Source organism: Streptomyces sp. 5-10, assembly GCF_014712245.1.
GTDB classification, from domain to species: domain Bacteria; phylum Actinomycetota; class Actinomycetes; order Streptomycetales; family Streptomycetaceae; genus Streptomyces; species Streptomyces violaceusniger.
The window spans coordinates 57,672-170,287 of sequence record NZ_JACVYG010000017.1 but is presented as its reverse complement, the minus strand read 5'-3'; the positions used below and the strand labels follow the sequence as shown (position 1 = coordinate 170,287).

General features: G+C 69.0%; 90 protein-coding genes and 29 pseudogenes (2 of these 119 cut by a window edge). 59 read left to right on the top strand and 60 right to left on the bottom strand.

The features are described 5' to 3' along the window. A protein-coding gene (locus tag IEJ02_RS20980) for a cupredoxin domain-containing protein (protein ID WP_191066262.1) crosses the window boundary here: on the top strand, positions 1–281 show its 3' end. The gene continues 1,321 nt to the left of window position 1, outside the view; only the last 281 of its 1,602 coding nucleotides appear in the window; its start codon lies beyond the left edge, outside the window; the stop codon is at positions 279–281. 265 nt (positions 282–546) lie between these two features. Here the strand turns inward: IEJ02_RS20980 and IEJ02_RS20975 are convergent. Then, positions 547–931: pseudogene (locus tag IEJ02_RS20975) on the bottom strand (winged helix-turn-helix transcriptional regulator). A gap of 101 nt (positions 932–1,032) precedes the next feature. On the opposite strand from IEJ02_RS20975, the gene IEJ02_RS20970 reads away from it, so the two are divergent. Next, complete coding sequence (locus tag IEJ02_RS20970; RefSeq protein WP_191066261.1) at positions 1,033–1,434, top strand: RidA family protein; 402 nt, start codon at positions 1,033–1,035, stop codon at positions 1,432–1,434. 179 nt (positions 1,435–1,613) lie between these two features. Here IEJ02_RS20970 and IEJ02_RS20965 read toward each other — a convergent pair whose 3' ends face one another. Further along, a complete protein-coding gene (locus IEJ02_RS20965; protein ID WP_191066260.1) occupies positions 1,614–1,943 on the bottom strand; it encodes a hypothetical protein in 330 nt (109 codons plus the stop codon). Beyond that, positions 1,876–2,106: pseudogene (locus IEJ02_RS48730) on the bottom strand (SDR family oxidoreductase); the annotation flags it as partial. The pseudogene IEJ02_RS48730 and the gene IEJ02_RS20965, both read right to left, overlap by 68 nt. 330 nt (positions 2,107–2,436) lie before the next feature. Here IEJ02_RS48730 and IEJ02_RS20960 point away from each other — a divergent pair. Next, positions 2,437–2,745 (top strand): DUF2255 family protein, encoded by a 309-nt coding sequence (locus IEJ02_RS20960; protein ID WP_191066259.1) that lies wholly within the window; start codon positions 2,437–2,439, stop codon positions 2,743–2,745. Here the strand turns inward: IEJ02_RS20960 and IEJ02_RS20955 are convergent. Continuing rightward, a complete protein-coding gene (locus IEJ02_RS20955) occupies positions 2,707–5,373 on the bottom strand; it encodes an ATP-binding protein (protein WP_191066258.1) in 2,667 nt (888 codons plus the stop codon). The genes IEJ02_RS20960 and IEJ02_RS20955 overlap by 39 nt on opposite strands. 252 nt (positions 5,374–5,625) lie before the next feature. Here IEJ02_RS20955 and IEJ02_RS20950 point away from each other — a divergent pair, with 252 nt between their 5' ends. The 4 genes from IEJ02_RS20950 to IEJ02_RS20935 all read left to right on the top strand — a co-directional run bounded on the left by IEJ02_RS20950 (position 5,626) and on the right by IEJ02_RS20935 (position 10,136). Further along, positions 5,626–6,906, top strand: coding sequence for an MFS transporter (locus IEJ02_RS20950; RefSeq protein WP_191066257.1), 1,281 nt, complete (start codon positions 5,626–5,628; stop codon positions 6,904–6,906). Then, a complete protein-coding gene (locus IEJ02_RS20945) occupies positions 6,903–8,246 on the top strand; it encodes a carotenoid oxygenase family protein (RefSeq protein WP_191066256.1) in 1,344 nt (447 codons plus the stop codon). Before IEJ02_RS20950 ends, IEJ02_RS20945 begins: the two co-directional genes overlap by 4 nt. A 570-nt stretch (positions 8,247–8,816) precedes the next feature. Further along, positions 8,817–9,206, top strand: a complete 390-nt coding sequence (locus IEJ02_RS20940) for a hypothetical protein (protein WP_191066255.1) — start codon at positions 8,817–8,819, stop codon at positions 9,204–9,206. A gap of 423 nt (positions 9,207–9,629) precedes the next feature. Further along, a complete protein-coding gene (locus IEJ02_RS20935) occupies positions 9,630–10,136 on the top strand; it encodes a hypothetical protein (protein ID WP_191066254.1) in 507 nt (168 codons plus the stop codon). On the opposite strand, the pseudogene IEJ02_RS48725 reads toward IEJ02_RS20935, so the two are convergent. From IEJ02_RS48725 to IEJ02_RS20925, 3 pseudogenes are all read right to left on the bottom strand, one after another. Next, positions 10,026–10,274: pseudogene (locus IEJ02_RS48725) on the bottom strand (transposase); the annotation flags it as partial. The gene IEJ02_RS20935 and the pseudogene IEJ02_RS48725 sit on opposite strands and share 111 nt — an antisense overlap. 73 nt (positions 10,275–10,347) lie before the next feature. Beyond that, positions 10,348–10,578, bottom strand: a pseudogene (locus IEJ02_RS20930) (PLP-dependent transferase); the annotation flags it as partial. A 124-nt stretch (positions 10,579–10,702) separates the two neighbouring features. Beyond that, a pseudogene (locus tag IEJ02_RS20925) lies at positions 10,703–10,954 on the bottom strand (cysteine desulfurase NifS); the annotation flags it as partial. Positions 10,955–10,992: 38 nt separating this feature from the next. Here IEJ02_RS20925 and IEJ02_RS20920 point away from each other — a divergent pair. From IEJ02_RS20920 to IEJ02_RS20900, 5 genes and pseudogenes are all read left to right on the top strand, one after another. After that, positions 10,993–11,147 (top strand): annotated as a pseudogene (locus IEJ02_RS20920) (CGNR zinc finger domain-containing protein); the annotation flags it as partial. A 404-nt stretch (positions 11,148–11,551) separates the two neighbouring features. After that, the gene (locus IEJ02_RS20915) at positions 11,552–15,481 is read left to right on the top strand and encodes a WD40/YVTN/BNR-like repeat-containing protein (RefSeq protein WP_191066253.1); all 3,930 of its coding nucleotides are present in this window, start codon (positions 11,552–11,554) and stop codon (positions 15,479–15,481) included. 153 nt (positions 15,482–15,634) lie between these two features. After that, on the top strand, positions 15,635–16,285 hold the full coding sequence (locus tag IEJ02_RS20910) for a hypothetical protein (RefSeq protein ID WP_223864147.1): 651 nt from the start codon (positions 15,635–15,637) through the stop codon (positions 16,283–16,285). A 61-nt stretch (positions 16,286–16,346) separates the two neighbouring features. Beyond that, on the top strand, positions 16,347–16,673 hold the full coding sequence (locus IEJ02_RS20905) for a hypothetical protein (protein ID WP_191066251.1): 327 nt from the start codon (positions 16,347–16,349) through the stop codon (positions 16,671–16,673). Beyond that, entirely contained in the window at positions 16,673–17,173 is a 501-nt protein-coding gene (locus IEJ02_RS20900; protein WP_191066250.1) for a hypothetical protein, read from the top strand. Before IEJ02_RS20905 ends, IEJ02_RS20900 begins: the two co-directional genes overlap by 1 nt. Here IEJ02_RS20900 and IEJ02_RS20895 read toward each other — a convergent pair. The 3 genes from IEJ02_RS20895 to IEJ02_RS20885 all read right to left on the bottom strand — a co-directional run bounded on the left by IEJ02_RS20895 (position 17,079) and on the right by IEJ02_RS20885 (position 21,063). After that, positions 17,079–17,729 (bottom strand): DUF7691 family protein, encoded by a 651-nt coding sequence (locus IEJ02_RS20895; RefSeq protein WP_191066249.1) that lies wholly within the window; start codon positions 17,727–17,729, stop codon positions 17,079–17,081. The genes IEJ02_RS20900 and IEJ02_RS20895 overlap by 95 nt on opposite strands. A 219-nt stretch (positions 17,730–17,948) precedes the next feature. Continuing rightward, a complete protein-coding gene (locus IEJ02_RS20890; protein WP_223864146.1) occupies positions 17,949–19,922 on the bottom strand; it encodes an IS1182 family transposase in 1,974 nt (657 codons plus the stop codon). Between the two features lie 79 nt (positions 19,923–20,001). After that, positions 20,002–21,063 carry a zinc-binding dehydrogenase gene (locus IEJ02_RS20885; RefSeq protein WP_191066248.1) on the bottom strand — a complete coding sequence of 354 codons (1,062 nt, stop codon included), beginning with the start codon at positions 21,061–21,063 and terminating at the stop codon, positions 20,002–20,004. A gap of 194 nt (positions 21,064–21,257) precedes the next feature. Between IEJ02_RS20885 and IEJ02_RS20880 the strand changes: the two genes are divergently transcribed. The 3 genes and pseudogenes from IEJ02_RS20880 to IEJ02_RS49925 all read left to right on the top strand — a co-directional run. Then, the gene (locus IEJ02_RS20880; protein WP_191066247.1) at positions 21,258–24,467 is read left to right on the top strand and encodes a bifunctional cytochrome P450/NADPH--P450 reductase; all 3,210 of its coding nucleotides are present in this window, start codon (positions 21,258–21,260) and stop codon (positions 24,465–24,467) included. A 173-nt stretch (positions 24,468–24,640) separates the two neighbouring features. Next, positions 24,641–25,837, top strand: a complete 1,197-nt coding sequence (locus IEJ02_RS20875; protein WP_191066246.1) for an MFS transporter — start codon at positions 24,641–24,643, stop codon at positions 25,835–25,837. Between the two features lie 123 nt (positions 25,838–25,960). After that, a pseudogene (locus IEJ02_RS49925) lies at positions 25,961–26,179 on the top strand (transposase); the annotation flags it as partial. 145 nt (positions 26,180–26,324) lie between these two features. On the opposite strand, the gene IEJ02_RS20865 reads toward IEJ02_RS49925, so the two are convergent. The 4 genes and pseudogenes from IEJ02_RS20865 to IEJ02_RS20850 form a co-directional block, all read right to left on the bottom strand. Continuing rightward, positions 26,325–26,957 (bottom strand): TetR/AcrR family transcriptional regulator, encoded by a 633-nt coding sequence (locus tag IEJ02_RS20865; RefSeq protein ID WP_191066245.1) that lies wholly within the window; start codon positions 26,955–26,957, stop codon positions 26,325–26,327. 313 nt (positions 26,958–27,270) lie between these two features. Continuing rightward, positions 27,271–27,592, bottom strand: a pseudogene (locus tag IEJ02_RS20860) (ISAzo13 family transposase); the annotation flags it as partial. Between the two features lie 54 nt (positions 27,593–27,646). Then, complete coding sequence (locus IEJ02_RS20855) at positions 27,647–28,951, bottom strand: MFS transporter (RefSeq protein WP_191066244.1); 1,305 nt, start codon at positions 28,949–28,951, stop codon at positions 27,647–27,649. Positions 28,952–29,023: 72 nt separating this feature from the next. Then, a complete protein-coding gene (locus tag IEJ02_RS20850) occupies positions 29,024–30,220 on the bottom strand; it encodes a dipeptidase (RefSeq protein ID WP_191066243.1) in 1,197 nt (398 codons plus the stop codon). Positions 30,221–31,350: 1,130 nt separating this feature from the next. Between IEJ02_RS20850 and IEJ02_RS20845 the strand changes: the two genes are divergently transcribed. Beyond that, positions 31,351–32,421, top strand: a complete 1,071-nt coding sequence (locus IEJ02_RS20845; RefSeq protein WP_191066242.1) for an oxidoreductase — start codon at positions 31,351–31,353, stop codon at positions 32,419–32,421. A 632-nt stretch (positions 32,422–33,053) separates the two neighbouring features. Here IEJ02_RS20845 and IEJ02_RS20840 read toward each other — a convergent pair. Further along, the gene (locus IEJ02_RS20840) at positions 33,054–33,800 is read right to left on the bottom strand and encodes an IclR family transcriptional regulator (protein WP_191066241.1); all 747 of its coding nucleotides are present in this window, start codon (positions 33,798–33,800) and stop codon (positions 33,054–33,056) included. A 160-nt stretch (positions 33,801–33,960) separates the two neighbouring features. Between IEJ02_RS20840 and IEJ02_RS20835 the strand changes: the two are divergent. Continuing rightward, a pseudogene (locus IEJ02_RS20835) lies at positions 33,961–34,354 on the top strand (IS5/IS1182 family transposase); the annotation flags it as partial. Positions 34,355–34,774: 420 nt separating this feature from the next. Here the strand turns inward: IEJ02_RS20835 and IEJ02_RS20830 are convergent. Continuing rightward, entirely contained in the window at positions 34,775–37,057 is a 2,283-nt protein-coding gene (locus tag IEJ02_RS20830; protein WP_370467094.1) for a thiamine pyrophosphate-binding protein, read from the bottom strand. Between the two features lie 207 nt (positions 37,058–37,264). Between IEJ02_RS20830 and IEJ02_RS20825 the strand changes: the two genes are divergently transcribed. The 5 genes and pseudogenes from IEJ02_RS20825 to IEJ02_RS20805 all read left to right on the top strand — a co-directional run bounded on the left by IEJ02_RS20825 (position 37,265) and on the right by IEJ02_RS20805 (position 41,778). Next, positions 37,265–37,783 (top strand): Lrp/AsnC family transcriptional regulator, encoded by a 519-nt coding sequence (locus IEJ02_RS20825; RefSeq protein WP_370467093.1) that lies wholly within the window; start codon positions 37,265–37,267, stop codon positions 37,781–37,783. A 430-nt stretch (positions 37,784–38,213) separates the two neighbouring features. Then, positions 38,214–38,960, top strand: a complete 747-nt coding sequence (locus IEJ02_RS20820) for an IclR family transcriptional regulator (protein WP_223864165.1) — start codon at positions 38,214–38,216, stop codon at positions 38,958–38,960. Between the two features lie 197 nt (positions 38,961–39,157). Beyond that, positions 39,158–39,513 (top strand): annotated as a pseudogene (locus IEJ02_RS51095) (IS5/IS1182 family transposase); the annotation flags it as partial. Continuing rightward, positions 39,426–39,947, top strand: a complete 522-nt coding sequence (locus IEJ02_RS51385) for a TetR family transcriptional regulator C-terminal domain-containing protein (RefSeq protein ID WP_498067060.1) — start codon at positions 39,426–39,428, stop codon at positions 39,945–39,947. The pseudogene IEJ02_RS51095 and the gene IEJ02_RS51385, both read left to right, overlap by 88 nt. Positions 39,948–40,347: 400 nt before the next feature. Further along, entirely contained in the window at positions 40,348–41,778 is a 1,431-nt protein-coding gene (locus IEJ02_RS20805) for an amidase (RefSeq protein ID WP_191066238.1), read from the top strand. Positions 41,779–41,914: 136 nt separating this feature from the next. Here the strand turns inward: IEJ02_RS20805 and IEJ02_RS20800 are convergent. After that, positions 41,915–42,821: pseudogene (locus IEJ02_RS20800) on the bottom strand (methylmalonyl-CoA mutase family protein); the annotation flags it as partial. A gap of 23 nt (positions 42,822–42,844) precedes the next feature. Between IEJ02_RS20800 and IEJ02_RS20795 the strand changes: the two are divergent. Beyond that, positions 42,845–43,300: an acyl-CoA-like ligand-binding transcription factor gene (locus IEJ02_RS20795; protein WP_498067055.1), complete on the top strand. Its 456-nt coding sequence runs from the start codon at positions 42,845–42,847 to the stop codon at positions 43,298–43,300. 38 nt (positions 43,301–43,338) lie between these two features. Here IEJ02_RS20795 and IEJ02_RS20790 read toward each other — a convergent pair. The 5 genes and pseudogenes from IEJ02_RS20790 to IEJ02_RS20770 all read right to left on the bottom strand — a co-directional run. Beyond that, positions 43,339–43,585: pseudogene (locus IEJ02_RS20790) on the bottom strand (Fe-S oxidoreductase); the annotation flags it as partial. Between the two features lie 57 nt (positions 43,586–43,642). Further along, complete coding sequence (locus IEJ02_RS20785; RefSeq protein WP_191066237.1) at positions 43,643–44,605, bottom strand: electron transfer flavoprotein subunit alpha/FixB family protein; 963 nt, start codon at positions 44,603–44,605, stop codon at positions 43,643–43,645. 50 nt (positions 44,606–44,655) lie between these two features. Continuing rightward, positions 44,656–45,435 carry an electron transfer flavoprotein subunit beta/FixA family protein gene (locus IEJ02_RS20780; RefSeq protein WP_191066236.1) on the bottom strand — a complete coding sequence of 260 codons (780 nt, stop codon included), beginning with the start codon at positions 45,433–45,435 and terminating at the stop codon, positions 44,656–44,658. Positions 45,436–45,523: 88 nt separating this feature from the next. Then, on the bottom strand, positions 45,524–46,690 hold the full coding sequence (locus IEJ02_RS20775) for an acyl-CoA dehydrogenase family protein (RefSeq protein ID WP_191066235.1): 1,167 nt from the start codon (positions 46,688–46,690) through the stop codon (positions 45,524–45,526). 36 nt (positions 46,691–46,726) lie between these two features. Further along, the gene (locus tag IEJ02_RS20770) at positions 46,727–47,911 is read right to left on the bottom strand and encodes a CaiB/BaiF CoA transferase family protein (protein ID WP_191066234.1); all 1,185 of its coding nucleotides are present in this window, start codon (positions 47,909–47,911) and stop codon (positions 46,727–46,729) included. A gap of 255 nt (positions 47,912–48,166) precedes the next feature. Here IEJ02_RS20770 and IEJ02_RS20765 point away from each other — a divergent pair, with 255 nt between their 5' ends. Next, positions 48,167–49,117, top strand: a complete 951-nt coding sequence (locus IEJ02_RS20765) for a LysR family transcriptional regulator (RefSeq protein WP_191066233.1) — start codon at positions 48,167–48,169, stop codon at positions 49,115–49,117. 247 nt (positions 49,118–49,364) lie between these two features. On the opposite strand, the pseudogene IEJ02_RS20760 reads toward IEJ02_RS20765, so the two are convergent. After that, positions 49,365–50,390: pseudogene (locus tag IEJ02_RS20760) on the bottom strand (IS110 family RNA-guided transposase); the annotation flags it as partial. Between the two features lie 107 nt (positions 50,391–50,497). Between IEJ02_RS20760 and IEJ02_RS20755 the strand changes: the two are divergent. Then, entirely contained in the window at positions 50,498–51,367 is an 870-nt protein-coding gene (locus IEJ02_RS20755; protein ID WP_191066232.1) for an HTD2 family dehydratase, read from the top strand. Next, a complete protein-coding gene (locus IEJ02_RS20750; RefSeq protein ID WP_191066231.1) occupies positions 51,364–52,176 on the top strand; it encodes an HpcH/HpaI aldolase/citrate lyase family protein in 813 nt (270 codons plus the stop codon). Before IEJ02_RS20755 ends, IEJ02_RS20750 begins: the two co-directional genes overlap by 4 nt. Positions 52,177–52,557: 381 nt before the next feature. Here IEJ02_RS20750 and IEJ02_RS49920 read toward each other — a convergent pair. The 5 genes and pseudogenes from IEJ02_RS49920 to IEJ02_RS20725 form a co-directional block, all read right to left on the bottom strand. After that, positions 52,558–53,193, bottom strand: a pseudogene (locus IEJ02_RS49920) (IS630 family transposase); the annotation flags it as partial. A 697-nt stretch (positions 53,194–53,890) separates the two neighbouring features. After that, positions 53,891–54,232: a putative quinol monooxygenase gene (locus tag IEJ02_RS20740; protein ID WP_191066230.1), complete on the bottom strand. Its 342-nt coding sequence runs from the start codon at positions 54,230–54,232 to the stop codon at positions 53,891–53,893. Between the two features lie 48 nt (positions 54,233–54,280). Beyond that, positions 54,281–56,029 carry a CocE/NonD family hydrolase gene (locus IEJ02_RS20735; RefSeq protein ID WP_191066229.1) on the bottom strand — a complete coding sequence of 583 codons (1,749 nt, stop codon included), beginning with the start codon at positions 56,027–56,029 and terminating at the stop codon, positions 54,281–54,283. 59 nt (positions 56,030–56,088) lie between these two features. Further along, entirely contained in the window at positions 56,089–57,714 is a 1,626-nt protein-coding gene (locus tag IEJ02_RS20730; RefSeq protein ID WP_191066228.1) for a long-chain fatty acid--CoA ligase, read from the bottom strand. 83 nt (positions 57,715–57,797) lie between these two features. Then, on the bottom strand, positions 57,798–58,706 hold the full coding sequence (locus tag IEJ02_RS20725) for an NADP-dependent oxidoreductase (RefSeq protein ID WP_191066227.1): 909 nt from the start codon (positions 58,704–58,706) through the stop codon (positions 57,798–57,800). A gap of 70 nt (positions 58,707–58,776) precedes the next feature. Here IEJ02_RS20725 and IEJ02_RS20720 point away from each other — a divergent pair, with 70 nt between their 5' ends. Next, on the top strand, positions 58,777–59,409 hold the full coding sequence (locus IEJ02_RS20720) for a TetR/AcrR family transcriptional regulator (protein ID WP_191066226.1): 633 nt from the start codon (positions 58,777–58,779) through the stop codon (positions 59,407–59,409). Positions 59,410–59,521: 112 nt separating this feature from the next. Further along, a protein-coding gene (locus IEJ02_RS20715; protein WP_370467089.1) for an IS5 family transposase occupies positions 59,522–60,396 on the top strand; the annotation gives its coding sequence in 2 pieces (ribosomal slippage) (positions 59,522–59,999 and positions 59,999–60,396; 876 coding nt in all). A 51-nt stretch (positions 60,397–60,447) separates the two neighbouring features. Here the strand turns inward: IEJ02_RS20715 and IEJ02_RS20710 are convergent. From IEJ02_RS20710 to IEJ02_RS20700, 3 genes and pseudogenes are all read right to left on the bottom strand, one after another. Continuing rightward, the gene (locus IEJ02_RS20710) at positions 60,448–61,146 is read right to left on the bottom strand and encodes an alpha/beta fold hydrolase (RefSeq protein WP_191066224.1); all 699 of its coding nucleotides are present in this window, start codon (positions 61,144–61,146) and stop codon (positions 60,448–60,450) included. Positions 61,147–61,316: 170 nt separating this feature from the next. Beyond that, positions 61,317–61,835: pseudogene (locus IEJ02_RS20705) on the bottom strand (IS701 family transposase); the annotation flags it as partial. 263 nt (positions 61,836–62,098) lie between these two features. Continuing rightward, positions 62,099–62,473 carry a hypothetical protein gene (locus IEJ02_RS20700; protein WP_191066223.1) on the bottom strand — a complete coding sequence of 125 codons (375 nt, stop codon included), beginning with the start codon at positions 62,471–62,473 and terminating at the stop codon, positions 62,099–62,101. Between the two features lie 135 nt (positions 62,474–62,608). Between IEJ02_RS20700 and IEJ02_RS20695 the strand changes: the two genes are divergently transcribed. Beyond that, a complete protein-coding gene (locus IEJ02_RS20695; protein WP_191066222.1) occupies positions 62,609–62,929 on the top strand; it encodes an integrase core domain-containing protein in 321 nt (106 codons plus the stop codon). A 129-nt stretch (positions 62,930–63,058) separates the two neighbouring features. On the opposite strand, the gene IEJ02_RS20690 is transcribed toward IEJ02_RS20695, so the two are convergent. Then, the gene (locus IEJ02_RS20690) at positions 63,059–64,012 is read right to left on the bottom strand and encodes a GlxA family transcriptional regulator (protein ID WP_191066221.1); all 954 of its coding nucleotides are present in this window, start codon (positions 64,010–64,012) and stop codon (positions 63,059–63,061) included. Positions 64,013–64,082: 70 nt separating this feature from the next. On the opposite strand from IEJ02_RS20690, the gene IEJ02_RS20685 reads away from it, so the two are divergent. Both IEJ02_RS20685 and IEJ02_RS20680 read left to right on the top strand, forming a co-directional pair. Then, complete coding sequence (locus IEJ02_RS20685) at positions 64,083–64,757, top strand: HD domain-containing protein (RefSeq protein ID WP_191066220.1); 675 nt, start codon at positions 64,083–64,085, stop codon at positions 64,755–64,757. 47 nt (positions 64,758–64,804) lie between these two features. Beyond that, complete coding sequence (locus tag IEJ02_RS20680) at positions 64,805–65,230, top strand: Rid family hydrolase (protein WP_191066219.1); 426 nt, start codon at positions 64,805–64,807, stop codon at positions 65,228–65,230. Between the two features lie 385 nt (positions 65,231–65,615). Here IEJ02_RS20680 and IEJ02_RS51380 read toward each other — a convergent pair. Then, a pseudogene (locus IEJ02_RS51380) lies at positions 65,616–66,499 on the bottom strand (IS701 family transposase); the annotation flags it as partial. 26 nt (positions 66,500–66,525) lie between these two features. Further along, a complete protein-coding gene (locus tag IEJ02_RS20670) occupies positions 66,526–67,137 on the bottom strand; it encodes an RNA polymerase sigma factor (protein WP_191066218.1) in 612 nt (203 codons plus the stop codon). Positions 67,138–67,519: 382 nt separating this feature from the next. Between IEJ02_RS20670 and IEJ02_RS20665 the strand changes: the two are divergent. The 4 genes and pseudogenes from IEJ02_RS20665 to IEJ02_RS20650 all read left to right on the top strand — a co-directional run. Beyond that, positions 67,520–67,711: pseudogene (locus IEJ02_RS20665) on the top strand (hypothetical protein); the annotation flags it as partial. Continuing rightward, positions 67,708–68,195, top strand: a pseudogene (locus IEJ02_RS20660) (nucleotidyl transferase AbiEii/AbiGii toxin family protein); the annotation flags it as partial. The pseudogenes IEJ02_RS20665 and IEJ02_RS20660, both read left to right, overlap by 4 nt. Positions 68,196–68,492: 297 nt before the next feature. Next, on the top strand, positions 68,493–69,782 hold the full coding sequence (locus tag IEJ02_RS20655; RefSeq protein ID WP_223864143.1) for an FAD-dependent monooxygenase: 1,290 nt from the start codon (positions 68,493–68,495) through the stop codon (positions 69,780–69,782). Positions 69,783–70,138: 356 nt separating this feature from the next. Continuing rightward, entirely contained in the window at positions 70,139–70,939 is an 801-nt protein-coding gene (locus IEJ02_RS20650) for a hypothetical protein (protein WP_191066216.1), read from the top strand. 349 nt (positions 70,940–71,288) lie between these two features. Here IEJ02_RS20650 and IEJ02_RS20645 read toward each other — a convergent pair whose 3' ends face one another. From IEJ02_RS20645 to IEJ02_RS20635, 3 genes are all read right to left on the bottom strand, one after another. Then, positions 71,289–72,251 carry an amidohydrolase family protein gene (locus IEJ02_RS20645; RefSeq protein WP_191066215.1) on the bottom strand — a complete coding sequence of 321 codons (963 nt, stop codon included), beginning with the start codon at positions 72,249–72,251 and terminating at the stop codon, positions 71,289–71,291. Further along, on the bottom strand, positions 72,248–73,732 hold the full coding sequence (locus IEJ02_RS20640) for an amidase (RefSeq protein WP_223864142.1): 1,485 nt from the start codon (positions 73,730–73,732) through the stop codon (positions 72,248–72,250). The genes IEJ02_RS20645 and IEJ02_RS20640 overlap by 4 nt, the downstream gene beginning before the upstream one ends. 123 nt (positions 73,733–73,855) lie before the next feature. After that, positions 73,856–74,704: a patatin-like phospholipase family protein gene (locus IEJ02_RS20635; RefSeq protein WP_191066213.1), complete on the bottom strand. Its 849-nt coding sequence runs from the start codon at positions 74,702–74,704 to the stop codon at positions 73,856–73,858. 55 nt (positions 74,705–74,759) lie between these two features. Between IEJ02_RS20635 and IEJ02_RS20630 the strand changes: the two genes are divergently transcribed. Further along, entirely contained in the window at positions 74,760–75,344 is a 585-nt protein-coding gene (locus IEJ02_RS20630; RefSeq protein WP_191066212.1) for a TetR/AcrR family transcriptional regulator, read from the top strand. Positions 75,345–75,569: 225 nt separating this feature from the next. On the opposite strand, the gene IEJ02_RS20625 is transcribed toward IEJ02_RS20630, so the two are convergent. After that, the gene (locus tag IEJ02_RS20625) at positions 75,570–75,716 is read right to left on the bottom strand and encodes a hypothetical protein (RefSeq protein WP_191066211.1); all 147 of its coding nucleotides are present in this window, start codon (positions 75,714–75,716) and stop codon (positions 75,570–75,572) included. A gap of 210 nt (positions 75,717–75,926) precedes the next feature. Here IEJ02_RS20625 and IEJ02_RS20620 point away from each other — a divergent pair, with 210 nt between their 5' ends. Together IEJ02_RS20620 and IEJ02_RS20615 are read left to right on the top strand one after the other, a co-directional pair. Continuing rightward, positions 75,927–76,178 carry a hypothetical protein gene (locus IEJ02_RS20620; RefSeq protein ID WP_191066210.1) on the top strand — a complete coding sequence of 84 codons (252 nt, stop codon included), beginning with the start codon at positions 75,927–75,929 and terminating at the stop codon, positions 76,176–76,178. Between the two features lie 415 nt (positions 76,179–76,593). Then, positions 76,594–77,199: a hypothetical protein gene (locus IEJ02_RS20615; RefSeq protein WP_191066209.1), complete on the top strand. Its 606-nt coding sequence runs from the start codon at positions 76,594–76,596 to the stop codon at positions 77,197–77,199. An 828-nt stretch (positions 77,200–78,027) separates the two neighbouring features. Here IEJ02_RS20615 and IEJ02_RS50800 read toward each other — a convergent pair. Continuing rightward, positions 78,028–78,636, bottom strand: coding sequence for a Tn3 family transposase (locus IEJ02_RS50800; protein WP_191066208.1), 609 nt, complete (start codon positions 78,634–78,636; stop codon positions 78,028–78,030). Between the two features lie 79 nt (positions 78,637–78,715). Between IEJ02_RS50800 and IEJ02_RS20605 the strand changes: the two are divergent. From IEJ02_RS20605 to IEJ02_RS20585, 5 genes and pseudogenes are all read left to right on the top strand, one after another. After that, a pseudogene (locus IEJ02_RS20605) lies at positions 78,716–79,078 on the top strand (SAM-dependent methyltransferase); the annotation flags it as partial. Between the two features lie 467 nt (positions 79,079–79,545). After that, positions 79,546–80,526 carry a nucleoside hydrolase gene (locus IEJ02_RS20600; protein WP_191066207.1) on the top strand — a complete coding sequence of 327 codons (981 nt, stop codon included), beginning with the start codon at positions 79,546–79,548 and terminating at the stop codon, positions 80,524–80,526. Positions 80,527–80,838: 312 nt separating this feature from the next. Continuing rightward, positions 80,839–81,288: pseudogene (locus IEJ02_RS20595) on the top strand (SDR family oxidoreductase); the annotation flags it as partial. 460 nt (positions 81,289–81,748) lie between these two features. Continuing rightward, entirely contained in the window at positions 81,749–82,042 is a 294-nt protein-coding gene (locus IEJ02_RS20590; RefSeq protein WP_191066206.1) for a hypothetical protein, read from the top strand. Further along, a complete protein-coding gene (locus IEJ02_RS20585) occupies positions 82,035–82,331 on the top strand; it encodes a hypothetical protein (RefSeq protein WP_191066205.1) in 297 nt (98 codons plus the stop codon). Before IEJ02_RS20590 ends, IEJ02_RS20585 begins: the two co-directional genes overlap by 8 nt. Positions 82,332–82,389: 58 nt before the next feature. On the opposite strand, the gene IEJ02_RS20580 is transcribed toward IEJ02_RS20585, so the two are convergent. Further along, positions 82,390–82,755, bottom strand: a complete 366-nt coding sequence (locus IEJ02_RS20580) for a hypothetical protein (RefSeq protein WP_223864141.1) — start codon at positions 82,753–82,755, stop codon at positions 82,390–82,392. 282 nt (positions 82,756–83,037) lie between these two features. Next, positions 83,038–83,550: a hypothetical protein gene (locus IEJ02_RS20575; RefSeq protein WP_191066204.1), complete on the bottom strand. Its 513-nt coding sequence runs from the start codon at positions 83,548–83,550 to the stop codon at positions 83,038–83,040. Positions 83,551–83,948: 398 nt separating this feature from the next. Here IEJ02_RS20575 and IEJ02_RS20570 point away from each other — a divergent pair, with 398 nt between their 5' ends. Then, a complete protein-coding gene (locus IEJ02_RS20570; RefSeq protein WP_223864140.1) occupies positions 83,949–84,089 on the top strand; it encodes a VOC family protein in 141 nt (46 codons plus the stop codon). A gap of 229 nt (positions 84,090–84,318) precedes the next feature. On the opposite strand, the gene ilvA is transcribed toward IEJ02_RS20570, so the two are convergent. Continuing rightward, entirely contained in the window at positions 84,319–85,584 is a 1,266-nt protein-coding gene (ilvA, locus tag IEJ02_RS20565) for a threonine ammonia-lyase IlvA (protein ID WP_275561328.1), read from the bottom strand. Between the two features lie 55 nt (positions 85,585–85,639). Between ilvA and IEJ02_RS20560 the strand changes: the two genes are divergently transcribed. Next, positions 85,640–86,413 (top strand): IclR family transcriptional regulator, encoded by a 774-nt coding sequence (locus IEJ02_RS20560; RefSeq protein ID WP_275561329.1) that lies wholly within the window; start codon positions 85,640–85,642, stop codon positions 86,411–86,413. On the opposite strand, the gene IEJ02_RS20555 is transcribed toward IEJ02_RS20560, so the two are convergent. Genes IEJ02_RS20555 through IEJ02_RS20535 form a run of 5 tightly spaced genes read right to left on the bottom strand, consistent with a single transcriptional unit; the run spans position 86,379 to position 91,970 of the window. Continuing rightward, positions 86,379–87,383, bottom strand: coding sequence for a glycerate kinase family protein (locus tag IEJ02_RS20555; protein ID WP_223864139.1), 1,005 nt, complete (start codon positions 87,381–87,383; stop codon positions 86,379–86,381). The two genes, IEJ02_RS20560 and IEJ02_RS20555, sit on opposite strands and share 35 nt — an antisense overlap. Further along, entirely contained in the window at positions 87,374–88,336 is a 963-nt protein-coding gene (locus IEJ02_RS20550; protein WP_223864138.1) for a 2-hydroxyacid dehydrogenase, read from the bottom strand. The genes IEJ02_RS20555 and IEJ02_RS20550 overlap by 10 nt, the downstream gene beginning before the upstream one ends. Positions 88,337–88,344: 8 nt before the next feature. Next, positions 88,345–89,286, bottom strand: coding sequence for a hydroxymethylglutaryl-CoA lyase-like TIM-barrel protein (locus IEJ02_RS20545; RefSeq protein ID WP_191066200.1), 942 nt, complete (start codon positions 89,284–89,286; stop codon positions 88,345–88,347). After that, positions 89,283–90,521, bottom strand: coding sequence for a CaiB/BaiF CoA transferase family protein (locus tag IEJ02_RS20540; RefSeq protein WP_191066199.1), 1,239 nt, complete (start codon positions 90,519–90,521; stop codon positions 89,283–89,285). Before IEJ02_RS20540 ends, IEJ02_RS20545 begins: the two co-directional genes overlap by 4 nt. 33 nt (positions 90,522–90,554) lie before the next feature. Beyond that, a complete protein-coding gene (locus IEJ02_RS20535) occupies positions 90,555–91,970 on the bottom strand; it encodes a GntP family permease (RefSeq protein ID WP_191066198.1) in 1,416 nt (471 codons plus the stop codon). A gap of 306 nt (positions 91,971–92,276) precedes the next feature. Here IEJ02_RS20535 and IEJ02_RS48700 point away from each other — a divergent pair. The 4 genes and pseudogenes from IEJ02_RS48700 to tpg form a co-directional block, all read left to right on the top strand. Beyond that, positions 92,277–92,438, top strand: a pseudogene (locus IEJ02_RS48700) (transposase); the annotation flags it as partial. Between the two features lie 55 nt (positions 92,439–92,493). Beyond that, positions 92,494–93,175 (top strand): annotated as a pseudogene (locus IEJ02_RS48695) (transposase family protein); the annotation flags it as partial. Between the two features lie 127 nt (positions 93,176–93,302). Next, positions 93,303–94,247: a transposase gene (locus tag IEJ02_RS20530; RefSeq protein ID WP_223864137.1), complete on the top strand. Its 945-nt coding sequence runs from the start codon at positions 93,303–93,305 to the stop codon at positions 94,245–94,247. A gap of 697 nt (positions 94,248–94,944) precedes the next feature. Continuing rightward, positions 94,945–95,343: pseudogene (gene tpg / locus IEJ02_RS20525) on the top strand (telomere-protecting terminal protein Tpg); the annotation flags it as partial. Positions 95,344–95,769: 426 nt separating this feature from the next. Here tpg and IEJ02_RS20520 read toward each other — a convergent pair. The 3 genes from IEJ02_RS20520 to IEJ02_RS20510 form a co-directional block, all read right to left on the bottom strand. Continuing rightward, the gene (locus tag IEJ02_RS20520; RefSeq protein ID WP_191066197.1) at positions 95,770–96,477 is read right to left on the bottom strand and encodes an SDR family NAD(P)-dependent oxidoreductase; all 708 of its coding nucleotides are present in this window, start codon (positions 96,475–96,477) and stop codon (positions 95,770–95,772) included. Positions 96,478–96,554: 77 nt separating this feature from the next. Then, on the bottom strand, positions 96,555–97,538 hold the full coding sequence (locus IEJ02_RS20515) for an amidohydrolase family protein (protein ID WP_191066196.1): 984 nt from the start codon (positions 97,536–97,538) through the stop codon (positions 96,555–96,557). Positions 97,539–97,540: 2 nt separating this feature from the next. Next, positions 97,541–98,827 (bottom strand): multidrug effflux MFS transporter, encoded by a 1,287-nt coding sequence (locus IEJ02_RS20510; RefSeq protein WP_317985856.1) that lies wholly within the window; start codon positions 98,825–98,827, stop codon positions 97,541–97,543. A gap of 107 nt (positions 98,828–98,934) precedes the next feature. On the opposite strand from IEJ02_RS20510, the gene IEJ02_RS20505 reads away from it, so the two are divergent. Then, the gene (locus IEJ02_RS20505) at positions 98,935–99,375 is read left to right on the top strand and encodes a MarR family winged helix-turn-helix transcriptional regulator (protein WP_191066195.1); all 441 of its coding nucleotides are present in this window, start codon (positions 98,935–98,937) and stop codon (positions 99,373–99,375) included. Here IEJ02_RS20505 and IEJ02_RS20500 read toward each other — a convergent pair. The 3 genes from IEJ02_RS20500 to IEJ02_RS20490 all read right to left on the bottom strand — a co-directional run bounded on the left by IEJ02_RS20500 (position 99,349) and on the right by IEJ02_RS20490 (position 101,651). Continuing rightward, complete coding sequence (locus tag IEJ02_RS20500) at positions 99,349–99,741, bottom strand: MarR family transcriptional regulator (RefSeq protein ID WP_191066194.1); 393 nt, start codon at positions 99,739–99,741, stop codon at positions 99,349–99,351. The two genes, IEJ02_RS20505 and IEJ02_RS20500, sit on opposite strands and share 27 nt — an antisense overlap. 565 nt (positions 99,742–100,306) lie before the next feature. Continuing rightward, a complete protein-coding gene (locus IEJ02_RS20495) occupies positions 100,307–100,993 on the bottom strand; it encodes an ATP-binding protein (RefSeq protein WP_223864136.1) in 687 nt (228 codons plus the stop codon). 49 nt (positions 100,994–101,042) lie between these two features. After that, a complete protein-coding gene (locus IEJ02_RS20490; RefSeq protein WP_191066193.1) occupies positions 101,043–101,651 on the bottom strand; it encodes a hypothetical protein in 609 nt (202 codons plus the stop codon). 64 nt (positions 101,652–101,715) lie between these two features. Here IEJ02_RS20490 and IEJ02_RS20485 point away from each other — a divergent pair. Next, positions 101,716–102,221 (top strand): annotated as a pseudogene (locus IEJ02_RS20485) (MmyB family transcriptional regulator); the annotation flags it as partial. A 326-nt stretch (positions 102,222–102,547) separates the two neighbouring features. Here the strand turns inward: IEJ02_RS20485 and IEJ02_RS20480 are convergent. Together IEJ02_RS20480 and IEJ02_RS20475 are read right to left on the bottom strand one after the other, a co-directional pair. Next, entirely contained in the window at positions 102,548–102,940 is a 393-nt protein-coding gene (locus IEJ02_RS20480) for a VOC family protein (RefSeq protein WP_191066192.1), read from the bottom strand. Between the two features lie 319 nt (positions 102,941–103,259). After that, the gene (locus tag IEJ02_RS20475; protein WP_191066191.1) at positions 103,260–104,207 is read right to left on the bottom strand and encodes a TIGR03564 family F420-dependent LLM class oxidoreductase; all 948 of its coding nucleotides are present in this window, start codon (positions 104,205–104,207) and stop codon (positions 103,260–103,262) included. Between the two features lie 145 nt (positions 104,208–104,352). Between IEJ02_RS20475 and IEJ02_RS20470 the strand changes: the two genes are divergently transcribed. Both IEJ02_RS20470 and IEJ02_RS20465 read left to right on the top strand, forming a co-directional pair. Next, the gene (locus IEJ02_RS20470) at positions 104,353–104,919 is read left to right on the top strand and encodes a TetR/AcrR family transcriptional regulator (protein WP_191066190.1); all 567 of its coding nucleotides are present in this window, start codon (positions 104,353–104,355) and stop codon (positions 104,917–104,919) included. A gap of 91 nt (positions 104,920–105,010) precedes the next feature. After that, positions 105,011–105,464, top strand: a pseudogene (locus tag IEJ02_RS20465) (aldehyde dehydrogenase family protein); the annotation flags it as partial. A gap of 10 nt (positions 105,465–105,474) precedes the next feature. On the opposite strand, the gene IEJ02_RS50430 reads toward IEJ02_RS20465, so the two are convergent. Continuing rightward, the gene (locus IEJ02_RS50430; protein ID WP_191066189.1) at positions 105,475–106,197 is read right to left on the bottom strand and encodes a helix-turn-helix domain-containing protein; all 723 of its coding nucleotides are present in this window, start codon (positions 106,195–106,197) and stop codon (positions 105,475–105,477) included. A gap of 208 nt (positions 106,198–106,405) precedes the next feature. Further along, on the bottom strand, positions 106,406–106,765 hold the full coding sequence (locus tag IEJ02_RS20455; RefSeq protein WP_191066188.1) for a winged helix-turn-helix transcriptional regulator: 360 nt from the start codon (positions 106,763–106,765) through the stop codon (positions 106,406–106,408). A 95-nt stretch (positions 106,766–106,860) separates the two neighbouring features. Here IEJ02_RS20455 and IEJ02_RS20450 point away from each other — a divergent pair, with 95 nt between their 5' ends. Continuing rightward, entirely contained in the window at positions 106,861–107,700 is an 840-nt protein-coding gene (locus IEJ02_RS20450) for an enoyl-CoA hydratase/isomerase family protein (protein ID WP_191066187.1), read from the top strand. A gap of 6 nt (positions 107,701–107,706) precedes the next feature. On the opposite strand, the pseudogene IEJ02_RS20445 reads toward IEJ02_RS20450, so the two are convergent. Beyond that, a pseudogene (locus tag IEJ02_RS20445) lies at positions 107,707–108,543 on the bottom strand (IS5 family transposase). A gap of 44 nt (positions 108,544–108,587) precedes the next feature. On the opposite strand from IEJ02_RS20445, the pseudogene IEJ02_RS20440 reads away from it, so the two are divergent. The 5 genes and pseudogenes from IEJ02_RS20440 to IEJ02_RS20430 all read left to right on the top strand — a co-directional run. After that, positions 108,588–108,934: pseudogene (locus IEJ02_RS20440) on the top strand (transposase); the annotation flags it as partial. A 225-nt stretch (positions 108,935–109,159) separates the two neighbouring features. Continuing rightward, positions 109,160–109,354, top strand: a pseudogene (locus IEJ02_RS50795) (hypothetical protein); the annotation flags it as partial. A gap of 145 nt (positions 109,355–109,499) precedes the next feature. Next, positions 109,500–109,799, top strand: coding sequence for a hypothetical protein (locus tag IEJ02_RS49910; protein ID WP_263407961.1), 300 nt, complete (start codon positions 109,500–109,502; stop codon positions 109,797–109,799). Between the two features lie 300 nt (positions 109,800–110,099). Next, positions 110,100–110,693 (top strand): transposase, encoded by a 594-nt coding sequence (locus IEJ02_RS48680; RefSeq protein WP_223864134.1) that lies wholly within the window; start codon positions 110,100–110,102, stop codon positions 110,691–110,693. Positions 110,694–110,712: 19 nt separating this feature from the next. Next, positions 110,713–111,650, top strand: a pseudogene (locus tag IEJ02_RS20430) (IS701 family transposase); the annotation flags it as partial. A 262-nt stretch (positions 111,651–111,912) separates the two neighbouring features. Here IEJ02_RS20430 and IEJ02_RS20425 read toward each other — a convergent pair. Together IEJ02_RS20425 and IEJ02_RS20420 are read right to left on the bottom strand one after the other, a co-directional pair. After that, the gene (locus IEJ02_RS20425; RefSeq protein ID WP_223864157.1) at positions 111,913–112,236 is read right to left on the bottom strand and encodes an STAS domain-containing protein; all 324 of its coding nucleotides are present in this window, start codon (positions 112,234–112,236) and stop codon (positions 111,913–111,915) included. A 292-nt stretch (positions 112,237–112,528) separates the two neighbouring features. Then, positions 112,529–112,616 carry the 3' end of a LysR family transcriptional regulator gene (locus tag IEJ02_RS20420; RefSeq protein WP_191066185.1) on the bottom strand. It continues 800 nt past the right edge of the window, so the window shows 88 of its 888 coding nt (coding positions 801–888); its start codon lies off the right edge, out of view; its stop codon occupies positions 112,529–112,531.

The window sequence follows — 112,616 nt, the reverse complement described above, 5'->3', positions numbered from 1 at the left end:
TCCGCCTCACCGTCAACGTCTCGGGCACCACCGCGGGTGTCAACGGCTATGACGTCTACCTGATCGACTCCTCGGGGCAGTGGATCCCGGCCGTGTCCGGCGGTACCTCACCGACCTTCAGCGGCCCGTTGACCCTCTCCTTCCCACTCCCCTCCGACGTGGCCCCCGGGACGTACACCATCGCCCTGCGCCTATCCGACCAGGCGCGCAAGTCCTCGTCCTTCGGTTTCCCGAACGGCACCCCGATGCCGGGTGGGCCGGTGACTTTGACGGTCACCTAGGTGCCCCGAAGTCTGAAGAGACCGCCCAGCATCGTCGGCCTACACGGCGACTTCATGCCGAGCGATGATCGCCCCGCGCCGGAACCCGGCTCCTCCCGATGCGGGACGAAGGCGCCATAGCATCACCGAGAGGTGCCCGGTCTCGCTGCGAGGCCGGGCACATCGGACCGAACGGTGGATCGGTTGGGCGACGCGAGAAGGCTTCAAGAGTCCCGACGTTACGTCACAAGGAAGCGCGCAAGGCGAGCGTGCCGCTGCGTGCCCGTCAGGCGTCGAAACGGCCGCGTGCACTCTCGATGTGACGGAGGTGCTGGTGGGTCCAGCCGCATATGACATCGACCGCGGTACGCAGGGCCCGGCCCGGCTCGGTGAGGGTGTTACTCCACTCGCGGCGGCACGGTGGGGTGCACCGTCCGGTCGACCAGGCCGTTGCGCTCCAGCATGCGCAGATTCTGGGTGAGCATCTTGTGACTGACGCCCTCGACCTCGTTCCGCAGCTCGCTGAAACGCAGGGTGCGCTCGCCGAGCGCCTCGGTGATCAGCAGCGCCCACTTGTTGGCGACGTCCGAGAAGATCTCCCGCGCCAGGGAGTCCGCGCGCCGCAGATCAGCGTCCTCGGGCAGGCCCTGGAGCAGCTGCTTGGTCACCATCAGGTTCCTCAGTCACCGAAAAGTGCGTTCTTCCAGGTCGGCTGTCACTCTCCTATGGTTTCCGAGTAACCACAAGAGAGCAGATCGGAAGGGCGAAAACCGTGGCCACCATTGATGTCTTCACCTACAACGTGCCGGCCGAGAGCGACTTCGGCTACTCACAGGCGATCAAGTCCGGCGATCTGATCCACGTCTCCGGACAGCTCTCGTTCGACGAGGCGGGCGAGTTCCTCCACGCGGGCGACTTCGCCGCCCAGCTCAAGCAGACCTACGCCAACATGGACAGGGTCCTGGACCACTACGGCGCCACCCGGAACCAGGTCGTCTCGCAGACCGTGTACGTGGTGAACCTGCGGCAGAACGCCGCGGCGACGGCGGAGGGCAACCGGGCGTACTTCGGCGACCACCGCCCGGCCAGCACGGTCCTGGGCATCACTGAACTGACCTTGCCCGGCCAGGTCATCGAGATCAGCTTCGTCATCGACACGAAGCTGCCCGCTTGAGTCCGCCTCCTCGCACGTCGCACAGCCCTCTGGGGTCACCGTTCGTTCGGGCCCGGGTGCTGGCCGAGCCGGTAGGAGCGCCGACGTCCTCGAGGGCGTCCGGCTACGTGAGCGGCGTCGGCGCCTCCACCTGGTCCGGTGGGGCTTCACGGGGCTGTTCGGCTGCGGAGCCTCGGTGATCAACGGCCGCTCGATGAGCCTGCATGCTGCCGCCTGGTCAGCCAGGCGGCAGCATGGGTGGCCAGGCCAACATCGAAGACGTCCAGCAGGCCGGCGCTGCGCAGGACATGGCGCTCGTCGGCGGTGAGGTCGGACAGGGTGTGGGTGATGGGGGAGGGGAAGGGGTGGTCGAGGTCAGCGGGGGTGGGGTACGGGCCGGTGTGGCGGATCTCCAGGAAGCATGCGACCGCCGCGTCCGGGTGGAGCGGCAGGCCGCGCGCCTTACCGGTAATCGGTGGCTGTCGCGTCCTTGCCGCCGAAGACGACGTCCCGGAAGTAGCCGAAGGCATCCGGCCGGGAGCCGTCCACGTCGGTGGAGCCGTAGACCTTGGCCAGATCCCCGCTGAAGACGGACTTGCCGTTCCACCGCGCCCGGTCCGGGTCGGCGGCGAGCGCGGCGACCGCGCGCCCGACGAAGTGCGGTGATTCGGCGATGGCGAAGTGCGGCTCCTTTCCCCGTCGCGTAGACGGTGGCCCCGGCCGCCCCCAGCTCGACGGCCATCGCCCGGCCCGCGCCGCGGGTCGCCCCCCGCGACGATTGCGGGGGCGCTCGGGAAGGCCGGTCGTGGTCCCGTGAGGATGGGCGAGACGGGTCCGGTCAGTGCCACCGACGCCTACCCTTCGGGCCGACAGTCGTCGCGGATGAGCAGGTCCCGCAGTGCGATCTCGAACTCCGCGTCGTTCGTGGCGCCGATATCGGCCAGCATGATCCGCAAACGTGTCAGCATGTCGGACCGGTCCCACTGTGTTCGGGCTGAACGGAGCAGCCGCCAGGGCCCGTGGATGAGGCCACCGCCGGCCAGGACGGTCTGGGGGATGGTCCTCGGCGGGGAGGCGTATGTCCGCTCGGCTTTCGGACGGCGCAGTGGCTGGTACCGCCGGGTCCTGCGGCACGCGGACACGGAGGTGGAGGTGGAGGTGGCCGGGGTCCGGCTGTCCGTCACTCTCCAACCTGTGGTGGACGACCCCGAACTCGTCCAGCGCGTCTCCGGTGCCTACCGGGCCACGTACGGGTTGGGCCGACCCGGCGAGGCCGCGGCCACCACCATGCGGCTAACGAAGGTCGGGCAGGTTCCGCAGCTGCCTGCGTGAGGCGAGCCCAAGCTTGCGGAAGATGTTGCGCAGATGCGCGTCCACCGTCCGCGGGCTGAGGAACAGCTTGGCCGCCACTTCCTTGGAGGTGGCGCCGTCCGCGACCAGCCGCGCGATGTGCACCTCCCGCATCGTCAGCTGGTCCGATGCCTTCGACGTGCGGCTGCGGGCCTGCGCGCCCGTGGCGCGCAACTCACCGGCGGCGCGCTCGGCGAACGCCTCCACCCCGAGGTCGGTCAGTGACTCGTGCGCCAGCCGCAACTCGGACCGGGCGTCACGCCGTCGGCCCTGCCGACGCAGCCACTCTCCGTACAGCAGATGTGCCCTGGCCCGGTAGACCACCAGGGCGCTGTCGTCGAGAAGGCCGATCGCCTCCTGATAGGCGGACTCGTCCTCGGCTACCATGGCCCGCGCATAGGCCTCGACACCCAGCCCCCAGGCCTGCCGACCCGCCTGCGTGCGCTCTTGGAGGGACGCGAGGGCCGCGGCGGCGAGTTCGGCCTCGCCGCACCGCACGGCCGCCTCGACCAGTTCGGGCAGGGCAAGGCCCGCCGTGCCGACAGCGCCGTACTCGACCGCCTGCTTCGCCGCCTCCAGCGCGGCCGGGTAGTCGGCCAGACCGTTGTTGAGCACGGCCGTCGCCCACGGCACGCTGAGGCTCATCCGGTGATCCACCGACGCGAACAGTTCGACGGCCTCCTCGCGCCGCCCGCGCATCGCGGCCAAGTGGAGGCGCGGGTGGACCAGCGGTGCCGCGCCGGTGGCGTCGGCGATCGCCTCCTCCTCGGAGATCAGCTCCATCGCGGCACCGAAGTCGCCTGCGTGGACGGTCGCCGTGGCCTGCATGGCCAGTCCGATGGGCAGCGAGTGGAAGGAGCCTGACTCGCGGCCCGCCGCGACGGCACGAGTGGCGATGCCGTACAAGGCATCGAAGTTCCACAGCTCGGTGGCCACCATGAAGCCCAGTGACGGCCGCTTGGCCCACACCTCGTCGTCGAGGTCGTCGACGACCGGCCGGAGGATCTCCCCAGCCGCCGGATACCCGTCGCCGACCAGGCTGATCAGGCCGGACAGGAGCGCGTCCGCGCTGGAGGCCGGCCCGTCCGGATCCGAAGAGGCCGAGGCCTTCCTGGCGGCCTTCACCACGTGGTCGAGGCCGCCGAGCAGAAGGCCCATCTCGATGGCGTCCAGGTAGCACTCCCGCGCCCAGGCACGATCGGTGGCCACCAGCCGGTCGGCGGCACGCAGGAGGTTCTCCGTAGGGCGTTCGTCGCCCCGGCGGCGGACGAAAGACAGCCTGCCGCGGAGCAGGTCGGCCCTGGCGGCCTGGCGCGGATCGTCCGTCGGGACGGTGCTGAGCAGATGGGCCGCCCTGTCGAAGTCGCCCACCGAGAGCTTGGCCTGGATCGCGGCGAGGGCCCGCTCGGCGCGACGGTCCGGGCTGATCGTGAGCGCGGCCGAGCGTTCGAGGAAGGCCGCGGCCGCGGCAACACCGCCACGTTCCTGGGCGCGGGTGGCGGAGGCTTCGAGCTCGGCGGCGACCTGCTCGTCCGGTCCGGCGCTGGCCTGGGCGCGATGCCAGGCCCGCCGGTCGGGGTCGGTGACCGGGGTCACGACGGCCAGCGCCTCGTGCGCCCTGCGTCGCTCGTCCGGCGCCGCGGCGCGGTAGGCGGCCGAGCGGGCGAGGGGGTGGCTGAAGCGGATCCGGGTGCCGAACTCGACCAGCGGGACGGACTCCGCGGCGGCGGGGTCGATGCCCAGCCGTTCGGCCGCACGCCACAGCAGGCCGGGGTCGCCGATCGGGTCGGCGGCGGCGACGGTCACCAGTTGCCGGGCCGGTGGCGACAGGACCTCCAGCCGGGACCTGAAGCTCTGCTCGATCATGTCGGGCACCGAGTCGGGCTGGGCGAATCCGCCCGCCATCCCGTCGAGTCCGGCGGTCCTGGGAAGCTCCACCAGCGCGAGGGGGTTGCCGCGCGCCTCGTCCAGGATGCGGTCGCGCACCCGCTCGTCCAAGGGAGCACGGAGCACCGCGGCCAGCAGCGCGCGGGCATCCGCTTCGCCAAGCCCCTGGAGGGTACAGCTGGGCAGCTCGTTCAGCTCGGGCAGGCGGGTCGGCTCGCGCGCCGCGAACACGAGGGCGATCGACTCGGCCGAGACTCGGCGGGCCAGGAAGGCAAGCGCCTTGGCCGACGCCTGGTCCAGCCACTGTGCGTCGTCGACGACGCACAGGAGCGGGCGTTCCCGCACGATCTCCACCAGGAGGCCGAGCGAGGCGACGCCGACCAGGAACGGATCGGGTGTGCCGGTGTCGAGGCCGAAAGCGATCTCCAGCGCCTTGCGGTGCGGCCCAGGCAACGCCGCCAGCCGGCCGGTGACGGGCGCGAGCAACTGGTGCAGCGCGGCGAACGGCAGCTCCATCTCGAACTCCGCGCCGGACGCCCGCATGACGACGAATCCGGTCGCGGCCTCGTCCAGATGCCGCAGCAGCGCGCTCTTGCCGATGCCCGGCTCACCGCGCAGCACCAAGGCGCCGCCCGAGCCCTCCCGTGCCGCTCGGAGCAGGGCGTCGAGCTGCCGTATCTCGTCCTGACGACCGATCAGCACATCCGTGTATGTCTCGAGCATGCCCGAAACCTATGCGGTCGTGAGCCGCCGGGGGGAATCCGGGAGAGACCCCAGTCGCAGACGGCCGCCCCGCTGTGGGCGTCCGGTCCGGCAGCAACGGTTCGATCCGCGCCCACTGCGCGTCAGCCAACGGCAACCCGGACCAACGAGCCACTGAACCGAACGGAACTGCCCAAGGGCCGTCCCGCAGGGGGCGCGTATAGGCAATGACCACCGACGCGAGCGGCGGGCGCTCGCTGCGAGTGTCGAGCCATGAGCCGCACCGCACCGCAACGAATCACCACGGGCTGGATACCGCTGGCGGTTCTGGCCACTGCCCAGTTCCTGGTCGTGCTGAGCACCTCGATCGTGAATGTCGCCCTGCCTCAGATCCGGACCGGGCTTGATCTGTCGGACACGGGCCAGGCGTGGACGGTCAACGCCTATGTACTGGTCTTCGGCGCGCTGTTGCTGCCGGGCGGGCGTGCGGGCGACGTATACGGCCTTCGCCGCGTGTTTCTGCTCGGCATCGGCCTGTTCGCCCTCTCCTCCCTGGGCGCGGCACTGGTGCCCACGGCGATCGCGCTGATCGTCTGCAGGGCAGTGCAGGGAGTCGGCGCCGCGCTGCTGGCGCCCACGGCGCTGGCCCTCGTGCTCACGCTCTATCCCGACAGAAAGCGGCGTGGCACCGCGCTCGGAGTTTGGGGCGCGGTCTCCGGTGCCGGCGGGGCGGCGGGCGTGCTGCTGAGCGGGCTGCTCACCAGCCTGTACGGCTGGCGTGCGGTGTTCGCCGTGATGGTGCCCCTCGCCCTGACCGTCCTGGTGGCCACCTGGCTGCTGGTCGGGGCCGACCGGCCAGGTGGCGGAACCCTCGACGCTCCGAGCGCGATGACGGTGACGGCGGGGCTGGTCGCGCTCACCTACGGCCTGTCCGGCCCGTGGCCGCTCGCGGTAATCGGCCTGGCGCTGCTCGGCCTGTTCGCGGCCCTCCAGCGCCGCTCCGCCGACCCACTCCTTCCGGCCCGCATGAAGATCGTGGCGGTGCCCAACGTACTGATGGCCCTCCTCGGCGCGGTCTGGCTCGGCCTCTTCTACTTCCTGCCGCTCTACCAGCAACGCACCCTCGGCTACTCGCCGTTGGAGGCCGGGCTGACCCAGCTCCCCCTCGCCCTCATGATCACCCTCTCGTCCTGGGTCACCGGCAAAGTCTCCGACCGCTACGTGCTCCCCGTGGGCCTACTGGTTCTCGCGGCCGGACTGGGCTGGCTGTCCCGGACCCCGGACGAGGGCATTTTCCCCGTGGACCTGCTCGGTCCGGCGCTGCTCATCGGCATCGGCCTCGGGGTGGCCTTCGTACGGCTCACCGCGATGTCCTCCGCGGGCGTCCCGCCCGCCGACAGCGGTCTGGCCGGTGGCCTGGTCAACGCCACCCGGCAGATCGGCGGAGCCGTCGGCCTGTCCTTCCTGACCCCGCTCCCCTCCTACGGCTCGGCCTTCCTGGCCTGCGCCGCCCTGGCCCTGCTCATCTCGGCTCTCTCGACGCGAAAGGCATGACCATGCCCCTCACCAAGCCCTACATCAGCGGGCACTTCACCCCCGTCACCGATGAGATCACCGGCCGCGAGCTGAAGGTGCGCGGGACCCTCCCGCCCGAGCTGAACGGCCGCTACTTCCGCAACGGCCACAATCCCAAGCCGGGCGTCACCCCCACCCACTGGTTCCGAGGCGAGGGCATGATCCACGGCATCCGGCTCACGAACGGCCGGGCGGAGTGGTACCGCAACCGCTGGGTGCGCACCCCCTTCCTGGACGGCGTGCCGTTCACTGGAACCGAGCTCGAAGTCAGCGTCGCCGCCACCAACATCATCTTCCACGGGGGCCGCTACCTGGCCCTGCAGGAAGCCAACCTGCCCTGGGAGGTCAGCGCCGACCTCGACACGATCGGCGTCCACGACTTCGGCGGCAAGCTCACCAGCGCGATGACAGCCCACCCCAAGGAGGACCCGGACACCGGCGAGCTGCACTTCTTCGGCTACGGCCCCTTCCCGCCGTACCTGACCTACTACGTGGCCGACGCCTCCGGCGACATCGTCACGTCGCAGGTCATCGACGGCTCCGGCCCCTCCCTCATGCACGACTTCGCCATCACCCGCGAGCATGTCGTCTTCATCAACTCGCCGGTTGTCTTCGACGACGCCGAGCACTCCGGCATCCCCTACCGCTGGCACGACGACGTCCCGCTGCGCATCGGCGTGATGCCGCGCGCCGGCGGCAGGACCACCTGGTTCGAGGTGCCCGACCAGGCGGCGCTGCTGCACGTCACAGGCGCCTACACCGACGCGCAGGGCCGAATCGTCCTCGAAGCACCGCGCTTCGACCGTTCCGCCTGGGAGAACTCGTGGAAGTGGTGGGTCGGCGCCCCCGGCTACGGCACCAGCCCCGACGCCGGCTCGACGTTCTACCGGTGGACCATGGACCCGGCCACGGGCAAGGTCACCAGTGAGTCCCTCAACGACCTGGCCACCGAGTTCCCGTCGATCAACGATGCCCACACCGGCTCGGCCTACCGCTACAGCTACGCCATCGCCTTCCCCGGAGCGGGCCTGTCGGGCTACCACACCATCAAGTTCGACACGCGAACCGGCCAGGAGAAGCTGCTCGCGCACGGTGAGGGCCGGATGCCCGGCGAGGCCGTCTTCGCCCCCGCCGAAGGCGGGACCGCCGAGGACGACGGCTACCTGCTCACCATCGTCAGCGACCTCAAGGCCGACGCTTCGGAGCTGCTCGTGCTGGACGCGAGCGACCTGAGCACCGTGGCCGCCGTCGAACTCCCCCGCAGGGTGCCCGCCGGCATCCACGGCCACTGGATCCCCGACGCCGATCCGTCCGCCTGATCCACCCCGGCCGCCCGGGCCGCCGTTGACTCTCCGTCACGGCGGCCCGTGCCCCCAACTCCGAGGAACCGCCACGACGTACCCCACGACCATCGACGAGAGAACGCCCCCATCGTCGCCGGCCGCACCATCCGGATCGCTGCTCCCCTCGAGCGGGTCAACACGATGGTGACCAGATCCGCCGCGTGGTTCTTCGACACCGCCTCGCTCCGCATGACCGCCTCGGCGATCTTCCAAGCCCTGGCCTTGTCGTACGACAGGCCCGTTCGCTGACGTACGGCGGTGCGCTGCCGCTCCGCCGTACGGCTCGCCGCCCTCGGCAGGGTGACCGGAAGCAGGCGCGATGCATGCACAGGTCATACCAACGCACCTCAACGCCCGCTTCACCTGCCTGCGACCTCGCCGCGCTGCCTTGGCCGAGCGGGGGCGAAGGTGGGCCGCCATCCGCGCCCCTCCACGCCCCCGTCGCACCACCTGTACGCACTGTGGTCAACTGGCTTCGCTGTGTAGCTTCGGAGTTGGAGCTTCCGCGTCCATCAGGGGAGCGGGGCCCGGATTCAGGAGGTCAGGATGGTTCGTGCAACCACCCTTGCTCTGACTGCTCTCGCTGCTGCCGGCGTCCTCATCGGGGGCACCACGACCGCCCTCGCCGACGACCGCTCCAGCGGCAAGAAGGCGGACGTCGCCCCATCCGCAAAGGCAGATGCCAGCTCGGAACTGCTGGCCCCGCACTCGCAGTTCTTCGGCCCCTTCGTCACCGTGCCCCCTGGAGGGAACGTCGTAGCCAGCGTCGCCTGCCCAGCTGGTCAGGTACCCACAGGCGGGGGCGGTACGACCTCAGCCTTCAAGATCTTCTTCACCGACTCCTTCGCCAGCGGCGATTCCTGGATCGTGCGCGGTACCAACACCAACACCGTGAACGAGTCCATCAGAGCCTTCGTCATCTGCACAACTCCCTGACCGGAAGGCTCGGGCGCCTGAAGGCTGGCCTGGGGATCGAGCCTGCGGGCTCGGTCCCCGGGCCCACAAGCCCCGTCCTGCGCACCCCCGGCGACCACGGCAAAATCTGCGGTTAGTAGGTCTTTGCGGGGTCGCGCCAGGTCCCTTTTCGTCGCACCGGTGTCCGACTTTCGTCGTACTGGTTTCGACCGTGGGCTGATGCAACACCCCACGCGCCTGGGCCAAGATCTTCCGCATGACCTCAGACTTCCGCGCCGACAAGGCCCTGCGCACTGCCTTCGGCCCGGTCTACGCAATGCGCCACGTCAGCACACACATCCTGCTGGCCTGCATCAGCAAGGACGAACAGGTCCAGGAGTTCCTCGCCTCGTACGACCTCACGACGCACGTGATCCGCAGGGGGGGGCGCGGGGCGAGGTTCCGTTGGCCGAGCAGGAGGACCGCTCGCTCACGCTCAGCACGGCCGGGGCGGCGGCGCTCGCCCGGTGCCAGGAGCAACCGTCCGTGGCCGGTCAGGGCGCCGAGCGCTCGCCGGCCGATCTGCTGGTGGCCATCCTGGACGACCCGTCCTGCGCGGCGGTGAGCTACCTGAACGGATGCGGAGTGGACGTCGTCGCGCTGCGGCAGGCCGTGCGGTTGGGACAGGTCCCTGTCGTGGAGGACGCCGTCCCGCCGGAGCTGCGCTCCACCCGCGACGCCCTGGTGGGCCGCCGCCGCTACAAGCCCCGTGAGCTGGGGCAGTTCTGGACGACGCTGCTGGTCAGGCTCATGTCGATCAACGCCGCGGCGCACCCGGCTCGGCATAGGCGGCGATCAGCAGCCGCGTCCACCGGTCTGCTGCTTCCGTCGGGTCAGCCTCGAGCGCAGCCGGTCCCATGCCTGCGCGGGCGCCTTCCCGTAAAGGCGGGTGTCGGTGACCGTCACGGCTAACTCGGTGCCCCAGGCTGTGGGACCGCCGAAGACGAACTCGCCGCCGTGCTCGGGCGGTCGGCCGCCTTTGGGGTCGTAGACCCGCGGCGGTGTCGGCCGTCGCATGACCCGGTCGGAGCGGAGTCGGCCGAGGAGGCGCGGTGCGCATCATCACCGTGATCCAGCCGGACATCAGCAAGTGGTTCGACCGAGCTCGGCGTCCGCGTCCAGGACGGCGACTGAGCATGCCGCCCCCGCCGCGCGTCTGCGCGTCCACGATGCGTTTCCGCTCCCCGGTGGCCAGCCCCGGATAGTGGACGCGAGCGACGCGCGAGTGGGTGGCGAGGAAGGCGGCGACAGCCTGCGCGGTGTCGTTCTGCGCGCGGACCCGCACGGGCAGGGAGCGGGCGAGGAGGAATGCGGTCGTCGGACTCCTCCGAACCGGGCTGGTCGACCCGGTCATTGCGCGGCAGCCGCCCGGATGAGGGCCGTTGCCGCTGTCTCGATGTCGTCTGGGGTGGTCCAGGGCCCAGGGACAGCCGCAGGGTGCCGAGCGCGCGGGCTGGGTCGAGGCCCATGGCGGTCAGCACGGGGGAGGCGGTGTGGGCGCCGCTGTGGCAGGCCGATCCGGTGGAGGCCGCGATCTGGCCGGCGGCGGCGAGGAGCTCGTGGCCGAGGAAGCACTCGATGCTGATGTTCAGGGTGTTCGGCAGGCGCTGCTTGTCGGGCCCGTTGAGGTGGACACGGCCGGGCAGCCCGTCGGTGAGCCGCTGGTGGAGTTCGTTACGCAGGGCCGCGATGTGGGCTGGGGCGCCGGCGGCGAGGTCGGCGGCCGCTATTTCGGCGGCGGCGCCGAGGGCGACGGCCAGGGCTACCCGAGAAGCGACTGCCCGGCCGACTCCGCCCCTGCGCCAACGCCGAGTGCCAGCTGTTCCTGCTCGACCGCAGCCGCCCCAACCGCGCCCGCCGGTGCTCGATGGCTGTCTGCGGCAACCGCGAAAAGCACGTCGCCACTACAAACGCACCCACTGAGCTTGTTCTTGGTCCGACCTCGAACGATGCCCCGAACGCGTCCGCTCGTCGTTCCCGTGCCGTGGATTTCCCCGCCACAGGGCGGGCGCCCAAGCACGGCACGGAGTTACGCTTCGTCGGTCCCGACACCTGGGGTCAGCCCGATGCTGCGACCGTGCAGGTCACCGACCGCTCCGGCTACCGGCCTGTCAGGCCAGGGACGTCGACCTGCGCTGCGCCGATGATGAGAGACTCCCGGCCGCAGATATATGTCCGGGCAGGCACCCGGCACACCCCGCAGACGGGCGCGCGCTGCCGCGCCCCGGGCCCGGCTCGCGGGCTCTCGTTCGTCGTGATGCACTTGAAACAGGACGCAATCAGGCTCAGCAGGCCAGGTCAGCCGTACACGTCGATGGAGCGAGGTGTTGGCGGTGGAATGGCTGCCGATCGGTCCGGACTTCGTGTTCACACCACGCGATGTGGGTTTCCAGCGGTTGTCCCGGCGGAACGAAGCGGGACGCCAGGGATTCGTGCAGGACATCGCGGTGGATCCGACGAACGCCTCGACGATCTACGTCACCGAACGGCCGGGGTCCGGAGGCACGTCCGCCTTCCGGACGCGTGACGAGGGCCGGTCCTGGACGCCGATCGCCGACTCGTTGCAACAGACGGACCCCGACGTCGATCCGTTCTGCGTCGCCGTGAATCCGGACCACCCGGAGATCATCTACCTCGGTACCTACTGGCACCGCACGGTGCATGTGTCCGACAACCGCGGAGAACCCGGCTCCTGGAGCACGGGCCACTCCCTCGGGGGGAGGGTCCGCAAGCTGATCGTGGACCCCAGGACCTCGTCCGATCCGACGACGACCGTGCTCTACGCGGCGACGGAGGACGGGTTCTACCGCTCACCCGACGGCGGCGTCACCTGGAGCCTGGTCCTCGGCGGCCACATCAGGGGGCAGGCCGCCTGGATTCCGCGAACCGGCACCGCACACTTCTACGCGGGCGTCACACGCACCGGGATCTTCCACACGACCGACCCCGCGGGTGGCGCCACCGCCTGGACCAACCTCAGCGCGGCCGGGATCGGGCTCCCGGCCTACACCCCGGCGTCGGCCACCGCCCCGGAGGCCTTCGACATCATCCTGCTCGACTTGTGCCTGCGGGATCCGTCGCGCGTCTACGCCTGGCACACCCGCGCAGGCGAGTCCGTGTCGCTCCACACCACCGCCGATCCGCTGGTCAGCTGGTCGCAGGTCCCCTGGACGGGACAGCCATCACCCCTCGACTACTACGGCATGTCGTTCGCCGTCGCCCCGAACTCGCCCGGCGACGGGGTCAACGACATCCTGATGTTCGGCAGCGTCAAATTCGCGCGCTCGAAGGATGCGGGAAGGACCTGGCACGACGAAAACCTCTCGTTCCACCAGGATCAGCACGCCATCGCCTTCGCCCCCCTCGCCCCGTCCCCTGGCTCGATTCCGGCGACCTACATCGGGTGTGACGGGGGAATCGGGAAGAGCGCCAACTTCGCGGACCCGGCCTATGCGGTCGAGGCGCCACCGGCTGACTTCAACGAACTCGAACTGCTCTCGGACTCGGCCGCCTGGCAGAACCTCGACCACGGCAAACAGAGCAGCGCGATCTACCAGTTCACCTCCGATCGCCGACTCCCCGCCCTCACCTACGTCGGCTGCCAGGACACCGCCGTGAACGCGGGAACGGGCGCACTGGGGTGGCGGGGGCTCTCCGACGGCGACGCCGTACAGGTGGCCATGGCACCGGGGCCGAACGGAGTGGTCCTGTGGGCCGTGGGAGCGCTGTACGACGGCTGGCCGGGCTATCGCGTCGTTCGCTTCGACGATCACCGTGAGCCCCAACTCGACGCCAGTTTTCCCACACTCGACGGCAGGCTGATGGCAGCGACCAGCCCGTTCGTCGTCGGGCTGGACGACAGATGCCTCGCCGGCGTGGAGGTCCGGGACACATCGACCACGCTCACCTCCGCCATCACGGCAGCCCCCACCCCACAGGCCGTGACGCCTGCCTCGATGAACAACATCATCGTGGGGTCCGTCGCGACGATCGACGACGGCACCGCCAACGCGGAGACGGTGACCGTCACCGCGACCACGGCGAGCACCTTCACCGCAACGTTCGCCATGAGCCACTCCGCCGGTGCCACGGTTGTCCTGACCCGCGCGATGGTCGCGCGCATCGCACAGGACGGCACGGCCACCCGGACAAGCCAGGACTTCGTGCCGTACGGCCACGTGTCGTTCGTGTCCGCCCACCCGGGCGACGCCGACGTCCTCTACTGCGCCACTGACAGCGACGCCAGGAACACCGGGCGTCTGTGGCGAACCACTACGGGCTCGACGGCCGGGCCGGGCACGGTGTGGTCCGAGATCTCCGCCAACCGGCCGTCACCGGTGGAGATCCGCTCCATGACGGTGAACGGATCGGGCGAGGCGTTCGTCGTCACACAGCCACTCACGACCGTCTCCGGTACCCGCACCCCGCTCTTCCGCGTCTCCGGGGGCAGTTGGGAGCCCCAGACGAGTGCGGGGTTCCCGGACGGCCCCGGCTACGGCCCCGTGGTCGCCGACCCCCTGAGCCCGGACCTGCTGTACGTGGCGGTGGGCTCCCGTGTCTACCGGGCCGGCCGGACCGACTCGGCATGGCAGTTCTCGGACATCAGCACAGGACTGCCCGGGCCGCAGGTGAACGACCTGTGGGTCGGGAACATCGGGAACGCGACCGCGCCCAGGGTGCTGTTGCGTGCCGCGGTTCCCACGCGCGGGGTGTGGGAAGTCGACGTGACGCCGGGAGCCACGAGCCCGCCGGTGGATCTGTACGTGCGGGACAACCTGCTCGACATCGGCTGGCTCCACCCCTCCCCGGACGGCCTCCCCAACCCCTACAAGCCCAGGGAGACGGTCCGGCACTACCACTGTGAGGACATCAAGATCGACGTGCGGCAACGGCACGGCAGTCCGGGGGGCAGCGACTTCTACCAGACGGATCCCGAAGGGAACCCCATACCCCCGCTCAGCCATGTGCTGTTCGACCAGCTCCGGGAGAGCGGCTCCGATCTCCCGCAGGCCGGCAAAGCCCTGGTACACGTGCAGGTCCACAACAGGAGCAGCACGCCGGCCAGCGGGGTGCAGGTGTGGGCGATCTACTGCAACGCCTCCGCCGGACTGCCCTCGTTGGCCACGTCCCCCTCCATGGGCAACGCGTTCCCGTTCTGGAGCCAGTTCTCCAGCGACGGCACCATCACCCCCAACCTGCCGGCGGACAGTCCGTGGAAGGCCATCGGAGCTCCCCAGACGCTGCCGGGCATCGACGCGGCCCACCCACAGGTCGCTTCCTGGGCATGGTTCACCCCCGAACTGCCGACCGCGGACAACGGCCACGTATGCATGGTGGCGTTCGTCCACAGCCCCGCGGCACCGGTCGGGGAGAACGTGCGGATGAACGTGGACGAGATCGCCCCGACCAACCGTCAGGTCGGGCAGAAGAACCTGCACGCCGGCCCTCGTATCCCGCCCGAACCCGTGCCTGGCAGGGGTGGGGCGCGCATGCGCGAGTACGTGGAGTTCCACAACCCGACCGCGGGGGAACGGCGAACGGATCTCGTGTTCGACCTCCGCGGCCTCCCACGCGAATGGGAGGTCACCTTCCTGCTGACGCCTCTTCGTACCGAAAAGCCGCTGAAGAAATCCCTCTTCGGAGTCTCCGCACGCCGCAAAGCCCGACGGGCAGACCTGCCCGTCAGCCCTGTCCTCCCCACACGGTGGCCGACCAGGCCCCGGGGGATCCGGCCACGCAGCTGGATCCGCTGGCTCCGGCAGGTGGGGAGCATGCTCCGGTGCGTGCTGCGGAACGTGGCCGCGCGGCTGATCCGGCGCCCGACAATGCTGTGCGTCCCGGAAGGGACGCCCGTGATCGAGTTGCCGTCCTTCGCGCCCATCGTCCACCGGGCCGAGCCCTCGGCGTCGGCAGGCGTCCGTGGAGTCCTGCTTCCGGCCTTCGGGAAGGCCGCCGCATACCTCAGCGTCCGAGCGGCGACAGGGCGTCTACCGGCAGGCGCGGAGTACCGATTCGAGGTGCAGCAACGCCTCAACGCCGGAGACGACACGGATGGCCTCGCCGGAGGCAGCACATACGTGGTGAGTGTGGCGGGCCACCCGGAGCAGCACCCACCGACCCAGCCCCCGGACACCGAGGACGAAGAGCGCAGACGCTTCGAGCGCGACATTGAGAAAGAACGTCTGGACGTACTGCCCGTATGGACCCACGAGGCGGTCAAGCGCGCGCGTGCGGAGACCCGCGGGTCGGGAGGTTGAGCCGGACGGCAGCGTGGTGAGCGGAGAGGGCCTTGCGCCGCCCCCCAGGAACCGCAGAGCCGCGTAGCCGGGTCTCGTTCGGAACGTCACCGAACCAGCGACCACGTCCCGCGGTCCTGCGACGTGAACAACTCGCCAGCCCGCACCGTCACCGTGATCGTGCGCGCAGCAGTCGCGAACTGCCGGGTGGTCAACCACGCCCTGTTCAAGGCCAGGGGACCGGGGGAGCAGTTCCCCAACTACGTGCTGGACGGCGAGCTCTGGCTCGAGCAGGACACGCAGGAGGAAGAACGTCCCGGTTCCGGCCGGCACGTGCCTGGCATCTGGGACCGCATCCTGATCAGGGATCTCCTCGGCCTCGACGGACACGTCCGCCTTGACCCTGACATTCACAAGGCGTTCCGCGCCATCTTCCCCGATTCAGACGACGACACCGCCCCGCACCCGCGCTTCCAGGAACTGGCCGGGATCCTCGCCCGGGCCGTCAGCCGCGACACCAGGGAGGACGAACTGCCCGTCCTCAAAACGGAAATCTCCCGAGCGCTCAAACGCCTCAAGATCCCCAAGGCGCGGCACCCGGGCGTCACCAACGCGCTGCTCGTGCGCGCCTGGCTGGGCGGCCTCCACCAGAGCCTGGCCTACCTGAAATCAGTGATCGCCGGACTCGGCTCCCCGCTGACCGCCGGCCGTGAACTGGCACGAGCACTCGGCTCCTTCACACACAACGGCGCCCTGCCGTACGGGCCCCTGGACTACCCAACTCTTCGGATTCAAGATCAACAAGGACAACCGGGGCGGCGGTGAACTCTTCGTCCAGTCCCTCGGCGGCGACCCCCATACCGGAACCGTCCAGCTCGGCGGCACCATGGCCCTCGCCACCGCCGGCATCGAGCGCAGCGTCTTCGCCCTGTCCGCGGCCGCCTTCTTCCCCGGCCGCGCCCGCCGCGGAGGCACCCCCGTCCAGCTCTGCCTCGCCGACAACTCCCTCCTCGACACCCGCCTGGGCTCCGACTTCCCCTCGCTGGTCCGCTCCTACTACGACGGCCTCACCGAAGACGAACAGGCCAGCCTCCGCCGCGTCTACGGCTCCACCCTGACCGCCTGGCTCGACTTCGCCCACGCACCCGACATCCCTCCGCTCACCCACGTCCCCCTGCCCCGCAGTGAAGACCTTGATCACGAAGGCGTCTGATGACCACGGACCAGACCCAGCTGTCCCTGCCGGCCTGCCACACCGACGAAGAACTCCTGGGATCGGTACTGCTGTGCCGCCTGCCCGAGGTGAAGATCGACACCGCCTGGAAGAAGCTGCGCGAGGATTACCGCGGCATCACCGGCTCCAAGGCCAGCCTCCCCTACAGCGGCCTGCTGACCGTCCTGCGCGCCATCGGCTACACCAGCGCCACGCTCTACCCCACCTCCAAGACTCACCCGCCGAAATTCCTCGCCACCACCCAGCCCATCAACCGCGAGGACCTGCACGCCGCCATCACCCTCTGGGAGCAGGCACTGCTGCAGACGCCGGCCGGCCGGGGTAGCCCGGGCGAGGGGCGGGGGTTCGTGGCTGGGTGTCGGGCCGGGGGTGAACCGGTGCAGGTCAGCCCTGGACGGAGAAGAACAGCGTGTCCATGGTGTGCCCGTGCTGGAGAGCGCTCTGCCATTCGTCGTGCTCGACCCGCATCGTATCGATGATCTTCTTGGTTTCGTAGGTGAAGGCGTTGTCCACGCGGTCCAGGACTGCGGTGTAGGCGTCGGCGAGTGGCTCGGCCTTGGCCAGCGGCAGACGGCCGATGGCCGGGTACCCGTCCACTGGGGCCGGGACGTGGAAGGGGATCTCCTCGGGCGGCCCGGCGAACAGGAAATCGATCGGCAGCAGGTCGGCGGGGACCCCGAGGCGCCCCAGTTCGTCGCTCATGCGCCCGAAGAACGTGGAGGGTTTGGAGTACACCCCGAAGTCGATGGGGTCGGACCCGCTCCAGTCGATGATGTGCTGGAGCGCCTTGTAGTAGGCGATGCCCACGTGTTCGCCGTCCGCGTTGGCGTGGCGCGCGAGGAGGTGGTCGAGTGCCTCGGGGATGGTCAGCCCCAGATCGATGCCCTGACGCTCGAGGCTGAGCTGGTCGCTGTGGGCGTCCTTGCGTATGTGATCATCGAGCATGCGCCGCTGGTTGGCGTCGAGTTCGTCTCCTCGCAGGTAGGACACAATGTCGTTCTGGTCGGCGGTGGTCATCGTGATGATGTGGCTCATGGCTTCATGGTGCCAGCAGGTCCGGACACTGATCGGGAGCCGGTGAGGCGGCCGTCAGAATGTCCCGGACTCACGTCCCGCAGCGTAGGCGGGCCGTGTCAGCAGGTTGTCACCCGGCAGGGCCGGCGGTGGCCAGCCCCCGTGCCGCGCCCCGCTCGCGCAGTCGGCCCGTGAGGTGTGTACCGGTCACCGAGACGTCCGTGAGCCATGCGACGGCGCTCAGCTGTTCTGCCAGTGCACCGGTGTATGGCTTGGGGGGCTGAGCGCCTGTGCTCGCAGAGCTCCGGAGCACCAAGGCGTCGTATCGTGGCCTGGGGGGAACGTGTTCAGTGGCGGGAGCGGGGTCTGTACCTGTCCAACGGTGGCACAGAGGTGTTCATCGACACGTTGATACCGGCGGTGTCCGATCTGGCTGATGACTGCTGGGACGATAGTCGAGTCCTTCATACCGGCCGGCGACTCTCTCCTCGCCGGAGACTTTCCCGGCGCGGATGAGCGTGCGGTTGCCTCATGTCTGCAACACCGCTGGAAGGCGGTTGGTCGGCGGGGCATGAGGGCTTCCTCGGTGGGTGGAAGTCCGCTGATGCGTTCGATGTTGACGGCGATGGCCGTCAGAACGTGCTGGACGTGTGCCTTTCCCTGTTCTCGGTAGCGGCAGCGGCGCATGCCGTGTCCGTGGGCGAACTCGTTGACCGTGCCCTCCACTCCGGAGCGGACCGCGTAACGGGCCTTCCACTGGGGCGTCTGCTGCTCGGTGCGGACGCGGAGCTGCAGGTCGCGGAGTTCGCGTGGGGGAAAACCCACGGTGCGGGCGCTGTCGACGGTAGGCGTGCAGCGGGATCGGACGGGGCAGGGGCGGCACTGGCTCTTGGTGAACCGGGCCACGATCAGCGGGGCCGCGGTGGGCGAGGAGGTCGGGTAGGGGCCATGCCAGCCCTGGCTGACTTGTCCCTGGGGGCAGGTGACCTGCCGGCGGTCGTAGTCGATGGAGAAGTCGTCCCGGGCGAAGCCCTCGTTCTGGCGGTGCTGACGGGTGGGGTTGCTCCGCAGCGGCCCGGAGACGGTGACCTGGTGTTCACGGGCGGCTTGGTCCAGGTGGGGCAGGGAGGTGTAGCCGGCATCGACCAGGTGCTCGGCGGGCAGCAGTCCGCGACGCGTCAGGCGTGTGTGGATGCCGGGCAGGACTTGACCGTCGTGGGTGGTGGCCGCGGTGGTCGCCACGTCCGTGATCACGTTGGGTCCGTCGGGACCGCAGGTCTCGGTCAGGTGAGCGGCGAATCCCTTCCAGCTGATGATGTGGCCGTGCCGTGCGTAGCGGGCCGAGGTGTCGTAGGGAGAGACGATCGCCCGGGACGAGGGCGGCAGCCCGTGGCCGCCTTCCTTCTCGGCGGTGCGCCAGCGCAGGTGTCCTGCGGCGTCATAGTGGTAGTTCTGCACCATGATCTGGCGCAGGGCATGGACACGAGGACCGGAGGTGCGGTCGGCTCCGTGCCGGTCGAGGTGTTCCAGGAGCCGGACGGCATCGTTTCCGGTGGCGAGGATCCTGGTCTTGGGCTTGGTGGGGTTCTTGCCCAGCCGGACCGGTCGGCCGTAGCGGAGCCCCCAGTCCTCATCGACCAGCCCGTCGAGCAGGTGAAGGGGACGTGCCGGCGACTTCTTCGAGTGCAGCACGGACCGCTTCGTGATCAGCTCCAGGCGGGTCAGGTCACGCACCGCGGCCAGGACATGGGTGGAGTCGGTGCGCTGCGTGGTGCGTTCGCGCACCAGGCCGGCCTCCTTGAGACGGGCCAGCGCGAGGTCGAGGAGCCGGTCGGCACGGCCGTCTTCGGCGAGCCGGTCGCGGAAGTCGGCCAGCACGCTGTGGTGGAAACCGGGATCGTCCAGCTCCATGGCCATGGCGTACTTGAAGTCGATGCGGCAGCGGACCGCCTCGGCGGCCTGCCGGTCCGACAGGCCGAGCAGGAACTGCAGCACACAGACGGTGGCCGGCTGAGCAGGCGAGAGACCCGGACGCCCGTCCCGCGGGTACCAGTCGGCGAAATCCTCGTCGCACCACAGCCCATCGAGGCGGTCCCGTACCCATATCGCCGTCGTGCCACCCGGGTTGCTCGCCCGCGCGACCTGCGCTGTCAGAGGCGGGACATGCTCACCGGAACGGGGGCGGAGGGACAACGGGCACCTCGACAGCTGCATCGATCGGCAGAACCACCCGAGCATGCCCGTTGATCATGCTGTCGCACCGGGAAACTCCAAGATCCCCGAAGAGTCAAGCTCAGGGCGTGAGCACGAACCGGATGGGATCGCCGATTTTCTTCTCGAGCCGCGAGACGGCGTCGGCCGCCTCCGCCAGCGGGATGTGTGCGGTGATGGACGGAGCCAGGTCGATCCGTCCGGCGGACGTCAGACCGATGAGCTGTTCCACGTGCTCAGCGCCGGAGCCGTAGTGTCCGCGGATCTGGTTGCCCCGGAAGCTGAATCCCGTGCTGTCCGCGATGGTGACCGGCTCCGGAGTGAGCCCGGCCAGGACCAGGACTCCACCGGGCCCGAGCACTGAGGTGGCCTGCGCGCGTGCTGCCGGTACGCCGGCGAAGTCGAACGCGGCCTCGATCCCGCGTCCGCCCGTGGCCTCCCGGACGGCCTCGGTGAAGTCGTCCGCGGTCGGGTCGAGCGCGAAGTCCGCACCGAACGCGAGAGCGCGCTCGCGAGCGGTGGGCAGGGGATCGACGGCGACGATCGGGGCCGCGCCCACCATGCGGGCCAGCCGGATGCCGTGCGCGCCCAGACCGCCCGCGCCCCAGATGCCGACCACCTGTGCGGGGCGCACCGCACCCGTCTCGACGATGGCGGCATACGGTGTGGAGACCGCGTCGGGGATGATCGCGGCCTGGTCGAACGGCAGGCCGTCCGGGATCGGTACCAGGGTGTCCTCACGGGCGACGGCGTACTGGGCCCAGCCGCCGTCGTAGTCCACGCCTCGCGTCAGCGGCTGACGGCACGCCGAGCGACTCAGGCAGCCGCCACACCGGTCGCATGCCTGGCCCGCCTGCAGGACCACCCGCGCCCCCGGTGCCCAGTTCCCCCGCAGTTCCGGCCCGAGCGTGTGAACGACGCCCGCGACCTCATGGCCGAGGGTGACCGCTCGCGCCCTCGCGACGGCATCGACGGGGAACGTCGGAACGAGGCTGCCGTCGATGAGGTGGACGTCCGACAGGCACACGCCGGCGGCCCGGACCTCGACCAGGACCTCACCCGGACCCGGGACCGGCAGGGGGACTTCTTCGACGGTGAACGTACGGCTGTCCAGGTGGAGCCGTCCGGCGAGCATCGTGCTCATAGCGGGAACCTCGATTCTCGTTCGCTTGACGATGTCGCTCGACAACGTCATTTGGTCATCTCGACGCATGGGTCGCTCCGGCGGTTCAGTTGAGCGACCGTGTCATACAACACAATCGCACGACATTGTCGGGCGACAATGTCGTGGGAATGTTGATCGCAAGCGACAGCCGGTGCGGCACGAAAGGCAAACTCATGACCAAGATGGCCCTGCGTGGAACCGAGCCGATCCCTCAGCGTCCGGCCCTCCCGCTGGTCGGCCACGCGTTCAGCGTCCCTGGCGGTGCCGACGGCTTGCTCCATGTGATGAAAGAAGCCAAGGAGCTGGGGCCGCTCTTCAGGCTCCGGATCTTCGGCAACGACATCAACTTCGTCTCAGGCCTGGACCTCGTCACCGAGCTCGCCGACGAGACCCGCTTCCGCAAGAACGTCCACCCGGACCTCGTCGTCCTCCGGGCGATCGGCGGAGACGGGCTGTTCACGGCCTTCAACGACGAGCCGAACTGGCGCAAGGCGCACGACATTCTCATGCCGGCGTTCTCGCTCGGTGCGATGCGCGGGTACCACACGACGATGCTCAAGGTCGCCCGGGAGCTGACAGGGAAGTGGGACCGGGCGGCAGGCGCGGAGCCCGTGGACGTCGCCGCCGACATGACACGGCTCACCTTCGACACGATCGGCCTGTGCGGCTTCGGCTACGACTTCGAGTCGTTCACCCGCGAAGGGGCGCACCCCTTCATCACCTCGCTGTCACGGGCGCTCGGCTTCGCCCAGGCCAAGGGGGAGTCGATCCCCGGTACGGAGATCTTCAAGTGGCGGCAGGCCGAACGGTTCCGCGGTGACGTCACCCTGATGCAGGACCTGGTCGACGACGTGATCCGGCAGCGCAGGGCTTCCGGCGACCAGAGCACCGATGACCTGCTCGGTCGGATGCTGCACACCGAGGACGCGGTGACGGGCGAACCGCTGGACGACGTGAACATCCGCCACCAGGCGATCACGTTCCTCATCGCCGGGCACGAGACCACCAGCGGGGCGCTGTCCTTCGCGCTGTACTACCTCACCAAGCACCCCGAGGTCCTGGCCCGTGCCCAGGCGGAGGTCGACGCGCTGTGGGGCGACACGGAGGCGCCCGAACCGGACTACGCGGACATCGGGAAGCTGACGTACATCCGTCAGGTGCTCAACGAGGGCCTGCGGCTGTGGCCCACGGCGCCCGTCTATGCGGCGGAGCCGCTTGAGGACACCGTCATCGGCGGAAAGTACGCCGTGCGCAAGGGCGAGTCACTGCTGGTGCTCATTCCGCAGCTGCACCGGGACCCGGCCTGGGGCGAGAACGTGGAGCTGTTCGATCCCGACCGGTTCCTGCCCGAGCGGGAGGACGCACGCCCGGTCCACCTGTTCAAGCCATTCGGCAACGGCGAACGCGCCTGCATCGGCCGCCAGTTCGCGCTGCACGAGGCGACCCTGGTCCTCGCGCTCCTGGTGCACCGCTACCGCCTGATCGACCACACCGGCTACCAGCTGAAGATCAAGCAGTCCCTCACCCTCAAGCCCGACGGGTTCACCCTCGGCCTGGCCCGGCGGACCGCCGCGGATCGGCGCCGTCCCGCCGCCGTGACCGGCGTACCCGCGGCCCTGGAGCGGCCCGCGGCCCGGCGCGTCACCGGCACCGCACTGACCCTCCTGCACGGCTCCAACCTGGGGACCTGCGCAGGCATCGCCGGGGACCTGGCCGAGGACGGCGGCGAACGCGGATTCACCGCGACCGTCACGCCCCTCAACGAAGCGGTGGGCAAGCTGACGCCCGGCGCCGGACCCGTGGTGATCGTGGCCGCCTCCTACAACGGCAGGCCGACCGACGACGCCGCGGAGTTCGTCGCCTGGCTGGAGGGACTTGAGCCCGGCTCGCTCGACGGAGTCCAGTACGCCGTACTCGGCGTCGGAGACCGCAACTGGGCCGCCACCTACCAGCGCGTCCCCACCCTCATCGACGAACGGCTCACCGCCGCGGGCGCCGTAAGCCTTCTGGAGCGCGGTGCCGCCGACGCGTCCGGGGACTTCGGCGGCACCGTCGACCGGTGGACGGGTGACCTGTGGACTGCCCTGCTCGACCGGTACGGAGCCGACGGCGAGGCGGCCGCGGTGGAGACGGAGACCGACCAGGATGCGGGGCTGTACGAGCTGCGGTACACGACCGACTCGGTCATCGGCGGGCTCGCGGCACGCCACGGCGTCCAGCCGATGGAGGTGCTCGACGCCTACGAACTGGTCGACACGGACCACCCGCTCGGCCGCTCCAAGCGCTTCGTGCGGCTGCGGCTGCCCGACGGCGTCACCTACCGGACCGGCGACCACCTGGCGGTACTCCCGCGCAATCCCGAGGCCCTGGTCCAGCGGGTCGCCGACCGGTTCGGCCTGGACCTGGACCGCACCGTCCGGCTGCGTGCCCGCCGGCGCAGCCGGGGAGCGCTGCCCGTCGACCGCCCGCTGACCCTGCGCCGGCTGCTGACCGACTTCGTCGAACTGCAGGACGCGGCGACCCAGGAGCAGGTCGCGGTGCTCGCCGAGCACACGGCCTGCCCGCCGGAGAAGCGCCCCCTGGCCGAGCTGGCGGCGGCGCAGCCCGAAGCCTTCCGTGAGCAGGTGACGGTCGCCGGGCGGAGCGTCCTGGACCTGCTGGAGCGCTACCACGCCTGCGAGTTGCCGTTCGAGCGCTTCCTCGAACTGCTCCCCGTGCTGCGCCCGCGTCACTACTCGATCTCCTCCTCCGCGCAGGCGGCTCCGGGAGAGGTGGACCTGATGATCTCGCTGCTGGCAGCACCCCACCGCGGTGGCGAAGGAACCTTTCAGGGCATCGCCTCGCACTACATCCAGACCGTTCGGGCCGGGGACACCGTCCAGGCCAGGGTGCTTCCGTGCAGCGAGTCCTTCCGCCTGCCGCAGGACCCGTCCGTGCCCGTGATCCTGATCAGCGCCGGCACCGGCCTGGCCCCCTTCCGCGGAGCCGTCCTCGACCGCAAGCACACGGGAGCGACCGGGACGCTGCTGTGCTACTTCGGCTGCGACCACCCCGACGTCGACTACCTCCACCGCGAGGAATTCGCAGCGGCCGAGAAGGCCGGGGCCGTCAGCATGCGCCCCACCTTCGCCTGCGCGCCCGAGGACGGCGCCCGCTTCGTGCAGGACCGCATCGCGAAGGAGAGCGACGAGGTCTGGGCCGCGCTGGAGGCCGGCGGACGCGTCTACATCTGCGGCGACGGCCGCCGCATGGCTCCCGCCGTGCGCGAGGCGTTCATGGCCGTCTACCGGAAGTACACGGGCGCGCACGACGAAGAGGCCACCGCCTGGCTCGCCGCCCTGATCGAGTCCGGCACCTACGTCGAGGACGTCTGGGCCGGCTGAACACAGCGGATCCCCTCCACGGGGCACGGGCGTCCGCAGTGCCCGTGCCCCGGGACCCTCCCCCGTTCCAACGCCACCTGCTCTCCCACACGTGAGGTTTCCATGCTTGTCACACGCTCGGCGGTCCGCCGAGGACCCGCGCTCTTCCCCTGCGCGTTGCAACGGAGCGGCCGGTGACGGGGCGCGGCGGTACCGTCCTGACCTTCGGCGTGGCGGTGGCGCTCATCGTCGGAGTGACGCTCGGCAACGGCGGCGCGAATGTGATGCCCGTCTTCGTCGACGACTTCGCCTCGCGCTTTGCGATGTCGAACTCCGGTGCTGGACTCGTCGCCGCGACCCAGCTGCTGGCGACCGCCGTCGTGACCCTGCTGCTGGCCGAACGGGCCGCGCGGCAGGGCCGCGTGCAGATGACCCGCCTCGGCCTCGCCTCCGCGGGAGCCGGCTTCCTGGGTGCGGCGGCAGCGCCCGATGTGGGGACCCTGATCCTGGCGAACCTGATCCTGGGAGCAGGACTCGGCGCGGTCTGTGCCGCGGCCACAGCGGCGCTCGCCGCCACTGACGACGCGGACAAGGCGTCCGCGGTCACCATCTCGGGGACTGTCGGGGTGACGGCACTGCTGATCATGGCGGTTCCAGCAGCCAACCACGATCTGGGGAAGGGCACCGGGTTCCTCCTCATGGCGTTGTGCTGCATGGCCGCCTGGCCGCTCGTACGGCGGCTTCCGGACGGCCCTCCGGCCTCCGGTTCCGCCTCCGACGGCGCGGGGGGCAAGGGCGTCGCGGCCCGCCCTTCGGTGATCCTGCTGGCCGGGACCGCGCTGTTGTGGGCAGTCACCCAGGGGGCCTGGTCGTACGCCTCGGTGCTGGGACGTCAGCACACCGCCATGTCGGATTCGGCAGTGTCGGCGGTCCTCGCGATCTCGAGCGTCGTGGCACTCGTGGGCGCGGCCGTCGGCCCCGCAGCCGCACGCCGCTTCGGGCGCATGCGGACGATGGCCGCGTTCGTCACGGCACAGGCCCTCGCGATGGCCGTCTTGATCTCCGCCCACGAAGCCGTGTCCTTCATCGCCGCAGCCGTGATCTGGCAGGCGTGCCAACTGGCCGTCCTGGTGCAGATGCTGGCGGCCGCCGCGCTCATCGACCCGGCAGGGCGCCTGGTCGCGTCCCTGAGCGGTGCGGGCGCGCTGGGCACCGGCGTCGGGCCACTGGCCGTCGGCGCCGTCCTCGACGCCGCGGGAGCCGGGGTACTCAGCATCCTTCTGGCCCTCGGTACCTTCATCGCCTCTCTGCCTCTGCTCAGGATGACGGTGGCAGGTGTGGGCGCCGCCGAGCGGCACTCGGCGCCGTCGCCCGCTGCTGAGGCGGGCTGAGAGCGGCTGCTGCGCTGGTCAAGTCCCGGTTGACGACCAGCGGTCCTCGAGGGGTGTCATCGATGACCACGGAACGAGACGCCACGGGGCGAAGCGTGACTGGCTCCTGGCCGAGGGCATCGAGTGGTGGTTGCTCAACGCCCACATCCGGCCCTTCAGCGGCGGGTCGAGCTGCTCGCGACCGTGCCCGGGGCGAGTGCCCACACCGCCGAGGTGATCCTCGTCGAGATCGGCGCGGACAGCGGCCGGTTCCCCTCGGCCGGCCAACTCGCTTCCAGGGCGGGGTTGTGTCCGGGCAACTACGAGTCAGCGGTCAAGAGCCCGTCGGGCCGCACCCGCCCCGGCGATCCGTGGCTCAAGGGCGTGCTCGGCCAGACCGCGATCTCCGCGTGCCCCTCCAAGGAGACCTGCCTCGCCGCACGCCAACGACGCCGCGCTCGTCTCCGGTCCCGGATCCACGCGCGGGTGTCCCGGTGTGTGGTGGACCCTAGGCTCGTCGGGCCGCAGGTAGGGGCACGAAGTCCAGTCGGCCGCCCGCCAGGGCCACGACGGCGGAGACCAGTGCTTGGAGGGCGGCGTGTTCGGCCGCATCGTCGGGAAGTGACAGGTGCTGCATGGTCAGTCCGTCGAAACCCGCGAGGAAGAACCGTGCGAGTGTCTCCGCCGGCTGGGCGAGGTGGTGGCCGGTGCGTTCGGCTGCCTCGTTCACCAGCCTCGTCGTCACGTCCACGATCCCGCTGTAGTGGCTGCGCAGGCCCTCCCTCAGGCGGGGGGTGCGCAGAGCGAACATGGACAGCTCCGTGAGCAGTTGGTGGCTGGCGGGTTGCTCACCCACGGTGCGCCACAGGGCGGCGGCAAGAGCCGCGAATGTCGCCTCGAAACCGGCGTCTTCGGGTGCCGCCCGCTCGACCTGGGCGATCAGGTCCTCGGTGAGCTGCTCCATGACGGCGCGGTAGAGCTCCTCCTTCGTGCCGAACGTGTAGTGCACAGTGGCCTGTGCGACGCCCAGCTCGGCAGCGATGGCGCGCGTGCTTCCGGCCGCGACGCCCTCCCTGGTCATGAGGTCGATGGCCGCTTTGATCAGTTGGGGGCGGCGCTCGGCCGCGGAGACATGAGCCATGACATCATTATACCGACTTAGTTCACCGGCTAAGTCGCTCGATCAAGTCGGTGGGGATCGTGATCGACGATTTTGACTTGAGCACATGCGGCAGCGAGGACACGACGGAGCGTTGCCGCGGTACTACGACGGATGCCGGGAGTCAGGCCACTGATTCAGGAGCGAGACGCGTCTGCGGTGCCGCCGACTTCGAACGCCGAGCGAGTGGTGCTGTGGCGAACAGGAACACCGCTGGAATGACAAAGGCGGTGCCGAGAGCGGGGCCGGCCGCAACCAGGCCGAGCAGCACGGCGCCGGCCACTGCCCCGGCGTAGTTGGTCGCCCCGCTCGTCGGGCTCGACCAACGCCAGTAGCGCGGGCCGCAGCCCCGGGTCCAGCTCGGTCGCCCTTTTCCGGCCTCCGCCCGGCCGACGGACCCGCCCCAACGGGCCTTCACCGGACTCCAGCTCAGCCACCCCACGCGAGACCGTGCCTTCCCGCACCCCGGCCGCACGGGCAACGAGTCTGATTCCGCCATGACCCAGCGACCGCGCCTCCGCCCCTATGGCCAGCCGGCGCTGACGCTCGTCCAGATGCGGCAACAACGTCTCGAACTTCGCAGTCAGGACCGCCTCGGCCCCCTCCGGTCTCCCCATACCACAACAACGATCCCCGGACCCGGAAGCCACGACGTGTTCCCCGGCAAGCCCTTAGGGGGTGGCTCGTAGGCTGGTGGATTCGCGGTCGTGTTTGTGTGGCTGGGGTGTGGTTGTCGTGTGGTTGCGAGTTTCGGGTAGTGCGGTGGTGATGATGATGAGTGCGGCGGCTGCGAGGGCTGCGATGTAGGTGCCGGGCGCCAGTTGCCCGAAGTGTTGGGTGAGGAGCGCTCCGAGGAGTGGGGCAGTGCCGCCGAATACGGCGTAGGCGGTGTTGTAGGCGAGTGCTGTGCTGGTGGTGCGGATGTGGGGTGGGACGAGTTCTATGGCCATGACGGTGGCTGGCATGCCGATGAGGGCGGCGGGGATGATGAGCAGGGTTTCTGCGGCCAGTGTGGTGAGGAGTGTTCCGTAGCTGGCGAGGATGTAGGCGGGTACGGAGCCCGTGACTGCGATAACCACTCCGGTGATCAGTAGTGGTTTGCGTCCGATGCGGTCGGTGAGGGCGCCGGTGAGGATGCACAAGCCTGTACACAGGAGGAGGGCGGTGCCGCCTGCGACGAGTACGGTGACCTCGGGGAGGCCGCCGGTGGTGATGAGGTAGGTGGGCAGGTAGCCCAGGAGGTTGTGGACGACCACGGCGAGGAGGGCGAAGATGGTGAACAGGACGAGGAAGAGGCGCCAGTTGCGGAATGACTCCCTGACGGGGCTGGCCGAGGTTCCGCCGTGGGCTTCCAGGTTCCGGAAGGTGCTGGTCTCCTCGAGGCTGAGGCGCATGTAGAGGCCGACCAGGGCCATGAGGCCTCCGAAGAGGAAGGCGATCCGCCAGGTCCATTCCGTGTAGGCGTGTGGTGATGCCGAGTGGAGGGCGAGGAGCGCGAAGGCGGCGCATGCGGAGCCGATGAAGGAGGCGCTGCCTACGGCGCTGATCCACAGTCCGCGCCTGTTCGCAGGGGCTTGTTCCATGACGTAGGACGCTGCGCTGGTGTATTCGGCTCCCATTGATATCCCTTGGCCGAGCCGGCAGCACAGCAGCAGCAGCGGGGCGGCGATCCCGGCTGTGCTGTAACCGGGCAGCAGCGCGATCGCGGCGGTCGAGATCGCCATGATCAGTACCACGGTGGACAGCGCGGTGCGCCGGCCAAGACGGTCGCCGATGCTGCCGAAGACGGCGGCGCCGACAGGGCGGACCACGAAGGCGATGCCGTAGACGGCCAGGGTCGACAGGATCGCCAGGGTCGGATTGTCCTCGGGGAAGAAGTGTTCGGCGATGATTGTCGCTGAGGAGCCATAGATGACGAAGTCGTAGGATTCGACGGCGTGGCCGATCATAGCGGCGCCGAGAATTTTCTTTTGCACCACTGCTCCGTGAGAGAAGGATTGGAAGTTGTGAGGATGCTCCTGGCGTGCGCTGCTGCGTTTGTCAGCGGTTCACCAGATTTTCTCGAGCACCCGCAGTGCGTTGCCGCCGATGACTGCTGAGATGTCCTTGTCCGAGTATCCGTGCTTCACGAGCCAGCGGGTGATGTTGCGGAAGCATTCGCCGGGGTTTTCCATCCCGGCTACGGATTCGATGGTCTCGAATTCGGGGCCCGATCGGATGGTGTCGGTGACTCCCCATTTGTGACTCATCACGTGGTGCAGGTCCAGATGGTCCCCGAAGAAGGTGTCCGGGCCGAATCCGACGTGCTCGATGCCGACCAGGTTGACGCAGTAGCGGAAGTGGTCCATCACGGACTCGATGGTGTGGCGGCGGTGCTGCGGGCTGACGGTGGTGTAGGGGGCCGCTTCGATGCCGATCATGCCGCCATTTTCGGCGCAGGCGCGGATGACCTCGTCGGGTTTCATCCGCGCGGTGTTCCACACTCCCCGTGCCCCGGCGTGCGTGATCAGTACGGGTTTGTCGCTGGCCTCGATCACCTCGAGCGCGGTCCGGTCCCCGGCGTGTGAGAGGTCGATGGCGATGCCGAGCTGGTTCATCCGGCGGACCGCGCGCCGTCCGAGCGAGGTCAGGCCCCCGTCTGTCTTCTCTCGCAGACCACTGCCGAGGGAGTTCGCGTCGCTGTAGGCGATGCCGATCTGCCGGACGCCCAGTCCGTGGAGCACGTCGAGCCGGTCGATCTCGTTCTCGATCAGCGCCGCTCCCTCGAGGCCGGCGACCACGGCGAGTTGGCCTTCGGCGTGCGCGCGCCGGATGTCGGCGACCGACTCGGCGCGGATGACGTAGTCCTGGTGGGCGAAGTCGCAAAAGCGCATTCCAAGGTCGGTGATGACGTCGTCCCACTTCCACCCGTTCCGGGACTCGCAGGCGCCCCAGCCGAGGTTGTCGAACACGGCGTCCAGTCCGGACCGGCTCAATCCTTCGTAGCCGTAGGCGAGGCGGGCCTCGCGGTTCCACTGGAGCAGTTCCGTCTTGGCCTTCTGAGGGAGGCGCACCGGGTGGTCGTGGAGCGATACCGCGATGTTTTCGGTCAGGAGGCGCTCGGCCCGTTCCTGCTCATCGGCGGTCAGTCCGAGGTGGTGCTCCGGCAGCCGGTCCACATCGGCCGAGGGCGTGAACTCGGTGTAGTCCTTTCCGGCTTCCAGGTACGAGAAGGACTGGTAACCGGTATAGCGCTTGGTTGCCATGGCGACTTCGCCTCCATACGAGTGTGGGCGTTCTGCTTGCGGAACAGCGTGCTGCTGGTGGGACACGTGTGAGGGTCCCGTGGAGAAGGGAGGGCAGCGAGGCCTGTGGAGTGACCAAGCCGTGCGGCACCAAAGCCCCGGAGCGACGCGACTCGGCCTTGTCGCGACCGTGGCGGCGGTGACGGTGACCCGCCGGGCGATGCCCGCAATGCCACGAGGCGCGGCTGGATTCGGCGGCGCCGGGACAGGTTCTGCGTATGCGATGTGTCGCTCAGGGGGGCCTCGTCGTCCGGGCAGCGCTCATGGCGTAAATCCTGTTGTTCAGGAATACGGAACATCCGTGCTGCACTACGGAACGAATCTGTACGGAGCGCGGCGGTTCTGTCAACCACCGCGCGGGACTCTCCTTCGGCCGGAGGCGGTCGGAGGGGAGGTGGTGAAGATCGGTGTCGTGGTTGGCGCCGTCCTCGCTCGCGGGTGTCGGCCGGTTGCGGTTCGGCCCGTTGCTGAAGGCGGGCATCTCGCGGGCGCGAGTCTCAAGGCCCCGGCCGTGCACCCCGGGGTCCTGCTGGTCGGCACCGGCCGTCCGGCCGGGGGAGGCATGGCGGTCCGGCTGCCGCCGGGGCCGCGCGGCGGCTGTGTCCGTCCCGGTGTCGGCGTCGCCTCGCCGCCCGTGCCGGTGCCGGGGGCCGCTCCGCGCGGTGGGTGTCCTCGGTGGCGTCGGTATCCGTCATGCCGGAGGTGGCTGGGTGCCGGCCGGCCGTACTCGGTTTCTGCCCCCGCCCTTCCGCCTGGAGTCAGCGCCACCTCGTCCAGGCCGGGTGTCGCCCCGTCCGGATCGATCGCGGCCTCGCGCTGGACGGTGCGCTCGTGGAGGAGCGGCCCGGGCCCCTTTTCCTGCTCACCGGGGCCGGCGACCGGCGGTTGACGATCGAGCGGCACCGCCCCTATTGTTCCGTACTTCGGCACGCTGTTCAACATAGCGGTCCGATGAGGGGGTGCATGCTCATGTCAGGAACTACGGCGCGGCGAGTCGGGGTAGGGGGCTGCGTCGTCGTGGTGGAAGAGCCCAAAGTCGCCGCCGGGCTTGTTGCGGCGGTCATGTAGGAAGCAGTAGAGAGGTATAGCCGATGACGACGGCATCCATGGCCTGGACCCCGATTCGCCTCAGGGAGCTGTCGGTGCCCAACCGGGTGTGGCTCTCACCGATGTGCCAGTACTCCGCGGACAGGTCCGGCGTCCCGGCCGACTGGCACATTGCCCACTACGGGGCCCGGGCGGCAGGGGGTGTGGGCATGGTCATGGTCGAATGCACCGGCGTCGCCCCCGACATGCGCACCACGGCACAGGATCTCGGGCTGTACACCGAGGAGCAGGTGATCGGCCACCGGCGATTGGCGGACGCCATCACCTCGATCGGGTCGGTGGCGGCGGTCCAGCTGGGGGCCGCGGGTCGCAAGAGCTCGCACGGCGTGCCGTGGGCGAACGACGGGACCCGGAACGCGATACCACCGGAGGACGGCGGGTGGCAGCCGCTTGCGCCTTCCTCGGTCGCGTTCGCCGGCCTGGCGGTTCCGACCGAGATGACCACGAAGGACGGAACGCGGGTGCTGGAGGACATCGAGCGGGCCGCCCGCAACGCCCATCGCGCGGGGTACAGGGCCATCGAACTGCATGGGGCGAACGGATATCTGCTCCACGAGTTCCTCTCGCCGCTGGCCAATCACCGTACCGACGAGTGGGGAGGCGACCCGGAGCGGCGGATGCGGTTCCCGCTGGAGATGGTGAAGGCCCTTCGCGCGGGCTGGCCGGAGGACAAGCCGGTCCTCGTCCGTCTGCCCGCCGCGGATCTGCTGGAGGGCGGTCTCACCACGGACGATATGGTCCTGGTCGCGACCCGCATGGGCGAGGCGGGCGTTGACATGATCGACCTCGTGACCGGCGCGCTCGTCCCGGAGGCCCTCCGGCTTGCCGAGCCCTTGCACAACGCCCAGTACGGTCCGCAGTTTCGTGCGGCAGGGGTCCTCACGGCGGCGTCCGGCATGATTTCGCAGGCGCCCCACCTCGATCAGGCGATCCCGGAGCTGGTGGATGCGGTGCTGGTCGGCCGGGCGATGCTGCGCGACCCCTATTGGGCGCTGCGCGCCCTTGACGCGGAGCCGCGCGCGTCGTGGCCGAAGCAATACCATCGCGCGTTCTGAGGTACGCGCATCGCCCGCAGGCCGCCGCCGTATCCCCCAGGATGCGAAGACCCGGAAGCGGCGGACAGTTGCCGCTGGGCGAGGTGGGCCGATGAGCCCTCACCCAGGAGATCTGAGCTTGATGTTCGATCTCGCCGCTGTTCCAGGCGGGCGTGTTCGGTGAGGGCTTCGGTTCGTTTCACGGTCTTCCCGGGTTCGTGTCGTGGGGCCGGCCGGCGGTTTTCCGGGCCGAGTGGGTGTCCGGGCCTGGGCCGGGAGGGTTTGGGGGCCGGGGGTCCGGCGGGGGTGAGCCGGGCGGTGCCCGGCGGGCCGTTCCCGTAACCGGTGTCCCTCGGGATGGGGGTGTCCGCGTCGCCCGCTGGTTTTCGGAGCGGTTCGCCTCCGGAGGGCTCGGTGGCCCCGGTGCCTGCGCCGTCCCTGTCCATACCGCCGTCGCGTGGGTCTGCCCCGTACCGGCCTCGGCTCGTGCTGACGTGCCGGGAGAGGGGGGGAGCCGCCGGGAACATGGCCTCGGACCCGGACCTGCCGGTGGTCTGGCACAGGGCGCGAGGGCCGCAGCCTCTGGCCGGGGGCGCGGCCCTCGTCTGTCCACCACAGAACGCGGCTGACCGGGGGCGGTGAGGATGACGCGGTCAGATGGCGGAGACCAGCCGGCTGATCTCATCGGCGGCCGCGGTGGTCAGCTGTGCCAAGGCCTTTTCCTGCGAGGGGTCGTAGCGCATCTCCGGCATGGAGAGCACGAGGGCGGCAATGGGCCGTCCCGCAAAGCCGGTGACAGCCGCGCCGATGGAAGCCACGTTCGGACGAAACCACGTGGACATGTTGACCGCGTAACCCCGCTCGGCAGTCCGGACGATCTCCTCTCGGAGCTCTTCGGAACTCCATAGGGGCTCGGTGAACTCATTGACGTCGTGTTTCAGTATTTCTTCGGTCTCCGTCGGCTCCAGGCGTGCCAGGATCGCGACTCCCGACGAGGTGGCTTGAAGGGGCAGACGCGTGCCGGTCTCGACGAAAACGCGGACGGCATGTGTGCTGTCTTCTCTCGCGATGATGATGACGTCGTCCCCGTCGCGAAGCGCGAAGTGAACCGTCTCATCGGTCTCGGCCGCGAGGCGCTTGATCACTGGTCCCGCAAGATCACGCAGATCCTGCTCGCCGGCCCCGCGCAGCCCGACGGACAGAGCCTTCATCGTCACGCCCCACCGCGCGCCGCGGCCAGAGTCAACGATCCTCAGCCAGCCGGCCTGCTGGAGAGTGACCAGGCACCGCTGAACCGAGCTCTTCGGAATCCGGGTGGCTCGCGAGAGCTCCGACACGCCAATCGGTTGCCGTGCGGCAACCTCCTCGAAGATACGGAGGGTGCTCAGGACGCTGTTCATTGATCGCACTCTGCTGGTCGTGCTGTCCGGTGCGGTCACATCATCCCCCTTGTCTGCCAATCAGACCGGGAGCGTACCAGTTTACGCAACACCGTTTCGCATCACGGTACGGCTGTTTGAGGCGCTTCCGGGTCACTGTGGTCGGCTGACGCCCGGCCGCTGCACCGTGAGGAACGCGGCTCCGGGTCGCCGCCTACCGCGCCGACTACGCGCCCGGTGGAGCCGGGCCCGAGCCTGGGCCCGGCTCCACCGCGTCATCCTCGATGAGCTGGGAGCCTGCGGCGGGCTGGACGGGCCCCGGTGCGCCATGGACGCGGTCAGCGTCCGAGCGGCAAAAAAAAAGGGGGCACTGACGGGGCCGGATCCGACCGACCGCGGTAAGAACGGATCGATAATCCACCTGGTCACCGATCCGGAACGCACTGCCGCTCCGCCTCGGTATCCCGGCCGCCGACCTGCACGACAGTCAGGCCCTGACGCCCCTGGCCGCCGGTATCCCGCCGATCCGCTCACGCCGCGGACCGCGTCGGCGGCCCGGAAGGTTGCCCGCGGACTAGGCTGCCCTCCGGCATGGGCTCACTGCGCCTTCCGCGGGCAGGCGGCCCATGGAGCCGCCCCGGTCTTCACTTTCCATCGCGCGCCGATGAGGGACCGCCGGCCGGAGGTGGCGGACAGGGCCCTGCCGGCCGGCGGTCGTTCGGGGTTACACGAAGAACTCTCCGTGGTCGGCTTTGTCGATCAGAAGGATCACGAGCGGGGCGTACTGGCTGTGCCCGCCCTGGCGCGAGGACACGGCCCCACGCCCGGCGCTGCCCCGCCCGGCACGGCGGTGAATGGTCGTGCGCGGAGGACGGGTGCCGATGCGGCCCCCGGCAGCCAGGTTGGGGGGCAGAGCCGGGACCGGGGACGGGCGGCCAGGATTTTCGCCGCCGCTCGCCGTGGGGTCACCTTCGTTCATCGTGGGAGCTCTCCTTTCAGTCGATGAGGTCCAGCCCGGCGGCGACGATGCTGTCGGTATCGATGCCGTGGTAGCGGTAGACGTCCTGGAGGTCGCCGGACTGACCGAAGCCACTCACGCCGAGCGTGGCGACGGGCACGTTGTTGACCGTGGCGAGGAAGGCCAGCGTGTGCGGGTGGCCGTCGAGCACGGTGAGCAGGGGAGTTGCCCGCTCGGCCGGGAAGATCTGGTCCAGGATCCAGTCCGGGGCATCCGCCAGCCCACGGCGGGCCTGCAGTGCGCGGAAGAGCAGGTCGGGGCTGGTCACGCACACGACGTCGGCCCCGTACCCGAGTGCGGCCAGCCGGTCGGCGGCGGCCAGGGCCTGGGGAACCATGGCGCCCATCGCGGCCAGTGTCACCGCCGGCTGATCGTGCTGCCGCAGCCGGTAGCCACCTGCGGTCACCTGCCGGCGGCGGCGCTCGCGGGCGGCAGGGTCGCTCGGCACCGCCGCCAGGGACTGGTCGACGGGACGGGTGGACAGCCGCAGGTACGCCGAGTTCCCCTCCGGCCGACCGAGGTCGCCGAGCGCGGCCAGCAGGCACCACTCGGTATCGATCGCGAACGCGGGCTCGTACGACACACACCCCGGCTGTTCGACGCCGAGAGAGGGCGTGGTGATCGACTGGTGTGCGCCGCCCTCCGGAGCGAGAGTGACGCCGGCCGGCGTGCCGACCAGGATCGACTGGCCGCCGGCGTAGATACCGAAGGACCACGGCTCCAGGGCCCGGTTGACGAAGGGGTCGTAGACCACGCCGATCGGCAGCAGCGGCTGGCCCCAGCGGCTCCAGGTGGCACCCAGCTCGCCGAGCAGGCCGACCAGGTTCGTCTCGGCAATACCCAACTCCATGTGCTGGCCGGTCGGCTTCTCCCGCCAGTGCAGGATCGTCTCCGCGTCGTCGGCGAACCAGTTGGTGCGTTCAGCGGGCGACCACACGCCCACCTTGTTGAGCCAGCCGCCCAGGTTGGTGGTGGAGCTGACGTCCGGGCTGACGGTGACGATCCGGCCCGCCGCTCGCGGTGCCTGACGGGTGAGGTCCAGCAGCACCCGCCCCAGGGCCTGCTGCGTGGTGCCGGTGCCGCTGGGTGCCGCGCGGCCAAGGTCGGGCGGGACCGTGGGCGGCGCCTGCGGCTCCCGCAGGGGACGGCGCAGTCGCCGGGCGGCGGCCGCGCACAGGTCCGCTTCCGCCGAGCCCTCGGTGAAAGGTGTCCATGGGCGGTCCAGGTCCGTCCCGAGGCTGTCGGCCAGCGCCCGCATCTGATCGCCGGTCAGCAGCGAGGAGTGGTTCTGCGGGTGGCCCTCGGTGGGCAACCTGTGGCCTTTGACCGTATACGCGAAAATGACGGTCGGGCGGGTGTCGTCGACGGCGTCGTACGCCTCACACAGCGTGCCGAGGTCATGGCCGCCCAGGTTGCGCAGTGCCGCCAGCAGCGTGGCATCGTCCAGTTCCGCGATGAGCCCGGCGATGGGGGCGGCGGTGGAGCCGGTGCCGGGCAGACGTTCGCGCAGCTGATCGGCGGAGCAGCGCAGCAACCGTTGGTACTCGGGGTTGCCCATGGCGTCGATACGGGCGCGCAAGGCCTCCCCGCCGGGACGGGTGAACAACTCCCGCAGCAGGTGCCCGTACTTGAGGGTGATGACCTGCCAGCCGGCCGCGGCAAACGTGGCCTGCAGCCTTTCCGCGGCGATTCCGGGCACGACCCGGTCCAGTGACTGCCGATTCAGATCGACGACCCACACCACCTCGCCCAGATCCGGCACCGCCGGGTCCTGGACCGCCTCCCAGATCGCGCCCTCGTCCAGCTCCGCGTCACCGAGCAGAGAATACTGCCGCCCGGTGCCGACGCCGCCGAAGTGGCCCTCCACGTAGCGCCGGGCGAGGGCGCCCCACAGGGGGGCGGTGGCGCCGATGCCGACCGAGCCGGTGGAGTAGTCGACCGGGTCGGGGTCCTTGGAGCGGCTGGGGTAGCTCTGCAGGCCGCCGAAGGCGCGCAGGGTGGTCAGGTAGGACTCGTCCAGCTCGCCCAGCAGGTAGTTGATGGCGTGCAGCACGGGTGAGGCGTGGGGTTTGACCGACACCCGGTCCTCGGAGGTCAGGGCGTGGAACCACAGCGCCGTCATGATCGAGGTCATCGAGGCGCTGGACGCCTGGTGGCCGCCGACCTTCAGCCCCGAGGGGTTCGGCCGCACCCGGTTGGCATGGTCGATGATCGCCGTGGAGAGCCACAGCACCCGCCGCTCGACCGCCTCCAGCGTCACGGGTTGTTCCTGCTGGACAGCCCCCCTGTCCTGAGCGTCAACGGATGCCACCTTCGGAACCACTACAGACCACCTCCGCATCCCGGACCAAGCGTCCTTGCCGTGATTTTATGATCCGCAAGTAGACAGATAAGTCCCTGACTGCACAAGATGCTCCTCTGTGATTGAGCATTCTGCTCAATTTCAAGGGGAGCGAGAGGATGCCGATTGAACACCCTGAACAGCAAGCGGGCCCTGGATGCCACCGACGCCCGGATCCTGCTCGCCTTGGTAACCGAGCCACGCGCCACCGTCGTCGCCCTGGCCGAGCGCCTGGGGCTATCCCGCAACACCGTTCAGGCACGGCTGGCCAGGATGGAGCGCAGCGGCGCGCTCGGTTCCTTCGAACGCCGCATCACCCCGGATGCGCTCGGCTACCCACTCACCGCATTCGTCACCGCACGGGTCAACCAACACCGGCTGGCAGAGGTCTCCCAGGCGCTGACGGGCATCGCCGAGGTTGTGGAGGTCTTCGGTCTCAGCGGCGAGACCGACCTGCTCGTGCGGGTCGTCGCAGCCGACGCCGAGGACCTGTACCGGATCGCGGGACAGATCCTCGCCATCCCCGACGTCGAACGCACCACCACGGCCCTGGCCATGCGCGAACTGGTGCCCCACCGCCTCACCCCACTGCTGCGCCGTGCTGCCATGGACGGCAGCCGGCAACAGGAGGATGAAACGCCCTGACAGGAGGGTCAGCCGGTCGGTGCGGGCGGCACTCCACCGCGGGAAGCCCGCCGCCTGAGCAGGTGCCGGGCGTCGGGTGCCTCCTCCCCGGCGGCCAGGCCACCTCCTGGATCAGCGAGGAGACCAGTGCACGCCGTGTGATGGCCGGGGGCCACACCGCCCCGGCCCCGTCGCAGACAGCATCACCGCGGAGGTGAGCCGGCGCCGGTTGGTGCGGCTCCTCCCGGTTGAACCGGCGCACGAACCGCTCATGGAGAGCGTCCAGCTCACCCGCCCACGATCGGGCATCAGCAATGTCCCCGCCCACAACCACACTCCGAAACGACGTCCGATCACCCCCTGGGGGTGTTAGCCTGGCAGTGCCATGCGCATAGATCACTCCGCCGACGGCCCGGCCGCCCGGGGGACCAACAGCAGTCCCCGCTCTTCGATGAATAGTGTGCTGAGCACCCTTCGCGTCTTTGAAGAAGTTGCCGTGCGCCAGCCGATCGGCGTGTCGGAACTGTCGCGGGCGATGCGCATCCCGAAGAGTTCTGCCCAGCGATGCCTGGTGACGCTTCAGCAGGCCGGCTGGTTGAGGATCGTCGATCCGGAGCGCGTGCGGTGGGGGGTGACCACGAAGGCGCTCGTGCTCGGGTTGCGCAGCGCCGGTGAGCATGATCTACGGGAACTGGCGGGGCCGGTCATCAAGCGCCTTGCCGCCGAGACCGGCGAGACCGTCTTCCTCGGCCTGCGCGACGGCGATGAGTATCTCCTCATCGCACGGGAGGACAGCACACAACTCGTCCGCGTGTTCCTGGAGGTCGGTACGCGTGTGCCGCTTCGCGCCAGCTCGGCCGGTTGCGCGATCATGGCGCGTATGGAACCGAGCGAGGTGGACGAACTCTTGAAGCCCGGGCTGGAGGAGTTCGCAGACTCGCCGGTATTGACTTCCGAGGAACTCCGCAAGGAGATCGCCCGGACGGTCAAGCGGGGATATGCGTTGGACGTATCGTCGTGGTACCGCCCACACGTCTCCTCCATCGGAGCGGCAGTCACGAACGCGGCTGGAAGGCCCATCGCGGCGGTCACGCTGGCGATTCCGCAGATGCGTTATGTCCGCTCGCAGGAGAAGACGTTCGCGCGAATGGTCGTCGCGGCTGCGGACGAGATCAGCAAGTTGGTCTCGTCGGCCTGACCGGCACGTCGGCCGTGCTCGTCCCCTGCGTGCCCACGACGTCGACGATGGGCCTGGCCGTGGCCTCGGACGACTTCGCGGGGGAGTGGTGGGTGCCCAGGCCGACGGGCACGAGGTCGGCGGACCGTCGAAGGCAACGATGCGCGTAACGGGCTCCGGTGGCAGCCGCCCGACGTCGACGACCACCGCCCCCATGGGGCAGGAAGCCCGTAAGGGCGTCGCAGTCCTTGCGGCGGCACCCCTGTCCGTGGACGACACGAACCCACCGCGGCCGGCACTTCACGCCCGGGCGGCTGGACGCCGACATGGCCCATGACGTCCCCGAGCCGCGGAAGTGGCTGCGTGGCGCATGCGTCGGCGTCCGTATCGCCCGCAAGGGCATCGAGTCCAGCCAACGGCTGGGCCGCCGCCGCTGGGTGATCGAGCGCACCATCTCCCGGCTGGCCGGCTACCGCCGGCTACCCGGTGCGAACGCGATCCCCGCAACTACGTGGCCTTTCTCGGCCTCGCCATAGCCATCTGCTGCCGCACGCGGCTTCTCAAGCCCACCACGGGAGACGGTCCTGGTGCGGAGGTGCCGTGGCCACGGCACCTTACGAGCTGGCGGAGGACATCGCGGGCGAGCTGCACCGACCCGGTGAACGAGAGCGGCGCGTGGGGCGCCCTTGCAGCGGGTCGAGTTCGGCGGTGACCACGACGCCGGGAGGGAGTTCGGCCACTACCAGACCGACACCGAACTCGGCCGGCAGCGCCCCTGCTGGACAGCCTGGACAGCATGGAGACGCTGCGGCCGACCTGGCCGCTTCCTTCGACCGGTGGGAGGCGCCCATCAGGTCGGGACTGGCCCGTATGCAGGCACCTGGCGAGCTGAGCGAGAGCGCCGACGTCGCCGCACTGGCTACCGCCCTGCTGGCCGCCATCCAAAGCGGCATGCTGCTCTCGCAGATCCGTCGATCGAGCACCGCATACCGCCAGGTCGTGTCGTGATCGACCGCATCGAGAGCTACGTCCGGTCCCTGCGTCGCCTGTTGACCGGACTCGCCGCGATCGTCCGCGACGATGCGCCGCGCCGGACGCGACGCGGGCGCAGGGAAGAGTCCGTGCGGCCCGGCGGTCGTACCTTCCGGGCGGGCCGACCCGGTGTCGCCGTCGGCCGAGCGGTCGAGATGACCGGGTGCCGGCCGGGACAGAACCCCGGCGGCCTGTGCTGCCGCATGGGCGGGATGACGATGCGGTTCCGTGGCTCGACCTCACGGATGCGGACCGGCGAGACGACTCTTGACATGCCGATGAGCCCGTCTCTAGCCTGTGCCGTGTCATGGTACGTTGTACCGCATTCTGGAACGCTGCCCAGAGGGTGAAAGCTTCGCCTTCCGGAACGGCGACGATGGGGGTGTTCGTGAGTTCTTCATCTGGCGCGACCGTCGGCACGTACGACCCGGTCGCGTTCGGAGGACTGCGGTTCCACACGGCAGTGGAGCAGTTCCGCAGCGGCGCTGACACGCCGCGCGATTACCTGGAGCGTTGCCTTTCGAGGATCGCTGAACTCGAGCCGACCGTGCGAGCCTGGGTCGTGCTCGAGGCGTCGGGTGCGCGAGAGCAGGCTGACGCCAGCACTCGTCGCTACCGTCGGGGGGAGCCGCTCTCGCCCATCGACGGTATGCCCATCGGTATCAAGGACGTGCTCGAAACGAAGGACATGCCCACCGAGTACGGCTGCGCCGCGTACGCGGGTAACTTCCCGAAGCGGGACAACGCCGCGGTGTGGGCGCTGCGGCAGGCGGGCGCCGTCCTGGTCGGGAAAACCGTCACCACGGAACTGGCGGGCCCGGAACCCGGCCCGACGACGAACCCGTTCAACCCGGAACACACGCCGGGTGGGTCGTCGTCCGGATCGTCAGCGGCTGTCGGGGCGTCAATGGTGCCCGCGGCGATCTCCACACAGTCCGGCGGGTCTCTCATGCGGCCTGCGAGCTTTTGCGGAAACTGGGGTCTGAAGCCGTCACGCGGGGCCATCAATCGTGGTGAACGGCAGACCGCGAGCACGACGGCCCACGGCGTGGTGGCGGCGTGTCCTGAGGACATGTGGCAGGTGGCCATTGAGATCGCCCGTCGCGTGGGCGGCGACCCGGGTTGGCCGGCGTTGCGCGGGCCCTCCACACCGCCACCGGCCCGAAAGCCCCTCACCCTCGCCGTCATGGAGACCGAGGGCTGGGACCGTCTGGACGAGCGGAGCCGCGAAGCGTTTGACCGGGTGATCCGACAGATCGAGGCCTGCGGCGTGACGGTGCTCCGGCGAGGCGACGAACCACTGATCGAGCGATTCGAGCGGGCACTGGTCGGTGCCACCGAGTTGACCAGTCTGATCCTCGCACGCGAGCATCTGTGGGCCTTCCGCGACCTGGTGGAGGCGCACCCGGACCGCATCAGCGCGCGGAGCAAGCGCTTCTTCATCGAAGCCGGGGAGCGGCTGGGGGCGGTGGGCTACGAGCGGGCATTGCAGGACCGCGAAGTCGTGCAGGCGGCTTTTGCGCGGCTGGGCAGCGTCGTGGACGCCGTCGTCGCGCCGACATCCACCGGCTCGGCGCCGAAATGGCTTGGCGATGTCGCCGGAGAGCCGCCGGCGCGGTGGCCGACGGGAGACCCGGTGTTCAATACCCCGAGCTCACTCTTGGGCACCCCGGCCGTGAACATTCCGCTCATGGCGGTCGGCGGGCTGCCCTTCGGCTTTCAGGTGATGGGGCAGCCGGGCACTGATGCCCGCATGGTCGCTATCGCACGCTGGTTGGGTGAGGCCATTGCGCCGGTCATGGCCTGACGCGGGCGAACCCGCGGTCCCGGAACGTGGAGGGCCCGCCGTGTCACGCTGATGCGCGTCGTCGACGTAGCGGTCGCTCGTCGCGCCGCCAGACTGCCGGTGATCGACTTGCCGGCTGGACGGCTCTCCGCCTCCAGGCAGCTCGCAGGGCATCGAGGGCTCGCCGTACGGCGTCATTGGCGCGCCCCTTGCGCAGCGCGGCGAGGCGTTCGCACTGGTCGATCTCGATCCGGGGGTCGACGCGCAGTGGCTCGTACGGCTCTTCCTCGCCGAGGACGAACCGTTTGACCCCGACCACGGTCCGCTCCCGGTGGTCGATCTCCTGCGCGATGCGGTAGGCGGAGCGTTCGATCGTGGACTTCTGGAAGCCCTGCTCGATCGCCGCCGCCGCGCCGCCGCGGTCCTCGACGGCCTGGATCAGTTCCCGAGCCGCCGCTTCGAGGTCGTCGGTCATCGACTCCATGACGTAGGAGCCGGCGAAGGGGTCCACGGTCTTGGCCACATCGGTCTCGTAGGCGATGACCTGTTGCGTCCGCAGGGCGAGCCGGGCCGCCTTCTGGGTGGGCAGTGCGGTGGCCTCGTCGTAGGAGTTGGTGTGCAGGGACTGCGTGCCGCCGAGGACCGCGCCCAGTGAAGGCGATCTCTTGTACGGGGCTCGCCCCGGCCTCGGCCATGTGGTAGCCGGAGATGGAGATCGTGTTCCAGCGCGGCAGTTCCTTGTGGTGGTAGGCGAAGATGTTGCTGATCAAGCGCAGAGACTGCTTCGGCGGGAAGATGTAGGTGCCGCGGGCGATGTACTTCTTGAGCACGTCGTTTTGGACCGTGCCGGTCAACTGGCCGCCGCGGATGCCTCGTTCGGCCGCGACCAGCTGGTACAGCAGGAGCAGCACCGACGCGGGGGCGTTGATCGTCATCGACGTCGACACCTTGTCCAGGGGCAGGCCCTGGAACAGCGTGCGCATGTCCTCGATCGAGTCGATCGCCACGCCGACCTTGCCGACCTCGCCCTGTGCGACCGGCTCGTCGGAGTCGTAGCCCAGTCGAAATCCGTCAGCGCCCAGCTGTCGTGGACCGGCTGGATGGGCACGCGGTCCGCCTGGGGCTGCTGCACTACGTCGACGAAGGCGACCTCGCCAGGCCGCGGTACGCGCTCACCAGCAAGGTGGCCGCCCTCCGCGACCGGGAGATCGCCAGCGTCGCCCGCTACCAGCGACTGTTCCGGGGGTTCATCTCGGACTGGATGGGCGACCCGACAACGTCGGCGTCGCTGAGAGCCGAGCTCATGGCCGCAGCGGTGGTAGCCGGCCACAACCACCTACTGCGCCGATGGCTCCGGGGCGAGACCGCCGACCCCGTCGCAGAAGTGGACGAGGCCATGCGCGAGGTGCTGGCCCTCTTCCCGGCACCCGGTTCCCGTCCGGAGACCGGCGGCACCACCGTCGTCGCCTTCCGAACCGGCCAGGACCTCGACGCCCTGCTCCCCTCGCTGCGACGCCTCATCGACAGCAGTGGAGAGCAGTGAAGGGGGGAGAAGGGCTTGCCGGTGTTCCAGGCCGGCTACTGAGGCTGGCAGCGGCCGCACTCGGTGCAGGTAGAGAAGTCGAGGACGCCCTTCCAGGAGAAGCCCTCGACCTGCGAGACGCCGGAGCGCACCTCTTCCGCGCTGTCCTCGTCCAGCGCGGCCTCGAAGTCGATCTCCTGGCCGCCGCTCGTCATAGGCTTCAGCCCGCCCGGGGCCGTGGCACGTTCGCCTGAACCAGATGTTCGGGAAGGCCGGGAAACGGTGCCAGGCCACACCGATGTTCGTTCATCAGCGCCGTCAGGCTGAGCCCCTGGAAGGCCGCCACGAGCAAATATTGCGCGGTCAGCCCTTGCGGGCGATGACCTCTTCCGTGAGCTGGGGGAGGACCTGGAAGAGGTCGCCGATGACTCCGTAGTCGACGAGGTCGAAGACCGGGGCTTCGGCGTCCTTGTTGATCGCGACGATGGTCTTCGAGGTCTGCATGCCGGCGCGGTGCTGGATCGCACCCGAGATGCCGGCCGCCACATACAGCTGGGGAGAGACGGTCTTGCCGGTCTGGCCGACCTGGTGGGTGTGCGGGTACCAGCCGGCGTCCACCGCGGCGCGGGAGGCGCCGACTGCCGCGCCGAGGGAGTCGGCGAGGGCCTCGATGAGGGGGAAGTTCTCCGCGCCGCCCAGGCCGCGGCCGCCGGAGACCACGATCGCGGCCTCGGTCAGCTCCGGACGCCCCGACGACTCACGAGGCGTGCGGGAGATGACCTTGGTGCCGGTCGCTGCCTCGCTGAAGGAGACGGACAGCTCCTCCACGGTGCCCGCCGCGGAAGCGGGCTCGGGAGCGGCGGAGTTGGGCTTGACGGTGAGGACTGGAGTGCCCTTGGTGATGCGGGGCTTGGTGGTGTAGGCGGCGGCGAAGACCGACTGGGTGGCCACCGGGCCCGCCTCGCCGGCCTCCAGGTCGACGGCGTCGGTGATCAGACCCGACCTGACACGCACCGCCAGGCGAGCGGCGATCTCCTTGCCCTCCGCCGAGGAGGGCACCAGTACCGCGGCCGGCGAGACGGTGGCATAGGCGGCCTGCAGGGCGTCGACCTTGGGAACGATCAGGTAGTCGGCGAACTCCGGCGCATCTGCGGCCAGCACACGGGTGGCGCCGTACTCACCGAGGACCTTGGCGGCCTCCTGCGCACCGGGACCCAGGTGGACGGCCACCGGGTCGCCGATACGGCGGGCCAGGGTCAGCAGCTCGAGGGTCGGCTTGCGGACGGCACCATCCACGTGGTCGACGTAGACAAGCACTTCAGCCATGGCGAATCGTTCTCCTGCAAAGAGTGATGTGGGGGCGGGAAGTGCGGTGCTCAGATGAACTTCTGGCCCGCGAGGAACTCGGCGAGCTGCTTCCCGCCCTCGCCCTTGTCCTCGACCACGGTGCCGGCCGTACGGGCCGGACGCGGGGTGGCATCCTCAACCTTGGTCCAGGCGCCTTCCAGGCCGACCTTGTCCGCCTCGATACCCAGGTCGTCCAGGTCGAGGGACTCCACCGGCTTCTTCTTGGCTGCCATGATCCCCTTGAACGAGGGGTAGCGGGCTTCACCCGACAGGTCGGTGACCGAGACGACCGCGGGCAGCCGCGCCTGCAGCTGCTCGGTCGCCGCATCCCCGTCCCGGCAACCGGTGACCACGCCGTCCTCGACCAACACCTCCGACAGGAGGGTGAGCTGCGGGACGCCCAGGCGCTCGGCCAGCATCGCCGGCATGGCGGCCATCGTGCCGTCGGTCGAGGCCATGCCGCACACGACCAGGTCGTAGCCGGTCTTCTCGATCGCCTTCGCCAGCACCGCCGAGGTACCCAGGGCATCGGTGCCGTGGAGATTCTCATCCTCCACGTGGACACCCCTGTCGGCGCCCATCGACAGGGCCTTGCGCACCGCGTCCTCGGCGTCCTCGGGGCCGACGGTCAGCACAGTGACCTCCGCGTCGTCGGCGTTCTCACCGATCTGCAGCGCCTGCTCGACGGCGTACTCATCCAGCTCCGAGAGCAGACCGTCCACCGACTCACGGTCGGTCGTCAAGTCCTCGGCGAACTGCCGGTCACCAGCAGCATCCGGCACGTACTTCACACAGACAACGATCTTCATGAGGGCGTCTTCTGTTCCTTTCGACAGCCTTCGTCCGGGGCGTTCCCTTGTCTGAAGGGCCCCGCTGCATGCCGGACGGGCGCAGTTGTCACCCGTCGAGCCCGCCGCGCTTGACGAGCTGGGCCGCGATCACGTTCCGCTGGATTTCGTTGGTGCCCTCGCCGACGATCATCAACGGGGCGTCGCGGAAGTAGCGCTCGACGTCGAACTCCGTCGAGTAGCCATATCCGCCGTGAATACGGACGGCGTTGAGGGCGATCTCCATCGCCGTCTCGGAGGCGAACAGCTTCGCCATGCCCGCCTCCATGTCGACGCGCCGCCCGGCATCGGCCTCTCGTGCCGCGTGGAGGGTGAGCTGGCGGGCGGCGGCCAGCGAGGTCGCCATGTCGGCGAGGTAGTGGCCAATGGCCTGGTGCTGCCAGATCGGCTTGCCGAAGGACTCGCGTTCCTGGGCGTAGGCGAGCGAGTCCTCCAGGGCTGCGCGGCCGACACCGAGGGCGCGGGAGGCGACCTGGAGCCGACCGGTCTCCAGGCCCTTCATCATCTGTGCGAAGCCCTTGCCCTCCGTACCGCCGAGCACGGCGTCGGACGCGGCACGATAGCCGTCGAAGGACAGCTCGCAGCTCTCCACGCCCTTGTAGCCGAGCTTGGGCAGGTCCCGGGAGACGGTCAGGCCCGGCCCGTGCTCGACCAGGAGGATGGAGATGCCCCGGTGGGCGGGGGTGGCCTCCGGGTCGGTCTTGCACAGCAGCGCGATCAGCTGGGAGCGGCGGGAGTTGGTGATCCAGGTCTTGGATCCGTTGACCAGATACCCCTCATCGTCCTTGCGGGCCGTGGTGCGCATCGCCTGCAGGTCCGAGCCGCCGCCGGGCTCGGTGAGCGCCATGGTCGCCCGGATCTCGCCCGTGGCCATCTTCGGCAGGTAGCGCCGCTTCTGCTCCTCGGTGCCGAAGTGCAGCAGCAGCTTGGCGACCACGGTGTGGCCGCCCATCGCCCCGGCCAGGCTCATCCAGCCGCGCGCCAGTTCCTCGGTGACCATCACGTAACAGGGCGTGGAGACGGCGTTGCCGTCGTACTCCTCCGGGATGGCGAGCCCGTAGATGCCGAGCTGCTTCATCTGCTCGATCAGGGCCTCGGGATAGGTGTTGGAGTGTTCCAGCTCCTGGACGACGGGCTTCACCTCCTTGTTGACGAAGTCGTGCACGGTCCGCACGACGAACTGCTCGTCGTCGGAGAGGATGTCCAGGGTGCTCACGGTGTGCTCCTCCTCGTTCGATGTCGCGGTAGGCCGTCAGATGGCGCCATCGGCGTGCAGGCCCTCGATCTGGGCCGCGGTGAGTCCAAGTTCGGTCAGGATCCGCTCGGTGTGCTCCCCGGCAGCGGGCACGGGGGCCATGCGCGGGCTCACTCCGGCCAGGTCGGCCGGCGGCTGCAGGGCCTGCACCACGGCGCCCGGAACGCCCACCTCGTGCCAGCGGCCCCGCTCTGCGAGCACGGGGTGGTCGACGAATTCCCGCACGTCGTTGACCCCCGCGTTGGCGATGCCCGCACCGTCCAGCAGCTTCATCACCGCACCGCTGTCGGACCTGCGGAACCGCTCGGTGACGATCTCATTGAGTTCCTCGCGGTGGGCCGCACGTGCCGACCCGGTGCTGAACCGCGGGTCCTCCGTCAGCTCCGGCCGCTCAAGGAACTGCTCGCACAGGGCAGCCCATTCGCGCTCGTTCTGAATGGAGAAGAGCACCTGCTTGTCGTCGGCCGCGGTGTAGGCGCCGTAGGGGGCGATGGTGGCGTGCTGGGTGCCCACACGTGCCGGCTGGGCGCCGCCGTACCGGGTGTAGTAGGCAGGCTGGCTCATCCACTCCGCGAGTGCCTCGAAGAGCGAGACCTCCACGGCACGTGCCACCCCCGTCATCGCCCGGGTGTAGAGGGCGGCGAGGATGCCGGAGTAGGCGTACATGCCGGCGGAGATGTCCGCGATCGACACTCCGACCCGGGCCGTCTCCTCCGGTGTTCCCGTCAGTGAGACCAGACCGGTCTGGCACTGCACCAGCAGGTCGTAGGCCTTGCGGTCCGCCCAGGGGCCGCTGGTGCCGTAACCGGAGACGGTGCACGGGATCAGTGACGTGTGGCGCTCCGTGAGGGACGCGTTGTCCAGCCCCAGCCGGGCCGCTGCGCCGGGGGCGAGGTTCTGCACGAACACGTCCGCCCCGGCCAGCAGATCCTCCAGCAGCTCTCGGCCGCGCGGGTTCTTCAGGTCCAGCGTCACCGACTCCTTGGAGCGGTTGAGCCAGACGAAGTAGCTGGAGTGGCCGTGTACCGAGGTGTCGTACCGGCGGGCGAAGTCCCCTCCTCCGGGTCGCTCCACCTTGATGACCCGAGCACCGAGATCCGCGAGCTGGCGGGTGGCAAACGGTGCCGCCACCGCCTGCTCGACGCTTACGACGGTGACGCCGGATAGCGGAAGTGCGGTCATGGCGTGACCTCCGGAGATATGGCCGGGAAGCGACTGTGCGACGGGGCGGTCGTCGACGGACTTCCTGCAGGGGGACTTCGAAACGGCAGAGCCGCCGGTATCGAGCCGTGTGCGATACGTCCTGCGGTCGCTCCCTCACGGGATGCGTGGGGGAACCACCCTCGTTCCTGCGCACATCATCAGTGCTCATGGAAACCAAAGTAAAATAGTGTTTCGTGATGGAACCATGCGTGGTGCAGATGGGAGCGGAAACCGATGGACCTCAAGCAGCTGAAAGCACTCGTCACGGTCGCCGAGGTGGGCGGTGTCACCCGGGCGGCAGAACTGCTGCACCTGGTCCAGCCGGCCGTCACCCGGCAGATCCGCACGCTGGAGCAGGAACTGGGCGTTGCCCTTTTCAAGCGGACCCGGCAGGGGATGCAGCCCACGGCCGCCGGCACGACCATGGTCGCTCGCGCCCGGCGCGCCCTGAACGAGCTCGACCGCGCCCGCGCGGAGATCCAGCCGATGCCTGGCGAGGTCACCGGGATCGTGACCGTCGGGCTGCTCGACAGCGCGAGCGACCTGCTGGCGGAACGGCTCGTCTCGGCCATCACCCGGGAACGTCCCGGCATCGAGTTGCGTCTGCTCACCGCCTACTCCGGCTACCTTCAGCAGTGGCTGGACGACGGGGACCTCGACCTGACCCTGCTGTACAACCTGGCAGCCATCCCGTCGCTGAACGCCAAACCGCTGGCACAGGAGAAGCTGTGGGTGGTCGCACCGCCGACCGGAGGACTTGGTCCCGAACAGCCCATTTCCTTCGAGCAGGCGGCGTCGCACCCCCTGATCCTCCCCGCCCCCGGTCACGGGCTGCGCACTTTGATCGATTCAGCCGCCGCGCGAGCCGAAGTCAAAATGAACGTGGTCGTCCAGACCAATTCCATGCACGTGCAGAAGCGGCTCGTGCAGGCCGGCCACGGCTGGACGATCCTGCCCGGCGTCGGCATCGCCGAGGACATCGCGGTCGGCTCCCTGAGCGCGGCTCCGTTGTGCGACCCGGAGGTGTGGCGCTCCATCGTGCTCTGCACCGCCAGGACGGGCCGTGTACCGGTGGCGGCCGAGGTCGTGGCCCAGGAGCTGGCCCGCCAGGTCCGCTTGGCCGTACGCGAGGGGCAGTGGCCCTCCGCGCAGCTGTACGACAGTGCGCCGGGCAAGGAGGCATGACGGCCCTGCTGAGCGGCAACGCCGGGGCTCGGTCCGTCCGTGCGCACGTCCACCGGGGGTTTTCCCATGCCGTGGAGGCATGCGGGCATCAGCTTTTTCTATTGTTCGTAGGGCTCCATCAGCAGAGATGATGAAAAACCACTGGGAGGACGTCAGCCCTCAGGGCAACACGAGTGAGCCCCGGGGTGACACGCGCCCACATGAGGCCGCCCCCAGCTACCTCATCACAGGAGTCGCAATGACGAAGTCAAGCCGCTTGCGTGACCGGCGGGGCGGAGGTGAAGACGCGGTTGTCGCGCAGCAGTGCCCGCAGCACGCTCGCCCGTCGGCGGGCCGGGGTGATGACGTCTTGGACGTGTTTGCGGCCCTCGCCCCGCTTCTTGAAGGAGAAGTCCCGGTTGGGTCCTTCGCGGATGATGCTGGTCTGCGCGGACACGGAGATGACCCGCCGCAGGCGTCGGCTGTGGCGCGTGGGCCGGTGGAGGTTGCCGGTGCGGCGGCCGGAGTCACACGGGACGGGCACGAGCCCGGCCGCCGAGGCCAGATGGCCGGCATCGGCGTAGGCCGTGAGGTCGCCTGCGGCAACAACGAACTCGGCTCCGAGTGTCGGGCCCATGCCGGGCAGGGACTCGATAATCGCAGCCTGCGGGTGGCCGTGGAACGTCTCGCGGATCTGTTGGTCGATGTGCTTGAGCCGGTCGTCCAGGGCCAGGATCTGGGCAGCGAGGTTGGCGACGATCTGGGCGGCGACATCTTCTCCGGGCAGTGTGGTCTGCTGGGCCTGGGCGGCCTCCAGAGCGGTGGCCGCGACGGCGTCGGCACCCTGGACGCTGCGGTTGGCGAGCCAGGCCGTCAACCTCGCCCGGCCGCGGCGCCGGATCGCGGCCGGGGTCTGGTAGCCGGTCAGCAGGACCAGCGCGCCTTTCTGGGAGCTGTAGTCGAAGGCCCGTTCCAGCGTGGGAAAAACGCAGGTCAGTACGTCACGCGGCCGGTTGATCATCCTCACCCGGTCGGCCACCAAGTCCGCCCGGTGGGCGGTCAGCAGCGCGAGGTCGGCGGGGAGCTGGGCGGGCACGTCGATCGCGGCGAAGTCCTGGCGGTGAGGGGCGGTTTCGGCGATGACGTAGGCGTCACGAGCGTCGGTCTTCGCCTCGTTCCGGTAGGCGCCGGACATGCGGTTGACGGTGCGGCCGGGCACGTAGACAGCCCGCTGGCCATGGGCCGCGAGCAGTGCCGGCAGCAGCGCGGAGGACGTCCCGGAGATGTCCACCGCAGGGCACCCCGGAGAACCGGACGGCCACTCCTTGTCAGCCACTGAAGGCAAGCACCCATAAGCCACATCCGGCCCTCCCGGGCCACCCAACAACTTACGGAGCACCCATGGACAACGTCCAGAGCGGGCTCGGCTCGTATGTGGAGTCGTGGAGTCCCCAGGCGGTCACCGACACGGACGACCTTCTGCCCGGGCCGGTCGCCGCGCTGTCGGCCGTCCTGGACCAGCCGGAACCGGTCGCGATGGCCGGCGATCCCCTGCCGCCCCTGTGGCACTGGCTGTACTTCCTGCAGTGGCCGAACCAGCGGGACCTCGGCGAGGACGGACACCCAGCCCACGGTCACTTCCTGCCGCCCATCCCCAACAGGCGGCGCATGTTCGCCGGAGGCCGCTGCGAGATCATCGAACCGCTGCGCGTGGGGGAGCCGGCCCAACGCATCAGCATCCTGAGCACAGTGGCGACCAAGCACGGCACGACGGGTGAGCTCCTCTTCGTCACCGTGCGCAACGAATACAGCCAGCACGGGCGAGCCTGCCTGGTCGAGGAGCAGGACATCGTCTACCGCTCGGGGCGCAGCGGCGGACCGCACCCATCGGAACTCGACACGTCCGCCACGCCGCACTCCGATGAGCCCTGGCGTCTCCCCCTGCAGCCAGACCCCACCACGCTGTTCCGGTTCAGTGCCCTCACCGCGAACGCGCACCGCATCCACTACGACGCACCGTACGCCCGGGAAGAGGAGGGCTACCCCGGTCTCGTCGTCCACGGCCCGCTCCTGGTGCTGGCGATGCTCGAACTGGTACGCCTCAACGCCCCCTCCCGCCCCGTGCGTTCCTTGTCCTACCGGCTACGCCGCCCTGTCTTCGCAGGCGAGCACCTGATCGCTTGCGGCACACCGGCCGACAGGAACGCCGCCCTGCACATCACCACGCACCGGGAGCCGCGCCACGCCACAGCAGAGGTGACCTACGCATGACCCCCCACCGTGACCGCATCGAAAGGGCCCGCAGCCTGCTGTTCGTGCCTGGCTATCGGCCCGACCGGTTCGCCAAGGCCGCCGCCACCGGCGCCGACCTGGTCATCATCGATCTCGAGGACGCCACCGCCGCGCAGGACAAGGACCGCGCACGCGACAACGTCGCCCGGTGGCTGGCCGAAGGCAACAACGCTGTGATCCGGATCAACCCTCCCGGCACGCCGTGGTGCGACGCCGACCTGGAGGCGGTGTCCCGCTACGGGGCTCCCGTCATGGTCCCCAAGGCCGAGGACCACGGGGTACTGTCGGAACTCGCCCGCCACACGGCCGGGCGGTGCGCCCTGATTCCCCTCATCGAGACGGCCGTCGGCGTCGAGCGGGCCAACGAGGTATGCGCCGCCGCCGGAGCCGTACGTGTGGCCTTCGGCAACGCCGACCTGGCCAGCCAGCTCGGCGTGGCTCACGATGACCACATGGCGCTCACCTACGCCCGCTCCCGGCTGGTGTCGGCGGCGGCAGCCGCGGGCCTGTGCCCTCCAGTCGACGGCGTCACCACCAGTGTGAGGGACGCCGATGTCCTCGCCGACGACATCTCACACGCACGGCGCCTCGGTTTCACCGGGAAGTTGTGCATACACCCCGCCCAGGTCCCGATCGTCTCAGCCGGGTTCGCCCCCTCCGAGAGCGAACAGAAGTGGGCACGCGCCGTGGTGACCGCCGGTGACTCGGTCGGCGTGGTCGACGGGCAGATGGTGGACAGGCCCGTGCTGGAACGCGCTCGTCGGATCCTCGCTGCCGCCTCTCGCTGACACCTGGCCGCGCCCCTCAGGTCGGCAGAAAGACCATGCCTCACGAAGATCCGCCCCCGCCGGAAGGGGGCTGACCGACCTCGGGCTTGCCGACGTCCAGGCGGCAACTGCTTGAGTGGCCCGGCGTCGGAAGAGTACGCAGGAGTGAACCGTTCCGGGTTCGGCAGAGAGCAGAGATATCAGGCGCTGACGGGTTCCTTGGCGCGGGTGTGCTGGTGACGGCAGGCGGGTTTTCCACCGTGCTCCGACCGATACCCTTGCTGACGACATCGCCGGGACTGCTCTCGGCGGGCGCCGCGGCCGAATCCGTCTCCGCGGCGCCGGCCCGGTTCAGGCCGAACGCGGTGCCGAGTCCGGCGGTCGCGGCGAGTGCGCCGCCGATCATGCGGCGTCTGCTGATGGGCATGGGGTTCCCACAAAGCGTGGGGGAGCGCAAGGAAATTTTCGGCGGTCAGCAAAATAACATCCATGGCGATCTCCCCTCCCCGCGCCCAGACCTAGCGTTCGCAGGTCGCCTAGTACTCCAGTCTGACTTCGCGATCTTGTCGCGGACCCGGCCGGGAACGGGTACGGCCACCGCGTGATCATCGGTTGGTGTGTGGACAAACGAAGATCGTGCGGTGGCCGCGGGCCATCGTCCACCGAGAGGACTACCGCGCCGTCGGGCGGGTTGAAGTACAGCCCGACGACGTCATAGACCTTCTCCACGAAGAACGGGTCCGTCGACAGCTTGAACGTGTCCGTCAGGTGCGGCTTGAGCTGGAACTTCCGCCAGATCCGACCGACAGTGGACTTGGACAGGCCGCTGTGCTCGGACATCGACTTACGCGACCAGTGTGTGGCGTTCTTCGGGATCTCCTCCAAAGTAGCGACCACGACCGCCTCCACCTGGTCAACGCTGATAGTGGGTGGCCGGCCCGGCCGGGGCTCGTCGGCCAGGCCCTCCAGTCGCTCAGCGAGAAACCGGCGCCGCCACTTGCGGACAGTATCCGCGGAAATCCGCAGTTCCCGAGCCACCTGGACGATGGGCGGGAGGTCAGGACCCCTTGAACGCCAACCCGAGGAAAGGACATGCTCCTGAGACAACCGCTAAGCGACACAGCCTGAGACAAGGAGAAAGCCCAGGGTCACAGCGCCGTCGCCTGACAGCAAAGCTGAGAACCTACAAGCCTGAACACGCGAGCGGCAGAGTGCCCAGCTCAGGCCGCTGTCCGCCTGATGCAGACTCTGGGTGCGCAGAGGCGGCCGACGGGCGATGCCGGATCTGCCGAATTCAGGAGGCCGGGAGATGGCGGGCACCACAGGCAGCGCACGGTTCGCTGCTCGGCCGGGTGAGCTCGCGCAGCGCCTGGTCGAGCGTGAGGTCTGCGTCGCCGGCCGGCGTACAGCACAATTCGTGGTGGATGACCCGGGCCGCACCTCCGCCCACTCCGCGTCCGTCATGTCCGACGGATACCGGCGCACCCGATCCGGATGATCGGCCGCGTTGCCGTACACGTGCGCGAGACAATCGCACGACAAGGCGGGCGAGTTGAAGTCAACGGGCTCGGGCGCGTACAACAACGACAACAGGGCCTCCGGGAACCGCTCGGAATGGGATCGCACACCCGAGCTACCAGGAGGCCCTGTCTTCATGCGCGTAACCGCCGGAAGATCACCCGACCAGGAACTCCGCTCGACTTACACGCTCCAGGATCGGTTGGGATACGGCATCTCAGATGCTCAGCCGGGCAGCGTCGGCTTCGCCGACGGAGATGGCGAGATCGGCTGGAGACAGCTCGACAGTGTCCGGGGGTCCGTCGAGCAGGTCCAGCAGCAGCGGCAAGTACTCGGCAAGTGCGCCGGCGTTGTGTGCCTCGGCCGCGGCGCGTGACGCGTACTTCTCGACCACCGTGACCCTCAGTGGATCACGGTCCGGCTCGACGTAGAACGCGTAGCGCAGCACCTCGGGTTCCTCACGCAGAACTCGTGGGACCAGCTCGGAGAACAACGAAAGCAGGTCGGCGCCACGGCCGGGCTTGGCCTGAAGATGGCCGACGACAACGATCTCAGACAACGGGATGCTCCTCACGGTGGCAGCAGTCATGGTGGCGTTGGCTGGTGGTCATATCGCGAGGGTCGGCAGGCGCAGGGTGGACGGAGTCGGTCCGTCGTGATGAACGGTGTGCCGTGCGGTGACCGCCTCGTCGAGGATGCCGAGCTCGGGCACGGTGCGAGTGTGCAGGTTGCGGCTGTAACGCGGGAAGCTGAACCCGGCGATCTGGACCCGGATGCGGTGACCGCGGCGGAACCGGTGGGCGACGTCGTTCAGGGCGACGGTCACTCGGCTCGGTTCATCGGGGCTGAGCCAGTCGCTGTCGCCACCGTCGCGGTAGCGGGCTCGCTGAGCTCCTTCGGCGATGTTGAGGGCAAAACCGTCGGGCTCGACGTCGACGAGGGTGACGCACAGGTCTGCGTCCGGCGCAGTGCTGGTGATGAATGCGACCAGCTCGGGCTGGCCGGCGATCGTCACGTCCTCGGTCAGGGGCGCGCTCGTGTAGACGAGCAGGTCGCTGCGCCCGTCTACCACGCGCTGATCCTGAATGCCTCCCGGCACGGCCGCCGCATCGCCTTCGAGTGCGATCGCCCCGCCGTGCGTGGGGAACGGGTCGTGGGGGTCAGCGACGAACGTGTCTGCGGCGGCTCCGGCGTAGCCTGCACGGGTGAGCAGGCCGTCTCCCCCGGCGGTGCGCGCGTCGCCGGCAGAGGCGAGTGCCCATTCCTCGACCGTGCCTGCAGGCGGCCACGTCGGCGCATACGCCCAGGTGTTCGCCCCGCCGACGAAGTAGGTGACTCGTTCGGGGCCGGAAATGTACCGTGCGGCCGAGGGGTAGTCCGCGGCGTCACCGCCGCGCAGGTGGCGGTCGAAGAACGCAGCGAGCACGGGGTTCCATGTGGGCACACCGCCGTTGGCGTTGGGCAGCACCCGCGCACCGGACTGGCCGGACGCGCCGTAGGTGCCGAAGTGGGTCCACGGGCCGGCGATGAACCTGGCCTGCTCGTTGTCGGCCAGCCGAGCGGCCAGCCGGAACTGGGTGGGGCTGGTGAAGTCCTGGTATCCGCTGATCTGCAGGAAGGGGATGGTGACGCGGTCGGGCTCGGTCAGCAGGTTCGGCCGGTCCCAAAACGGGTCGTGGGGTGAACGCAGCCAGTCGGCCCAGAACGGGGCGAGGCGGCTGTCGTTGAGCGGGGCGATATCGGTCAGCGGAAGTTGACTGACAACCGCGCGCCAGTCATCGGCCGCCTCGGCCAACAGCTTGCGCGCGTGCTCCCGTTCGGCTGCACTCAGCGAGGAGTGCTCAAGACCCTCCCGGCACATGACCAAGGCATAGGTGGTCAGGAAGCCCAGCTCGAACAGACCGCCGGGCCGGGCGGTGTGGCCCATGTCGACGGTGGCGACCATCGCGACCGCAGCCTTGAGGTTCGGGTTACGGGCGGCAACGGCTTGCAGCACGGTCATGCCGAGGTAGGAGGAGCCGTAGATGCCGACGTTGCCGTCGCTCCACGGCTGCGCTGCGGCCCAGTCGATCACGTCGTAGGAGTCGTTGTATTCCTGGGTGATGAAGTCCAGTTCCCCGCCGGATTCGGCGCGGCCGCGGGTGTCCTGTACGAAGACTGCGAAGCCCTGTCGGGCCAGCCAGAGCGGATCGGCGACGATGGCCGAGACCCGGAACGAGTCCCTGCGGTCATAGGGAGTGCGATGCAGCAGCACAGGCCAGCGGCCCTCGTCGGCGGGTCGGTACAAGTCGCCGGTCAGCGTGACGCCGTCGCGGGTCGTCATCTTGATCCCGGCGTCGATGCGGGGCAAGTACATGGATGGCTCCTTGAAGGCCCAACGTTGGCTGGACGGGTCAGGCAGGCGGTCATTGACGCTCAGGGCTGATCCTTGATCGCAGGGTCGAGTCGCGCACGCAGGATGCGCTTGGCGAACTTGCCAGTGCCGGTCTTGGGAAGCGAGTCGGCAAAGTGCACCTCGTCGGGCAGCCACCACTTCGGCACCAGTGGCCGCAGGTGCGCCAGGACATCCTCTGCGGTGAGCTGGGCGCCGTCGCGGGTCACGACGAAGGCGACGGGCCGCTCGGACCAGCGCGGGTCGGATTTTGCCACGACGGCCGCCTCGGCGACGTCGGGGTGGGCCATGATGTGGTTCTCCAGGGCGACCGAGGAGATCCACTCGCCGCCGGACTTCACGAGGTCCTTTTTGCGATCGATGAGGTGCAGGTAACCGCTGGGGTCGACGCTGGCGACGTCACCGGTTCGCAACCACCCGTCCGCGGTGAACCCCTCGTCGCCGGTGCGGTTGACATAGCTGGCAGCGATCCAGGGGCCGGCCGCCTGCAGCTCGCCAACGGCGACGCCGTCCCATGTCTGTTCCGCGCCGGTATCAGGGGCGATGAGACGCAGGTCGAACAACGGGAGGGGCCGTCCCTGGCTCGCGCGTACCCGCGCTCGCTGCTGTTCGTTCAGCTCGTCGTGTTCGCGGCGCAGCGTGGCCACGGTGCAGATGGGGCTGGTCTCGGTCATGCCCCACGCCTGGGTGATCGGCACCCCGACCGCTGCCCGCCAGCCCTCGGACAGGCTCGGCGGCACGGCGGCGCCACCGCACAGCACCATCCGCAGGCTGCTCAGATCGTGATCGTGCAGGAGGGGCAGCGCGCCCATCCAGATCGTCGGGACTCCGGCGGTGAAGGTCACCTGGTAACGCTCGATCTGCGCGAGCAGCGCCGCGGGAGACGTCTGGGTGCCGGGCAATACGAGGTCCGCTCCGGCCAAAACCGCGGTGTACGGCAGTCCCCAGGCGTTGACGTGGAACATCGGAACCACCGGCTGGACGCGGTCGCGTTCGCCGATGGCCAGCGCGTCGGCGCCGAGGCTGGCCAGTGAGTGGAGCACCGTCGAGCGGTGGGAGTAGAGCACGCCTTTCGGGTCGCCGGTGGTCCCTGACGTGTGGCACAGCGCGGCGGCGGAGTTCTCGTCCTCGATGAGGAAACTGCCCGGGTAGGGCGGCTCCGAGGCGAGCAGCGTCTCGTAGTCCACGACGCGCGGGTCGGGCGGCACCGGCTCGGTCGAGCCGTCCTCGACCACCACGATGTAGCGCACCGACGGGATGCGGTCGGCCACCTGCTGCAGCGTGGGCAACGACGAGCGGTCGACGAACAACACGTCATCGTGCGCGTCGGCGATGACGAACGCGAGCTGGTCCGGGAACAGCCGGATGTTGATGGTGTGCAGCACGCGTCCCGAACAGGGCACGGCGAAGTACAGCTCGAGATGGGCCTGCGTGTTCCAGCACAGCGTCCCCACCCGAGCGTCAGCAGGGACACCCAAGCGATCAAGGACAGTGGCAAGCCGCCGAACCCGCTCAAAGCACTCGGCGTAGGTCGAGGACCGCTCACCCGCCGCCGTCGCGGTCACGATCGTCTTGTGGGCAAACAACGCCTCGGCCCGATGAAAAACGTGGGGAAGACCGATCGCACGATCCTGCATCAACCCGAGCATGTGACGTCTCCTTCGCGGATGTCTCGCCTGCGATGGTCGAACGCAGCGTGCGTGCGAGGTCGCACGCTGCGCCGTCAAGGAGCTCAGACGACGATCACTCGGCGTCCGCGGGAGTGTCCGGCTTGGCTGTCGGCGTGGGCTGCCGCGGCCTCGTTGAGCGAATAGACCTTTTCGACCGGGGTGCGAAGCTTGCCCCGCGCAATCAGGTCGGCGGCCTCGGCCAGAGCTTCGGGCATGGGGCCGCCGACGCCGGAGAACCGGACGCCGTACTTCGGCGCGTCGAGGTCGGCGATGGTGATCACCTTGTGTGGATCGCCGGTCAACTCGACCAATTCGGGGATGACGCCGGAGCCGGCCAGATCGAGAGCGGCGTCGACAGTGCCGAGTTCGCGCACCCGCTGGACCCAGCCCTCGTCGTAGGTGGTGGCGAGGGCGCCCAGACTTTGCAGGTAGTCCTGGTTGGCGCTGCCAGCCGTGCCGATCACGGTAATGCCGCGGTCGCGCGCGATCTGCAACACGGCCGAGCCCACTCCGCCGGACGCGCCGCTGACCAGCAGTGTCTGCCCGGGCTGCACTCCCACCTCGCGCACAATGCGCAGCGCGGTCTCCACCACCGACGGGTATCCGGCGGCCTCCTCGAACGTCAGGCCCTCGGGTATGCGGGCCCAGGCGAACAGCACGGCGTGTTCGGCGTAGGTGCTCCAGCCGCGGCCGAACACGCCGTCGCCGACCTCAACATCGTCGACGCCCTCGCCGACCTCGTCCACAATTCCGGCCGCGTCCTGGCCGACTCCGGCGGGCAAGTCGATCGCCCCGTGCGACGCCGTAGCAGTCCTCTGGAACTGGCCTTCACGGATACGCCAGTCCACGGCGTTGACCCCCGCCGCCCGGACGGCGATGCGTATCTGACCGGGGCCGGCGTGCGGCTCCTCGACATCGACGACCTGCAGCACATCGGGACCGCCGAACTCGGCAAAGCTAACCCTCTTCATGCCTTCGACCGTAACCCTAACGACTAGCGTTTCGCAACAGTTTCGGTATCAGACCTGTTAGTATCAGGTCATGACCACGCCGACCAGCCGCCGCGAACGCAAAAAAGCCGCGACCCGCCGGGCCATCGCCGACACCGCCCGGCGACTGTTCCTCGAACGCGGGTACGACGCGGTCGGCATCCGCGACATCGCCGCCGAAGCCGACGTCGCCGTCACCACGCTGTTCGCCCATTTCCCCTGCAAGGAAGCGCTGGTGTTCGCGCAGGACGAGGACTTCGAACAGCAACTCACCCGGACCGTCACCGACCGCGCACCGCACGAGCCGCTCATCCCGGCCCTGCGCCGCCAGATCGAGCTCCTCGTACGGCACTGCGCAGCCGCTCCCGTCTGGCAGATGATCGGTGAGACACCAGCCCTGCGCGACTACGAAGCATCCGTCAGGCTGCGCCACGCCGAGTCCCTGGCCGCAGCCATCGCCGCCGACCCTGATCTCGAACGAAGCGCCACGGCCTGCCGCGCGACCGCGCGGTTCGTGATCGACGCCTACTCACTGGCCCGCGAGGCAGCCGACCCGCAGGCCACCCTCGACGAGATCTTCCACATGATCGAGGCCGCCTGGGCCGTCACCGGCCCGGCCCGAGAGCCACAAGCCACTGCGACGTCAGGCACGGCACAGAACAGTCGCGCCGCCACAACTCGCTGAGCGCCGGCCTGCCTGCGCCACGGAATCCGCAAGACACTGACGCTGCGCACATACTGTCCCCTGCTAGGCCGTGTATCGAAAGTGGATCTTGAGCTGTGAATGATCACGGTTCATGGCGCGGGGGGATCTCACGGACGAACAGTGGGCGGTGTTGGAGCCGTTGTTGCCGAAGGGGACGAAGGCGGGGCGGCCGCCCGTCTGGCCCCGACGGCAGCTGATCGACGGCATACGGTTCCGGGTTCGGACAGGGGTTCCGTGGAGGGACGTACCCGTCGAGTACGGGCCGTGGGGCCGGATCTACGACCTGTTCCGCCGATGGCAGCGGGACGGCACCTGGCACAGGGTTCTCACCTGCCTCCAGTCCCTGGCCGACGCGAGGGGTGCGATCACGTGGGACCTGAGCGTCGATTCCACTGTGTGCCGAGCCCACCAGCATGCTGCCGGAGCCCGGAAGCAGGGTGACCTGCAGAAGGAACCGCCGGGCGGTGTCTTCACCGAGCCCGGTGATCACGGCCTGGGACGCTCGCGCGGTGGGTTCACCACCAAGCTGCACCTGGCTGTCGAGCAGGGTCAGAAGCCCATGTCGATGTGGTGACGGCAGGGCAGCGTGGGGACTCGCCGCAGTTCGAACCGGTGCTCAAGAAGGTCCGCGTGCCCCGCATCGGGGCGGGTCGGCCGCGCGTCCGTCCCAATCGAGTGCGCGCTGACAAGGCGTACGCCTCGCGCAGGAACCGCTCCTCCCTGCGCCGCCGGGGGATCCGCTGCACCATCCCCGACAAGGTCGACCAGGCCCGTAACCGCAGGAAGCTCGGCTCCCGTGGCGGTCGGCCGCCACGTTTCGACCCGGTTGACCACCGCGAGCGCCACGCGGTCGAGTGCGGCATCAACCGCCTTAAAAGGCACCGAGCCGTCGCCACGCGATACGACAAGCTGGCGGTCCGCTACGAGGTAACCGCCCTCGTCGCGGCCATCAACGAATGGCTGTGACCAGCGCTCGTGATACACGCCGACAAAGAGTCCGCAAGCGTGGAACTGCGGTCACTCCCCGACTGTGCCGAGGAGGATCTGCGCCAGTTCGCGCGGCTGGGAGAACATCGGCCAGTGGCCGGTGTCCATCTCGATCAGTCGCCAGTGCTCGGTGACCAGCAGCTTTGCCGCGTCGTTGCTCGGCTCGGGGTCACCGAGCGTGCACTTGATGTACGTCGCCGGGAGGTCGCTGAGCGGCCGTTCCAGCACGGCGGGTTCGGTCAGCGTGGCGCCCGGGTGCGGCGTCGAGCCGCGAACGATCCGTGCGATCTGCTCATCGGTGAGACCGTGGCCCTCGAAGTGGGCCGCAGGCGCGACCGGCCAAAGTCCCCCGTTCTCGGCGATCGATGCCCTCACCATCACCCCGCCGTCCGGCCAGGAGGAGACGAACGGTTCGCCATCGGCCGGAACACTGGAGTCGACGAAGACCACGCCCGCCAGCCGGTCGCCGACCCGCTCGGCGGCCTGACCGACTGGGATGCCCGAGTAACTGTGACCTACCAGGACGACGTCGCGCAGATCCTGACGCTCGACTTCGTCAACGATGTCCTGAACGTGGGTCTGCTGCCCGGCCGGCACACCGTGCTTCTCGGCGAGACCGGACAGCGTCAGCGGGTAGACGCCGTGGCCGACCGCTTTCAGATGCGGCACCACCTCATCCCACGCCCACGATCCGAGCCGCGCACCTGCAACCAGCACGTAGTTCGCCATGGCCGCACCATAGCGAAGCGACCCAACAGCCACTCCAGGAATACTTTCGACACACGCCGTAATAGGACTCCGTTAGGTCTCGCTCGATCTTGGTGTTGTGTGTGTCTTGCTGGGCAGGGGTTGGTGGCAGGTGGTGCAGATGCCGGTCCAGCACCTCAAGATGTCTTGTTCTTGCGGTGCCCGGCCTCGGGCGGGACGCGCGAGGCAGTCCTGCGGCCGCCGTCCGCTTCCCATTCCCGAGGCAGGAACAGCCGCCACTGCAGCGGACAGGAGGCCGTGTCACTGGCGGCGTGGACGCTGACCGCGACCTGGCAGTTGGCGCGTTTGTCCAGGGCTCCGCAGTACTGCGGAGCCACGGCGGCCGACATTCTTCCGTCCTTGGGCAGCGACACGTCGTCGATCACCCAGGCCGTCGGGTTGACCAGTGGCAGCATGCGTTCGCAGATGCGCCGCTGCACCGGCACCGGGTTCCAGGTGGACTGGTTCACGAACTGCTGCAGGTTCTGCTCGTTGCCGTCCGGCAGCCGAGCGGCCATGGCCTGGATCGACTTGCGGCGGCCGTCCAACATCAGTCCCCGCAGGTAGCAGTCACCTTTGGCCCGCTGGTCCTTGCGCGGCACCGACGCGAACACGTCAGCCACGTATAACGCCAACTTCGCCCGGACACGATTCACTTCATGTGCGTCCATCCACCCAACATGCCCAGAAACAGGCCCAACCGGAAGACCTAACGGAGTCCTACTAAGAACCTCTAACAGAATGGTCGAGAGCGCGCTGGGGATCCGACCGGTAACAGTTGATCGGTGGTGGGGCTGGGTGGCGTGACAGAAGCCGTGGGAGGTCAGTGACGTGGGCGGTGATCGAGCCCCCTGCTGTCGAAGGTTGAGCGCCGTGCGCGTCATCCGGGCCGCAAGCGGCTGGACGGCCAACTGGTCCTCCAGGAGAGGCAGCATTAATCATCCATGAGCAAGTCCATCGAGTATTCGACCTCGAAGACTGGCGCCACGCCTGTGACGTCGAGTTCTCCATCTTCTTCGGCCCCGTCGTCGGCGTAGTAGCGGACGTCGGCGCCAGGGAAGGCAACGGAGACCTGTTCGACTAGTTGTTCTATGCCTTCCAGGCTGAGGAACAGGTAGCCATCGTTCTCTATCAGGACCTCGATGTCCTCCTCGACCAGCGGGCATTGCGCATCTTCCCGAGTCAGCCATGCGCCGGAGGCGGCGCGCCCCCAGACCGAGACGGTGCGGTTGAGCTCCGTCTCCGGTTTGTCACCCTCGCCCCAGACCTCGTCGTAGATTTCAACCCGCGCACCGTCGTACATCGCCATGGGGCGACTATCGCAGTCCCGTACTCGAACAGCCCGCTGGAGCGACAACCGCTCTGTGTGGGCCGCTGAGAACGAATTAGGCTTCGTGGATGTCGTCGCGGATCTCCCAGCGGGTCCGCCGCCTTCGACGCCCTGATGTCCGATGCCGGCCTGAAGCTTGTCACCACCGGCATTCGGATACCACGGATGGACTCCCTCATGGATCGCCGGATACAGACCTGCCGCACCGAACTCCTGGACTGGACCCTGACCTGGAACCAGAGCAACCTCCTCCACGCACTGCACGAGTACGAATCCATCTACAACGAACACCGCCCGCACAGAGCCCTGGAACAAGCCGCTCCCTGTCACGCGCTACCCACATCCATCACGCAACGAGCCCGGCTCACCCACCTGGAAGTCCGCAGACGAGACCGACTCGGCGGAACCCTCCACGAGTACCAGCGAGCAGCCTGAGCTGTGCGGATGATTTATCGGCACCCACAGTGCCGAGCAGGTCCTGCTCGTCTCCTCCAACGACCCGCACGCCGAGGCGATCGGCCTGCACCGCGTCGGCATTCAGTCCGAGCGCGGGTCTGCTGGTGATCAGGCCGGACCGGGCGACGTCGGGCGCCCGAAGGTGCGGCGGTAGGCGGTGGGGGTGGTGCCCAGTGCGCGCCGGAAGTGCAGCCGCAGGTTGGCGGCAGTGCCCAGCCCGCAGTCCCGCGCCACCCGATCCACCGAGTGGTCCGTGGTCTCCAGCAGTTCCCGCACCCTACCGAGGCGGGCGTTGAGCAACCACTGCAACGGGGTCGTGCCTGTCTCCTCGGTGAACCGGCGCATGAAGGTGCGCTGCGAGAGACCCGCGTGCCGGGCGAGCACACGCAGCGCGAGTGGCTCGCCGAGCCGGTCCAGGGCCCATCCCCGGGTAGCGGACAGCGACGCCTCACCCGCCACCGCGACGGGAGCCGGCACGTACTGGGCCTGCCCACCGTCCCGGTGCGGGGCGGCCACCAGACCGCGGGCGATCTCGTTCGCCACCACCGCCCCCAGGTCGCGGCGCACGAGGTGGAGACACAGGTCGATGCCGCAGCACACCCCGGCCGACGTGAGCACCTCCCCCTCGTCGACGTAGAGGACGTCGCGGTCGACCGTGACGGCCGGGAAGCCCCGTTCGAACTCGTCGATGTGCTTCCAGTGGGTCGTGGCGTGCAGCCCGTCCAGCACGCCCGCCGCGGCCAGTGCGAAGGCGCCCGTGCAGATCGACACCACACGTTTGCCTCGGTCGCGAGCCTCGGCCAGCGTGCCGAGCACGGCGTCCGGCAGCTGGTGGATCGGTTCGAATCCCGGCACGATCACGGTGTCGGCGCCGGGCACCTGCTCCAGCCCGCCGTCCGCGACCAGGGCGAATCCCGCGGTGGTGGTCACCTTCGCGTCCAGCGCGCACAGGGTCATCTCGTAGGGGGTTTCCGGCCGGGTGGTGAAGATCTGCGTCGGGATCGCCAGGTCGAGCGGGGTGACCCCGTCCAGCGCCAGGACCGCGACTCGATGCACTGTCATGGCAAGATCCTAGCGAAGTGAGGAAATTTTGCCTCTCGCCAGGTCAGGTGGTCGCGGCGAGGCTGAAGACATGACCGGACCTACCCGCGAGGCGACCGCCGACCTGATCACGTTGCCCGGCACACCGCTTGCCGATGCCGTCGTGGATCTCATCCGGCCGGTGGAAACGCCGTCCGTGTTCAACCACAGCATCCGCACCTACCTGTTCGCCCGGCTGGTGGCCAGCCGCCTCGGCCTGGCCGTCGGCCAGGACTACCACGACGACCTGCTGTTCGCCGCGTGCGCGATGCACGACCTCGGCGTGGCGTCGGACGGCCCGCACAGCCAGCGGTTCGAGGTCGAAGGCGCCGACCGGGCCGCCGCGTTCCTCATCGACCGCGGAGTGCCCGCGTCCGACGCCGACCAGGTCTGGCAGGCCATCGCCCTGCACACCTCCCCGGGCATCGCGGAACGCTGCGGCACACTGTGCGTGCTCGTCCGCGAAGGCCTCGCCCTCGACTTCGGCGGCCCACTGGGCGCCGACCACGTCGACGCCCTCACCGATGAGCAGGCCGACGCCGTACACACCGCCTACCCACGGCTGGACATGATCCGCTCACTCACCGACGCGATCGTCACGCAGGCCGCGAAGAACCCGAAGAACGCACCCCGGTACTCGATCCCCGGCGAATTCCTCCAAGAACGCCAGACCTTCGGCCGGACCCGGATGGAGCACGCCTGCCATTCATCCCGCTGGGGCAACTGACCCCACGGCCCCCACGGCCCCGTCAACAAAGAAAAGGAACCACCGCAATGACCGTCCACCCCGTCGAGGTCCCCGAGGGCAACGCAGTCTTCGGGCAAACCACCAGCGCCTTCGCAAGCTTCGGCTATTCCGCCGCGGTCCGCGCACACGGCCTCCTGTTCATCGCCGGAACGATCGGTCGCCGCGCCGACGGCACCATCCCGGACACCATCGAAGATCAGACCGAGATCGCCATCCGGAAGATCGAAGAGATCCTTCGACTGGAGAACCTCGACCTGTCCGCCCTCGTCGACGTCACCAGCTACCACGTCGACATCCGCCAGCACCTGCCCGGCTTTGTCGAGGCCAAACAGCGCCTGGTCCAAGCGCCCTACCCGACCTGGACGATCATCGGGGTGAGCGGCCTCGCCAGCCCGGGACTCCTCGTCGAAATCCGTGCGACCGCCGCCTACCCCGGCGACGCATCCCGATAGGCCGCCGCTTCTGGGCCCGCTCCCGGGCCCAGGAGCCCCACGACTGACGGTTGCGAGGTTTGCGATCCAGGATCCATCAGGAATCGCAGAGGCCCGTGCAGGCGTACAGCCCCAGGGGTGCCGCAGCCGACTTGCGTGGCTGGCGTAGGTAGGGAGCTGTCCGCAGGTGGCAGTTCCCGCACCGCGTAGTCCCGATGCGTCGGGGCGTCCTTCGTATCCGCCTCCCGCGCGAAGTCGCTGATCTTCCGCACGGCGACGCCGGCCATGCATACCCGCGCTGTCGCCGAGGCCGTCCGCCACCCCATGCGTCGGATCAAGTTCTTGAAGTGCGACCAACTCGGCCCCTTGGCGGGCTCCCACTGGCCACGGCATTGATCTCTACCGCCGGGTCCGGCGCGGAGGCGTCCACGAGTCCGGGTGGGGCGAACCACTGCTCCCAGCAGAAGGAGAAGGCACAGTTGACCAGCGTCTGGTGCCGACGGATGGCACGGTCGGACCTGACTTGGAAGTCGGCCCAGCCGAGTTCGTCCTTGATCTGCTTGTAGCTCTGCTCGATCCACGGCCGTAATCCGTAGAGACGGACGATTTCGGCGAGGTCGGCGGGCGGGTGAGGACCCGTGGCGGCGTGGGGCGCCCTGGGTGGGGCAGGTTGGTCGTCAGGTACCAGGTGGCCTTCGGTGGCAGGGTGGCCGGGTCGGTAGTGGCCACGATCAGGCGGCACGGTGCGTCGGGGCCGTAGCCGCTGAGGCGGGCGTCGGCGGCCCACCAGGTCTCGGTGTGCCCGTCGCGGAAAATGACGCTGCACAGGCGTCCAGTCGCCGGGATGGCCGGCATCCCTCCAGGTGAGGACGTGTGCGGCGTCGATGGGGGTGTGCGGCTGGTCGGCTGGCGCCCAGGTGCCTTGCGGGGTTTGAGGGCTACCACGTAGGCCAGCTAGGCCTCCCGCAGAGCGAGGTACCAGTCGTCGCTGACGGAGTAGGCGCAGTCGCCGACGACGGCCCGGCAGCCGAAGCCCATCTCCTTCCCCCGGGCCGCGAGGGCAGCGGCCAGTTGCGGCTTGGTACGGAAGGCCGGATCGGACCGGCGGCGGGCGAAGTGATGGGCGGGCGTGTAGGGCTGTGCGTGCAGCGGGTAGTACACGCGGCCGTCGGTCCACACCGTGGTCACCCTGACGATGCCGTTGTCCGCCTTGCCCAGTCGGCCCAGCCACTGCCGGCCCACATGCGCGGTGGCCGTGCCGTCCTTGCGGTCCCCGGAATCGTCGACCTGCGAACGCCCGTAGGAGCCTGGTCTCCTCAGTCTCGGTCGGTTCGGTCACCGTGGATCACCTCCGTCTCGCTCAGCCGGGTGCGCAGTGCGGCCACGGCCGTGTGCAGGCGGCTCTTGACCGTGCCTTCGGGGATGTCGAGCAGCCGGGCGATGTCACGTACCGGAAGATCGGCGTAGTAACGCGATGTCAGTATCTGACGCTGGTGAGGGGGCAGGGAGCCAAGTCCATCGGCCGTCGCGAGGGCCAGCGTGCGGTCCTCTTTGGTGTGTTCCGCGACCGGCTGCTGCGCCCAGCGGGCGGCGAGGCGGGCACGCAGCCCGTCGTCGCGCGCACCGGCCCGGTGCCAGTCCGCGGCGACACGGGTCGCGACGACGCTGCTCCACGCGGAGGTGTCGCGGACCGCCGCGCGGTCCGGGTCGGCGTGTTGTTCCAGCAGCCTCAGCCGTACCTCCTGCACCCCGTCATCGAGGTCGCCCCACGGCACGCCGCCCAGTGCCAAAATCGCGCGCACGCGCGAGACATCCACCTCGGTCTTGCCGGGCGTACGGGCGTCGGGCGTGTGTCTGTCGGATCCGTGGGGGTCAGCGGCGTCGGCGCGGCGCCTGATACGGCGTAGCGTGCGGCGGCGTCCGGTCATGGGTTCCCTCCCTGTCCCTCCTAGGACGGAGGAGCCCTGGGAAACGTTCGGCGGTGCCGGGCGATGATCGGCCTTCTGGGAGAGCTGGGCCTTTTCGGGAATGCTCTGCCCCGCGCCTGGGGCACGGGGCAGAGCGGCAGCGGGCGAGTGGGAAAAGCCGTCGAGGAGCGTGGGGGCTTCGGCATGGTGCAGGCGGGGCATGTTCGGACTGGATGACAGGCGGCAGATCCAGACGGCGGCGTTGGGCAGCGCGGACTCGGAGGAGCCGCCCCGGCGTGACCGCCTCCCACCACACCGTGGCCTCCCCCTGACGCCATTGCGCGGCCGTCGGCCGGCCTATGGGATGACGTGAGTGCTGCGCCATACTGGTCTGCATGTCCGCCAGTCGCGGATGAGCATGTACCGCACCGTGCTGGCCGAAGGGCAGCCCGAGGACCTCATCACGCTGCTGAACCGGGACCTCCTGGTCGCCCAGTGGCCCGTGCTGCGCATGCTGATCAGCGGTGCCATCCGAGATGTGTGGGAAGCCGCGTTCCCCGAGCTGGCCGCCGCCCGCCCGGCAGCCGCAGCGTGAACCTCAGCGACCTGCACCGCCGGCTTCTCTCCGACGTCCTGGCCATCGGTACCACCTACCCGCTGGTCATCACCGGCGGATACGCCGTGCAGGCCCACGGCCTGGTCGACCGGCTCAGCCAGGATCTCGACGTCGCTACGGAGAACCCCGCCCCCATGGCGGAGATCACCCACACCCTCACCGCTGGGCTGACCGAGCGCGGCTGGCAGGTGCAGGAAATCGGCGTCGATCCGCTCTCCGGCCGCCTCGTCGTCACGGACCCGTCAGCGGCGAGGAGTGCGAGGTCGACGTCCTCAAAGAAGCCTTCTGGCGGCCGCCCATGGCTACCGAGTACGGCCCCGTCCTCGCTCTCGACGATGTCATCGGCACCAAGGTGCGAGCTCTGGCGGACCGCGGAGCCGTCCGTGACCTGATCGACGTCCACGCCGCCTCCCGCCACCACACCACAGCCGGCCCGGAGGCACTCGGCCGCCGCCACGCCCGGACGACTGACAAGCGGTCGCGCCGACGGCGGCGAGATGGCCCTGGCGTTTGGGGAAACCGCGGGTCACCCGCGTCTTCAGGGCATACGAAGGCTGTGGCGCTCGCCCGGCCGGAGCGCCTTCGACTGGGAAGGCCCCGATGCACAGCAGGCAGGTGTTGACCGCCGTCACCTCTCATGAATGTCTGCCGTGACCGATGAGTTTTGTGCGGATCCGTGGTCGATACGGCTGGATACACCGACAGCGGTGGGCCTGTGCCTGGGACGTTCCAGCGCGGGAGGAAGCACATGGAGGCTGTGATGAGCGTCGAGGGCACCGACCAGGGGCACGCGATCCGGACGGGCGGGCAGGGGACGCGGGTGAGCGGTCCCAGGGTGTTGGTGGCGGGGGCGAGCATCGCGGGACCCGCGCTGGCCCACTGGCTGCGCCGGCGGGGGGCCGAGGTGACCGTGGTGGAGCGGGCTCCCGAACTGCGTCCCGGCGGGCAGGCGGTGGACGCGCGCGGGGTCGCCAGAGAGGTCATCGGGCGCATGGGATTGGGCCCGGCGGTGCGCGCGGCGTGCACCGACACCGCCGGCGCGCACACCGTGGACGCGGACGGGCAGGTGCTGGGGACCTTCCGCGTGGACGACGACGGTGGCGACGGGTTCATCGCGGACATCGAGATCCTGCGCGGGGACCTGTCCCAGGTGCTCTACGACGACACCCGCGACGGCGTCGAGTACGTCTTCGGCGACCGCATCGCCGAACTCGCCCAGGACGCGGACGGGGTCGACGTGGTCTTCGCGGGCGGCAACCGGCGGCGCTTCGACTTGGTGGTCGGGGCAGACGGGCTGCACTCGGAGCTGCGAGCGATGGTCTTCGGGCCGCATGAGCGGTTCCTCCGCCACCTCGGGCACGCGCTGGCCTTCTACAGTGTGCCCAACGAGTTCGGGCTGGACCGCTGGCTGCTGGAGTACCAGGATCAGGAGTCCGGGCGCTCCGCCCTCCTGCGGCCCATCCAGGACGCTACCCGGGCGATGGCCATGTTCTACTTCGCCTCGGCTGACTTCGACGTCGACCACCGTGACGTCGCGGCCCAGAAGGTCCTGCTGCGGGAGCGGATGGCGGGCCTGGGCTGGTTGACCCCGGACATCCTCGCGCACCTGGACGACACTCCGGACTTCTACCTCGACCAGGTCGCCCAGGTGGTGATGGACCGCTGGTCGAGTGGACGGGTGGGGTTGCTCGGGGACGCGGCGTTCAGTTCGTCGCCGATGTCCGGGCAGGGCACCGGGCTGGCACTGGTCGGTGCCTACCTGCTGGCCGGAGAGCTGGCCGCTGCCGGATGGAACCCCGACGCCGGGTTCGCCCGCTACGAGGCGCGGATGCGCTCGTTCGTCGAGGCCAACCAGGAGATCGGCCGGTTGAACGCCCGCAGCCGCGACGTCCCCGGGCCACACGCCGAGCCGCGCCCCGATTTCGCCAGCGAATGGTTCACGGAGCTGGTCGGGCGCGCGATCAACGGCGTCGAGCTGCCCGACTACGCGGGGGTGCCGGACTCCGCAGCCCCGGCCGGATCGCCGATCACCTCGTCGGCCAAGGCGTAGGTGTCACATAACGTGTCGAGAGGGACCACGCTTCGGTAGGACACCGCCGGACGACCTCCGCTCCTGCCGCACGGTGCGCGTGGGAGCGCCCGTTCGGCGGCCAGGCCACGTTCCGATGAGGCGGTGTTGGCTTGGAAAACTGACAAGATCAATGAGAATCCACCGCGTGGGGTCTTTGTGGTTCTGTCACTTGCCTGGTCGGCGCTCACCGGAGCTGACAAGACCATTGAGACATCAACCCCGTGACGTCCAAGCCCATTGATCCCAGCCGGATCGCTCGCCCGTCTTGTCTCAAGGCAGTTGTCAGTGCGCAGCTCGCCGACATGGCTCCCTGACACGATGGATGAGAACGGACAGTGCTGCCGCTCAGCGCCTCGTCTCGTACCTGGTCAGGACTACGCCGCCGGGAAACGTCCGCGTTTCTGTCAACGGTCGATCTGCGTGACCTGAAGCTGTCGAAGCACGGCCCCAAGCCGTTCGACCCGCAGGAAGACCCACCTGTCTCCGGCTTCTGGGTGGGGTCGTACCCCAAGAAGGACCACGTACTGGTCAAGGTCGAAGGCGATGCCAATGTGCATGTGGTGGACCTGCGCGAGCAGCGGGAGGAAAAGGAACTCGGGTTCCGTATGGGGGCGGATTCCGTGACGGTCCATATGGACCCAAGCGGCAAGTATGCGGTTGTGTACGCCCGAGGGACGATGGTCGAACTGTGGTCCGTGCAAGCCGACGGGGAGGCGAGACGGTCCCTGGGCCCGATCGGGCCCGTCACACAATCCGGCGAAGTAGTCGTTGATCTTCGCCTGCGGCAACGCGGTCCATCCACACCGCGCTGTCACCGAGGCCCTCCAGCCACTCCACGCACCGGTCAGGTTCTTGAAGTGGGACCAGCTCGGCGCCTTGGCGGGCTTCTTAAGCCGGTTGAACTGCGTTGTGCCGTCCGCGTCGCGCTCCTCCAGCAGCCGCAGCAGCTCAGTGCGCTGAAGCGGGCTCATGCTGTCGTGGATGCCCGGGCAGATCGAGGCTTCACCTCGGTGCGGATCTTCGAGGCCACCTTGTCGAAGGTGGAGAACCCCGGCAGCTCCAGCCCGGCCTCCACGACCTCCTCCAGCGCGATGTTGATCAGGTCCGCCGGCCGGTTCTTCGCCGCGGCCTCCTAACTCCACCACCTGCTCCGGCACATCCTCCAGCGCCGGGAAGCACCCATCTGCTGATACGACTTCAGCGTCAGCAACAGGGCGAGCAGATGCTCATTCCCGTCCGTCGCCCCGGCCGCCCACTGCACTCATCGCGAGTCGGTGCGAAGAACAAGTGCAGCTCATGCGCGGTGATCAGCCGCTTCAACCGCGGATACGCGGTCCGTTCGATCGAGGTCACAACCCCACCCCAGGCCCCAAGACGATAGTCGACACCACCACCAACGACGCTGAGCCAAACGGGTGACGCCGCGGGCACTCAAGGCTTCGAGATCAACTTATTGCCCCTTTGTCCCGTATCTGGGTCACACCCCTATGACATCCAGGCCCTTTGGGCGCGGCGTGCTGCTTCGGGGAACAGCTTGGTCGCGCGGGTGGGGATGGCGGCGCGGGTGTCGGGGGTGATGGCCTGGGTGGTGAGCAGGGCGTGGATGTTGCGTTTGGCCGATGCGGTGTTGGTGCAGGCGACGCCCCAGTCGGAGCCGTAGACGATGTGGGTGTCGCCGAACACGGTTGCTGCGGCCGCGATTTGCTGGTCGCTCGCGGATGCCGCGGTGTCGACCCAGAGCCGGCTGAGGGCGGTTTGGATGTCCTGGGTGGTCAGACCGTGCGGATTGGGCACCCAGGCTTCCGCGCCGAGGAGTGAGAGGCGTCCGGCCAGCAGGGGGACGGTGGCGCCGGCGTGGGCGATGACGAAGGTGATGTTGGGGTATCGGTTGAAGACGCCGGCGTAGAGCATGCCGGTGATGGTGCGTCCTGTGTCGAAAGCGACTTCGATCAATGGTGTGGGTAGACCCGCGGTGGAGGGGGCGTAGGCGTTGGGGTGAACGAAGACCACGGCGTGCTGACGATCGAGGTGTTCCCACAGCGGGTCGAGGTGAGGCTCGGCCAGCGAGCGTCCGTTGTAGACGGTGGTCACCGCCCAGCCGTCGGCACCACCCACGCGTCGAGTCTCTTGGAGTGCGGCCGGTGCGTCGTCGGTCGGCAGGGCGGCCAGCAGGCCGAACCGTGAGGGGTGCTTGGCGACGATCTCCAGTCCGTAGTCGTTGGAGGTTTGCAGGGCCTGGTGCCCGGCGGGAACGTTGCTGAGCATCTGCAGGGCGGTGCCGGTCTCGTCCATGAAGTCCAGGGTGGCGTCAAGGCACCACTCGTACGGTTCGGCCACGAGGAAGTTGTTGGCGTGGCTCGCCTCCAGGATCCTTCGCCGCGCTGTGGGGGTGGTCGGCAGCGAGAAGTGGGCGTGAACGTCGATGAGACCAGGTTCGGTGTGCGTCATGCGGTGCTTCCAGGGGCGGGGGTCGGCGTGGGGGAGGTACGGGCCGGGGTGATGCGTTCCAGGTCGGAGGCGAGCGCGATCAGGTCGCGGTCGCGGTGGGGCAGGCCGAGGAGTTCCATGCCGACAGGCAGGCCGCCGCCGGTGGAGCCTGTGGGGGTGGTGACGGCAGGGAAGGCGGCCTGGGCGGCCAAGAGGGTGTTGGTGGGCATGGGCCGCGAGTGGGGGGCGTTCGTGTCGAAGGCCCCGTCGTCGATGTCGGTGCGGGAGGGTGCGGGGATCCTGACGCTCGGATAGCACAGGGCGCTCAGCTTGTGCTGGGCGAAGAGGCCGGCGATCTGGTGCTGTAGGCGGGTGCGCAGTTCAAGGCCGCGGCCGTAGGCACCGTCGTGGTGGGGATCTTCGGGGCTCTTGGCGACGGCGCGGAGGAGGACGTCGGTGGGCCTTAGCCGTCCGGTGGCGACGATTTCGGCAATGTCGGTGAAGGGGGCACCGGATCGTGTCAGTGAGTGGTTGATATCGCGGCGGGACTGGCGCAGGTACATGGACGTCTGGTGCAGCAGGTCGGACAGGCGCGGAATCCCGACATCGATCAGCGAAGCTCCTGCTTCACGCATCGCGGTGAGGCTCTCCTCGACCACCCGGGCGACGTCGGGATCGTCACCGGGCGCTGTCGCGCACACCTGGCGGAGCACACCGATCCTGGCCCCCTTGAGGGCCCCGGGCGGTAGCGGGTCCTGCGCTGTTCGACGGTGTGGGGGCAGGGTGGCCAGGGCGGTGAAGGGATCGTCGGGATCCCAGCCGGTCATCGCCTCGAGGAGGGTGGCGGCGTCGGCGACCGTGCGGGCCAGCGGTCCGGGAGAATCCTGCTCGCGAACCAGCGCGGTGACGCCGTGGCGGCTGACCAGGCCGACGGTGGGCCGGATTCCGACCAGGCCGCAGAAGGAGGCCGGGACGCGGATCGAGCCGCCGGTGTCGGTGCCCACGCCGGCCATCGCCAGGCCGGCCGCTACTGCTGCCCCGGTGCCGCTGCTGGAGCCGCCGGGATCGCGGGAGAAATCGTAGGGGTTGCGGGTGACGCCGGAGCGGGACGAGTGACCGTGCCAGGACATGGCGAAGTCCGGCAGCGCCGTCTTGGCGAGGATCACCGCGCCCGCCTCACGCAGCCGGACCACCAGGTGCGCGTCCGCTGCGGGTACATGGGCGGCGAGTGCGGCCGAGCCGCTGGCGGTCGCGATCCCCGCGGTGTCGATGTTGTCCTTGATCACCACGGGTACGCCGAAGAGCGGGCCGCGTGGTGCCGTGCCGGCGTCGAGGCGCGCGGCGTCGTCCATCGCGGCGCGGTTGAGAGTGACGACGGAGTTGAGCTGGGGGTCCAGGGCCTCGATGCGCTTCAGGTGAGCGGCCACGATCTCGCTCACGGTCACCCCTCCACTCCGGTAGAGGGCCTGAAGTCCGGCTATGTCCTGCGGCAGCTCAAGCATGATCAAACGTCCCTTCTCCCACCGTGCGCGACCACGACGGGCCATGACGGCGCGACAGCGTGCGCCACCTGCGGATTCGCATCGAACGGAAGGCGCCGCCACCACGTGGTCGGCCTCGGTGATTCAGGCCCACAGCGCCTTGACGCAGGCGGCAATGGCACGGCCCTGGCGACGTCCCGCCTGGGCGGCGGCCTGCGCGCGACGGGGGTCGTAGGGGTTGGGGCCGATCGCCCCGAGGCTGCCCTCGTCAGGGACGGCCAGAAAAGCGCGCGCATCCTGGTTGAGACGGTCGACGTCCTCCTGGGCACTGGGGATACCCGCGTGACCCTCGTACATGGGGGCGAGGACGACGATGCGGTCGTGCCCGGCCGCGAGAGTGGCATTGGCGGCGGAGACCATGCCCGCGTCGATCCACTCATGGCCGTTGAACGAGACGGTGGGCCAGATACCGGGGACGGCGCCACTGGCCGCGGTGGCGGTCTCGATCGAGACGCCCGAGTCCGGGCCCAGCAGTTCCAGGCGGCCCGTGTCGGCGTCGGTGACCGCGACGCGCATGTTGGCCGGCCACTTGTCGGTTCGCAGTCGTGCCCGCACCACGCCATGCCGGGTCCCGGTACCGACGCCCGGGGCGAACTTGCGGGCCACCCGGCCGAATCCTGCCCCCACGGCCTCGGGATCGCCCGCACCGGAGCGGAACGCCTCGGCCCAGCCCGCGTAGACGTCGGGATCGGTGCGCATGACCGGCTCGTGGTCGCTGGCGTGGGCCTGGTCGGCGTAGAGAGCCTCCCAGTCCGTGCCCGAGGTGTAGTTCGTGCCGGTGAACGAGCCGGCGGACGTTCCGATCACCGTGTCCGCGTCGCGCAGGTCGACGCCCTCATCGAGCAGACCGGCCAGCACGCCGATCTCCCATCCCATGCCGGTGACGCCGCCCCCGCCCAGGACGAGTGCGCGGGTCGTGTCCGTAGAAGCCATGTCAGCACCCTTTCCGGAAATCATCGTTTCCGATAATTGACGTTACCATAATGACATGCAGAACTCGCCCCGCGGCCGGCCCCGCCGCTCAGACATCGATCGCCTGGCCCTCGAACACGCCTTGGGCCTGCTGGAGGAGCGCGGATACGACGGGCTGCGGATGAAGGACGTGGCCGAGTCGGCCGGGATCGGGCTCGGCGCTCTGTACCGGCGCTGGGCGGGCAAGAAGGAGCTGGTCATGGCAGCTCTGCGGGCGGACATGGCGCAGCACGAGGAGGTCGAGAGCGGCGACCCGCTCGCCGACTTGAACGCCGCCCTGGAGCGCATCGCCGACGCCGTGCCGAACGGCCTCGGCCGCCTGATCGCCGCCTGCCTGAGCCAGCCCGACTCCGAACTCGCACGCGTGGCGAGGGAGGCCAAGCTCACGCCGATGGCTGACGGCCTCACCGCCCGCCTGGAGAAGGTGATCGGGCCGGTGCCGGACGCGCGACAGCGCGCCGAAAGCGGGCTGTCCTACCTCATCTGGAGTGCGGCCATCGCGCGGGAGGACAGCGATGCACAGTCCTTGCGCGACCAGGTCCTCAGCATCATGGGAGTGAGCTCGCCGCAGGCAGGGGGTCAGACACAGCGGCTCCTGTAGCCACAGGTCGGCGTGCGCTGGCCGAGGAGCGCCGAAGGCGTGCGGACTGGCTCGGCACCGCCATCACCGAGGTCCTTGCCACCGAGGAGCGGGAAACTCTCGCGCAGGCACTGCTCCTGCTGTCACGCCTGGGCGCACACCTGAAGGTCAAGCAGCCCGAACCCGGGCGAACGGTCAGCCTGCCGAGGCGATCACCGGGCCAGGTACGGTCCGGTGGCGCTGCCTTCAGCCCCATACCACCTCGGCCGCCGTTCCCGCCGTTACGGTCCGCCCGCCGGAGTCGCCGCTGGCCGGATAGAGGCCGGTTGTGGGCTCGTCGAGGACGTACAGGGTGTCGCTGCGGCGCCCGTGCCGCAGTTCGTTTTCGGACACCTGCCTCGATGCGCTCCGCACTGTTTACGTGCGCCCGGAAGGAGACGATTGATGTCCAGAGTTTCCGGGTGCGGCGTGGGAGTGTCGCCGGTTGGCTGGAAGGGGTCCCGGTAGTACTCGCCGAAAAAACAACGGAATAGCCCCTGACCTGGGGATACCCCCCGCTCCCTTTCGGATGCCGGTGCCGGGGGCGTTCTCCTCGACGGTGGTGTGGTCGGGCATGAGGTCGGCGACAGCGGTGCGGATGGCGCCGCGGCTGACGCCGTGGTCGCGGGCGAGGGCGGCGATGGAGCGGCCCTCCAGGTACGCGGTGCGCACGGCGTCGGTCTTCGTGGCTGCCACGGCGGGTCGGCGCCCGCCCTTGCTTCCTTTGGCCTCGGCGGCGCGCAGTCCGTCGTAGGTCAGCTCCCGCTGGAGGTCGCGTTGGAGCTCGCCGGCGGCGGCGAGCGCCGTCGGATCTGAATTGGATTTGAGCCGCCGCGAACCCCCGGATTGCACGGGTTCATTGGACGCGTCGTCCGCCTGTCGTCAAACCCCGTCGTTTGACGACAGGATTGGAAGCGGCAGAGGCCTCCGGGACGGGCGCCAGGTCTTGCAGCAGCGGCAGCAGACCGGAGGCCATAAGTTCCTCCTGTGCACGCGGTCCGAGTTGGAGCCCGTCGCGTACGGCAATCCGGGCCGCCCGTCGGCAGCGGTACCGGACGTGCCACACCGGGTCCCCGGCAAGCCTGGCAGCGCCGTCACTCAGCGCTGGCGACAACCACAGCACCGGCTCCTGTGGCCGAAACGCTGGCTGGTTCACCGACTGGGCGGAGAGGGTTCTCCCGCTCAATGGAGGAGTCGATGTCTGAGGGCAACAGGGGAGGCAGGGGGGATCGTGTCGGACCACAGCGACAAGGTCACAGAAGAACAGGTGCGAGAGCGGGCCGCCCAGATCCGGGAGCGCCTGAAGCGCTGGGAGAAGACCGAGGGTTTCGCTCTGGCGGCGGCGCTGGACGTGGAGGCGGCGGCGCGGCGAGCGCTGGAGGTGCGGTCCAGGCCGAAGCCGTCCGCGCACGACGTGCTGAAGGCGATCCGGCCCGAGTGGGAGAAGGAGGCGGCGCAGCAGGGGCTGATCGGCGAGGCGCTGGACGCGTTCAAGAGGCAGATCCTGGACTCGGACGCCCCGCAGGTCTTCTGCGACATGGAGGGCTTCCTTGGCCTCGAGTACCACATTCACCTCAACAAGGCCGCCGTCGAGGTGATCTCCTGGAACACGGATGTCGTCCTTGAGGCGCTGGAGTGGGCCACGGTGGCCGTCCCGAAGATCGATGAGATCCTCTCCCCGCTGGAAGCGTTCATCAGGGCCGCAGCGATCCAGGAAGTCGGCGCCGCCAACAGCAACGGCCAGGCCCAGCTCGTAGGGGTCTGGCCCGTTCCCATCCCCATCGTCGAGTCCGACGACAGGGTCTGGGGTGTCCTGGGCGATCTCCTCGGCCACTAGGTCGGACAAAACACCCGGCCGCCGCCGAGCGCCTGCCCTCCCGCGCAGCGCCCGGCGGCGGCCTCGGGAACAAAGGACGTTCGCGGGGCCAGGGTTCGTCTTGCGGCCTGGAGAGCCTGGCCAGGCCGGTGGTGCCGCGGCAGTTGGATAGAGCGGACGTCGGGTGAGGCGTCGGGTCACCAGCGTGGCGGCCGCGTCGGTGGGGGGAGATCGCTGCGGCGTACGGGACGGGGAAGCTCCCGCTCCTGCCCGGCGACGGCTGCCCCACTCGCGTGGGCGGCGCCTACCGCCCCCACTGGTTCTGATGCCTGTTGGCCCGCGTCCGGTCTGTTGTCGGTCCGGTCGCTACGCTGTGGGCAGCGGCAGGACGCGCACGCCGCACGCCATGGTCACCGGCACCCACGCTGCCCGGCAGACGGCCAAGGACCCCCGGGAGAACGTCCCGGCGCAGGCCCCCCCGAAGTTGCAGCACATACGACCGTTTCTTCCCGGATGTCGGTGAGCCCGGCGGGATGCGTGGGATCCCGCGAGAGAGGCTGACATGACCAAGAGCGGAGCCAACGGGCCCAAGTCCCGCGCCCGCGCTCGACAGGAGCGCGACGGCGTCAAGTACACCCGGGCCCAGCGCGGCGCCACTGCCGCAGGCACGACAGTCGGTGTCAGCGAGCCGGACGACGGCTTCGGCGGCAATGAGTTCGAGTACGAGCAGGTCACCGACCTGTTCCGGTGCACGGAGTGCGGGGTCTACGAAGTGGCGGCCCGTGACACGGAGGGACTGATCAAGCCGTGCACGGGCCTGGTCCGCTACGGCGGCGACCCCGAGCGGGTCTACCTGCTGCTGACCGAGAACCCGGCGCTGCCGTACAGCCACGTGGCTTTCCTGGCGACGAAGGTCCGTAGCACCGGTATCGGCCGGGCGCCCCGGTTCTCCTGGCGGGAGGGGGGGCTGCTGGTCGAGTCGGCTCCCAGCGTCGTCGCCGAACTGGCCCGCCGGATCGAACTGGTCAGAGATGAACTGGAGCAGGTGGAGAGTCTTGAAGATACGGCCGTAGCGGCGAAGGCGTCGCCCAGGCCGGTGGGGCGGCCGTCGGGGGAGAGCATGCAGATCGGGTCGTAGCCGCGGACCTCGCCCAGGGTCGGCGAGCTGGCCACGCGGAGCATGTCGCCCCAGTGTGCCCGTACGCGGTCCAGACGGACGGTGTGCTTCGAGATCGGCTGGAGCGGTCCGTAGTCGGCGGCGGTGTTCGTGTGCCATAGCCGGGCGTCTGAGATGTCGGCGATGCGCGGGGAGAACTGGTAGCCGCAGATCGCGAAGAGGCCGAAGACGATGTCCGAGCACGACGCGGTGTCGGTGATGACGGTCTCCGGCTTCGGCCCGCCGTCGCGGGCGTGGATGGTGTCCAGGATGAACAGCGAGTCGCGCAGTGTGCCCGGCACGACCACCCCGGCCGAGCCCCATCACCTGGTCGTTGATCACGTTCAACCACGTTGCGCCCTTGTGCCGCAGGCCGAAGTGTACGTCGTGGAGTTCCACCCGCTCCTCAACTCGCTGGGCCCCAAGCCCGCCCCCGGGGAGGGGCCCGAACTCCTGCTGAGGCATGACTACTTGGGTGGCAGTGGCCCCGTGCACCGCGACGCGACACATACCTACACCGACGGCCCGGCCGTCGAGGGCGCCACCGACAGCTACGAGTGGATGCACGGGCTGGGCGAGGTCGTCAACGCCCTGATCGGAGCGGGTCTGGACATCCGACGGCTGCGCGAGAGTCCTGAACTGCCCTGGCCACGTTGGCCCCATATGGTTCGTGGCTCATCCGGCTGGTGGCGGCTGCCGGAGCCGGGGATCCCTCTGCTGTACGGACTTCTGGCATCCCGCTGAGCGAACGGCCACGATAGTGACCTCTACGGTGGCGAGGCTGCTGCGAACCCGAGTGGGCGGAGCGCGCCGCGCGCACTGCGGTGGCCCCAGCGCGAGTTTTTGGGGCCGAGTCGGATCTCCGATCGGCTGGATCTGGCGTTCCTGACCGCGCTCAGCTGGGCTGGAACGGCGGTCGGGTCTGGTGCGACCGCTCGGGGGGCCGTCCGGCGCCTCGTTGGCGCCTTCGCAGTCGGCGTTCGCCTCCGGACCCGGCTCCGTCCTGGTAGACCCGGCAGATCCGATGGCGCCCGCCATGCGGAGGAGCTCGGCACGGTTGTCTCCGCCCCCTGGGACGCGCAAGCCTGCCCCACAGTTCAGCAGCCCGCTGACCGGGAAAAGTGTTCCGCTGTTGCCCGGATGTCGAGACAGTGGCGGAAGCGAAGACTGAGCAACCGCCAGATCCACAGGACAAAAACAAGGGGACCTGTATGTCACCTGCCGCTTCCACCCGTTTGTCCGTTGTCATCGATACGGACCCCGGGGTAGATGACACCTGGGCGATCTTTTTCCTGGCCGCCCAGCCGGACGTCGAGATCGTCGCCGTTGGAGCCGCGCACGGCAACGTGCCCACTGCCGTGGCGGCCGCCAACGCCTTACGTGTGCTCGACGTCGTCGGCCTGGATCAGGTACCGGTTGCCCTGGGCCATCCGGCTCCTCTTCAGCAGCCTTTACAGACGGCAGAGTTCGTCCACGGCGCGGATGGACTGGGTGGCAAGGCGGGGCCTGCGTCACCGCGACAGGTCAGCGCGGAATCAGCAGCGGAGCAGCTGGTGCGCCTGGCCAGACAACGGCCGGGAGAGCTGACGTTGCTCGCCCTGGCGCCGCTGACCAACATCGCCCTCGCCCTTCGGATGGAGCCGAACCTCCCCCGACTCCTGCGCCGTGTGGTGTTCATGGGCGGTGCGTTCCACGTGGCGGGCAATGTCACCGCCTGGGCCGAGGCGAACTCCGCTCATGATCCGGAGGCAGCGGAGGAGGTGCTGCGCGCGGGGTTCGACCTGATCATGGTGCCGCTGGACATGACCGAATACGCATGGGCTGACGCATCCTGGCTGAAGCTGATCGCGGATGCGGCCGCCCCGGCTGCTCGCTTCGCGTCATCGGTGCTCGAGACCTACGTCGCCCTCTACAGTGACGCTCACGGCACCGTCGGCTGTGTCCTGCACGACCCACTGGCTGCGGCCATCATGGTGGATGAGTCCTTGGCGACATACGAGGAGCACCAGGTCATGGTCGAACTTGCGGGGCATGCACGTGGCGCCACACTGATCGACGAACGGAAGTTCAGCACTGACCGCGGGGGTATCCCCGATCAACGGCCTACGGTGCGGATAGCCGTCACCGTGGATGCTACCACTGCCATGGACCGCGTCCACCGCGCTCTGATCACCCCTGGGGTCGGTCAGTAACCGAAAGCACACCTACCGTGCGCCTGGACAGACCTCCGGGAGAGGTCCTGGGTGCCTCGGGTGTCCCTCGATCGAAGCGGCCGGGAGGCCCGGCAAGACACGGCCGATCCGCCGTTGTTCACCGGCTTGGAATCGTATGAGGTTCAGCTGTGGCGCTGCCCCGCGTCGTAGCAGGCCGATGCGGGGCAGCTGGATGCGAGCCCGGATCAGGGCCGGATGTCGACGTAGAAGGCGTCGTTGTGCAGGATGCGGTCGGCGATGTACCAGTTGTTCAGGCCGGTGCCGGCGTTGCTGTTCTGGGTGCCGTCGACGTACCCGGCCCGCGGTGCGGTGGTCGCGGTCGCCTCGGTCGCCGCGCTCCGCAACAGCGCCGGCAACGCCGCCTATGCGACGTCCAAGGCGGGTTTGCTCCACCTCTGCCGCTCCCTCGCCGTCGACTACGGGCCGCAGGGGCTGCGGGCCAACGCGGTGTGCCCGGGCTGGGTGCGTACGGAGATGGCCGACCAGCGGATGGAGCGGTTCGCAGCGGAGGCAGGGCTGGCGGGCGGTGCCGAGGCGGCGTACGAGGAGGCAAACAGGCTGACTCCCGCCGGGCGGCCGGGGGATCCGGAGGAGGTCGCCGAGGCGATCAACTGGCTGCTTTCGCCCGCCGCGTCCTACGTCAACGGGGCCGTCCTCACCGTCGACGGCGGGGTGACCACGGTCGGTGTCGGCGGTGCCGCCTTCGACTACCGGATCGAGGCGCGCACCCCGCGTCTGTAGCGGACCACCGGACAGGCCCGTTCCACAGAAGGCTGGGCCTGGACGGAGCCCCATCGGAAGCCGTGCTCGTCGCCGGGGATTTCGATGCCGGCGGCGTGGCATCCCATTGGCTTGCACAGTGCCCGGGTTGCGGCTTCACGGAGGCGACATGACACTCCCGATGGCTTGCCACGTCGATTCGGTGCGGAACACGTACGGCGTGAACACTGCCATCAGGACCGCGAGCACACCGAGCGCCTAGCCAGACGAATCTCATCATGATCTCCCTCGGGCATCGTCACGACGGGTCCGTCGGCGTCTTCTTCAGGCGCAGGGTTGTGATTATCCGATGACTCGGCGTGCTTGCGTCAGACACCCGAGTCAGCACAGCCCATGTTCTCTGCGCCGCGCCGCACCGATCCGGTCGACGGGATGGTCCGGGAGGCGGCAGACTCAGGGACGGACGGAAGGAAGGGGCAGCATGAGTGCACAGCCGATTCACCCGCATCCGGAGCCGGACCGGGTGCCGCGGAACGCCGAGGGCATCGCGGCCTCGCTTGAGGGCGAGCGGCGGATGGAGTTCTACCGCGAGCTCCTGGCGGCCGCGCCGGAGGAAGCCGAGGGGGTTCTGCGCCGCTGGTGGTGCGAGGCGATGCTCGACACCGACCCGTCCGGTGGCCGGTTCACCGAGGCCGCGCTGAACGGCACCCTGCCCACGAAGAGCGTCGCGTCGGCCATCGCGCGCCGCCAGGCGGCTGGGCTGCCCGTTGAGTGAGTCGCACGGCCAGGAGCCGGAAGGCTGGCCGTGTGAGCTGTCCGAAGAGGTTGATGCGCTGCTGGCCGACTCATCCCTGCCGGGGGAGGTCTTCGGGGCGATCATCGCGGCGACCGTTCAGATCAACGAGACGCGGGGCATGGTGCCGGGCAGTACCGCCTCGGCGAAGTGGCCCCAGCAACGACGCATGCCGCTCGGCCGGGACGGGGTACTGGGCGTCGCCGAGTACGTCATCGTTGCTGACGCCGACCCGCCGTACATCGTCCTCACCCGGGTTCAGCTGTACTGACCGCCCCCGACAACCGAGCGGTGTGGCGCGGCCGCGTCAGGTGGCGCGTGGCGTGGGTTCAGCGCGCAGCAGGTCGGGGCGGGCATCGGCGATCGCGAAGGCTCGCCGGAGCCCTTCCACCAGTGTCGGTTCGATGTGATAGACCCGGGCCCGCTCGTCGCGCTGGAGCAGCCGGGCCGAGCTGGCCGGGCCGATGCGGGCGCTGTACCGCCGGGATGCTGGTGAGGGTTCCGCCGATCTTCGCTTTCGTGATCGGGGTGGTCGGATGGTCGGCGAAGTACTGCTGTACTTCGTCGAGCGAGGCGCCGCCGCCCAGGTCGGTGATCCGCCGCAGCGCCGCGCGGGCACCGGGCATCAGGGAGGCGATCACCTGGAAGAGTGCCTGCTCGCTCCAGCCGTTCCCGATGGCATCGTCGTCCGCCAACGGGGCGGTGGTTGGTGATCCGGCTGGACCCGTACGGGACTCCTGCTGCTGGGGTGAGCGTGGTCAGCTGCCACGGTGGCGGGTGCCCCGCCGACTCCGCCAGGTACCGCGACCCGGTGGCAGCACGGACAGCTGCCCTGACGCATTTCCATGTCAAACGAAAGCTGACCGGCCGAGGCCGTGGCTGCACGTGCCAAGGAGCGGGATCTGTCTCCGCGGCCTGGCTCAGCACCCCACTGCACCCGCCCGCTGGATGTCCACGAGCTCGTAGATGGTCGGCCGTTACGGGTCGATCGCAGCGCTGAGACGGCCGACGGGGATCTGTACTTTGGCGCGTCGTAGTGCGGACCGGATGGTGCGGCCGACCACCATCAGCCGGTTGTGCCGTCCCTCCCACTGACCCCAGGTGGCCAGGTCGGCGCCCGCGAGGTGGTCGGCGATCTGCGCCAGAGTCAGCCACTCGGGGTCGCCATGCGCGGCGAAAGCATCCAGGAGCTGGCAGACGATCTGTGGACTGCCATCCGCCCGTGCGGATGCGGCGGATGGTGGGGCCGGGCACTCCGGCCGCGGCGCCAAGGCGACGGGATCCTGCCCATGTGCGGGCACCCGGTCTTGTGAGATGACTGGTTCAAGGGCGGCCAAGATGTTGGTGAGGGACGGGCCGGGGGCGCCGACGGCGATAGCCTGCGCGGTGAGCTCGGTGACGTGCGTGCTGGCGTTACGCAGGCTGGCCACTTGGCCATTGCGTACCGCCACCGCGTCGGCGAGCTCTTCAAGCAACTGCGTCCATTCCACGCTCTGCACAACGCCGCCGCCGTGCCGTGGTGGCGCCGATGTCTTCCGCCGCCGGTTCGCCGTGGGCGCAAGCCCGTCCCAGCACACGCAGGGAGAAAGGGCGAGGAAGCAAGTCAGTGGGGACGCGCATGCCCGGCTGGCCGCAGACTGAAGCGCCGTTATGACGCGGGGCGCCTGGCAACCGGGAGCCTGCCGGACTGACCGGGCGTTCGTACGGCTACGCCAGCCTGTCCAGAGGCTCATCGGTCGATTGTGGAGAGAGCGGCGAGGCACAGGGTGAGGCAGGCTGCGAAGGTGACGCCGCTGCGGGTGAAGGCTGCTGGGATCGTCGCACCGTCCCAGCGGGCCAGGGCGAAGGATATGGCTGCGGCGATGGTGGAGAACAAGCCATCGGCCGCGTGCTGGAGGAACTGGCCGACCTGGCAGTGCCGGTGGAAGAGGGACCAGTTGAACGGACCGGAGCTACGGGGCCGATCATCAGCGTGTATCTGCGCGACCCGGACCACAATCTGATCGAACTCAGCAACTACCTCGACTGAGGCGAACGCTTTGGTGGAGCTCCGGGGCCAGTCGGCAGAAGCACAACGAGAGGGTCATCAGTTCGCCGACGGACAACACCCCCATGGCCGCTCTGGGAGGAGACCAGCCATGGGGGTGTTGTCCGTCCGAGCCGAAAGCCCACTGGACGACACGGGAGGATGATCAGGACGGCGCGGCCCTCCTGCCCCACAAAGGCCGAGGCTGTCCGTGGCGGCACGCTGGCCCGGGTCAGGTCAGGAACGTGAAGAGCGGGCTGTCCGGAGGGACGGGCTCGATACGGTGCGGGACCTTGCCCATGCGGTCCAGCAGCGGCTCGAGGCCGTCAGGCGCACCGAGTTCGATGCCCACCAGTGCGGGGCCTGTCTCGCGGTTGTTCCGCTTCACGTACTCGAAGAGGGTGATGTCGTCCTCCGGCCCCAGCACGACGTCGAGGAACCGTCGCAGTGCGCCCGGTTCCTGCGGGAACTCGACGAGGAAGTAGTGCTTGCGTCCTTCGAAGAGCAGCGCGCGTTCGACGATCTCGGCGTATCTGCTCACGTCGTTGTTGCCGCCGGAGACGACGCACACGACCGTCGCGCCGGGCTCCAGGCCCGGATCGCGGTCGAGCGCGGCGGAGGCCAGGGCGCCTGCCGGTTCGCTGATGATGCCGTCGGACTGGTAGAGGTCGAGCATCTCGACACAGATCCGGCCTTCCGGCACGGTGAGCATGCGAGGCGGCTGCTGGGCGACGACCGTATAGGTGTGACGACCGACGGTGCGTACGGCCGCTCCGTCGACGAAGGGATCGATGTCCGGCAGCGTCACGGGGCCTCCGGCGGCCAGGGCCGCGGCCATACTCGCCGCGCCCTGCGGTTCGGCGCCGATCATCTGGACGGTCGGGTGTGTCTCACGGAGCCAGGCGATGGCGCCGGCGAGCAGGCCGCCACCGCCCACGGGGACGATCACCGCGTCCGGAGCGCGGCCGAGCTGCTCGACGGCTTCCCTCACCACGGTGCCCTGCCCTGCGATGGTGCGCGGGTCATCGAAGGCGGGTACGAGGGTGGCTCCGGAAGCATGGGTGTATTCGATCGCCGCAGCGGCGGCGTCGTCATAGGTGTCGCCCTCGACGATCATCCGGACGTGCTCGCCGCCGAGTGCCCGCACCCGGTCCCGCTTCTGCCGGGGTGTCGTCCTCGGCAGGTACACCCGGGCGGGCACGCCCAGGGAGGCACAGGCCAGTGCGACGCCCTGGCCGTGATTGCCGGCGCTCGCACAGACCACACCTCGCCGGCGTTCGGCCGCGGACAGCTGCGCGATGAGGTTGTAGGCGCCGCGCGCCTTGTACGACCGTACGGCCTGCTGGTCCTCCCGCTTGAGCCACACGTCGAGTCCGTATCGCTCGGACAGCCGCTCGCTGCGGTGCAGGGGGCTCGGCCGGATCACCTCCGCGCACCGTCGTGCGGCCGCGACCACGTCCGATGCGTCCACGCCACCGGTCCCGCTGTGCTCAGTCACCCGTTTCTCCTGTCGTATTGTTGGGCGCATGGCAGCCCGAGGTAAGTCCGCCACGGTGGCGAACGAAGGGTCGAAGCAGGCTCCGCTGCTCGTCCTGGGAAAGATCTCCGAGATTCTCAACGCTTTCACACTGGCCCGGCCTTCTATGAGCCTGCGCGAGATCCAGCAGCAGACGGGACTGCCTGCTTCGACCGTGCAACGCCTGGTGACGAATCTGGTGGCGCACGGGTTTCTCGACCGCTCCGGGGATACGTTCCGGATCGGGGTGAAGATGGCCTACTGGGCGGCTGCCGCGGCAAAGGACCTCGACATCCTCCAGGTGATCAACCCCGCTCTGAAGGACCTTCGTGACCGGACCGGGGAGACCGCGTGCTTCTTCCGCTCCGAAGGCACCCAGCGGGTGTGCATCGCGGTCGCCGAGACATCGCACGCCCTTCGCCGGGAGATGTCGGTGGGGAAGATCGCCCCCATCACTGTGGGGTCGTCGGGGCGGGTGCTGCTGGCCTGGGATCCGGATCTCGCCGAGCGCGTGTTGCGGGAAGAGCTTCCGCAGCTGACCGAGAGCACGGTGACCGACCGGGACGAACTGCGCGGGCTGGTCCAGCAGACGCGTTCCGAGGGCTATGCCATCACGGTCGGCGAGCGCATCGACGGTGCGTCGGGGCTCGCGGCCCCGGTGTTCGACTCGGCCGGGGATCTGGTCGGGGCACTCATGGTTCACGGGCCGACGCTGCGCATGCCCTATGAGCGGTGCGTCGAATGGGTCGATCTGGTGGTGGAGCATGCCGAACAGGTCACCCGAGCGCTTGGGGGGCGGTATCCGGCCTGAGCCGCAGCCGTTGTCCGATGGCCCGGCCTGCGGCTTCCATGGCTGCCTCGTCGCTCGCCATGATGATGTCCATGAACTCCTCGCGCAGGGGCCCGAGATCCGGGCCGACGGATCCCGCCACGGCGAAGCGCGCGGTGCCGGCCGAGCGGGCCAGCACGGCCGACACGATCTTCCCCTGACTGCTCTGCTCGTCGAGGCGCCCCTCCCCGACGACGACAGCTTCCGCATCGGCGAGGTGGTCGTCGAACGACAGGGCGTTCAAGACGTAGTCCGCACCCGATACCAGATCGGCGTCGAACCGCGCCCACATCGCCCCGGCGAAGCCTCCGGCAGCCCCGGTCCGTGGCACGTACGTCGGGTCGCGCGGCAGCTGTTTCGCCTGGTGATGCAGGCGCAGCGTCAGGGAGGCGATCTGCCCCATGTCCGCGCCCTTTTGCGGGCCGAAGACCCGCGCCGCTTCCGCGTAAGGGGTGGTGACGTCGGTCAGGACGGTGACCGGGGTGCCGCGCAGGCCACCACACTCGTCGATCGCCCGCAAGGCCCCGAACCCGCCGTCGCTGGTGGCGGATCCGCCGGCGGCCACGACGATTTCGGTGACGCCCTGACGGGCGGCGTCGGCCATCAGCATCCCGACGCCGTACGTGTCGGCGGCCACCGGATCCCGCGAGCCGTCGTGGGGGGCGTTGATCCCGCACACCTGGGCGAGCTCGATGTAGGCAGCGCCGGAGGGCGCGAGCGCGATCGTCCCGTCGCATACGGCGCCCCAAGGGTTGCGGGCCGGTGCGGCGCGGTGGCGCAGTCCGAGGGGGTCGGCGAGGACGGCGAGGGTTCCCTCGCCGCCGTCGGCCACGGGGACGAGCACGGGAACGGCCGGGGTCTGCGCCAGCCCCCGGCCGATCGCCGTGGCCACCTGCGGTGCGGTGTAGGTGCCCTTGAAGCTGTCGGGCGCCACGACGACCTTCATCGCCATGCCTCCGGGTTCACCGCATGGGCCGGCATCTCGCCCCGCGCCATGGCGACCGCGTTGTTCGCGCAGACCTCGGCCATGGTGGCGCGGACGGAGCGGGTGGCGCTGCCGACGTGGGGCAGGAGGGTGGTGTTGGGCAGGTCGGCGAGGCCATCGGCGAGTACGGGTTCGTCCTCGTACACATCGAGTCCGGCGCCGGCGATCTCACCTGAGCGCAGCGCCTCGACGAGTGCCTTCTCGTCCACCACGGGCCCGCGGGAGGTGTTGACGAGGCAGGCCGTCGGCTTCATGGCGCGAAGGGTCTTCTCGTCCACGAGATGGTGTGTGGCGTCGGTCAACGGGACGTGCAGCGAAAGGAAGTCGCTGGTGCGCACCAGGTCGTCCCACTCGGCGAACCGCACCCTGCCGGCGAGGTGTCCGAGCCGCTCGGGAGGTACGGGTCCGCTGCGTGCGGTGTAGCGCACGGTCATGCCGAACCCGAGGGCACGTTCAGCCGTCGCCCGGGCGATCCGTCCGAAGCCGACGAGTCCGAGCGTGGCCCCGCTGACGTCGCTTCCGAGGAGCAGCTCGGGCTGCCAGCCCTGGTATTTCCCCGCGCGCAGGAAGCGGTCCGCCTCCACGCAGCGCCGTGCCGTGGCCAGTAGGAGAAGCATCGCGATGTCGGCGGTGGCGTCGGTGAGGACACCGGGCGTATTGCCCACGAGGATTCCGCACCGCGTGGCGGCTGCCACGTCGACGTTGTCGTATCCGACCGCGTAGTTGGAGATCCCCTTGACCTTCGCGTCTTCCAGTACGGCCCGGTCGAACACATCGGTCAGCTGGGCGACGACGACGTCGACCTTCCCCGAGGAGCATTCCCGGCGCAGTTCGCCCGCGGACAGTTGCCGGTCGGGTACGTACACCTCACCGGCCGCCCGGAGAATGTCCATTCCGGGAGCCGGGATGGGGGTTGTCATCAGGAACTTCATCGGCACACCTGCGCATCCGGTGCCGCCATGGCCCATTCGAACGCGGTGGTGCTGGAGTGCGCCGCCTGACCTGCCCTGGAGCGGTTCGGCTCGTCCAGCTCTGCCAGCAGCCCGTCGGCCAGTTCGACCACGGCGCCGAAGGTGTCCGGCGTCAGCCAGTCGGGACGCAGTGCGAACAGCAGATCTTCCGTCGCGGCGTTCCCGCTGGCGCCGGGTGCGAACGGGCAGCCGCCGAGGCCGCCGAGCGCGCCGTCCAGTTCGCTCGCTCCGGCGGCCACCGCGGCCAGGGAGTTGGCGACGCCCATTCCCCACGTGTCATGCCCGTGGTAGACGATCCGCCGCGCAGGCGATCGCGTGGCCACTGCGGAGACCAGGCTGCTCACCTGAGTCGGTACGGCCTGACCGAGGGTGTCGCACAGCACGATGTCCTCAGCTCCCTCCGTACGGGGGTCGTTGGCGATCCGGAGCACCGTTTCCTCCGGGACGGCTCCGTCGAACGGGCAGGTGAACGCCGTGGCGACGCAGAGCTGAATGCGCCCGCCGACCGAGCGGGCGTGCTCGATCGCCGCCGGCATGGCCGCGAGGCTGTCCTCGGTCGACCGGCCGATGTTGGCCTGGTTGTGACGGTCGGACGCCGACAGGCAGTACTGGAAGTTCACCGCGCCCGCCGTCGCCGCCTTCTCGACGTGCCGTGGAGTGGCCACCCAGACCCAGGACCGGGCAAGCTCGTCCGGGCTCAGGCGTGCGATCACCTCCAGTGTGTTGGCCATGGGTGGGACGAGCGTCGGATTGGCGAGCGAACCGATCTCCACGCTGGGGACGCCGAGAGAAAGAAGTTCGCGGACGACGGCCACCTTGCGGTCGGTGGACAGAGGCTTGCCGGTGAGCTGGAGGCCGTCGCGCAGCGTCACATCGCGCAAAGTCACAGGGGCACTCATGACGTCTTCTCCATCTCCATGATGATCGCGTCGGTCTCCTCGTCGTCCTTGCCGAGCAGGTCGGTGAGCACCTGCCGGGTGTGCTCGCCGAGGTCGGGGCCGAGGGATCGGACAGGCAGGGACTTCTCGCCGAGGACGGGGACGATGCCAGGGAATCCGACCTCTTGGGGCTCGTCTGCGGCTATGTGGACCGGCAGCCGCTGGATCATGCCGCGGGCAGCGAATTGCTGGTCCTCGCAGATGTCCGCCGCGGTGTAGATCGGGCCCGCCGGGACGCCTGCGGCATCGAGGACCGTGAGCACCTCGTCACGAGGAAGCGTCCTGGTCCATGTGTTGATCGCACTGTCGAGTTCGTCACGACGGGCCCATCGCTCCGCGTTGGTCTGCAGTCCGGGATCGTCGGCGAGATCGGGACGGCCGATGGCCCGCATATAGCGCCGGAAGATCGCGTCGCCATTACCGGCGATCACCACGCTGTGCCCGTCCCCGCATTCGTACGCGTTGGTGGGGGCGATGCCCTCCATCCTGCCGCCGACCCGTTGCCGTTCGAGGCCGTAGGCGAGGTAGTCAGGAACAAGGGATTCCATCATCGAGAAGACAGCCTCGTGCAAGGCGACATCCACCGTTCGCTCCGACAACGGCGCCTTCGTGGGAACCCGTTCGCGCTGCAGGAGCGAGACCACGGCGCCGAACGCCGCGTACAGACCCGCGATCGAATCGCCGATGGACACCCCGACCCGGGAGGGCGGGCGGTCGGCTTCCCCGACCAGGTGGCGCAGACCGCCCATGGCCTCGGCCACCGCGGCGAACCCCGGGCGGTCCGACAGAGGCCCGGACTGACCGAATGCGGAGATGCGGGCCAGCACGATATCGGGGTTGGCCTCCTCGAGGGCTGCGGGGCCGAGTCCCCAGCGCTCCAGCGTGCCGGGGCGGAAGTTCTCGATCACGACATCGCATCGCCGCACCAGGTCCAGCACGGTCGCCCGGCCGCGATCCGTCTTCAGGTCGAGCACCACCGACTTCTTGTTGCGATTGATGGTGCGGAAAAGCATCGAGACATCACCGGCGTAGAGCCGCCAGTTCCTCAACTCGTCCCCGGTACGAGGGCGTTCAACCTTGATCACCTCGGCACCGAAGTCCGCGAGCAGCCGCCCGGCGGTGGGGCCCGCGATGTAGTTGCCGAGTTCGAGCACACGCACTCCGTGCAGTGGCAACTGTGTGCTGCGGTTGGTCATGGTGTCCTAACGTCAGGTGGATGGTGGTGGGGATCAGAGGATGGCGCTCAGCACGAGGATCGGCCCCATCGCGACGATGGAGGCGACGGAGACCCCGACCGAGCAGGTCTTGAGGGTGCCGCGGGTGGTCTGGCCCATCAGAGACTGGAGCAGCCAGAAGGTGTTGCTGGTCAGGTGCACGAAGAACAACGATCCGGCTCCGGCAGACAGCGCGATCAGTACGGGATCGAGACCCAGCGTGGGGGCTACCGGCGCGAGCAGGCCGGCGGCAGTGATCGCGGAGATCGTCACCGAACCGACCGCGATGTGCAGCACGGCGGCCACCAGCCAGACCACCAAAAGCGGAGCCCAGGTGTTGGCCTTGAAGTATTCCCCGAGGATGTCCCCCAGCCCGCAGGCGGCGATCACCGCTGCGAGACAGCCTCCGACGCCATTGAGGAGGAGGATCTGTCCGCTGTCGCGCATGCCCTTGCTCAGCGCCGCGTCCACACGGGGCTGCCCGAGGTAGCGCCGGGCGACGAGGCAGGTGGCGACCAGGCCGAGCACGAGGGCCACGACCGGGCTGGAGAACAACTTCACGAAGGGGTTGTGCCACCCTGCCACCTCGGCAAGGGCTCCGGTGGCAATGAGGAGGAGGGAGACCAGGAGGGGCGAGAAGAGCAGGAGGAGTCTGGGCTGCGGCCGGGTGCGGGCCTTCACCTCCACCGCTGTCATGGTTCCGCCGCCAGGGGTGTTCTGGCCGACGGGGTACGCGTCGTCGGCCGCACCGCCGTCCGCGGGGGCGCTCGGCGCCGAGCCGGAAACGTCCTCTTCATCGAGCGCCGGGTTCCACCAGCCGCGCGTCAGCGCGAAGTTCATCACGGCGATGGCGATGGTCACGGTCGGGATGACCACGATGAGTCCGTACAGCAGGTACGTGCCGAGGGGCACGTGAAGGAGCGCGGCGAGCGCCAGCGCTGCGGCACCTGGGACTGTGAAGACGATGCCGCACTCCAGCCCGATGGCCAGGGCAGTGGCCATGCGGGCGGTTCCGTACCGGCCGAGCTTGGAGGCTATGCCCTTGGCCAGCGGCCCGGTGATCACCAGCAGCACGTCCAGATAGATGGACTGCAGGAAGGTCGTGATCGTCAAGGCCATCGCGTGGGGGATCCGCTTCGGGCCCGCGACGCGCAACAGGGTGTCGACGAGCCGCTCGATGGCTCCCAGCTCGCGTAGGAGGGCTCCGATGAGTACGCCGAACGCGATCAGGAGTCCGATGTCGGCCATGACGTCGCCGAACCCCTTGGTGATGGTCTCCACGGTCTTGTCGACCCCGAGGCCGGTCGCGAGACCGAGATAGCAGGCGCCCAGAACCAGGGCGACCACAGGATTCATCCGCAGCCGCACGATCATGAACACGATGGCGATCACGGCGATGGCCGTATTGAGCAAGATTGCGGTATCCGACATGCCTACCGTCCGATTTGTGCGGGGTGGGACGTATGCGAAGCTAGAGGCTCGACTCGATGACCCGCATTATGAGCACGAACCCACAATGCGGGTCAACAGTCTGGAAACATGAAGCCGCGCAGGCAGGAACGGCAGCCGCGGACGAGGACCGCTCGTGAGATCGACGCACCGGCCTCAACTACCGCGATCCCAGCGCTTACCCGACGGCGTGCGACATGCGGCCTTGATGGGCTACGTCGGAAAACGGGTCAGCAATCCCTCACAGGCGGAGCCACCAATATCGCCTCCACCCCCACTCAGGACGGCTATCAGAGCCGGGCCGGCTGCGAGTGGACCTGCCTCCCGCACGACCTGCCGCCGAAGAGCGCGACGTACTACTACTTCGCCACCACGTGGCGGGACGACGGGACCGACCAGGCCATCCACGAGCTCCTGCGCTGCCAGGTCCGTGAACGCGCCCGGCGATTAGGGCGTATGTGATGTCGTGATCAATCTTGTCCATCCGGTTCCGGCACGAAGGCGGATCCGGCAGGAAGACGATCGTGATGCGCGGCAACTCACCGATGAGCAGCGGAAGTTGATCGAGCCGTTCCTGCCGATAGGGCCCTGGCCGACCGCCTACGGACGCTTCCGGGTCTGGCGGAACGCCGGTGTCTTCACCACCCTGCTGGAGGCCCTGATCGCCGAAGCCGCCCGCCGGGGCAAGACAAACTTATCCCTGGTCAGCGTCGAGTCCACGACCGCCCGTGCTCACCACGACGCCGCCGGGATACAAAAACGGGGCAAGACGAGATGCAACAGAACGGGCGGGATGGCGAAAACGAGCCCGAAGCGGAACGAACGCCGACGCGTCCGCCGCCGACGCAGGCTCCGCCTGAAGGAAGCCCTGCTCGGAAGGCCCCGCGGCGGACTGCCAGCAGATTCACCCGCTACCGACCGCAGGCGCCGACCGCTGCCGTTCGCTCTGACCGCCGGGCAGGCCGCGGACAGCCCCCGATTCATCCCCGCACTGAAGAAGATCCGCGTCCGCCTGCCGGTGGGTAGGCCCCGCACCCGGCCGGACGCGGTCGGGTGCGGACAAGGCGCACTCGTCCCGCGCCGACCGCGCCTACCTGCACAGCCGCACTCGCCGCGTTGTGCCGGACCGTCGTGGATCTGCGCAGCGGCCCCGAACACTGGGTGGCCTTGCCTCCGTCCCATGGAACACGGTGGGACACGCCTCCCTGGGACGACCTGACCGGCGAGCCCCTCCCGCTCCCGGCCGCGGACGACATCAGCCAGCCGCTCGCACTCGCCGTCAAGGGGGCCAGGTGACGCCTGAGATGACCTGGAATGACGTGTGCCTTCGGCAGCGTCAACGTGATCACGGACGTGGCCACCACCTCGGCCGCCACCAACGACGGCCAGGCCCTGCCCGGTATCCACACCCGACTGGCGCGTCGTGGGCTGCTGCCCGCCGAGCACCTGGTCGACGGCGGCTACACCTCCCTGGTTCACCTGGAACGAGCCGAGCGCGAACACCAGATCACCGTCAGCGGCCCACTGCCGGGCAACCCCACCCGCCAGCACCGCAGGAACGAGGGCTTCGACCGGGACGACTTCCACATCGACTTCGACCGCCGGCGGGTGACCTGTCCCCAGGGCCAGGTCAGTGCCGGCTGGCACGGCCCCTACCCGACGTCCTCACCCACCGCCGCCCCGCTGATCGTGGCCCGGTTCACCAAGGGCCAGTGCCACCCCTGCCCGGTCCGCACCCGCTGCACCACCACCGCCGACAGCGCCCGGACCGTGGTCTTTCCCTCAACAGAACTCCGCGACCTGCAACTCCGCGTCCGCGCCGAGCAGCAGACACCCGACTGGAAGACCCGCTACGCGGTCCGCTCCGGAGTCGAGGGCACCATCAACGAGTTCGCCCACGGACACGGCATGCGCCACTGCCGCTACCGAGGCCAGCCGAAAGCCCACCTGCAACACGTACTCACGGCCATCGCCGTAAACATCGAACGCCTCAGCAGCCTGCCACCGACTGAGGAAACCCCTTCGCCGAGACCGCCGACCGCCTTCCAGAGCGGAGAACAAACCGGGGACAGTCCGCGAAGACATCTTCGTCGGCCCGTTCAGCGCGGACCAGATGGTCGGCCAGACCGGAGCGTTGATCAACGATACCCGGCGATCCAGTCTGGTTCCGCCCGCTGCCCTCCACCAACCTCCAGAACGCCGACTTCAAGGTCCAGACCTATTACGAGTCCCGCGAGGACAGCGGACAGCCGGTGCTGACCTGTGGCAGGGGTCCCTCGCCCTTCCGCCGTGGTACACGAACCTGCCGGCCGGGGCCCCGGAACCAGGCGGGTGCTACTACATCTACGACACCCACTATCGCCTGCTCGGGACGCGGAAACCGAGCGTTCCGGTACGAATGGATCGGCACGCCGTACTACCCAACCGAGCGCGGCGGCATGGGCCAACGGGGCAGGCAGCGTCGTCTACGCCTTCTGGAACGGTTCGACGCAGACCAGAGCGTGGCAGGTACTCGCGGACCCGATCCCGACTCCCTGTCAGTCGTCAGACGCGCCCCACGGTCCGGATTCGAGACCGCCATCACCACGAACAGCCCCGGACCGTACTTCCAGGTCAGGGCGCTGGACTCATGGGGAAGAGTCCTCAAGGCATCCAAGGTCGTGAAACGGCCCGGCTGACGGCCAGTCAGGCGAACTCACTCAAGAACAGTCGCCAGGGGCGGCAGGGCGGGCGCGCTGGAAGATGCCCTCCTGCCTCTTGCGACTGCCTCGGTCCATCGGGCCCTGACCCGGCTTCGACCAGGCCACCTGACTTCATCGTCGACCGGCGTTTTCGGGCCGAACCTGGCCGGTTCCCCATCCGCGAGCAGTTCGAGGCCCCGGAGTTCAACCTCGCCCGGTACATCAAGGACGGTACCGTCACCGACGTCGACAGCGGAGAGTAGGGGAGGGCGACGATGAGCCTGTTCGGGGACGGCCTGGACGCCGCGGTGCAGAAGGCGTTCACCCGCCCGGCGCCCAAGCGCGCGCCCGCGCAGATGCGGTACCTGGTCAAGCAGCTCAAGGGCACCAGGGCGGTCGCCGAACTGCTCGGGATGTCCCAGCGTCAGGTGGAGCGGTACGTGGCCGGCCGGGCCAAGAACCCCCGCAAAGACCTCGCCGCGCGCCTGGAGCGGGAGGTGAAGAAGCGGTGGCAGCCGCAGATCCGGGCCAGGGCCCGGTAGAAGGCGGCGACGACCGGTGGCATCGTCATCGACACCCGTGCCCGGCTCGGTTACGTTGCGCCGATCGGGACGACGGACCAGGACCGCCTCCGGCACCTGACCGTCGCCCTGCCGCCCCGCTACGCCGCCCGCCATGTGTGACCGGGTGCCACAGTTGGCTAGCTGAGCACACTTGTCGGCCACGGGCGTGACGTAGCTCCGGCGGTCCTCAACCGTCCAGCCGTCGCCCAGCTCGCGACGCAACGCCTCCAGTGCTGCGTCGGCCTCACGTCGGAACGATTCCTGCTGCTCACGGGGCCGGGGCGAGGGTCCTGCCGGGTGATCCCAGTCCAGTGAGGACTGGTACAGGTCGGCGAGTCTCGTGAACTGCCCGACCCGGCAGGCGATGGAGGGGGAGTGGAGCGCCGAGTGGAGGTCGGAGGACTGCGCAGGACGCTCCCGGCGACGGCCGACCGGCACCGGCACCGGTGGGGGTGCCGGTGCCGGTGGGGGTGTCAAGCCGTCCAGTGGGCAGTTGCGCACCTGGGTTCGGCCAGCCGAGACGTGGCCGATTTTCCCTTACCAGGGGACGATCTGACCATTGCGGTCCAGGAATGCCAGACCTTTGCTGCCAAGGTGGGAGAGCAGGAGGTCGACGAGGAGCGGGGTGCTCTCTTCCACCGTGTACGGGGCGTCGTCGCCGCCGAGGGCGGTGCGGATCCAGCCGGGGGCCATGAGCAGCAGGGAGCGGTCGGTGTCGGTCTGGCGGGTGGCGTAGCTGCGCATGAACATGTTCAAGGCTGCTTTGCTGCCGCGGTAGACCTCGCGCAGTCCGTTGGTGTTGTTGGTGATGCTGCCTTGTCCGGAGGACATGACGCCGATAAGGCCGGTGGGGGTGACCAGGTCATCGAGCGCTTCGATGACGCGCAGGGGGCTGAGCGCGTTGGTCACCATGACATCGACGAAGTCCTGCGTGGGGACGGCTCCGATGGGGGTCTGCTCGTTGTTGGTGGTGCCTGCGTTGACGAACAGGATGTCGAGTTGCTGTCCGGCCAGTCGTTCGTGCAGGGGCGCGAGTTCTTCGGGCTGGGTGATGTCGAGGTGTTCGATGCGTATGCGTTCGCCGTGGCGGTCGGCGAGGTCGTGCAGCGGGGTGGGGGCGCTGCCCCGGACGGTGCCGATGACCGACCATCCTCGGTCGGCGAGTTCCGTCGCCATAGCGCATCCGAGTCCTCGGGACGCTCCGATGATCAAGGCGGTTCGGGTGTCAGTGGTGGGCTGCGACATGGCGCATCCTCTCCTTGTTGCTGGTACGGGTTTCTGTGTGGTCGTGGTTGCGGGAGTGGCGCCGTCCGGGCTGTCGGTCAGGACGTGGCAGGGGTGAGGCCGAAGAGGGCGGCGGCGTTGGCCGAGCTGACCTTGTGGCGGTCGGTGTCGGTGGCGAGGTGGCCGAAGAAGGTGTCGATCTCATCTCGGGTGGGCTGCTGGAAGGGGTAGTCGGTGGAGAAGATCAGCCGGTCAGTGGCCGTCACCGTCAGAGCGTGTTGCAACAGGGCGGGGTTGAACATTCCCGACGTCGTGAGGAAGACGTTGGTGCGGACGTAGTCCGAGATCGACCGCTTGAGTCCGGCGATGCGGGCGAGGCTGTCGGCCCGGTCGAGCCAGAAGGGAAGCAACTCGCCCCAGTGGCCCAGCACGATCTGCAGGTCGGGGTGCCGGTCGAAGGTACCGCGCAGGATGAGCCGCAGTGCCGCGGTCGCCGCTTCCAGGTGCCATCCCCAGCCGAAAGTGGCCAGACCCAGGTCGGTCATGGGGTCAAAACCCCGGTAGGTGGCGTCACGCAGCGCGTCAGAGGGGATCTGCGGGTGGATGAAGACCGGCTGGCCGAGGCCGGCGGCGGTGGCGAAGAAGTCGTCGTAGGCGGGATCGTCGAGGAACCGGTCGCCGGACCGGCCGTAGACCATGGTTCCCACGTGGCCCTGGGCTGCGGCGCGTTCGAGTTCGGCGGCGACGTGCTGCGGGGACGAGAGCGGCAGGGTCGACAGCGACCGGAACCGCGTGGGGTGGGCGTGGACCGCTTCGGTGGCGGTGTCGTTCGCCAGACGGCTGAGCGCGACGGCCTCCTGCGCGGGCAGGGCCTGGGTTCCCGGCGGGGTGAGGGCGAGGACGGCCAGGTCGATGCCCTGGGCGTCCATGGCGGCGATCCGGCCGGCGCCGAGGTCTTCGAGGCGCTCGCCGACATCCCCGCGCTCGTTGAACAAGAGGCTCTCGTCCGGGTGGGAGGCGGCCTTGAGGGCGGAGGTCAGCTCCGGCAGCATCCAGTGTTCTTCGATGCCGATCAGGCTCATGGTCAGTGTTCCTTCGGTGCCGTGAGCGTGCACTCTGGCGCGCTGGTGGAGGGGGTGCGGGAGTGTGGGGTCTCACCCGCTGTCGGGAAGTCCTGCACGGCGGGTGCGCTCGGGGGGAAGAGCGCGTAGGAGGCAGCGGCGAGGACGGCGAGCGCGCCGATCGCGATCGCCATGGGGACGGCCGTGTGGGGGCCTGCGATGCTGATGACCGGGGTGATGAGGGCGGCCAGGCCGAACTGAGCTGCGCCGACCACGGCCGATCCGGTCCCGGCCGCGTCGGGCACGGCGTCGAGGGCGAGAGCCATGGCCGGGCCGAGTATGAAACCCAACGAGGCGACCGCGAAGAACAGGGGCACCGTCAGCCAGACCGGGCCGAGGGGCGTGAGTGCCAGGGCGAGCAGCGCGAGCGAGGCAATGAGGAGCCAGGTGACGCCGATGGTCACGATGCGGCGCGGCTCGACGCGGTGCAGCAGCCGGGATGACAGGGCGCTGCTGGCGACGAGGCCGAGCGCGTTGAGCGCGAACAGCAGGCCGTATGGGACGGCGCCGACGCCGATGACCGTCTGGTACAGGAACGGGGAGGCCGAGATGTAGGCCATCAGGACCGCGAAGGAGAACACCAGCGTCCCGGTCGCGGACCCGTAGGCACGGCGCCCCAGCAGCCGGAACCCGCCCCGCTGGGCGGTGCCTCGCCTCTCGGGCGGCAGACTCTCGCGCACGATCACCGCAGAACCGGCGAGCATGGCAACAGCCAGTGCGGCCAGCACCAGGAGCACACCGCGCCAGCCGATGGCACCGGCCAGCACGCTGCCCAGCAGCGGTGCCACGACCGGCGCCACCCCGCTCACGATCATCATCAGGCTGAAAGCACGCGCCGCGGAACGCCCGGTCTCCAGGTCCGCGATGACTGCGCGGCCGATGACCATCCCGGCCGATGCGCTGGCCCCTTGCAGCAGGCGCGCTGTCACGAGGACGGTAATCGTCGGGGCGAGGGCTGCCAGGACACTCGCGGTGACGAACACGGCCGAACCGGCCAGCAGCGGTCCGCGTCGGCCGTAGCGGTCGGACAGGGGCCCGAAAACCAACTGCCCGGCGGCCAGTCCCAGCAGGAATGTGGTCAAGGTCAGTTCGATGGTCGTGGCACTCGTGTGCAGGTCCACTGCCATGCGTGGAAACGCCGAGAGGTACATGTCGATCCCGAACGGGGCGACGCTGGCCAGTACCGCGAGCATCGTGAGCAACGCGGGTGTGATCTTGCTGCCGGAAGACTCCTGCGAAGGTACGGACACAGCGATCCTCCGATCGGATATTTCATGTGATTGAGGGCAAAGGTAGGCGCAGATGAGTTAGTTGTCAAAGGATAGTAATCGCCTGACAGGTAAATTACACTGTGGGTGTGGACGAGAAGCAGAAGGCCAGGCTGTTCGAACTCGCCGACCTGATCCTGGCGATCAGTCGGCACCTTCACGCCGCCAAGGCAGACACAGCGGAGTCGTGGACGCCACTCGAGGCAGCCGTCATGCGCTACATCGATCACCAGCCGGGCACCACGGCGACCCAGGCGGCCGAGGCGACTCGGCTGATCTCCAGCAACTTCAGCCGGGCGCTGCGCAAGCTGGAGCAGAAGGGCATGGTGCGCCGTGAGGCCGATCCCGATGATGCCCGGCGCGTACGCCTGTATCCAACGCAGAGGGCAGGCGAAAACCTGCGCCACCTCGAGGATGCCTGGAGTCGCCTCCTGGACGAGGCCGTGCCCGATGCCGCCGAGGCGGAGGCGGTCATCAGCACACTTCGACACATCGAGTCGCAGCTACTGACTCGCACGAGCCGAAGCTGAACAGGTGACAGCGGGGCGCGGCAGGCACCAGCTGATGTGGCGCCGCACGGGCGCCCGGCACGTGCGGTGGCGCATCGGAGGGCCGCTCCAGGGCCCGTACACCCGCTCCTCGTACGTCGCCGACGACTGGGCGAGCCGGTTGCGGCCGCTGTCGGTCAGTGTCGTGCCCCGGGTCCGCAACTGAGGTGTGCGATCCGCGCGCTCGACATAACCGGCCCTGGCGAGAGCATCGAGGATCTTGAGCATGGTGGGCGCGGCGACCGCCGAGCGGCGGGCGAGTTCGGAGTTGGAGATGCCCGGATGGGGCTCCAGGAGGGCGAGCACCAGGTACGGGGGCGTTGTCAGGCCGACCTGGGCGAGGGCCAAGACACCTGGGCGAGGGCCAGGACGAATCGCCAGGAGAATGCCATGACCAGCCCTGCGACAAACATCTCCCGTGGGCACCCGGCCCGAGGCAGCGAACCACCCGAGCATTCCGGCCTGCTCGGCCAGAAGGGACCGCTCCGGACTGATTTTCAGCACCGCAGGCGTGCCGTCGGGCCAGCGGCACCGCAACGCGACCGACGAAGCACCGTCCGGGAGGGGCGCACCGAGCGAAAGTCCCCACTGGGACGTGAGCCGCGCGACGAGATCCGGCGTGTCAGCGCACCATGCGGCAACCTGGGGACCGAATCGACGCACCAACCGCGTAGTGACGCTCTCCACATCCACCGGCGGTCGTTTCACACGGGTCAGTCTGCCGCTCGCGCGACCTTTGTCCACCGCTTTTCCACCGCTCCTGTGCACGCGAGCCGACGAGCGCATCGGACCAGATCACGTTCGACAGCGGTCGGCCAGGTCCACATCAGGGGAACAAGGCCGGCAAACCCAGCAGCGGATCCCCCGCTCGGCCGCGGCGGATCCCGCCTCTCCCTGTTCGTGCGGCAGCACATCAACACTTATCTGGACGAATTTCGTCGTGACGCCCCGCAGTCACGGGCCTTGCCCGGTCCACGAAGTCGCGCTGATCCTTGAGGCGGACAGTCAGGTCGGGCCAGTGCTCGGACCACCGCGCCAGATCGTCCGCGGTCAAAGACCATCGCGAGCGCAGGGCTCGGTCCGGCAGGAATCGGACGCAGGTCCCGGTGGTCCCGTCGGCTTCGACGGGCTCCAGATCGGTCACCGGGAAGCCGTGCTCATAGCACTGGGTCCAGGATCCGTTGATCCGGCGGTTGGTATGGATCAGCCACTCGCTAAGGGCTGCGACGACGGACATGCCGCGACGCGGATGTCCGTCTGGCAGCCGTTCTGTCTCCGGGAGGTCGAAGAACCGCAGGTCTTTCGTGGCCATGACAGGCTTCTTCACCACTCGGCCATGCTCGTCGGCCCGGGTGTCGGTGCCTCGTCCGTCATCCTTCACCGACACGGAGCGGTCGGTATGCAGCGTGACCACGCATCGTCCGCCGCCCCGGCTCGCTGCCTCGTCAGCGGCATAAGCAACGATCTCAAGAACAAGGTGTCCTGGCCCACCCGGAGCGAACTCTGCGGGCTTCTGGCGGATCTGGCGGAGATGGTCCGCGTCCACGGTGCCGTGCCAGTCATGCGTGGTGTTGACCCAAGAAGCCCTTGATCCATCCATCCGGCAATTATCCGTCGGGGCTCTCGTTCAGGCTGCCGAAATCATCCGCTCAGCAGTGATCGTCAGGGCCGAGTTCGGCACTCTCTCCGAGGTCGGCGAGGAGGCTGCGGATCCGATCGGCGATGGCGTTGTGCCGTTCGACCTCGCGGGGCCAGCCGCGCTCGACGGCGTCCTGGGCGAGTTGGTGCTCGCGGGCGAGCCGGGACCGCAGGCGCGGGGCGTACTCACTGGTCGTGAGGAACTTCGAGGAACGGAGGTAGAGATCGCACTCGCAGGGCCCTTCGGCGGGTGCCCGCAGGCAGTGGCCGAGTTCGAGTTCGGTCTTGAAGAAGTTGGTCTTGAGCCAGTTCAGGGTGTCTTCGCCGATTCTTCTGCTCAGGAGTTCCTCGGCGGCCGGTCCCGCGATCCGTCCGCCGGCGGCGATGACTTTCTCGTACTGCTCTTTCAGGACGGGGTCGTTGATGTGGGAGTACGTGGCCGGCATCTGCGCGTTGCGGTGCCCGGGAGGGAGGAGTTCCGTCCGCCACAGTTCGGCGGTCTTCAGACCGTGGAACGGCGGCTCGGGGACCTGTCCGATGTTGAACAGCAGCACATGGACGCCGTGCAGCCTGGTCAGACACGCCTTCTGGTAGATCTCGGCGAGCTGGTCCGTGGGCATGCGGCGGCGTGCATTGGAGACATGGCTGGCTCGCACGAACCCGGCCTCCGGCCGGGCGTAGTAACGGCTGCCGCAGGCCGCCGGCTTCGTGATGTGCGCCGCATGCGAGGTCCTCGCCTGGAACGACCTCGCGGCCGCGCTCCCGGAGGACTTCCCCCCGTTTGCCCCCAAGGACCGCAACCTCGCCCGCCGGGTCTTCCCCGGACCACGGCCCGCCGATACGACGCTGCACGGAATCTCAGACGCCGCCGACTTCCGGCTGAGCATCGTGATGCAACTCCACGCCACCCTCGCCCGCTACCCCGCCGATCCCGCGGTGACCGGCCTCGTTGACGAACTCCGCGATGCCAGCCCCGACTTCGCCCGACTCTGGGAACGGCACGACGTACAGGCCGCGCCGATGCTCACCAAGACCTTCCGCCACCCGACCGTCAGCGTTGCGACACCCTCACCCTCACGGACCGCGACCAGTACCTGGTGCTCTTCACCGCGCCGCTGGGATCCCCCGGCGCCGAGGCCCTGGCCCTGCTGAACGTCCTGGGAGCACAGGCCAGTCACTACCTGCCGTAACGCCACAGGCAGGCCCCGTGAGCGCCATCGCCGACAGGGCGACTTGCTGACCCGGTCGGCCGTGGTCTCCTCATGCGACACCGCTACCGGGGGCGCCGGACTCCGCCGACGTCTCCCCGGCCGGGGTCTCACCCCAAGGGGCTCTTTGCCGCAGGTGTCGGGATACTCATCCCAGGTCCGGCCATCGAGCAGGCGGCCGACGTCCGCGGCAGGGGCCGGGCGGGACGGCCTCGATGCGTTCCGCATCTGCCTGACCAGGACTCACCGACTGGATCGGACACGGCCTGCCCCTGCCGTGACCTGTGCGGGCGCCACTGGGGCGGTTCTCAGCAGTACGGGTAGGGGGCGGTGATGAACTCGGTCAGAACCGTGCCGCCGGGGTCGAGCGCGTAGACCCCGCGACCGCCGAACAGATGGTTGATCTGGCCCTCCTTGGACTTGTGCGGGTCCGCCCAGAACCTGATCGACTTCCCCTTCAGGCGCTCCAGGATCGAGTCGAACTCGTCGTCGGTCACGAGAAAGGCGAGGTGGCTTTCGTTGATGCGGTCCGGCGGGACCAGGGCGTCGGCGAAGTCGATGCCGACGTTGTTCGATGTGTCCACCTGGGTGAACAGGCCCCAGTCGCACGGGGCCGGGGCATCCATCAGATCGGCCAGGAACGCGGCGGACTCACGCCGGTCACGGCAGTGGACGATGATGTGGTTCAGCTCGTTGGGCATCGCGTCTCCTGGTGAAGGTGAGAGGCCCAGCGTCCTGGCTGGGCTTCCTGGTGCGCGCCGGGAACAGGTTGTTTCCCGGCCCGTTGCGTGTGCAGGTGGATTCCTGCGGGGCGGGGCCCGCATCCTCGGGGCCGCTTTTGATCAGGCCGGATGCGGACGTCGTGCCGGCGGTGTTCGAGCAGACCGCCGCCCGTTCCGCCCCGCTGGAGCGTGGTCGGCAGTACTCCCTTTCCGCGGGCGCGGTGGGCCGAGCGGTCGGGAACCACACCGCGATCACGGCAGAAGGAGCCGGGGGCGGTGCAGCCGGTTCGGTCCCGGTTCACAGACGCTGGGCGATGGCCCAGGTCCGCGTGCGGTCTTCGGTATCGAAGAGGTCGGTGTGGGTGATCATGACCTCGGTGGCCCCGGCGTCGAGATAGCGGCGCAAACCGGCGGCGACGGTGTCCTCGTCGCCGGCGATCAGCAGGTCCGCCGCGCTCGACAATCCCTCGGCCGCGATGACCTTCTGGTAGGACGGGACGCTGTCGTAGAAGCCGAGGGCGGCCGATGCGCGGTCGCGGGCGGCTGCGGCATCGTCGGTGACCACCGCGGGCACCCCGGCCACGATCTGCGGGGCCGGCCGCCCGGCAGCGGCGGCGGCTTCGGTGATGGTCGGCACGATCTGTTCGGCGAGCGTGCGAGGCCCGGCGAGGAACGGATTCGTCCCCTCGGCCAACTCGCCCGCAACCGCGAGGGCCCGCGGCCCCATCGCGGCCACCAGAACCGGGACCGCCGGGGAAGCCCCGGCCACGGCCGTCGAGCCGACCGGGCGCGACGCCAGCGTCTCCCCCACGAAGGCGGTGTCGTCGCCGTCCAGCAGCGGGCGCAGCGCGGTGAGGTACTCGCGCAGGTGCTGGATCTGCGGCGGATACGGCAGGCCGAACTGCGGTTCGAGCACAGTGCGTGCGCCGAGCCCGACACCGAGCCGGAAACGCCCTGCGGTAGATGCCTGCGCCGTCTTCGCCGCCGATGCGAGCAGCAAAGGATGGCGAGGATACATCGGCACCACCGAGGTGCCTACGTGGACCCTGGGCTCCGCCCGGCCCACCAGCGCCGCGAGCTGGGGCGCGTCGTAATCCGCCCCCTGCCCGAACCACACGGTGTGCACACCGGCGTCGGCCACCTCGCGCGCGAACTCCACCGCCCGGTCCACAAGGTTGGTCATGCCGGGTTCCTGCGCGAACGTGCCTCCTAGAAACACTCCGACCCGCGTTCCGGCAGTGGTCATCACGAGCTCCTTCGCCTGATCCGGTCCATAGGACTCACGTCGTCTTCATCGCCGCGGCCTCCATCCCGCGGCACCACGGTGATTACAGGTTCTGAAATCACCGTACACATTGATTGCAGTCTCTGCAGTCATTACTCTGTGTGCCATGGGACGATGGCCGGCCGGCACGCAGGAACGACTGCAGGAAGCTGCGATCGAGTTGTTCACCGAGCGCGGCTACGAACGCACGACAGTCGCCGAGATCGCGACGCGAGCCGGCCTGACCGAGCGCACCTTCTACAACCACTTCGCCGACAAGCGCGAGGTGCTCTTCCCCGATCAGGACCGGTTCATCGCCGAGGTCCGCGAAGCGGTGGGCACCGCACCCGCGGAGCAGTCCCCGCTCGACGCGATCACCGTGGCATTCACGGCCCGCAGTAACTGGTTCGACCAGCGCCGGGACGCAGCACAGCGCCGCAGGCACATCCTCGACGCACATACCGATCTGCGGGAACGCGAATGGGCGAAACTGGCAGCCCTCGGTGAGGCGATCGCCGGCGCACTGCGCACGCGGGGAATCTCCGAACCGGCGGCCACGCTGACCGCCACCGTCTCCGTCGCCGCGTACCAGCTCGCCTCAGCCCGGTGGCTGGCCGACCCGCAGCACGCCACCCTCGGACACCACCTGCACGCAAGCTTCGAGGATCTGCACCGCACCGCACGCACCTGGTAGCGCTCCACCGCTACCGGCTGTGGCCGTCAGGGCATCGCAGGGGACTGGCGGGGATTGTGGTTGGAGACTCGGCGTTGATCGGTGATCATCGGCTGGCGTCGTCGGTGCGGTCGTGCCCTGGAACTTCCCCCTCACGCTCGCCGGCTGGAAGATCGCCCCGGTCCTGGCCGCCGGCTGCACGGTCGTCCTCAAACCCTCGGAGAACTCGCCTTTTGTCGGCACTGCTGCTCGCCCGCATCGCCCTGGAGGCAGGCCTGCCCCGGGGTACTCAATGTCGTCAACGGCAACGGCCCGATGGCCGGCCGTGCCCTCGGCCTGCACCCGCACGTCGACGTCGTGGCCTTCACCGGCTCCACCGCCGTGGGGCGCCACTCCTGCACTACTTCGCCGAGTCCAACCTCAAGCGCGTCTGGCTGGAGCTGGGCGGTAAGTCACCCAACATCGTCCTGCCCGATGCCCTCGACCTCGAAAGCGCCGCAGCGACGGCCGCCTGGGGCATCTTCTTCAACCATGGCGAGATGTGCACCGCCCCCTCGCGGCTACTAGGGTCCGTCTTCACCCCCAGATCACTTCGGATGGATCATGGGTGTGATACGTCGCCGACCCCATAGGGCAGGCCACGGTGACCGTCATGGTGATTCGTCGCTGGGCCGCTGCGGTGGCCGCCACGCTGGCAACTGCCGGCCTCGTGGGCTCCGCTCCCTCGAGCTGGGCTGTACCGAGCACCCCGAGTTCCAGCGTCGCGACGACAACGTCCTCGACCTGGTCGAGCAGGATGGACGGCGGCCGACCGGGCCGCGGCTCGTCGACCAGACCGTCCAGCCGCCGCTTGACGAACCGGGCCCGCCAGCGGTTCACCGACTGCTCACTCACACCGAGTTCGGCCGCCACCTGCTTATTCGTCCCGCCCTCCGCGCACCGCAGCACGATCCTCGCGCGCAAAGCCAGGAACTGCGCGGTCTTCGCGCGCCTCGCCCAACGCGTCAGCTGAGCCCGTTCGTCATCGCTGAGCACCAGCTCCGGCTTACGCCGGCCCGGCCGCGGCTCATCCGCAAGTCCGGCCATCCGCCGGACAGCAAACCGCGAGCGCCACTTCCTCACCGTGTCCGCGGTTACCTTGAACTCCGCCGCCACACGCGTACTCGGCTTCCCGTCCGCGCACGCCAAGTGGAGCGCACGCTCAGTGGTCAGAGGATGCCGAAGGAGCGGTCCCACCAGATGGGAGCCGCCCAGCGTGCCGCGCGGCTGCGGGTCGTTGGGCGTCGCGTTGAAGGCCATTGCTGAATGAGCCCAAACACTCTTTAGAACTCCTATCGAAATACCTTCAGGCGATAGCGGCTGTCGAGCAGCAGTTCACCGAGAGTGTCGCGACGGTGCGGCGAGGGCCGGACGAGCAGGTTCGTGGATGAGCCCTGGGCGCTGGCCCGGATCGGCTGGGTGACCGTTGAGGTGAACGGCGTCGTCCTGTGCGAGACATGCCGTGATGTCACTTGTCCACACGTCGCTCGTCGTAGTGACAGCGGGCGGCTTCGACCGCGTCGAGGTGATCGACGGCCCATTCCAGCATGGCGTGCACAGGGGGCCGAAGGGTCCGGCCCAGGGGGGTGATGCGGTATTCGATCGCCACCGGTTCCGTGGACACGACCGTTCGCTCGACCATGCCGTTGCGCTCCAGTCGCCGCAGGCATGCGGTCAGTGACTTCGGGGTGACAGCGGGCATGTGTTGCCGGAGTTCGTTGAAGCGTCGGGGGCGGTCGCACAGTGCGGCCAGTACCAGCAAGGACCACTTGTCGAAGAGTTGGTCGAGCAACTGCCGGCCGTTGCCGTTGAGCTCCACTTCGGGCACGTCGGTCTCCCTCGCGATACCTGATTTCGTTGAAGTATATCTGCACTATTAGATATACATCGGATACCTAGTGCCCAGACGTGAAGACGGGAATCATGACTGACGCATACTCGACCCTCAAGATCTCTCTCACCAGCGGCGTGGCGCACGTCGTGATCGACAACCCTCCCATCAATCTGCTCGATGCCGCCCTGATGACGGACCTGGACCGGTTCGCGGACGCCATGTCCGGCGACCACGACATCCGGGTGATCGTTTTTGACAGCGCGGACCCGGACTTCTTCGTCGCGCACGGCGACATGACGACCGCCGACGACCCCGCGACATTCGTTGCCCTCCCCACTGCGCCCGAACAAGACCAGTCCCTCAACCCGATGATGCGGCTCCATGAACGCATCCGGTCGCTGCCGCAGATCACCATCGCCAAGCTGCGCGGACTGGCACGCGGCGGCGGTGCGGAACTGCTGTCCGCGATGGACATGCGGTTCGCATCGCTCGAGCGCGCCGGAATGGCCCAGATGGAGTGCCGGCTGGGAATCATCCCGGGCGCGGGAGGCACTGCATACCTGCCCGGTCTCGTGGGTCGCGCACGCACCCTGGAGATCATCCTTGGCGGGCAGCTGATCGATGCCGTGACCGCGGAACGGATCGGATGGGCGAACCGGGCCGTGCCGGACACCGAGCTCGACCACGTCGTCGACACCCTCGCCGCCCGCATCGCCGCTCTGCCGCCCGGTGTCGCCCGCGCCGCGACCGAAGCGGTCGACACCGCGGTCGAGTCGACCACTCACGGCCTGCGGAAGGCCAACGAACTCCTCAGCGGACTCTTCAGTGAGCCCGCTGCAGCCCGTCTTGCCAAGGCTGCACTGGCCGCCGGCGCGCACACCCGCGACGGAGAGCGGCACCTTGAGGCTCTTGTCGACGACATCACCTGAGAACTCCTACCGGGATGCCTTCAGGCGTCGCCAGCAGATGAGTGCGCATCCGAGGGTGAGGAAGGCTTCGTGGGTGTCGTCGCGTATCTCCCAGCGGATCCGCAGGCGACGGAACCAATGCAGGTGGGCGAACGCGCGCTCCACGACCCAGCGCTGGGCACCGAGCCCTGAGCCATGCTCGGTGCGGCGGCGGGCGATCAGCGGTTTCACGCCGAGGTCTCGGACCAGGCGGGCGGTACTTGTCGTGGTCGTAGCCGCGGTCTCCCAGCACGACGTCCGGTCGGCGCCGGGGCCGGCCGCGCTTGCCGCGCACGGGCGGCACGGCCTGGAGGAGCGGGATGAGTTGGGTGACGTCGTTGAGGTTGCCGCCGGTCAGGTTGGCGGCGAGCGGGATGCCGGTGGCATCGGTGATCAGATGGTGTTTGCTGCCCGTCCTGCCCCGGTCGACAGGACTTCGTCCGGTCTTGGCTCCCCCCCCTTTAACGCCCGGATGTGGGAGCCGTCGACCGCAGCACGGGAGAAGTCCAGGGCGTTCGGGCCGCGGAGCTTGGCGAGAAGGACCTCGTGGAGCCGGGGCCATACCCCGGCCTCGGCCCACTCGGCCAGACGGCGCCAGCAGGTCATGCCCGACCCGAAGCCGAGCTCCTGCGGCACGTGTTCCCAGGCGATCCCGGTGTGCAGGACGAACAGGATGCCCTGGAACACCAGCCGGTCCGGATGCCGCTTGCGCCCGGGATGTCGGGTCCGACGCTCCACCTTCGGCAGCAGCGGTTCAATCACAGCCCACAGCTCGTCATCGACTTCCCACGGCTTCGGCCGAGCCACCCCACACCCCCGGATCATCAGTCCCGGAGTGACCCAACCACCTCGAAGAGCATGGTGGGTGTGTGGATGCACATGAAGTGAACCGTGTCCGGGCGGCGTTGGCGTTGTTCGTGGCTGATGTGTTCGCATCGGTACCGCGGAAGGTCAGCGGGCCAAGGGTGACTGCTATCTGCGGGGGCTGATGCTGGACGGTCGCCGTAAGTCCATGCAGGTCATGGCTTCTCGGTTGCCGGACGGCAACGAGCAGAATCTGCAGCAGTTCGTGAACCAGTCCACGTGGGATCCGGTGCCGGTGCAGCGGCGGGTCTGTGAGCGGATGCTGCCGTTGATCGGGCCGGTAGCGTGGGTGATCGATGATGTGTCGGTGCCCAAGGACGGCCGGATGTCGGTGGCTGTGGCCCGGCAGTACTGACACTGTTGGCGAATTCGGCAGCCGTTGCTTGATGGGGGTGAGGACGATGGCCTGGTTCGCTCGTTGTAGCGGCCGTGGTGAGGTGATCGTGATGTCGATGCGTCCTCGTTGTCCGGCAGGAGTACCGGACCGTACTGCTGAAGTGGCCCGGCTGGCCTTTCCCCGTGGCTGTGTGTGCATGCGGATCCGTGATGCGCTCGGTCCGGTGTTCGGTGATGAAGAGTGCGCGGATCTCTTCCCACGCCGCGGACAGCCGGCCTGGCCACCAGGCCAGTTGGCAATGGTCTCCGTCCTGCAGTTCATGGAAGGGTTGTCGGCCGCCAGGCCGCAACTGCCGTGCGTGACAGGATCGCGTGGAAGTACTTACTGGGCCTGGAGCTGACCGATCCCGGATTCGATTTCTCGGTGCTCAGCGAGTTCCGGGCCCGTCTGCTGACAGGATCTGCCGAGCGGAGGGTACTCACCCGGATACTTGCGGTCTGCCAGGAAGCGGGACTGCTGGAGAGGGGCGGACCAGAGGGGCGGACCGGTCCGTACGGACTCCACCCATGTCCTGGCCGCAGTGCGTACCCTCAACCGGTTGGAGCTCATCGGGGAAACTGTCCGGGCCGCGCTCAATGCCCTGGCCGTGGCGGCCCCGAGGTGGCTGGCGGGGTGGATGCCCCCGGCCTGGGCCGAGCGTTACGGCCATCGGGTGGAGAATTACCGGCTGCCGCAGAAAGCAGCGGAGCGAGCCGCCTACGTCCAGAAAGTGGGCGCCGACGGTGCCGTGGTGCTCGCCATGGCCACCTCCACGGATACTCCTGGATGGCTCGCCCAGGTGGAAGCGGTCACGGTGCTGAGGAAAGTGTGGCAGCAGTAGTTCAAAACCGCCGCCGACGGCACACTGCGGTGGCGCGAGGCCAAAGAGTTACCTCCTTCCAAGGACCGGATCGCCTCGCCCTATGACATCGAGTGCCGTTATGCGCTCAAACGCACGACGGCCTGGACCGGATACAAAGGGCACGTCACCGAATACTGCGGTCCCGGCCGGCCTCACCTGATCACTGACGCGGAGACCACGGACGCGGCCCGCAGCGACCAACGAGCGGTCCAGCGCATCCACCACCGGCTCGAAAAGCGGGACCTGCTGCCCGACGAACACCTCGCTGACACGAACGACATGTCCGCCCAGGTGATGCTGGCCCAGGCCCGGGACCATGGCGTGCAACTCACCGGCCCGGTGCCGCCGGACACCAGCCGTCAGGCGATGGCCGGGGAAGGCTTCGACATCTCCGCCTTCACGATCGACTGGCACGTACATACCGCCACCTGTCCGCAGGGCGCCACGGCCGGCAGCTGGCGGGAACAGCAGGACAGCCCAGGCCACGACGTGATCCGGATCAGATTCCCCGACCGCACCTGTGCCATCCGCCCGGTCCGGGCCAAGTGCACCCGCCGGACCAGCGGGCCCCGTGACCTGGTCGTGCGTCCGCAGGCCGAACACGAAACCCTGCAACGCGCCCGCCACGACCAGTCCACCGAGGAATGGAAGAACCACTACCACCGCCGAGCAGGCATCGAAGGCACCCTCTCCCAGGCCGTCCGCAGACCCGGCCTCAGGCGCAGCCGCTATCCCGGCCTGCGCAAGACCGGCCTCCAACTGCTTCTCACCGCCGCGGCCATCGACCTCATCCGCATCGACGCCTGGCTTACCGAAACGCCCCTTGCCAGAACGCGCACCGCACCCCTGGAGGCCCTACCCGAAGCGGCGTAACCGAATTCGCCAACAGTGTCAGTACTGCGGGGCCCTGGGCAAACGCGCCAACTGCCAGGTCGCGGTCAGTGTTCACGCCGCCACCGATACCGCCTCCTGCCCGCTGCAGTGGCGCCTGTTCCTGCCCAAAGAGTGGGCCTCGGACGCAGGCCGCCGGGCCGCAGCCCGCGTCCCGCCCAAAGTCGGGCACCGGGAGAAGTGGCGGCTGGCGGTGGACATGCTCGACACGCTGGCCGCCTGGGGCATGACGCCGCCGACCGTGGTCGCTGATGCCGCCTACGGCACCAACGCACACCTGCGGGCCGCCCTGGCTGGCCGCGGGCTCGCCTACGTACTCGCCATCCGGGCAAATGTGACCGCCCACCCCTTTGATGCCGAGCCCGTGGCCCCGGACCGCAACGGAGCCGTCGGCTGCTGGCCCCAGCCCCGCTACCGGGATCCCGCTCCCTCGGTGGCAGCCCTGGCCGCCGGCCTCGGACAGCAGGCGTTCACCTCCCTCACCTGGCGGCAGGGCTCGCGAGGGGAGTTACGCTCCCGCTTCGCGCCGTGCGCGTGCGGCCCGCCGGCACAGCCGTCGAGCGCTCTATCCGGGCAGCCGCTTCGGCCGAACAGGGCTGATGGGACGGCATCCTGCCCGATTGCCGGCTGCTGATCGAGTGGCCCGAAGGTGCCGAGGCACCGACGGATTACTGGCTGTCCAACCTGCCGGCCGACACCCCGATCGCCGACCTGGTCCGCCTGGCCAAGGTCCGCTGGCGCATCGAGCACGACTACCGGGAACTCAAGCACGGCCTGGGCCTGGACCATTTCGAAGGCCGTTCCTGGCCGGGCTGGCATCACCATGTCACTCTCGTGACCGCCGCCCACGCCTTCCTCACCGAACAGCGCCTGGCCCCAAAAGCATCCGAACAGGACTCATCCTCTACCAGATCCTCGACACCCTCCAGACCATCCTGAGGTGCTGGACCGGCATCTGTACCACCTGCCATCAACCCCTGCCCAGCAGGACACACACGACACCAAGATCGAGACGAACCTAACGGAGTCCTATTAGGCGCGACGGACAGTTCCGCATCGATCTTCACGATCACCCATTGATCGCTGTTTGGGACTGGCTATTGCTTCAGAAGCTGTTTCTCATCCCCTGGCCTGGTTCTTGCAGCTCAGGAGATCGTCGCTTCGGGCGGTTCCGCCCGAAGTCGATGTTCCAGGGGCAGCTCTATGACGGGCTGTGTCTCTCTTCGATGGTGAACGAACCGCGGGTGCCGGACAGCCGCAGGATGCGGGCGAGGAAATGCGGGACGGCGCATAGCCGCAGCTCGACGTCACCAGCTCGGGCGGTGCGGGCGGCGGCCAGCAGCGCGCTCAGCCCCGTGCAGTCGCAAAACGTCAGCCCACCGAGGTCGACAACCACCACATGGTTCTCCCCGACGGCGTTCTGGAGTGCCTGACGCACGTCGCCGGCGGTCACAAGGTCGAGCTCCCCCGACACCGCGACCCGGCAGCTGCCGGGTCCGGTGGCTTTCCGATCCACCCTGATCATCTCGTGCACCGGCCTGCCCCCTCGGCGTGAGGCAGCCTGAAGGGCCTGCGTCCAGGAAACTCCCAGACCAGTGGCCCTGTCCACCCCCGACCCGAGACGTCAGCGGTCATGCGGGATGGGGGGGCGTCTCCCCCGGGGGCTGAGTGCTCCTCCATGGCCGAGGCTGAGGGACTGTTCGCGCAACGACCCCGGACGACGTAGGCCCGGGGTCGTGTGATCTGCCGCGCACGGAGACCAGGCCGCTCCACCCCATGACCAGAGGGTGGAGCGGAGTCGATAGAGGCCGAAGGGGTCACCTCTCGCCGAGGACCTCGCGGCCGGACTGGGTGAGGAACTCGGTGAACCGGCGTGCAGGAGGCGGGAGCCGCCGTGTGGCGGGC

What these genes read in the sequence shown, in the direction of transcription:
- IEJ02_RS20965 (WP_191066260.1), bottom strand. Translation starts at nt 1,943, where the DNA reads ATGCCTTCGGCTACTTCCGGGACGTCGTCTTCGGCGGCAAGGACGCGA.
- IEJ02_RS20960 (WP_191066259.1), top strand. Translation starts at nt 2,437, where the DNA reads ATGAGGCCACCGCCGGCCAGGACGGTCTGGGGGATGGTCCTCGGCGGG.
- IEJ02_RS20955 (WP_191066258.1), bottom strand. Translation starts at nt 5,373, where the DNA reads ATGCTCGAGACATACACGGATGTGCTGATCGGTCGTCAGGACGAGATA.
- IEJ02_RS20950 (WP_191066257.1), top strand. Translation starts at nt 5,626, where the DNA reads ATGAGCCGCACCGCACCGCAACGAATCACCACGGGCTGGATACCGCTG.
- IEJ02_RS20945 (WP_191066256.1), top strand. Translation starts at nt 6,903, where the DNA reads ATGACCATGCCCCTCACCAAGCCCTACATCAGCGGGCACTTCACCCCC.
- IEJ02_RS20940 (WP_191066255.1), top strand. Translation starts at nt 8,817, where the DNA reads ATGGTTCGTGCAACCACCCTTGCTCTGACTGCTCTCGCTGCTGCCGGC.
- IEJ02_RS20905 (WP_191066251.1), top strand. Translation starts at nt 16,347, where the DNA reads ATGGCCCTCGCCACCGCCGGCATCGAGCGCAGCGTCTTCGCCCTGTCC.
- IEJ02_RS20900 (WP_191066250.1), top strand. Translation starts at nt 16,673, where the DNA reads ATGACCACGGACCAGACCCAGCTGTCCCTGCCGGCCTGCCACACCGAC.
- IEJ02_RS20895 (WP_191066249.1), bottom strand. Translation starts at nt 17,729, where the DNA reads ATGAGCCACATCATCACGATGACCACCGCCGACCAGAACGACATTGTG.
- IEJ02_RS20890 (WP_223864146.1), bottom strand. Translation starts at nt 19,922, where the DNA reads ATGCAGCTGTCGAGGTGCCCGTTGTCCCTCCGCCCCCGTTCCGGTGAG.
- IEJ02_RS20885 (WP_191066248.1), bottom strand. Translation starts at nt 21,063, where the DNA reads ATGAGCACGATGCTCGCCGGACGGCTCCACCTGGACAGCCGTACGTTC.
- IEJ02_RS20880 (WP_191066247.1), top strand. Translation starts at nt 21,258, where the DNA reads ATGACCAAGATGGCCCTGCGTGGAACCGAGCCGATCCCTCAGCGTCCG.
- IEJ02_RS20865 (WP_191066245.1), bottom strand. Translation starts at nt 26,957, where the DNA reads ATGGCTCATGTCTCCGCGGCCGAGCGCCGCCCCCAACTGATCAAAGCG.
- IEJ02_RS20850 (WP_191066243.1), bottom strand. Translation starts at nt 30,220, where the DNA reads ATGGCAACCAAGCGCTATACCGGTTACCAGTCCTTCTCGTACCTGGAA.
- IEJ02_RS20845 (WP_191066242.1), top strand. Translation starts at nt 31,351, where the DNA reads ATGACGACGGCATCCATGGCCTGGACCCCGATTCGCCTCAGGGAGCTG.
- IEJ02_RS20840 (WP_191066241.1), bottom strand. Translation starts at nt 33,800, where the DNA reads ATGAACAGCGTCCTGAGCACCCTCCGTATCTTCGAGGAGGTTGCCGCA.
- IEJ02_RS20820 (WP_223864165.1), top strand. Translation starts at nt 38,214, where the DNA reads ATGAATAGTGTGCTGAGCACCCTTCGCGTCTTTGAAGAAGTTGCCGTG.
- IEJ02_RS20805 (WP_191066238.1), top strand. Translation starts at nt 40,348, where the DNA reads ATGGGGGTGTTCGTGAGTTCTTCATCTGGCGCGACCGTCGGCACGTAC.
- IEJ02_RS20785 (WP_191066237.1), bottom strand. Translation starts at nt 44,605, where the DNA reads ATGGCTGAAGTGCTTGTCTACGTCGACCACGTGGATGGTGCCGTCCGC.
- IEJ02_RS20780 (WP_191066236.1), bottom strand. Translation starts at nt 45,435, where the DNA reads ATGAAGATCGTTGTCTGTGTGAAGTACGTGCCGGATGCTGCTGGTGAC.
- IEJ02_RS20770 (WP_191066234.1), bottom strand. Translation starts at nt 47,911, where the DNA reads ATGACCGCACTTCCGCTATCCGGCGTCACCGTCGTAAGCGTCGAGCAG.
- IEJ02_RS20765 (WP_191066233.1), top strand. Translation starts at nt 48,167, where the DNA reads ATGGACCTCAAGCAGCTGAAAGCACTCGTCACGGTCGCCGAGGTGGGC.
- IEJ02_RS20755 (WP_191066232.1), top strand. Translation starts at nt 50,498, where the DNA reads ATGGACAACGTCCAGAGCGGGCTCGGCTCGTATGTGGAGTCGTGGAGT.
- IEJ02_RS20750 (WP_191066231.1), top strand. Translation starts at nt 51,364, where the DNA reads ATGACCCCCCACCGTGACCGCATCGAAAGGGCCCGCAGCCTGCTGTTC.
- IEJ02_RS20735 (WP_191066229.1), bottom strand. Translation starts at nt 56,029, where the DNA reads ATGTACTTGCCCCGCATCGACGCCGGGATCAAGATGACGACCCGCGAC.
- IEJ02_RS20730 (WP_191066228.1), bottom strand. Translation starts at nt 57,714, where the DNA reads ATGCTCGGGTTGATGCAGGATCGTGCGATCGGTCTTCCCCACGTTTTT.
- IEJ02_RS20725 (WP_191066227.1), bottom strand. Translation starts at nt 58,706, where the DNA reads ATGAAGAGGGTTAGCTTTGCCGAGTTCGGCGGTCCCGATGTGCTGCAG.
- IEJ02_RS20720 (WP_191066226.1), top strand. Translation starts at nt 58,777, where the DNA reads ATGACCACGCCGACCAGCCGCCGCGAACGCAAAAAAGCCGCGACCCGC.
- IEJ02_RS20710 (WP_191066224.1), bottom strand. Translation starts at nt 61,146, where the DNA reads ATGGCGAACTACGTGCTGGTTGCAGGTGCGCGGCTCGGATCGTGGGCG.
- IEJ02_RS20700 (WP_191066223.1), bottom strand. Translation starts at nt 62,473, where the DNA reads ATGGCGATGTACGACGGTGCGCGGGTTGAAATCTACGACGAGGTCTGG.
- IEJ02_RS20695 (WP_191066222.1), top strand. Translation starts at nt 62,609, where the DNA reads ATGTCCGATGCCGGCCTGAAGCTTGTCACCACCGGCATTCGGATACCA.
- IEJ02_RS20690 (WP_191066221.1), bottom strand. Translation starts at nt 64,012, where the DNA reads ATGACAGTGCATCGAGTCGCGGTCCTGGCGCTGGACGGGGTCACCCCG.
- IEJ02_RS20685 (WP_191066220.1), top strand. Translation starts at nt 64,083, where the DNA reads ATGACCGGACCTACCCGCGAGGCGACCGCCGACCTGATCACGTTGCCC.
- IEJ02_RS20680 (WP_191066219.1), top strand. Translation starts at nt 64,805, where the DNA reads ATGACCGTCCACCCCGTCGAGGTCCCCGAGGGCAACGCAGTCTTCGGG.
- IEJ02_RS20670 (WP_191066218.1), bottom strand. Translation starts at nt 67,137, where the DNA reads ATGACCGGACGCCGCCGCACGCTACGCCGTATCAGGCGCCGCGCCGAC.
- IEJ02_RS20655 (WP_223864143.1), top strand. Translation starts at nt 68,493, where the DNA reads ATGAGCGTCGAGGGCACCGACCAGGGGCACGCGATCCGGACGGGCGGG.
- IEJ02_RS20645 (WP_191066215.1), bottom strand. Translation starts at nt 72,251, where the DNA reads ATGACGCACACCGAACCTGGTCTCATCGACGTTCACGCCCACTTCTCG.
- IEJ02_RS20640 (WP_223864142.1), bottom strand. Translation starts at nt 73,732, where the DNA reads ATGCTTGAGCTGCCGCAGGACATAGCCGGACTTCAGGCCCTCTACCGG.
- IEJ02_RS20635 (WP_191066213.1), bottom strand. Translation starts at nt 74,704, where the DNA reads ATGGCTTCTACGGACACGACCCGCGCACTCGTCCTGGGCGGGGGCGGC.
- IEJ02_RS20630 (WP_191066212.1), top strand. Translation starts at nt 74,760, where the DNA reads ATGCAGAACTCGCCCCGCGGCCGGCCCCGCCGCTCAGACATCGATCGC.
- IEJ02_RS20600 (WP_191066207.1), top strand. Translation starts at nt 79,546, where the DNA reads ATGTCACCTGCCGCTTCCACCCGTTTGTCCGTTGTCATCGATACGGAC.
- IEJ02_RS20590 (WP_191066206.1), top strand. Translation starts at nt 81,749, where the DNA reads ATGAGTGCACAGCCGATTCACCCGCATCCGGAGCCGGACCGGGTGCCG.
- IEJ02_RS20555 (WP_223864139.1), bottom strand. Translation starts at nt 87,383, where the DNA reads ATGGCGATGAAGGTCGTCGTGGCGCCCGACAGCTTCAAGGGCACCTAC.
- IEJ02_RS20550 (WP_223864138.1), bottom strand. Translation starts at nt 88,336, where the DNA reads ATGACAACCCCCATCCCGGCTCCCGGAATGGACATTCTCCGGGCGGCC.
- IEJ02_RS20545 (WP_191066200.1), bottom strand. Translation starts at nt 89,286, where the DNA reads ATGAGTGCCCCTGTGACTTTGCGCGATGTGACGCTGCGCGACGGCCTC.
- IEJ02_RS20540 (WP_191066199.1), bottom strand. Translation starts at nt 90,521, where the DNA reads ATGACCAACCGCAGCACACAGTTGCCACTGCACGGAGTGCGTGTGCTC.
- IEJ02_RS20535 (WP_191066198.1), bottom strand. Translation starts at nt 91,970, where the DNA reads ATGTCGGATACCGCAATCTTGCTCAATACGGCCATCGCCGTGATCGCC.
- IEJ02_RS20530 (WP_223864137.1), top strand. Translation starts at nt 93,303, where the DNA reads ATGACGTGTGCCTTCGGCAGCGTCAACGTGATCACGGACGTGGCCACC.
- IEJ02_RS20520 (WP_191066197.1), bottom strand. Translation starts at nt 96,477, where the DNA reads ATGTCGCAGCCCACCACTGACACCCGAACCGCCTTGATCATCGGAGCG.
- IEJ02_RS20515 (WP_191066196.1), bottom strand. Translation starts at nt 97,538, where the DNA reads ATGAGCCTGATCGGCATCGAAGAACACTGGATGCTGCCGGAGCTGACC.
- IEJ02_RS20495 (WP_223864136.1), bottom strand. Translation starts at nt 100,993, where the DNA reads ATGGATGGATCAAGGGCTTCTTGGGTCAACACCACGCATGACTGGCAC.
- IEJ02_RS20490 (WP_191066193.1), bottom strand. Translation starts at nt 101,651, where the DNA reads ATGCCCACGGACCAGCTCGCCGAGATCTACCAGAAGGCGTGTCTGACC.
- IEJ02_RS20480 (WP_191066192.1), bottom strand. Translation starts at nt 102,940, where the DNA reads ATGCCCAACGAGCTGAACCACATCATCGTCCACTGCCGTGACCGGCGT.
- IEJ02_RS20475 (WP_191066191.1), bottom strand. Translation starts at nt 104,207, where the DNA reads ATGACCACTGCCGGAACGCGGGTCGGAGTGTTTCTAGGAGGCACGTTC.
- IEJ02_RS20470 (WP_191066190.1), top strand. Translation starts at nt 104,353, where the DNA reads ATGGGACGATGGCCGGCCGGCACGCAGGAACGACTGCAGGAAGCTGCG.
- IEJ02_RS50430 (WP_191066189.1), bottom strand. Translation starts at nt 106,197, where the DNA reads ATGGCCTTCAACGCGACGCCCAACGACCCGCAGCCGCGCGGCACGCTG.
- IEJ02_RS20450 (WP_191066187.1), top strand. Translation starts at nt 106,861, where the DNA reads ATGACTGACGCATACTCGACCCTCAAGATCTCTCTCACCAGCGGCGTG.
- IEJ02_RS48680 (WP_223864134.1), top strand. Translation starts at nt 110,100, where the DNA reads ATGTCCGCCCAGGTGATGCTGGCCCAGGCCCGGGACCATGGCGTGCAA.
- IEJ02_RS20425 (WP_223864157.1), bottom strand. Translation starts at nt 112,236, where the DNA reads ATGATCAGGGTGGATCGGAAAGCCACCGGACCCGGCAGCTGCCGGGTC.